The sequence below is a fragment of the Bradyrhizobium sp. Pha-3 genome (genome assembly GCF_042258615.1).
Taxonomy (GTDB): Bacteria; Pseudomonadota; Alphaproteobacteria; order Rhizobiales; family Xanthobacteraceae; genus Bradyrhizobium.
The window spans coordinates 3981869-4093145 of record NZ_CP170152.1; the positions used below are offsets into that span (position 1 = coordinate 3981869).

Annotated in this window: 108 protein-coding genes, 1 tRNA gene, 2 pseudogenes and 2 riboswitches (2 of these 113 cut by a window edge); of the genes and pseudogenes, 61 read left to right on the top strand and 50 right to left on the bottom strand. The window is 64.3% G+C overall.

Going from position 1 to position 111277, the window contains the following annotated elements; all coding sequences use genetic code 11:
- The 6 genes from ACE10Z_RS18705 to ACE10Z_RS18730 all read right to left on the bottom strand — a co-directional run.
- Window positions 1-604 carry the 5' portion of an ABC transporter ATP-binding protein gene (locus ACE10Z_RS18705; protein WP_375789225.1) on the bottom strand. It extends 1046 nt beyond the left edge of the window, so only the first 604 of its 1650 coding nucleotides appear in the window; it begins with the start codon at window positions 602-604; its stop codon lies off the left edge, out of view.
- Window positions 605-775: 171 nt separating this feature from the next.
- On the bottom strand, window positions 776-1663 hold the full coding sequence (locus ACE10Z_RS18710) for an ABC transporter permease (RefSeq protein ID WP_223976365.1): 888 nt from the start codon (window positions 1661-1663) through the stop codon (window positions 776-778).
- 3 nt (window positions 1664-1666) lie between these two features.
- Window positions 1667-2608: an ABC transporter permease gene (locus tag ACE10Z_RS18715; protein WP_375789226.1), complete on the bottom strand. Its 942-nt coding sequence runs from the start codon at window positions 2606-2608 to the stop codon at window positions 1667-1669.
- Window positions 2609-2871: 263 nt separating this feature from the next.
- On the bottom strand, window positions 2872-4182 hold the full coding sequence (locus ACE10Z_RS18720; RefSeq protein ID WP_375789868.1) for an ArgE/DapE family deacylase: 1311 nt from the start codon (window positions 4180-4182) through the stop codon (window positions 2872-2874).
- A gap of 131 nt (window positions 4183-4313) precedes the next feature.
- A complete protein-coding gene (locus ACE10Z_RS18725; protein ID WP_375789227.1) occupies window positions 4314-5621 on the bottom strand; it encodes a D-amino acid dehydrogenase in 1308 nt (435 codons plus the stop codon).
- A 68-nt stretch (window positions 5622-5689) separates the two neighbouring features.
- Window positions 5690-5804: riboswitch (glycine riboswitch) on the bottom strand.
- A gap of 3 nt (window positions 5805-5807) precedes the next feature.
- A riboswitch (glycine riboswitch) is annotated at window positions 5808-5911 on the bottom strand.
- Between the two features lie 91 nt (window positions 5912-6002).
- Entirely contained in the window at window positions 6003-7133 is a 1131-nt protein-coding gene (locus ACE10Z_RS18730) for a M20/M25/M40 family metallo-hydrolase (RefSeq protein ID WP_375789228.1), read from the bottom strand.
- 269 nt (window positions 7134-7402) lie between these two features.
- On the opposite strand from ACE10Z_RS18730, the gene ACE10Z_RS18735 reads away from it, so the two are divergent.
- On the top strand, window positions 7403-9022 hold the full coding sequence (locus tag ACE10Z_RS18735) for an ABC transporter substrate-binding protein (RefSeq protein WP_375789229.1): 1620 nt from the start codon (window positions 7403-7405) through the stop codon (window positions 9020-9022).
- 81 nt (window positions 9023-9103) lie between these two features.
- Here the strand turns inward: ACE10Z_RS18735 and ACE10Z_RS18740 are convergent, their stop codons facing one another.
- Window positions 9104-9418: a hypothetical protein gene (locus ACE10Z_RS18740; protein ID WP_375789230.1), complete on the bottom strand. Its 315-nt coding sequence runs from the start codon at window positions 9416-9418 to the stop codon at window positions 9104-9106.
- A gap of 282 nt (window positions 9419-9700) precedes the next feature.
- On the opposite strand from ACE10Z_RS18740, the gene ACE10Z_RS18745 reads away from it, so the two are divergent.
- Window positions 9701-9985, top strand: a complete 285-nt coding sequence (locus ACE10Z_RS18745) for a PilZ domain-containing protein (RefSeq protein ID WP_375789231.1) — start codon at window positions 9701-9703, stop codon at window positions 9983-9985.
- 189 nt (window positions 9986-10174) lie between these two features.
- The gene (locus ACE10Z_RS18750; protein ID WP_375789232.1) at window positions 10175-12103 is read left to right on the top strand and encodes a phospholipase D-like domain-containing protein; all 1929 of its coding nucleotides are present in this window, start codon (window positions 10175-10177) and stop codon (window positions 12101-12103) included.
- 19 nt (window positions 12104-12122) lie between these two features.
- Here the strand turns inward: ACE10Z_RS18750 and ACE10Z_RS18755 are convergent.
- Both ACE10Z_RS18755 and ACE10Z_RS18760 read right to left on the bottom strand, forming a co-directional pair.
- Window positions 12123-12209: transfer RNA gene (locus tag ACE10Z_RS18755), tRNA-Leu, on the bottom strand.
- Window positions 12210-12391: 182 nt separating this feature from the next.
- On the bottom strand, window positions 12392-12838 hold the full coding sequence (locus ACE10Z_RS18760; protein WP_375789869.1) for a MarR family winged helix-turn-helix transcriptional regulator: 447 nt from the start codon (window positions 12836-12838) through the stop codon (window positions 12392-12394).
- Between the two features lie 147 nt (window positions 12839-12985).
- On the opposite strand from ACE10Z_RS18760, the gene ACE10Z_RS18765 reads away from it, so the two are divergent.
- Window positions 12986-13768 carry an alpha/beta hydrolase gene (locus ACE10Z_RS18765; RefSeq protein WP_375789233.1) on the top strand — a complete coding sequence of 261 codons (783 nt, stop codon included), beginning with the start codon at window positions 12986-12988 and terminating at the stop codon, window positions 13766-13768.
- Between the two features lie 354 nt (window positions 13769-14122).
- On the opposite strand, the gene ACE10Z_RS18770 is transcribed toward ACE10Z_RS18765, so the two are convergent.
- From ACE10Z_RS18770 to ACE10Z_RS18790, 5 genes are read right to left on the bottom strand one after another with little or no spacing between them, the layout of a single operon-like run.
- Window positions 14123-14482 carry a cupin domain-containing protein gene (locus ACE10Z_RS18770; RefSeq protein ID WP_375789234.1) on the bottom strand — a complete coding sequence of 120 codons (360 nt, stop codon included), beginning with the start codon at window positions 14480-14482 and terminating at the stop codon, window positions 14123-14125.
- A 2-nt stretch (window positions 14483-14484) separates the two neighbouring features.
- Window positions 14485-15495: a zinc-binding alcohol dehydrogenase family protein gene (locus ACE10Z_RS18775; RefSeq protein WP_375789870.1), complete on the bottom strand. Its 1011-nt coding sequence runs from the start codon at window positions 15493-15495 to the stop codon at window positions 14485-14487.
- 18 nt (window positions 15496-15513) lie between these two features.
- Complete coding sequence (locus ACE10Z_RS18780) at window positions 15514-16422, bottom strand: 3-keto-5-aminohexanoate cleavage protein (RefSeq protein ID WP_375789235.1); 909 nt, start codon at window positions 16420-16422, stop codon at window positions 15514-15516.
- 12 nt (window positions 16423-16434) lie between these two features.
- Entirely contained in the window at window positions 16435-17190 is a 756-nt protein-coding gene (locus tag ACE10Z_RS18785) for an SDR family NAD(P)-dependent oxidoreductase (protein ID WP_375789236.1), read from the bottom strand.
- Between the two features lie 8 nt (window positions 17191-17198).
- On the bottom strand, window positions 17199-18101 hold the full coding sequence (locus tag ACE10Z_RS18790) for a dioxygenase (RefSeq protein WP_375789237.1): 903 nt from the start codon (window positions 18099-18101) through the stop codon (window positions 17199-17201).
- A 34-nt stretch (window positions 18102-18135) separates the two neighbouring features.
- Between ACE10Z_RS18790 and ACE10Z_RS18795 the strand changes: the two genes are divergently transcribed.
- Together ACE10Z_RS18795 and ACE10Z_RS18800 are read left to right on the top strand one after the other, a co-directional pair.
- A complete protein-coding gene (locus ACE10Z_RS18795; RefSeq protein WP_375789238.1) occupies window positions 18136-19248 on the top strand; it encodes a LacI family DNA-binding transcriptional regulator in 1113 nt (370 codons plus the stop codon).
- 246 nt (window positions 19249-19494) lie between these two features.
- Window positions 19495-19929 (top strand): twin-arginine translocation pathway signal, encoded by a 435-nt coding sequence (locus tag ACE10Z_RS18800; protein WP_375789239.1) that lies wholly within the window; start codon window positions 19495-19497, stop codon window positions 19927-19929.
- Between the two features lie 51 nt (window positions 19930-19980).
- On the opposite strand, the gene ACE10Z_RS18805 is transcribed toward ACE10Z_RS18800, so the two are convergent.
- A complete protein-coding gene (locus tag ACE10Z_RS18805) occupies window positions 19981-21183 on the bottom strand; it encodes an FAD-dependent monooxygenase (RefSeq protein WP_375789240.1) in 1203 nt (400 codons plus the stop codon).
- A gap of 7 nt (window positions 21184-21190) precedes the next feature.
- Window positions 21191-21436 (bottom strand): zinc-finger domain-containing protein, encoded by a 246-nt coding sequence (locus ACE10Z_RS18810; protein ID WP_018272338.1) that lies wholly within the window; start codon window positions 21434-21436, stop codon window positions 21191-21193.
- Between the two features lie 249 nt (window positions 21437-21685).
- Between ACE10Z_RS18810 and ACE10Z_RS18815 the strand changes: the two genes are divergently transcribed.
- Together ACE10Z_RS18815 and ACE10Z_RS18820 are read left to right on the top strand one after the other, a co-directional pair.
- Complete coding sequence (locus tag ACE10Z_RS18815) at window positions 21686-22819, top strand: hypothetical protein (RefSeq protein WP_375789241.1); 1134 nt, start codon at window positions 21686-21688, stop codon at window positions 22817-22819.
- Between the two features lie 71 nt (window positions 22820-22890).
- The gene (locus tag ACE10Z_RS18820) at window positions 22891-23643 is read left to right on the top strand and encodes an alpha/beta fold hydrolase (RefSeq protein WP_375789242.1); all 753 of its coding nucleotides are present in this window, start codon (window positions 22891-22893) and stop codon (window positions 23641-23643) included.
- A gap of 15 nt (window positions 23644-23658) precedes the next feature.
- Here ACE10Z_RS18820 and ACE10Z_RS18825 read toward each other — a convergent pair.
- Window positions 23659-25050: pseudogene (locus ACE10Z_RS18825) on the bottom strand (hypothetical protein); the annotation flags it as partial.
- 182 nt (window positions 25051-25232) lie between these two features.
- On the opposite strand from ACE10Z_RS18825, the gene cysE reads away from it, so the two are divergent.
- A complete protein-coding gene (gene cysE / locus ACE10Z_RS18830) occupies window positions 25233-26060 on the top strand; it encodes a serine O-acetyltransferase (RefSeq protein WP_097674153.1) in 828 nt (275 codons plus the stop codon).
- A 138-nt stretch (window positions 26061-26198) separates the two neighbouring features.
- Window positions 26199-26417, top strand: coding sequence for a DUF3126 family protein (locus ACE10Z_RS18835; protein WP_050406403.1), 219 nt, complete (start codon window positions 26199-26201; stop codon window positions 26415-26417).
- A 64-nt stretch (window positions 26418-26481) separates the two neighbouring features.
- Here ACE10Z_RS18835 and ACE10Z_RS18840 read toward each other — a convergent pair whose 3' ends face one another.
- Window positions 26482-27192 (bottom strand): hypothetical protein, encoded by a 711-nt coding sequence (locus tag ACE10Z_RS18840; RefSeq protein ID WP_375789243.1) that lies wholly within the window; start codon window positions 27190-27192, stop codon window positions 26482-26484.
- Between the two features lie 219 nt (window positions 27193-27411).
- On the opposite strand from ACE10Z_RS18840, the gene ACE10Z_RS18845 reads away from it, so the two are divergent.
- Both ACE10Z_RS18845 and ACE10Z_RS18850 read left to right on the top strand, forming a co-directional pair.
- Window positions 27412-27741, top strand: a complete 330-nt coding sequence (locus ACE10Z_RS18845) for a DUF6949 family protein (RefSeq protein WP_092115175.1) — start codon at window positions 27412-27414, stop codon at window positions 27739-27741.
- 98 nt (window positions 27742-27839) lie between these two features.
- On the top strand, window positions 27840-28370 hold the full coding sequence (locus ACE10Z_RS18850; protein WP_375789244.1) for a gamma carbonic anhydrase family protein: 531 nt from the start codon (window positions 27840-27842) through the stop codon (window positions 28368-28370).
- A gap of 4 nt (window positions 28371-28374) precedes the next feature.
- Here the strand turns inward: ACE10Z_RS18850 and ACE10Z_RS18855 are convergent, their stop codons facing one another.
- Window positions 28375-28629 (bottom strand): hypothetical protein, encoded by a 255-nt coding sequence (locus ACE10Z_RS18855; protein ID WP_375789245.1) that lies wholly within the window; start codon window positions 28627-28629, stop codon window positions 28375-28377.
- A gap of 87 nt (window positions 28630-28716) precedes the next feature.
- On the opposite strand from ACE10Z_RS18855, the gene ACE10Z_RS18860 reads away from it, so the two are divergent.
- From ACE10Z_RS18860 to ACE10Z_RS18870, 3 genes are all read left to right on the top strand, one after another.
- Complete coding sequence (locus ACE10Z_RS18860; protein ID WP_375789246.1) at window positions 28717-28998, top strand: hypothetical protein; 282 nt, start codon at window positions 28717-28719, stop codon at window positions 28996-28998.
- A 155-nt stretch (window positions 28999-29153) separates the two neighbouring features.
- A complete protein-coding gene (locus ACE10Z_RS18865) occupies window positions 29154-29651 on the top strand; it encodes a hypothetical protein (RefSeq protein ID WP_375789247.1) in 498 nt (165 codons plus the stop codon).
- A gap of 202 nt (window positions 29652-29853) precedes the next feature.
- Window positions 29854-30003, top strand: a complete 150-nt coding sequence (locus tag ACE10Z_RS18870; RefSeq protein WP_375789248.1) for a hypothetical protein — start codon at window positions 29854-29856, stop codon at window positions 30001-30003.
- 398 nt (window positions 30004-30401) lie between these two features.
- Here the strand turns inward: ACE10Z_RS18870 and ACE10Z_RS18875 are convergent, their stop codons facing one another.
- The 7 genes from ACE10Z_RS18875 to ACE10Z_RS18905 form a co-directional block, all read right to left on the bottom strand.
- On the bottom strand, window positions 30402-30893 hold the full coding sequence (locus ACE10Z_RS18875; protein ID WP_375789871.1) for a hypothetical protein: 492 nt from the start codon (window positions 30891-30893) through the stop codon (window positions 30402-30404).
- A gap of 160 nt (window positions 30894-31053) precedes the next feature.
- Entirely contained in the window at window positions 31054-31584 is a 531-nt protein-coding gene (gene fabA / locus ACE10Z_RS18880; RefSeq protein ID WP_375789249.1) for a bifunctional 3-hydroxydecanoyl-ACP dehydratase/trans-2-decenoyl-ACP isomerase, read from the bottom strand.
- Window positions 31585-31617: 33 nt separating this feature from the next.
- Window positions 31618-32262: a TetR/AcrR family transcriptional regulator gene (locus ACE10Z_RS18885; RefSeq protein WP_375789250.1), complete on the bottom strand. Its 645-nt coding sequence runs from the start codon at window positions 32260-32262 to the stop codon at window positions 31618-31620.
- A gap of 236 nt (window positions 32263-32498) precedes the next feature.
- Window positions 32499-34490: an acyltransferase family protein gene (locus ACE10Z_RS18890; protein ID WP_375789251.1), complete on the bottom strand. Its 1992-nt coding sequence runs from the start codon at window positions 34488-34490 to the stop codon at window positions 32499-32501.
- Between the two features lie 341 nt (window positions 34491-34831).
- Window positions 34832-35446, bottom strand: coding sequence for a transglutaminase-like cysteine peptidase (locus tag ACE10Z_RS18895; RefSeq protein WP_375789252.1), 615 nt, complete (start codon window positions 35444-35446; stop codon window positions 34832-34834).
- Window positions 35447-35779: 333 nt separating this feature from the next.
- Complete coding sequence (locus ACE10Z_RS18900; RefSeq protein WP_092115166.1) at window positions 35780-36397, bottom strand: PilZ domain-containing protein; 618 nt, start codon at window positions 36395-36397, stop codon at window positions 35780-35782.
- Between the two features lie 149 nt (window positions 36398-36546).
- Window positions 36547-37503 carry an acyl-CoA desaturase gene (locus ACE10Z_RS18905; protein ID WP_375789253.1) on the bottom strand — a complete coding sequence of 319 codons (957 nt, stop codon included), beginning with the start codon at window positions 37501-37503 and terminating at the stop codon, window positions 36547-36549.
- A gap of 152 nt (window positions 37504-37655) precedes the next feature.
- Between ACE10Z_RS18905 and ACE10Z_RS18910 the strand changes: the two genes are divergently transcribed.
- Window positions 37656-37814, top strand: a complete 159-nt coding sequence (locus tag ACE10Z_RS18910) for a hypothetical protein (protein WP_375789254.1) — start codon at window positions 37656-37658, stop codon at window positions 37812-37814.
- Between the two features lie 27 nt (window positions 37815-37841).
- Here the strand turns inward: ACE10Z_RS18910 and ACE10Z_RS18915 are convergent, their stop codons facing one another.
- A complete protein-coding gene (locus ACE10Z_RS18915; protein WP_375789255.1) occupies window positions 37842-38369 on the bottom strand; it encodes a hypothetical protein in 528 nt (175 codons plus the stop codon).
- 233 nt (window positions 38370-38602) lie between these two features.
- Here ACE10Z_RS18915 and ACE10Z_RS18920 point away from each other — a divergent pair, with 233 nt between their 5' ends.
- The 4 genes from ACE10Z_RS18920 (at window position 38603) to ACE10Z_RS18935 (ending at window position 43988) form a co-directional block, all read left to right on the top strand.
- Window positions 38603-39754 (top strand): zinc-binding dehydrogenase, encoded by a 1152-nt coding sequence (locus ACE10Z_RS18920; RefSeq protein ID WP_375789256.1) that lies wholly within the window; start codon window positions 38603-38605, stop codon window positions 39752-39754.
- Between the two features lie 122 nt (window positions 39755-39876).
- The gene (locus ACE10Z_RS18925) at window positions 39877-41823 is read left to right on the top strand and encodes a cyclic nucleotide-binding and patatin-like phospholipase domain-containing protein (RefSeq protein ID WP_375789257.1); all 1947 of its coding nucleotides are present in this window, start codon (window positions 39877-39879) and stop codon (window positions 41821-41823) included.
- A 59-nt stretch (window positions 41824-41882) separates the two neighbouring features.
- Window positions 41883-43022, top strand: a complete 1140-nt coding sequence (locus tag ACE10Z_RS18930; RefSeq protein ID WP_375789258.1) for an amidohydrolase/deacetylase family metallohydrolase — start codon at window positions 41883-41885, stop codon at window positions 43020-43022.
- Between the two features lie 111 nt (window positions 43023-43133).
- Window positions 43134-43988, top strand: a complete 855-nt coding sequence (locus tag ACE10Z_RS18935; protein WP_375789259.1) for an SDR family NAD(P)-dependent oxidoreductase — start codon at window positions 43134-43136, stop codon at window positions 43986-43988.
- A gap of 309 nt (window positions 43989-44297) precedes the next feature.
- Here the strand turns inward: ACE10Z_RS18935 and bfr are convergent, their stop codons facing one another.
- The gene (bfr, locus tag ACE10Z_RS18940) at window positions 44298-44780 is read right to left on the bottom strand and encodes a bacterioferritin (protein WP_375789260.1); all 483 of its coding nucleotides are present in this window, start codon (window positions 44778-44780) and stop codon (window positions 44298-44300) included.
- A gap of 227 nt (window positions 44781-45007) precedes the next feature.
- On the opposite strand from bfr, the gene ACE10Z_RS18945 reads away from it, so the two are divergent.
- The 3 genes and pseudogenes from ACE10Z_RS18945 to ACE10Z_RS18955 form a co-directional block, all read left to right on the top strand.
- Window positions 45008-45376, top strand: a complete 369-nt coding sequence (locus tag ACE10Z_RS18945) for a VOC family protein (RefSeq protein ID WP_375789261.1) — start codon at window positions 45008-45010, stop codon at window positions 45374-45376.
- Between the two features lie 122 nt (window positions 45377-45498).
- Window positions 45499-46419: a complex I NDUFA9 subunit family protein gene (locus tag ACE10Z_RS18950; protein WP_375789262.1), complete on the top strand. Its 921-nt coding sequence runs from the start codon at window positions 45499-45501 to the stop codon at window positions 46417-46419.
- A 120-nt stretch (window positions 46420-46539) separates the two neighbouring features.
- Window positions 46540-46710 (top strand): annotated as a pseudogene (locus ACE10Z_RS18955) (SDR family NAD(P)-dependent oxidoreductase); the annotation flags it as partial.
- A gap of 309 nt (window positions 46711-47019) precedes the next feature.
- Here the strand turns inward: ACE10Z_RS18955 and ACE10Z_RS18960 are convergent.
- Window positions 47020-47769: an ion transporter gene (locus ACE10Z_RS18960; RefSeq protein ID WP_375789872.1), complete on the bottom strand. Its 750-nt coding sequence runs from the start codon at window positions 47767-47769 to the stop codon at window positions 47020-47022.
- A 220-nt stretch (window positions 47770-47989) separates the two neighbouring features.
- Between ACE10Z_RS18960 and ACE10Z_RS18965 the strand changes: the two genes are divergently transcribed.
- The gene (locus ACE10Z_RS18965; protein ID WP_375789263.1) at window positions 47990-48253 is read left to right on the top strand and encodes a GlsB/YeaQ/YmgE family stress response membrane protein; all 264 of its coding nucleotides are present in this window, start codon (window positions 47990-47992) and stop codon (window positions 48251-48253) included.
- A gap of 59 nt (window positions 48254-48312) precedes the next feature.
- On the opposite strand, the gene ACE10Z_RS18970 is transcribed toward ACE10Z_RS18965, so the two are convergent.
- Window positions 48313-49218, bottom strand: coding sequence for a transglutaminase domain-containing protein (locus tag ACE10Z_RS18970; RefSeq protein ID WP_375789264.1), 906 nt, complete (start codon window positions 49216-49218; stop codon window positions 48313-48315).
- A gap of 352 nt (window positions 49219-49570) precedes the next feature.
- On the opposite strand from ACE10Z_RS18970, the gene ACE10Z_RS18975 reads away from it, so the two are divergent.
- Window positions 49571-51580 (top strand): SPFH domain-containing protein, encoded by a 2010-nt coding sequence (locus ACE10Z_RS18975; RefSeq protein WP_375789265.1) that lies wholly within the window; start codon window positions 49571-49573, stop codon window positions 51578-51580.
- A 576-nt stretch (window positions 51581-52156) separates the two neighbouring features.
- On the opposite strand, the gene ACE10Z_RS18980 is transcribed toward ACE10Z_RS18975, so the two are convergent.
- Window positions 52157-53767, bottom strand: coding sequence for an ABC transporter substrate-binding protein (locus ACE10Z_RS18980; RefSeq protein ID WP_375789266.1), 1611 nt, complete (start codon window positions 53765-53767; stop codon window positions 52157-52159).
- Window positions 53768-54124: 357 nt separating this feature from the next.
- On the opposite strand from ACE10Z_RS18980, the gene ACE10Z_RS18985 reads away from it, so the two are divergent.
- The 4 genes from ACE10Z_RS18985 (at window position 54125) to coaA (ending at window position 58841) form a co-directional block, all read left to right on the top strand.
- On the top strand, window positions 54125-54985 hold the full coding sequence (locus tag ACE10Z_RS18985; protein ID WP_375789873.1) for an FAD binding domain-containing protein: 861 nt from the start codon (window positions 54125-54127) through the stop codon (window positions 54983-54985).
- 4 nt (window positions 54986-54989) lie between these two features.
- The gene (locus ACE10Z_RS18990; protein WP_375789267.1) at window positions 54990-55472 is read left to right on the top strand and encodes a (2Fe-2S)-binding protein; all 483 of its coding nucleotides are present in this window, start codon (window positions 54990-54992) and stop codon (window positions 55470-55472) included.
- On the top strand, window positions 55469-57727 hold the full coding sequence (locus ACE10Z_RS18995; protein WP_375789268.1) for a xanthine dehydrogenase family protein molybdopterin-binding subunit: 2259 nt from the start codon (window positions 55469-55471) through the stop codon (window positions 57725-57727). The genes ACE10Z_RS18990 and ACE10Z_RS18995 overlap by 4 nt, the downstream gene beginning before the upstream one ends.
- Window positions 57728-57878: 151 nt before the next feature.
- Complete coding sequence (gene coaA / locus ACE10Z_RS19000; protein WP_375789269.1) at window positions 57879-58841, top strand: type I pantothenate kinase; 963 nt, start codon at window positions 57879-57881, stop codon at window positions 58839-58841.
- Window positions 58842-58931: 90 nt separating this feature from the next.
- Here coaA and ACE10Z_RS19005 read toward each other — a convergent pair whose 3' ends face one another.
- A complete protein-coding gene (locus ACE10Z_RS19005) occupies window positions 58932-59876 on the bottom strand; it encodes an ornithine cyclodeaminase family protein (protein WP_375789270.1) in 945 nt (314 codons plus the stop codon).
- 157 nt (window positions 59877-60033) lie between these two features.
- Here ACE10Z_RS19005 and ACE10Z_RS19010 point away from each other — a divergent pair, with 157 nt between their 5' ends.
- Entirely contained in the window at window positions 60034-60774 is a 741-nt protein-coding gene (locus ACE10Z_RS19010; protein ID WP_375789271.1) for a hypothetical protein, read from the top strand.
- A 167-nt stretch (window positions 60775-60941) separates the two neighbouring features.
- On the top strand, window positions 60942-61328 hold the full coding sequence (locus tag ACE10Z_RS19015; protein ID WP_375789272.1) for a hypothetical protein: 387 nt from the start codon (window positions 60942-60944) through the stop codon (window positions 61326-61328).
- A 112-nt stretch (window positions 61329-61440) separates the two neighbouring features.
- Here the strand turns inward: ACE10Z_RS19015 and ACE10Z_RS19020 are convergent, their stop codons facing one another.
- Window positions 61441-62022 carry an HdeD family acid-resistance protein gene (locus tag ACE10Z_RS19020; protein ID WP_375789273.1) on the bottom strand — a complete coding sequence of 194 codons (582 nt, stop codon included), beginning with the start codon at window positions 62020-62022 and terminating at the stop codon, window positions 61441-61443.
- A 240-nt stretch (window positions 62023-62262) separates the two neighbouring features.
- On the opposite strand from ACE10Z_RS19020, the gene ACE10Z_RS19025 reads away from it, so the two are divergent.
- Window positions 62263-62484, top strand: a complete 222-nt coding sequence (locus ACE10Z_RS19025) for a dodecin (protein ID WP_097674294.1) — start codon at window positions 62263-62265, stop codon at window positions 62482-62484.
- Window positions 62485-62842: 358 nt separating this feature from the next.
- On the opposite strand, the gene ACE10Z_RS19030 is transcribed toward ACE10Z_RS19025, so the two are convergent.
- Both ACE10Z_RS19030 and ACE10Z_RS19035 read right to left on the bottom strand, forming a co-directional pair.
- A complete protein-coding gene (locus ACE10Z_RS19030) occupies window positions 62843-63403 on the bottom strand; it encodes a GNAT family N-acetyltransferase (RefSeq protein WP_375789274.1) in 561 nt (186 codons plus the stop codon).
- Between the two features lie 18 nt (window positions 63404-63421).
- Window positions 63422-65779, bottom strand: coding sequence for an Orn/Lys/Arg decarboxylase N-terminal domain-containing protein (locus ACE10Z_RS19035; protein ID WP_375789275.1), 2358 nt, complete (start codon window positions 65777-65779; stop codon window positions 63422-63424).
- A 54-nt stretch (window positions 65780-65833) separates the two neighbouring features.
- On the opposite strand from ACE10Z_RS19035, the gene ACE10Z_RS19040 reads away from it, so the two are divergent.
- Window positions 65834-65986 (top strand): hypothetical protein, encoded by a 153-nt coding sequence (locus tag ACE10Z_RS19040; RefSeq protein ID WP_375789276.1) that lies wholly within the window; start codon window positions 65834-65836, stop codon window positions 65984-65986.
- Window positions 65987-66026: 40 nt separating this feature from the next.
- Here ACE10Z_RS19040 and ACE10Z_RS19045 read toward each other — a convergent pair whose 3' ends face one another.
- From ACE10Z_RS19045 to ACE10Z_RS19060, 4 genes are all read right to left on the bottom strand, one after another.
- The gene (locus ACE10Z_RS19045; protein WP_375789277.1) at window positions 66027-66449 is read right to left on the bottom strand and encodes a cupin domain-containing protein; all 423 of its coding nucleotides are present in this window, start codon (window positions 66447-66449) and stop codon (window positions 66027-66029) included.
- Window positions 66450-66596: 147 nt separating this feature from the next.
- Window positions 66597-67217: a tetratricopeptide repeat protein gene (locus ACE10Z_RS19050; protein ID WP_375789278.1), complete on the bottom strand. Its 621-nt coding sequence runs from the start codon at window positions 67215-67217 to the stop codon at window positions 66597-66599.
- Between the two features lie 364 nt (window positions 67218-67581).
- The gene (locus tag ACE10Z_RS19055) at window positions 67582-69315 is read right to left on the bottom strand and encodes an adenylate/guanylate cyclase domain-containing protein (RefSeq protein ID WP_375789279.1); all 1734 of its coding nucleotides are present in this window, start codon (window positions 69313-69315) and stop codon (window positions 67582-67584) included.
- Window positions 69316-69444: 129 nt separating this feature from the next.
- On the bottom strand, window positions 69445-69999 hold the full coding sequence (locus tag ACE10Z_RS19060) for a PAS domain-containing protein (protein WP_342728322.1): 555 nt from the start codon (window positions 69997-69999) through the stop codon (window positions 69445-69447).
- Between the two features lie 509 nt (window positions 70000-70508).
- Between ACE10Z_RS19060 and ACE10Z_RS19065 the strand changes: the two genes are divergently transcribed.
- The gene (locus tag ACE10Z_RS19065) at window positions 70509-71306 is read left to right on the top strand and encodes a rhomboid family intramembrane serine protease (protein ID WP_375789280.1); all 798 of its coding nucleotides are present in this window, start codon (window positions 70509-70511) and stop codon (window positions 71304-71306) included.
- Window positions 71307-71495: 189 nt separating this feature from the next.
- The gene (locus ACE10Z_RS19070; protein ID WP_342728324.1) at window positions 71496-71924 is read left to right on the top strand and encodes a CBS domain-containing protein; all 429 of its coding nucleotides are present in this window, start codon (window positions 71496-71498) and stop codon (window positions 71922-71924) included.
- A gap of 3 nt (window positions 71925-71927) precedes the next feature.
- Here ACE10Z_RS19070 and ACE10Z_RS19075 read toward each other — a convergent pair whose 3' ends face one another.
- Complete coding sequence (locus ACE10Z_RS19075) at window positions 71928-72974, bottom strand: patatin-like phospholipase family protein (RefSeq protein WP_375789281.1); 1047 nt, start codon at window positions 72972-72974, stop codon at window positions 71928-71930.
- A gap of 288 nt (window positions 72975-73262) precedes the next feature.
- Here ACE10Z_RS19075 and ACE10Z_RS19080 point away from each other — a divergent pair, with 288 nt between their 5' ends.
- The gene (locus ACE10Z_RS19080) at window positions 73263-74333 is read left to right on the top strand and encodes a hypothetical protein (protein WP_375789282.1); all 1071 of its coding nucleotides are present in this window, start codon (window positions 73263-73265) and stop codon (window positions 74331-74333) included.
- A gap of 281 nt (window positions 74334-74614) precedes the next feature.
- Window positions 74615-77098 (top strand): putative bifunctional diguanylate cyclase/phosphodiesterase, encoded by a 2484-nt coding sequence (locus ACE10Z_RS19085; protein WP_375789283.1) that lies wholly within the window; start codon window positions 74615-74617, stop codon window positions 77096-77098.
- Between the two features lie 108 nt (window positions 77099-77206).
- On the opposite strand, the gene ACE10Z_RS19090 is transcribed toward ACE10Z_RS19085, so the two are convergent.
- Entirely contained in the window at window positions 77207-77770 is a 564-nt protein-coding gene (locus ACE10Z_RS19090; RefSeq protein ID WP_375789284.1) for a nitroreductase, read from the bottom strand.
- Window positions 77771-77854: 84 nt separating this feature from the next.
- The gene (gene thrS / locus ACE10Z_RS19095; protein WP_375789285.1) at window positions 77855-79900 is read right to left on the bottom strand and encodes a threonine--tRNA ligase; all 2046 of its coding nucleotides are present in this window, start codon (window positions 79898-79900) and stop codon (window positions 77855-77857) included.
- Window positions 79901-80130: 230 nt separating this feature from the next.
- On the opposite strand from thrS, the gene ACE10Z_RS19100 reads away from it, so the two are divergent.
- Entirely contained in the window at window positions 80131-81420 is a 1290-nt protein-coding gene (locus ACE10Z_RS19100; protein WP_375789286.1) for an ATP-dependent Clp protease proteolytic subunit, read from the top strand.
- 120 nt (window positions 81421-81540) lie between these two features.
- Window positions 81541-82677 (top strand): MFS transporter, encoded by a 1137-nt coding sequence (locus ACE10Z_RS19105; protein ID WP_375789874.1) that lies wholly within the window; start codon window positions 81541-81543, stop codon window positions 82675-82677.
- A 66-nt stretch (window positions 82678-82743) separates the two neighbouring features.
- On the opposite strand, the gene ACE10Z_RS19110 is transcribed toward ACE10Z_RS19105, so the two are convergent.
- Both ACE10Z_RS19110 and yidD read right to left on the bottom strand, forming a co-directional pair.
- Entirely contained in the window at window positions 82744-82911 is a 168-nt protein-coding gene (locus ACE10Z_RS19110; protein ID WP_194460632.1) for a hypothetical protein, read from the bottom strand.
- Window positions 82912-83025: 114 nt separating this feature from the next.
- Window positions 83026-83319 (bottom strand): membrane protein insertion efficiency factor YidD, encoded by a 294-nt coding sequence (gene yidD / locus ACE10Z_RS19115; protein ID WP_375789287.1) that lies wholly within the window; start codon window positions 83317-83319, stop codon window positions 83026-83028.
- A 303-nt stretch (window positions 83320-83622) separates the two neighbouring features.
- Between yidD and ACE10Z_RS19120 the strand changes: the two genes are divergently transcribed.
- A complete protein-coding gene (locus tag ACE10Z_RS19120; protein ID WP_375789288.1) occupies window positions 83623-84540 on the top strand; it encodes a hypothetical protein in 918 nt (305 codons plus the stop codon).
- A gap of 21 nt (window positions 84541-84561) precedes the next feature.
- Here ACE10Z_RS19120 and ACE10Z_RS19125 read toward each other — a convergent pair whose 3' ends face one another.
- The gene (locus tag ACE10Z_RS19125) at window positions 84562-85008 is read right to left on the bottom strand and encodes an iron-sulfur cluster assembly scaffold protein (protein ID WP_029080129.1); all 447 of its coding nucleotides are present in this window, start codon (window positions 85006-85008) and stop codon (window positions 84562-84564) included.
- A 239-nt stretch (window positions 85009-85247) separates the two neighbouring features.
- Here ACE10Z_RS19125 and folE point away from each other — a divergent pair, with 239 nt between their 5' ends.
- The 10 genes from folE (at window position 85248) to ACE10Z_RS19175 (ending at window position 94162) form a co-directional block, all read left to right on the top strand.
- Window positions 85248-85928 (top strand): GTP cyclohydrolase I FolE, encoded by a 681-nt coding sequence (folE, locus tag ACE10Z_RS19130; protein WP_375789289.1) that lies wholly within the window; start codon window positions 85248-85250, stop codon window positions 85926-85928.
- Window positions 85929-85956: 28 nt separating this feature from the next.
- Window positions 85957-86385, top strand: coding sequence for a phosphoribosyl-AMP cyclohydrolase (gene hisI / locus ACE10Z_RS19135; protein ID WP_375789290.1), 429 nt, complete (start codon window positions 85957-85959; stop codon window positions 86383-86385).
- A 205-nt stretch (window positions 86386-86590) separates the two neighbouring features.
- Window positions 86591-87202 carry a c-type cytochrome gene (locus ACE10Z_RS19140; RefSeq protein WP_375789875.1) on the top strand — a complete coding sequence of 204 codons (612 nt, stop codon included), beginning with the start codon at window positions 86591-86593 and terminating at the stop codon, window positions 87200-87202.
- A gap of 49 nt (window positions 87203-87251) precedes the next feature.
- On the top strand, window positions 87252-88466 hold the full coding sequence (locus ACE10Z_RS19145; protein WP_375789876.1) for a c-type cytochrome: 1215 nt from the start codon (window positions 87252-87254) through the stop codon (window positions 88464-88466).
- A 113-nt stretch (window positions 88467-88579) separates the two neighbouring features.
- The gene (locus ACE10Z_RS19150; RefSeq protein ID WP_375789291.1) at window positions 88580-88759 is read left to right on the top strand and encodes a hypothetical protein; all 180 of its coding nucleotides are present in this window, start codon (window positions 88580-88582) and stop codon (window positions 88757-88759) included.
- Window positions 88759-89322, top strand: coding sequence for a cytochrome C oxidase subunit II (locus ACE10Z_RS19155; protein WP_375789292.1), 564 nt, complete (start codon window positions 88759-88761; stop codon window positions 89320-89322). The genes ACE10Z_RS19150 and ACE10Z_RS19155 overlap by 1 nt, the downstream gene beginning before the upstream one ends.
- A complete protein-coding gene (locus tag ACE10Z_RS19160; RefSeq protein ID WP_375789293.1) occupies window positions 89312-90937 on the top strand; it encodes a b(o/a)3-type cytochrome-c oxidase subunit 1 in 1626 nt (541 codons plus the stop codon). Before ACE10Z_RS19155 ends, ACE10Z_RS19160 begins: the two co-directional genes overlap by 11 nt.
- Window positions 90934-91725 carry a c-type cytochrome gene (locus tag ACE10Z_RS19165; RefSeq protein ID WP_375789294.1) on the top strand — a complete coding sequence of 264 codons (792 nt, stop codon included), beginning with the start codon at window positions 90934-90936 and terminating at the stop codon, window positions 91723-91725. Before ACE10Z_RS19160 ends, ACE10Z_RS19165 begins: the two co-directional genes overlap by 4 nt.
- An 88-nt stretch (window positions 91726-91813) precedes the next feature.
- The gene (locus ACE10Z_RS19170) at window positions 91814-92818 is read left to right on the top strand and encodes a transglycosylase SLT domain-containing protein (RefSeq protein WP_375789295.1); all 1005 of its coding nucleotides are present in this window, start codon (window positions 91814-91816) and stop codon (window positions 92816-92818) included.
- A 162-nt stretch (window positions 92819-92980) separates the two neighbouring features.
- Window positions 92981-94162, top strand: a complete 1182-nt coding sequence (locus ACE10Z_RS19175; protein ID WP_375789296.1) for a DUF2336 domain-containing protein — start codon at window positions 92981-92983, stop codon at window positions 94160-94162.
- 59 nt (window positions 94163-94221) lie between these two features.
- Here the strand turns inward: ACE10Z_RS19175 and ACE10Z_RS19180 are convergent, their stop codons facing one another.
- The 3 genes from ACE10Z_RS19180 to ACE10Z_RS19190 form a co-directional block, all read right to left on the bottom strand.
- Window positions 94222-94800 carry an Hpt domain-containing protein gene (locus ACE10Z_RS19180; protein WP_375789297.1) on the bottom strand — a complete coding sequence of 193 codons (579 nt, stop codon included), beginning with the start codon at window positions 94798-94800 and terminating at the stop codon, window positions 94222-94224.
- Window positions 94801-94809: 9 nt separating this feature from the next.
- Window positions 94810-95355: a response regulator gene (locus tag ACE10Z_RS19185; RefSeq protein WP_024582417.1), complete on the bottom strand. Its 546-nt coding sequence runs from the start codon at window positions 95353-95355 to the stop codon at window positions 94810-94812.
- Between the two features lie 118 nt (window positions 95356-95473).
- Window positions 95474-96253 (bottom strand): NAD kinase, encoded by a 780-nt coding sequence (locus ACE10Z_RS19190; protein WP_375789298.1) that lies wholly within the window; start codon window positions 96251-96253, stop codon window positions 95474-95476.
- Window positions 96254-96414: 161 nt separating this feature from the next.
- Here ACE10Z_RS19190 and ACE10Z_RS19195 point away from each other — a divergent pair, with 161 nt between their 5' ends.
- From ACE10Z_RS19195 to ACE10Z_RS19205, 3 genes are all read left to right on the top strand, one after another.
- Complete coding sequence (locus ACE10Z_RS19195) at window positions 96415-97998, top strand: S10 family peptidase (RefSeq protein ID WP_375789299.1); 1584 nt, start codon at window positions 96415-96417, stop codon at window positions 97996-97998.
- A gap of 358 nt (window positions 97999-98356) precedes the next feature.
- A complete protein-coding gene (locus ACE10Z_RS19200) occupies window positions 98357-99643 on the top strand; it encodes an IS4 family transposase (protein WP_375783368.1) in 1287 nt (428 codons plus the stop codon).
- Between the two features lie 68 nt (window positions 99644-99711).
- Window positions 99712-100475 (top strand): IS5 family transposase gene (locus tag ACE10Z_RS19205; protein WP_375789853.1). Its coding sequence is split into 2 segments (ribosomal slippage): window positions 99712-100047 and window positions 100050-100475, totalling 762 coding nucleotides; the frame shifts between segments, so codons are not numbered across the junction.
- A 337-nt stretch (window positions 100476-100812) separates the two neighbouring features.
- On the opposite strand, the gene ACE10Z_RS19210 is transcribed toward ACE10Z_RS19205, so the two are convergent.
- Entirely contained in the window at window positions 100813-101694 is an 882-nt protein-coding gene (locus tag ACE10Z_RS19210; RefSeq protein WP_375789300.1) for a LysR substrate-binding domain-containing protein, read from the bottom strand.
- A gap of 183 nt (window positions 101695-101877) precedes the next feature.
- Here ACE10Z_RS19210 and ACE10Z_RS19215 point away from each other — a divergent pair, with 183 nt between their 5' ends.
- Together ACE10Z_RS19215 and ACE10Z_RS19220 are read left to right on the top strand one after the other, a co-directional pair.
- Window positions 101878-102339, top strand: coding sequence for a (2Fe-2S)-binding protein (locus ACE10Z_RS19215; protein WP_375789301.1), 462 nt, complete (start codon window positions 101878-101880; stop codon window positions 102337-102339).
- Between the two features lie 3 nt (window positions 102340-102342).
- Complete coding sequence (locus ACE10Z_RS19220) at window positions 102343-104520, top strand: molybdopterin cofactor-binding domain-containing protein (RefSeq protein WP_375789302.1); 2178 nt, start codon at window positions 102343-102345, stop codon at window positions 104518-104520.
- 176 nt (window positions 104521-104696) lie between these two features.
- On the opposite strand, the gene ACE10Z_RS19225 is transcribed toward ACE10Z_RS19220, so the two are convergent.
- Window positions 104697-105593, bottom strand: a complete 897-nt coding sequence (locus ACE10Z_RS19225; protein ID WP_342728350.1) for a DUF2189 domain-containing protein — start codon at window positions 105591-105593, stop codon at window positions 104697-104699.
- Between the two features lie 555 nt (window positions 105594-106148).
- Between ACE10Z_RS19225 and coxB the strand changes: the two genes are divergently transcribed.
- The 6 genes from coxB to ACE10Z_RS19255 form a co-directional block, all read left to right on the top strand.
- Complete coding sequence (gene coxB, locus ACE10Z_RS19230) at window positions 106149-106982, top strand: cytochrome c oxidase subunit II (protein WP_375789303.1); 834 nt, start codon at window positions 106149-106151, stop codon at window positions 106980-106982.
- 71 nt (window positions 106983-107053) lie between these two features.
- Window positions 107054-108829, top strand: coding sequence for a cytochrome c oxidase subunit I (gene ctaD, locus ACE10Z_RS19235; RefSeq protein ID WP_375789304.1), 1776 nt, complete (start codon window positions 107054-107056; stop codon window positions 108827-108829).
- The gene (locus ACE10Z_RS19240; protein ID WP_375789305.1) at window positions 108826-109530 is read left to right on the top strand and encodes a cytochrome c oxidase subunit 3; all 705 of its coding nucleotides are present in this window, start codon (window positions 108826-108828) and stop codon (window positions 109528-109530) included. Before ctaD ends, ACE10Z_RS19240 begins: the two co-directional genes overlap by 4 nt.
- A gap of 15 nt (window positions 109531-109545) precedes the next feature.
- Entirely contained in the window at window positions 109546-110268 is a 723-nt protein-coding gene (locus ACE10Z_RS19245; RefSeq protein WP_375789306.1) for a heme-copper oxidase subunit III family protein, read from the top strand.
- Between the two features lie 9 nt (window positions 110269-110277).
- Entirely contained in the window at window positions 110278-110685 is a 408-nt protein-coding gene (locus ACE10Z_RS19250; RefSeq protein WP_176530484.1) for a cytochrome C oxidase subunit IV family protein, read from the top strand.
- A 95-nt stretch (window positions 110686-110780) separates the two neighbouring features.
- Window positions 110781-111277 carry the 5' portion of a heme o synthase gene (locus ACE10Z_RS19255; RefSeq protein ID WP_375789307.1) on the top strand. The gene runs 412 nt beyond the window's last position, so 497 of the gene's 909 nt are visible here — the first part of the coding sequence; its start codon is at window positions 110781-110783; the stop codon falls past the right edge of the window.

Below are 111277 nucleotides of genomic sequence, written 5' to 3' on the forward strand. Positions count from 1 at the left end.
GGTCGCGGATCAAAGTGAGGATCTGCTTCTGGGTGGTGACGTCGAGCGCTGTTGTCGGCTCGTCCGCGATCAACAGCTTCGGTTCCAGCACCAGCGCCATCGCGATCATGATGCGTTGGCGCTGTCCGCCCGAGAGACGGTGAGGGTAGGAGGAGAAGATGCGCTCCACATCCGGAAGGCGCACATGCTCCATCATCGCCAAAATCTTCTGGCGCCGCGCGCGGGAGTCGAGATCGGTATGGGCGCGCAGCACCTCGTCGATCTGGCGGCCGACCGGCACGACCGGATTGAGCGCGGTCATCGGCTCCTGAAAGATCATCGCCATCCGCGTCGCGCGCAGCTGGCGCAGCCGCCGGTCGGTCGCGGTGAGCAGTTCCTCTCCGACCAGCTTGACGCTGCCGCCGGACGGCACCAGCGTGCCCTTCTGCAGCAGGCCCATCGTCGTCAAAGAGGTCACCGACTTGCCCGAGCCGCTTTCGCCGACGAGGCACAGCGTCTCGCCCTCGCGCACTTGCAGCGAAAGGTCGTCGATGATGCGGTGCGCGTCCGCCTTGCGGCCGAGACCGACGACGAGATTTTTGATGTCGAGGACGATGTTGGTCATGTCAGGGTCTTTCAGCGTCATTGCGAGATGTATCGCGGCAGAGACTATGCACTGTCATTCCGGGATGGTGCGCAAGCACCAGACCCCAATTCGCAATTGCGAATTGTGGAATCTCGAGATCCCGGGTTCGCTGCGCGCCCCGGGATGATGGCTTCGATTGCATCGAAGCCATCACTTGCCCTCACGCTGCTTCATACGGGGATCGAGCGCGTCGCGCGCGGCGTCGCCGATCAGGTTGACGCTGAGAATGGCGATCGAGAGCAGCAGCCCCGGCCAGAAGATCAGCGACGGCTTGACCTGGAAATAGGCCCGGCCCTCGGCCATGATGTTGCCCCAGGTCGGCGTCTCCGGCGAGATGCCGGCACCGAGGAACGACAGGATCGCCTCGGTCAGGATCGCGGATGCGCACACATAAGTACCTTGCACGATCAACGGCGCGATCGTGTTCGGCATCAAATGCCGCCACATGATTTTCGGCAGGCTCGAGCCGAGCGAGATCGCGGCCTCGACATAGGGCTCCTCGCGCGCGGTCAGCACCACCGAGCGCACCAGCCGCGCCACGCGCGGGATCTCGGGGATGGTGATTGCGATCATCACGGTCCAGATGCTGGCGCCCGACAGCGACACCACGGCGATTGCGAGCAGGATGGCGGGGATCGCCATCAAGCCGTCCATCACGCGCATCATCACGGCGTCGACCCAGCGAAAGAAGCCGGCGACGAGGCCGATCAAAAGCCCGATGGCGATCGAGCAGACGGCAGCGCCGAGCCCGATCAACAGCGAGATCCGTGCGCCATAGATGACGCGCGACAGCAGGTCGCGTCCATAGGCGTCGGTGCCGAGCAGGTATTGCGCGCTTGACGGCTTCAGCCGCTGCGACGGCGTCAGCAGCAGCGGATCGTGCGGCGCGAGCAGCGGCGCGAAGATCGCCATCAGGATGATCAGGACGAGGCAGATCGTCGCAACCGCGATGATCGGCGTCGACGCCAGGAAGCCGAACTTGACGCGGAACGGCCGGGTGACGGGGATAGAGGATTCGGGGAGGGTTTCGATCGCCATTGCTCAGTACCGGATACGAGGATCGAGCAGGGTGTAGGCGAGGTCGATCAAGAGATTGACCGCGACATAGATACCCGACGTCAGAAGGATCATGGCCTGGATCACCGGATAGTCGCGCGCCAGCACCGCATCGACGGTGAGGCGGCCGATGCCGGGCAGGTTGAACACGCTCTCGGTGACGACGACGCCCGAGATCAGGAGTGCGAAACCGGAGCCGATCACGGTGATGACCGGAACGGCGGCGTTGCGCAGCGCGTGGCGCAGCAACACGCCGGTCTCGCCGATGCCCTTGGCACGCGCCGTGCGCACGTAATCCTCACCCAGCACATCGAGCATGGAGGCCCGTGTCATGCGCGCGATCAGCGCGACATAGATGAAGGAGAGGGTGCAGGTCGGCAGGATGATGCGTTCGAAGAACGGACCGAAGCCGGCCGAGATGCTCTTGAAGCCCTGCACCGGCACCCAGCGCAGATCGATCGCAAACACCTGGATCAGCACGTAGCCGATCACGAACACCGGTACCGAGAAGCCAAGCACCGAAAGCCCCATCACGCAGCGATCGATCCAGGTGCCGTGCTTCCACGCCGCGATCACGCCGAGCGGCACCGCCACCAGGATCGAGAGGATGATGGTGGCGAGCGCGACCGAGATCGACGGCTCGAGGCGCGGGCCGATCATCTCGAGGATCGGCTTGTTCGAGATCAGGGAGACGCCGAGGTCGCCATGCAGCAGCTTGGCGACCCAGGTATAGAACTGGATATAGATCGGCTCGTTGAGACCAAGCGAGGTGCGGATGCGGTCGAGTTGTTCCGGCGTCGCATTGTCGCCGGCGAGGATTGCGGCCGGGTCGCCCGGCGTCAGCCGCAGCAACAGGAACACGAACAGGGCCACCACGCCCATCACGGGAACGGCGGCGAGGATGCGGCGGAGGAGATAGCCGAGCATCGTTGCTATCTCCTGCCGTCAGATGGTGCGAAGCGAAGGCTGGGCCGCATCATACTCATGGTGTCCCCGTGATGTGTCTCATGCGCTTCTGCGTCTTGTCTCAAGGCTAGCGCGAACGTGATGAATTTGCAGGCAAATACTGTGCCAATGGCGACGTTATATCAAGGCGCGGTTCGGGCCGTTGGCAGCCTCCTTTGGTCTGAAGCTGCTATTTCGAATTGCGCTTGTCGTCATGTGCCACCGACCTGAAACGACAAGTCCATTCACGCTCGCATCACGCCGCACCAATTGGCGACGAACAGTGCGATGCTCTGCGTTGTCCTGCGAAGGCTGTCGAGCTCGACACGTTCGTTGAACGCATGCGGGCCGACACCGTAAGGACCATAGCAAAGGGCAGGGATGCCGTAGTCGACACAATAGTAGCGGGTATCGTTGACCGCGGTAGACAGGCGCTCCTGCATTGGGGCCTGGAAGATGGAGTGATGGGCGGCCGACAGGGCTGCCTCCGCTTCGCTGCCGGGTTCGCACACCGCTGCGTCTGCCTGAAAACCACTCCACACGAGCTCGGCCGGATTGTTGGACAGGAAGTCGTCGGCCTTGTGCGCCTCAGTCAGGCATTCCTCGATGCCACGCATCGCCTGCTGCGGTGTCTCGCCCGGCAAGAGACCAAGCCGGCAATCCAGCTCGCACCAGGCCGCGGTCGAACTGGCCCAATCGCCGCCTTTGATGATCCCGACGTTGAACTTGATCGGATTCTTGACGCTGCGGAACCAGCTGTTGTCGAGCGCCCGGGCATTGAGCGTCTTGGTGTAATCCTCGAATGCGCGCACCAGGTGCATCGCCGACAGGATGGCGCTCGTGCCGGCCTCGGAATAGGCGACATGCACCGGCGTGCCGCGGACGCGGAGGCGGAACCAGACGGCGCCGACCTGGGCGCGCGTCAGCGTGTGTCCGGTCGGCTCGGGAATGAGGCAGGCGTCGGCGCGATAGCCGCGCATCAACGTCGACAGCGCGCCGTTGCCGGTGCTCTCTTCCTCGGTCACGGTCTGCAGATGGATGCGCCCGCCCGGGGCATACCCGGCGTCACGGATCGCATCGAGCGCGAAGATCATTGCCGAGACACCGGCCTTCATGTCTTGCGCGCCACGCCCGAACATCCAGCCGTCGTGCACGGCGCCCGAGAACGGAGATTGCTCCCAAAGATCAGCGGGGCCCTCCGGCACCACGTCGATGTGACCTTGCAGGATCAGGCTGCGCCCATCGCCTTTGCTGTTGAGCGTCGCAACGACTTGCTGCGATCCGGCAAGATCGATGCCGTCCATCGGTGCAGCCTTCGGGTGACTCATCAGGTTGACGTCCGCAAGGCTGAACGTATCGACGTCGTAGCGGCGCCTTGCGAATTGCTCGGCCAGCCAATGTTGCTGCGGCGCTTCCTGTCCGCGCAGGCTGCGGAACTGCACCATGCGCGACAGGAACGCGATCTGATCGTCGAAGTTTCGATCGACGGCCGCGCACAGCTCCGCGGCAATCTGATCCGGCGTGGTCCGCGTCTCGCGCGTGCCCGCTACCCCCATGCGCATTGTCCCTCCCGCGCTGAAGCGCTTTTGCCCATCGTGACGCTAATCCCTGTCATGCGGTGTTTCTCAGCGAATTCCGACTTGGCCACACGCAAATACGCTCATATTCCTCCTCGTCGGCCGGATAATTAGGGGAAAGCTGCGCGGGCGGTCTCGGTCGCATCGACCTGCGACGGCACCATCGAAGGCGTGTCGAGGTCGCGCCAGTCATCAATCGCCACTGCTACCATCTGCGCCGTCGCGGCCGACAGCGTCCAGCCGAGATGACCATGGCCGGTGTTGTAGAACACGCCCGAAATCCGTCCGGCGCGAACCACCGGCATCATGTTCGGCATCATCGGACGCAGGCCGGCCCACGGCACGACCCGCGACGTGTCGACGCCGGGGAAATGCTGCCGCACCCAATCCACCAGCGGCTGGATGCGGTCGGCGCGAATGTCGCGGTTGAAGCCGTTGAACTCGGCCGTGCCGGCGACGCGGAAGCGGTCGGTGCCGAGCCGGCTGGTGACGATCTTCGCGGCCTCATCGAGCAGGCTGACGGTCGGCGCAGCGTCCCGGCTTTGCGGCGCATCGAGCTGCACGGTGATCGAATAGCCCTTCACCGGATAGACGTTGACGCGGTCGTTGAGCAGGCCGGCGAAGTGGCGGCTCGCGACGCCGGCGCAAATCACGATACCGTCCGCCTGCAATTCATGCCGCGTTGCGACGCCGGCATCGTGCCCAGCTGATTCGTTCCAGCCGATGCGGAAACCATCATCGCCGCGCGCGATCGCGTCGACGTCGGCTTCGTGGACGAAGCTCGCGCCGCGGCGGATGCAGGCATCGGCGAGCCCGCGGGTGAACTTGTGGATATCGCCGGTCGCGTCCGACGGCGTGAAGAATCCGCCATAGCAGGTCGTCTGCAGCGCGGGTTCGATGCTGCGGATTTCGTCTGCCGTCACCGGCCGGCGGTCGAGCCCGCCTTGCTGCAGCAGCGTGTTGACGCGCAGGCCCGCCTCGAAGCCGGCCTTGTCGTGATAGACGTGCAGGATGCCGCGGCGCTCGAGATCGAAGGCGATGTTCTCGCGCTGTGCGATCGAGAACAGATGCTTGCGCGCTTCGATTGCGAGCCGCGTGGTCTCGATGGTGTTGGTGCGATAGCGGCCGATGTGGCCGACGAACTCGCCGATCCAGGAATATTTGTGCCAGCTCGGCTTCGGATTCATCAGCAGCGGCGCGTCGCTTCGAAGCATCCAGCGCAGCCCCTTGAGAATGGTCGCGGCGCTGTTCCACACTTCGGCGTTGCTGGCGGAAAGCTGTCCGCCGTTGGCGAACGAGGTTTCCATTGCGGCGTAGCGATGCCTGTCGAGGACAGTCACCCGGTAGCCGCGTTCGAGCAGGGCATAGGCCGTCGTCACGCCGGTGATGCCGGCGCCAATGATTGCGATGTGAGGCATGGTGGTCTTCAGGCTCCCGTGGGTTAGAGTCGCCGAACCACCGGTGAAACCGGCTGCTTCGACGCCCCATCTGTCACGGTACCTGAGAGCTTGATCCGCATCGGGCCTCGGCCCAAAAGCAGACTATCCCCTTCGGTGGACGTCATGGCCGTTTCCATTTGGCCATGCCGTCTCTCTCCAGATCGTCCTGACGATACAGTCCTTTTGCCTGAGAGTTTCCGGGGCGGTTGCTCCGTCGGCGCCGAGCAACAACATGAATGTTGTTGCTCGATCTCTCCCGCATCGTCGCGTTGGACGGCCGGACCGTAGGCGAAGCCAAAAAATTGGACAAGGCTAAATTTCGATCCGGCAGTGCCAACGTGTTGTGCAGTGCAAATCGAGTTAATCGAGCGTCGCCAGCAGTGCCGCCATCAGGCGGCCGCGCTCGGCGAGGCTGTCGACCTCGATATGTTCGTTGAGCGTATGTGCATCGGCGCCGCGAACGCCGAGGCCGTCGAGGGTAGGGATGCCCATTGCGCCGGTGAAGTTGCCGTCGGAGCCGCCGCCGGCGCTGCCATGCGGCAGATCGAGGCCCATCGCCGCCGCAAGGCCCTTGGCCTTTTCATAGAGCGCCATGGTGCCGGCATCCGGCTCCCACACCGGGCGGGTGACGCCGCGCGTCACCTTGAAGGTGACGTCGTTGGCGGTGCCCGACAGCGCCAGCATGCGTTCGACGCCGCGGTCGAGATCGGCCTGGCGCTTGGCCATGCTGAGCGCTTCGCCGGTGCAGGTCGTTGCGACGCAATTCACCCATTGCCCGCCATGCACGATGCCGACCGAGAAGGTGCAGTCATCGGTGGTCATGCCGTCGATGGCAATGATTTGCCGGGCCATTTCGCGGATCGCGGAACGGCCGGAGGACAGCGTCGCGCCGGCATGGCTCGGCTTGCCGACAGCTTCCAGATTGAAGCGTGCGATCGCGTAGCGGCCGGTGACGACGCCGTTGTTCGGCCGGCCGGGCTCCGGCACCAGCACGTATTTGTTGCGTGCGGCTTCCGCCTCGATGATGTCGCGCGTCGAGGGCGTGCCGACCTCTTCATCGGGCGTGAACAGCACCGTGATCGGCAGCGGCGTCGTAAAGGACGCGCGCGCCAACTGCCGGATCGCCTCGATCGACAGATAGTTGCCGCCCTTCATGTCGAAGATGCCGGGCCCGAAGCACTTGTTGCCTTCGCGCCGCCACGCCAGCTTTTCGATGGTGCCGACCGGGTGCACGGTGTCCAGATGGCCGGCGATGAGGATGCCGGGCTGACCCTGTTTCGGATGGGGAAAACGGGCGCGGACGCAGCCGGCAAAGCCCTGGCGTCCCGCGATGCGTTCGATCGTCGCACCCATCACCGCCATCTCGCGCGCGGCGAGGTCGAGCATGCGCTCGACCGCGGCCGCATCCCATGTCGGGCTCTCGCATTCCACCCAGCTGCGCAGCCCCTGCAGCATCGCTTCGGAATCAAAAGGAAGATTGGCGGGGTTCATGTCTTTTCTCTCTTGTTGTTTGTTCGCGCCGATACGCGTTCGCGTGCGGTACGAAAAGCTCGGAAGACGAGTTTGTAAAGTCAAATGCGCTGCATCCGCCGCTCATTCGTTCGTATACGTTCGATCCTGCCGGAAACCGATTGACGCGCATTGCGCTTGATGCAAGTCTCGATTTCACAAGCCATACAGCATGTTAGTTCGCCTAAATAACGAACCGCATGCATAACGAATAAGCCGGCTTTGACCAGTTACACGTCAGGAGAGATTGTATGTTCCCTATCTCGCGTTGGAAGCACCGCACGCTAGCGGCTGCGTTGACGGCGCTCGCATTGTCGTTCGCGCCGCAGGAATTGTCGTTTGCACCGCAGGCCATCGCCGCGGACAAGACCATCACTGCGGTGATGCATTCGGATCTGCGCGTCATCGATCCTATCCTGACCACGGCCTACATCACGCGTGACCATGGCTACATGGTCTACGACACGCTGGTCGCGACCGACTCCAACTTCAAGATCCAGCCGCAGATGGCGGACTGGAAGGTGTCCGACGACAAGCTCACTTACACGTTCACGCTGCGCGACGGCCTGAAATGGCACGACGGCACGCCGGTGACCGCGGAAGACTGCGTCGCTTCGCTGAAGCGCTGGGCCAAGGTCGACGGCATGGGCCAGAAGCTGATGGACTTCACGGCGAGCCTCGAAGCTACCGACGCGAAGACGATCACGCTGAAGCTGAAGGAGCCCTACGGCCTGGTGCTGGATTCGATCGGCAAGCCGTCGTCGCGCGTCGCCTTCATGATGCCGAAGCGGCTGGCCGAAACGCCGCCGGACAAGCCGATCCCGGAGCAGATCGGCTCGGGCCCATTCAAGTTCGTCCAGGCCGAATTCCAGCCCGGCGTGAAGGCGGTCTATGTCAAGAACAAGGACTACGTGCCGCGCAAGGAGCCGGCGAGCTGGACCGCAGGCGGCAAGGTCGTGAAGGTTGACCGCGTCGAGTGGGTGACGATGGCCGACGCGCAGACTGCGATGAACGCGCTGCAATCCGGCGACATCGATTTCCTGGAGAACCCGTCGTTCGACACGTTGTCAATCCTGGAAGGCGACAAGGACCTGAAGGTCGAGACGCTGAACAAGTTCGGCTTCCAGACGCTCGGCCGCATGAACTTCCTCTATCCGCCGTTCGACAACATCAAGGTTCGCCAGGCGGCGCTGATGGCGATCAACCAGAAGCAGGTGCTCGACGCACTGGTCGGCAATCCCAAGTATTACAAGACATGCGTTGCCTTCTTCATCTGCGACACGCCGTTCGCGTCCGAGGTCGGCGGTGAGACGTTGTTGAAGGGCGGCGACATGGCGGCGGCCAAGAAGGCGCTTGCCGAGTCGGGCTATGACGGCACGCCCGTCGTCATCATGGCGCCGGGCGACGTCACGACGCTCAAGGCGCAGCCGGTCGTTGTCGCGCAGCAACTGCGCGACGCCGGCTTCAAGGTCGACCTGCAGGCCACCGACTGGCAGACCGTGGTGACCCGCCGCGCCAGCCAGAAAGCGCCGAAGGATGGCGGCTGGAACATGTTCTTCACCAACTGGGTCAGTGCCGACGTCTCCAACCCGATCGCCAACCTCTCGATTGGCGGCCAGGGCAAGAATGGCGGATGGTTCGGCTGGGCCGACGATCCGAAGATCGAACAGCTGAAGGACGCCTTCGTCCGCGCACCGTCGCTCGACGAGCAGAAGAAGATCGCGGCCGATATCCAGAAGGAAGCCTACGAGCAGGTCATCTACATTCCTCTCGGTCAGTATCAGGGGCCGAGCGCCTGGCGGAAGTCGCTGTCCGGCGTGCTCGATGGTCCGGCAACGCCGATCTTCTGGAATGTCGACAAGTCCGAGTAGGCTTCAGGCTTCACACAACAGAAATGGCCGGGACTTGTCCCGGTCATTTTCGTTTCGCGCTGTCACTCCGACGGCGGTAGTCTAATTCGCGCGGCCCGATTTCGCGTTGCTCGTGCTCGACAGGCTGGTGAGCTCGGTCTGTCCGACGCCGGGGCCGTTCATCCAGACCATCGCTCCTGCGGCGAACGCCAACAATCCGCACAGCACGATCGCGCTGCGAATCCATCGCCGGTAGATCGCGCGCTCGTGAGGTGCCGCATCGAGGAATCTCTGTGCGTTGAGCCCATTGCTGCAGTGAGCCGCGTCGTCGCCGTGCTCGAGGACAGAAGCGCCATCATCAGGCGCGCCGACAATCTGATTGCGACCGGCAATCCGATTGCGATCCGCAATCGTCATCGCCTATCTCCAACTCATTGATCTCGAAATGCGAGCGCCGCGAAATGTGCGGCCGGAATTTTTCCAACGCCTCAAGATTACCACGGTCGACGATCGCGGCGTGTGAACCGCGCCACAACCGGAAGACACGATGAGGTGATGCGCGCATCGTGATACCGTGCGTATCTGCCCAGCCCGCCGGCACTTCCTGGCATACCAATTCGGTTGAAGGCCGTCTTAAGGTTCCCGTCAGGATTGCATCGTAACCTGACCGCCAGCATGTGTACCGACCGCGACGGGCCGATGGCCGACAACCATAGCAGGCCCGGACCGGCCAGCGCGCAACAGCCAATGCCGACCGAGAAGCGTGCCGGCGCACGCCGCCGCGTCCTCAAGTCGGGAGCGATCGAGTTCGGCAATGAAGTGATCGCCTGTACGGTCCGAAATCTCTCGCCTCAGGGCGCCTGCATCGAAGTCAACTCGCCGCTGTGGTTTCCCGACCGCTTCACCCTCGCCGCCGACGGCCGGCGGTGGCCGTGCCGCATCGTATGGAAGAAGCAGAAGCGGCTGGGACTGGCGTTCGATTAGGGCTCGGTGCCCGGCGCGCGCTGCGCCGATTTGCGCGAACAGTTGTCGTCTATTTCATAAACTACCCAAGGTTACCGGAGTATCGTCGTGGGCGGTTTCGGCGCCGCCCCAGGGTGCACGCTCTCGCCGTGCAAGGGTGGCGTCCATTGTTTCGCAGCTGTGGATTCACCCAGCCTCGGGGAAATTGTGATGACCATCAACGTCAAAGCCTACGCGAACGCCGATGATATCCTGATCGCCTGGCAGCCGGACACCTGGTCGAACGACTGGGTCGGTTTCCAGCTCGAGCGGCGCAACAACATCACGCAACAGACGATCGTGCTGTCCAACCGCATTCCGCCGAAGCCCGGCGAGAAACCGGTGGCGGACGCCGGCATCTCTTCGACGCAATCGCCGTTCCGGCGCTGCATCTGGACCGATCACAGCGTGGTCGACACCGACAACGTCTCGTACCGCGTCACCGCGATGAAGAGCGGCGCGAACGGGACGTTCACGCCCGATGCCGCCTCGGTGTCGGCCTGGACGACGCCGACTGTTGCTTCGGGCGATGCGGGCGGCGGCTTGTCGGCTTATTTCAACCGCGGCACCCTGATGTCCCAGATCGTCAGCCGCTTCGTGCAGGGCGATACGTCCGACGACTCGCTGCGCAATTTCGTCAAGGGCCTTTCCGACCCGGCCAACCAGGCGCGGCGCTACCTTTCAGGCGACGCCCTGCACGAGGTCCTGGCCTTCCTGCACGATGCCGATCTCCGCGGCAGCCAGATCCATGCCGCCATCTACGAGATGAATGACGAGGAGCTGGTCGGCGCGCTGAAGCCGTTCGGCAGCCGCGGCAACGTCCTGCTCGGCAATGGCAGCGCGACCAAACCGAACATCGCGGGCGAACTCAGCGGCGCCGGCCTGACGGTGAAGCATCGCGATCTGTCGAATGCGGGCAGGTCGTCGCCCAGCGTCCACAACAAGTTCGTGGTCGAGAGCGACGCGCACGGCAACGCGATCCGCGTGCTGACCGGCAGTACCAACTGGACCACCACCGGGCTCTGCACGCAGCTCAACAACGTGCTGATCATCGAGAATGCGATGATCGCCAAGCGCTATCTCGATCAGTGGGGCAAGCTGGTCGCCGCGGGCAACGCCATGCCGCCCGCGCTCAAGGCGTCGAATTCCAGTCCGACCAGCGACAGCAACATTTCGGTCTACTTTGCCGCGACCAACGGCGAGGCGGAGTTCAAGCCGGTGCTGGACTTGATCAAGAACGCCAAGGACGGCGCGCTCTTCCTGATGTTCATGCCGGGTCAATCGCCGCTGCTGGATGCCCTGTTGGTCCGCGCACAGCAGAACGACATCTATGTCCGCGGCGTGGTGTCGACCATGATGGCCAGCAAGAACGGCGACATCGTTTCGGTCGGCGGGGAGGTCGTCAAATCGGGCGCACCGAAACAATCCTTCCATGACGACGTGCAGCTGCCGCATGGCGTGAGCGCGACCAACGAACCCTCATGGGCAGACGTCGAATTCAGCGTCCAGCAGATCCGCAACGCGGGGATGATCGCGATCGTTCACTCCAAGACCATCGTGATCGATCCGTTCTCGGACAATTGCGCCGTCATCACCGGATCGCACAATTTCTCGGTCGCCGCCTCGGAGAAGAACGACGAGAATCTCGTGATCATCCGCGGCAACAAGCAGCTTGCCCAGGCCTATGCGCTGCACATCAACGGCGTCTACGACCACTATTCCTGGCGCGGCTATCTCGGCAGCGGCGGCAATCCGGATCAGATCTATTCGCTCGACGGCTGGAAGCCGGGCGGCGGCAAGGAGCAGGAGCTGGATTTCTGGATGGAGGAGCCGGTGCCGCCACGCCCGACGCGTAGTGGTGGCGGCGCGGCGCAACAGCCCAGCACGGCTGGCGGGGCGTCGACGAAGACAGCCGTCAAGAAAGCCCCGAAGAAGGCCACGAAGAAATCGGCCAAGAAAGCCGCCAAGACGTCAGCGAAGAAAGCGAAGGCCAGCAAGCCGGCAAAGGCGAAGGCCAGCAAGACAAAGGCCAAAAATGCAAAGGCCAGGACGACGAAGAAGGCCAAGCCGAAAAAGGCCAAGGCCAAGGCCAAGAAATAAGAGCGGTTGCGCAACAGGCTGGTGCGGGCGGTGGGACTCGAACCCACATGACGTTGCCGTCGAGGGATTTTAAGTCCCTTGCGTCTACCAGTTCCGCCACGTCCGCATGATTCTATTGAGTTTTCGCAATTTAGACCGAGAGACTTTCCAAGATCCCCCGGCGGTTTTCCAAATCTGGTTTCGTTCCGTTCCGGACTAAAACCCCGGCGGGCGCATCTTCTAGCTCTTCGACGCCAGCCGGGCAAACGCCGGGATAACGTATCGCGACTGAACGGCGTGGTCTGTCCGTTAGTCCGTTCCTGATTTCGTCAGTGCGTTGCGAAGCGCCTGGACGCGCTTGTTGAGCGAGATGAGTTCGTCGACCGTCAGGCCGGACCGCTCCAGCAAGGTGTCGGTCAGACAGCCGGTGCGCGATTGCATCGCCTTGCCGCTATCGGTCAGATGCACGCCGACCTGCCGTTCATCCTCCGCGCTGCGCCGGCGCACCACAAAGCCGGCGCTTTCGAGCCGCTTGACCAGTGGCGTGATGGTGCTGGGCTCGAGGGCGAGCCGGTCGGCGATCGCGGAAATCATCTGTCCGTCCTTTTCCCAGAGCACGCTGAGAACGAGGTATTGCGGATAGGTGATGCCGAGGCCGTCGAGCAGGGGCTTGTAGGCCCGGTTGATCGCAATGGTCGTCCCGTAAAGAGAGAAGCAAAGCTGGCTATCCAGCGGAATTGGTCCCGGATTCGGCATGGGAGGGGCCCTTTCGTTGTCGTTTACTGAACATACCACAAAAATCATTATCGCGATAAAAAATATCTGGACAAGCAAATCGGAACCGGTTACACGATGATTATCGCGATAAAGATTATCGCGAAATAAACATTCAGGAGAACTTCAATGTCTGTTGTCACCAAATTGCTCGCCGCCGCAGCGTCGCTGGGCCTCGCCACCGCCACGATCCCCGCGGCCCAGGCCCAGGCTGCCCCGGTCAAGTCGATCGTGCTCGTCCACGGCGGTTTCGTCGACGGTTCGGGTTGGGAAGGCGTCTACAAGATCCTGAAGAAGGACGGCTACAAGGTCAGCATCGTCCAGAACCCGACCGCCTCCCTGGCCGACGACGTTGCCGTCACCAAGCGCGCCATCGCCGCCGCCGACGGCAATGTCATTCTGGTCGGTCATTCCTATGGTGGCGTCGTCGTCACCGAAGCCGGCACCGATCCGAAGGTCGCGGGGCTGGTCTACATCACGGCATTCGCGCCCGACCAGGGTGAGTCGGTCGGCAAGCTGATCGCCAATCCTCCTCCCGGCGCGCCGGTGCCGCCGATCCTGCCGCCGAAGGACGGCTTCCTGTCGCTCGATCACGCGAAGTTCGCCGCCGCGTTCGCAGCCGATGTGAAGCCCGATGTCGCGGCATTCATGGCTGACTCGCAGGTGCCCTGGGGTGTCGCCGCCTTGAATGGCGAGGTGTCGGTGCCGGCCTGGAAGAGCAAGCCGAGCTGGTACCTGGTGGCGACCAACGACAAGATGATCCCGGTCGACGCGCAGCGGATGATGGCCAAGCGCGCCGGTGCCAGGACCGTCGATCAGGCCGGCAGCCATGCCGTGTATGTCTCGAAGCCGGAAGCGGTGGCGAAGGTCATCGAGCAAGCCGCCAAGGGCGTCAGCGACAAGCAGAAGTAACGCAGCCCGTCCGTGACCGAACTCCCCGATCGCGCCCGCGGTCGGGGAGCTCGCGCGTTCACGGCCGGGGTGCTGTGCCCCGAAGTATGCTGTATCCTGTTCGTCCAGTCGCTATTGCGCGAACTGATGCATTTCCTCTCAGGACCGTCGCTCTACCCCGAAGGCGAGACGCGCGAAGGCCGGCTGGTCGAAACGCTGATCGACGATCCATCGCTGCGCTTCACAATACCGAGCCCCTGCGTAACAACGGAGCAGTCGATTTCAGTTGAGGCAGTCGAACGGGGACGCTGGCACGCTGGAGCGATCCGGCTGCATGGGACCGGTCCGCGAAGATCCGTGTGCCGGTTTCCACGATCACAGTGATCTCGCCCGTTCATCGGCCGACAGCGGCATGACCAGAAGTACTGTCACCGACGACGCAGCCCGGTTGGCCAGCTGACGATCCTCGCCAGCGGCAATTCGGCAGGAATCCCACCTGCCCAGCGCAACTTCATCCTCGCCGTTCGAGACGTGGAGCGTGCCGTCGAGCACGACATACATTTTCTCCAGGGGTGACGAGGAAAGCGTCGTCCCGCCGCCAGGTGCGATCACCGAAACGCCGATCCAGAGGTCGGACGAGGGGCCAGCCTCGCGCCCTTGCAGGCGCACCATCGCCATGTCGTGGTGCCCGGGCGCCGTGTAGGCGGGCGCCTCGCCGAAGCGAACGACATTCATGATCAGGCTCCCGGTCGCAGTACGACGCGGTTGCGCGATGATCCGATCACGGCGGTGTAGGCCGCCTTCGTCTCAGCGAGCGGGTAGATCGAGGACGGGATGATCGGATAGGGGCGCAGGAAGCCGCCGGAAAACCCCGGTAGCACGCTGCGCAGCAGCTCTGCGCTTTCGATCGTAGAGAACGCAAGGGTGTCGACGCCGAGGTAAGTGTGCCGTCCGCGATAGAATTCCAGGATGTTGAATTTGACCGTCTGGTTGGTCGTGGCAATCAGGATCTGTCGCCCAGCCTTGGCAAGCGAATGATGCGCATCGTCGAAATAGGGATCACCGACCGTGTTGAAGACGATATCGGCGCCGTGGCCGTCGGTCAGTTCGCGCACACGTTTCGCGACGTCGGCGGTCGAGGAATTGATGATCTCGATCGGGGCGTTGGCGTGGCCTTCGTAAGGTTCGTCCTTGCGCACCACGCCGATTACCCTGGCGCCTTGCCAGGTCGCAAGCTGGACCGCAGCCTGCCCGACCTTGCCGTTGACGCCCATGATGAGGACATGTTCACCGGGTCTCGGCGCGCCGGCTCGTCGAAAGCCTTCGATGGCTGTCACGAACGGTACGCCGATCCCTGCAGCCTCATCCATTGAAATTCCGTCCGGCTTTTCGACCAGGGCCGCGGCTTCGACGACGACATGGCTGGCGTGGGTACCGTCGCGGCGGATTCCGAGGTCGCCCGACGAACCGAACACGGCTTTTCCGATCAACGCGTCCGGCCCTTCGACCACCCGTCCGGAAAAATCACGGCCCGGGGTTCTCGGGAACACCGCATAGGGCATCAATCCCGTGGCGGCCTTGACGTCCGACGGATTGACGCCCGCAGCTTCGATCGCAACCACGACTTCGTGCGGTTCTCGTGTGAGCGAGCGTCTCTCGATGGACGGCGCGATCGCCGCCGCATCGGCGGCCTTGGCATTGAGCCGCACGCAGGTCGCCTCGACGACATCCGTCCCCGATCCGGTGATGGCATTCATCGCTCGCTCCTAAGCCTTGATTGTCTTCGTGGGCGAGGGCAGGCCGACGATCCGCCTGCTGTCCTCGATCGTCGCGACCGTGCCGCCGAGATCCTCGACGATGCGGCGCGCCTTTGTGACCATTTCCGCGTTGGAGGTCGCGAGCTGGCCGCGGGTGAGATAGACCGCATCTTCAAGGCCGATCCGCACGTGACCGCCCGCAAGATAGGATTGCGCAACCGTCGTGAATGCCGCCTTGCCGATGCCGACCGCGGCGAACTCCGCGTCCGACGGCAGCAGGCCGCGCGCGTACAATACGGTTTCCGGGGCAGGCTGAAAGCCGTAACGAACGCCCATCACGAAGGAACACAGGACCGGCCCTTGCAGGGAGCCGTCGGCCAGCAGATCGCGCATCAAGGCGATATCGCCGGAATCGAACAGTTCGATCTCCGGTTTGACGCCGGCGTCCGCGATCACTTTCGCCATCCGGCGAACGTTCGCCGGCGTATTGATCACGACCTCGCCGCCGGAGTTCATGGTGTTGAGATCGAGCGTGCAGATGTCCGGTCGCAGCACGGCGATGTGCTCGACCCGCTTCTCCGGCGCCATCAGGGTCGTGCCTTCGGCGGCCATCTTCGGATCGTCCCTGGATGGAACGAAGCGTCCGCCCGGTCCCGTCGTAATGTTGAGGATCAACGCGGGATTGCGCGCGCGAATGCGCTCGACGACGTCGACATAGTGGTCGAGCAGCATCGAGGGACGGCCGGTAAGCGGGTCTCGAACGTGGATGTGGACGATGGCGGCGCCCGCATCGGCGGCGTAGAGACAGGCGTCGGCGATCTGCGTGGGCGTGATGGGCAGATGGGGGGTCTGCTCGGGTGTCGTCAGGTTGCCGGTCACGGCGCAGGTGATGATGACCTTTTCGCGTGGAGATCGCATGGACTTGTTCCTTCAGAGCGAGCGGCCGCCGTCGACCACGAAAGTCGTTCCGGTCGCGAAGCCGAGTTGCGTTGCACAGGCGAGGATGGCCGAGGCGATGTCCTCGGCGGTCGCGATCCGCTTCAGCGGTGTCGTCGTCGCGGTCCTGGCGTTGAAGTCCGCGCCGCGCCCCGGAACGAAGCCGGTGTCGACCACGCCGGGTGCGACCGCGAGCACCCGCACCTCGGGCGCCAGCACGCGGGCGAGCGATTTCGTCATGACGTCGATGCCGGCCTTGACCGCGCAATAGGCAATCGAGGAGCCGATCCCGTTGGTGCCCGCGATCGATGATATCGAAACGACGAGGCCGTCACCGGATGCCTTCAGCAGCGGAGCGAAGGTGCGGATCGCCGCAAATTGTCCGCGCCAGTTGACGGCGAACATCCGGTCAATCAGGTCGTCGTCCAACGCATCGAGATCGGCGTGAGGCACCGGCTTGGTGAAGCCGGCGGCGTTGACGAGGATGTCGAGCCGGCCAAAGCGCCGCTCGATCTCGGCGCGCAGCGCCGTCAGTGTTGCCGTCTGCGCGACGTCGGCGATCAACGCGGCGTGGCCGTCTCCGGGCAGGAACTGCACCACCGCTGCCGCGGCGGCGGCTCCGTCCGGAGTGTCGCGGTGGCTGATTGCGATGCGGGCACCGAGTTCGGCGAAGCGCTTGGCGGACACGGCGCCGATGCTGCCGGCCCCGCCTACGACGAGCACGACCTTGTCCTTCATGGATTGATTCATCGTTTGCCTCACCTGATCGGTGGCTTGGGGAGGATCGCTTCACCGCTTTCCATGGTGAAGCGATAGTTCAGCGTGTACCGGGGGGCGCGGCCCCCGAGCGCCTGCGGATCGCCGTCATCATACCGGCGATAGTCGCCAACCAGCGCGCGCGTCACCCCGAACACCACGTCGCTGTCCAGGTGTTTGTCGTGGTCGACGAAGACTTGCGTGATCAGCGTCTTGTAGCCGGGCTTGAAGCCCAGGAAGTGCATGTGGGCCGGCCGGTAGGGATGCCTGTTCTGGGCGCGCAGCATGTCCCCGACCGGGCCGTCGGTCGGCACGGGATAGCCGGCGGGCTTGACCGACCTGAATGAGAACCGACCCGAGGCGTCGGTGGTGAACTTGCCGCGCAGGTTCATGTCTGCCTGCGTTTCGTCCTGGTTCTCGTAGAGGCCGACCGGTGAGGATTGCCAGACGTCGACCTCGACATTGGCGAGGGGCTTGCCCGCGATGTCGACGACCTCGCACGCGACGAAGAGTTCGGGGCCGGGTGTCGCGGAACGAACGATCGATGCTCCGTTCTCCGTTCGGGGAGAATTGGCCCGCCAGAACGGCCCCAGCAATGCTGCCGCGGTTTCGGTCGCACCGGCGTTGCCGTTGTTCAGCAGGCAGACCCGCGTCGAGAAGCCAGTCGCATCCGCGAAGAGGATGCCCTCGTTGTGGCTGTCGTGGGTGGCCTGTCCGATCCGGTTCAGGAAATCGATGCCGAGATCGTATTCCGCTTCGGTGAGTTTCACCTCGCGGGCGAAGGCGTGGAGGTGCCTGACGAAGGCTTCCATCACCGCTCGGAGCCGCGCGTTGTCGGTCGACGCCATCGCCCGCAACACGGTCGGCGTTACGTCCTCGAGCTTCTCGATAATGCCGTGAGACATTGGTGTGCTCCTGTACAATCGGTCGCGTTCATGAATGCAATCGTTTGCAGTGAATATTGCAATCGATTGCAATAAGTCAAGGGACGCGCTATGCTCATTTCGCGCGAATGAGCTAAGCAGCAGGAATCGCTGGGTGAATCGACCTGTCACGACAATCAAGCAGATCGCGGCCGCCGCCGGCGTTCATCCTTCGACCGTGTCGCGGGCCCTCGATCCCAAGAAACGGCATTTGGTCGCGGACGACGTCGCCAACAGGATCTCCGCCCAGGCGGAGGCGCTGGGCTATCAACCGAACCGGCTGGCCGCCAACCTGCGACTGGGTCGATCCGATCTGGTCGGTGTGCTGCTGCCCGACATCACCAATCCGGTGTTCGCTCCGATCCTTGGCGGCATTACGGAGGTTCTCGCTGCGGAAGGCTACGCACCGATCGTTGCGGACGCCGGCAATGTATCGTCGCAGCAGATCTTCTTTGCCGAGAGACTGCTCAGCCAGCGGGTCGACGGCCTGATCCTGGCGACGGTTTCGCAGGATGACGAACTCGTCGGTTTCTGTATCCGGCGCGGCGTTCCCGTGATCCTCGTCAACCGATCCGAAGCGCGCGATCGCGTCTCTTCAGTCGTCTCGGACGACGAAATGGGAATGCGCCTCGCCGTCGATCATCTCGTCGATATCGGACACCGCCGCATTGCGCATATCGCAGGGCCGCTGTCGACATCAACCGGCGCGCTGCGGCGTGATGGCTTTGAGCGCGCGATGGCACGGCACGGATTGACCGGTGTCGTTCGTGAAGCGGCGGGATACACGCGCGAAGGGGGCGCGCTGGCGGCGACGCATCTCGTCGGCGGGCCCCATCAGGTGACAGCGATCGTTGCCGCGAACGACCTGCTGGCGATCGGTGCCCTCGACGCCCTGAAGGAGCGGCAGCTGCGGTGCCCGGAGGATCTCTCGCTCGTCGGTCACAATGACATGCCACTCATGGATGTCGTCTCGCCGCCGCTCACCACCGTGCGCATCGAGCACCGCGAGATGGGACGGATCGCCGCCAGAATGCTGATCGAAATGCTCCAGAGCAGATCGACCGAGATCCGGCACGTCGTACTTCCTCCTGAGTTGGTCGTCAGGAAATCCACGCAACCGGCAGCCTAGAGATCTGCCGGCTGCTTTCGTCCGGGCGGGTCATCAAGCTTGCGCCGGCGCGGCCTTCCTCTGTCAGGGAGCACGACGGCGATCTCGCCTTCGTCGCTGGTCGGAGCAGGGCACCTGTGGCTTGCAATTCCGTTTGCTTCGGCGGCCGAGCATTGGGATAAGCAGCGCGCCGCCGCGATTGAGCCTCAATCCGGACACCGGCGGCTGCTTTAGGCAATCTCAACCCTGTCGGACTAAGAAAGCTGAATGTCTGTTCGTCTCCCACGCCGCCCAAACCTGTTGCGCGCGGCAGCTATCGTTGCGCTGATCGCTTCGGCTGCGGGCGTTTCCGGCTGCGCGCAGATCGGCGACAGCGTGCCGTCGGCATTCGCCGATCCCGCCAAATACGATTTGTATGATTGCAAGCAGCTCGAGACCGAGCGCAAGAATCTCGCGTCTCGCGCGACGGATCAGGAAAAGTTGATGGCCAAGGCGGAGACCGGCGTCGGCGGTACCGTGGTCTCCGAGATGGTCTATCGCAACGAGCTGATCTCGATCCACGCCCAGCAGAGGCTGGCGGATCAGGCCTGGCGCGCCAACAAATGCCACGAGAGCCCGCCGGACACGCCAGCGGCGGCTGCACCCGCGGCGCCTGCGCCGGGGGCAAAGGGCCCGCGCGCGCCGCGAGGCCTCGTTCACTAAGGCAACGTTTCCGGAAGAACCGGCTGCTGTGCGCGCGCAGGCCCGCTCGGCTCAGGCGCGCCAGTCGTAGATCCAGTCCTGCCGCGCCAGCATGCGCTGCGGGCCGATGGCGCGGATCGCGAGATCGCGCGCGATCGCCAAGGGTCCGCTCAAATGATAGATGCGGCCCTGCTGACGCGCCATGCGCTGCACCTTCAGCACGCGGCCGCGCCGCATCTCGGCGTAGCGCTTCAATGCGGCGGGAATGCCTGCGGTGTTTTCGCCGGTGCAGTCGGCCAGGGCCTTGGCGAGCACGGCCGCATCCTCGATCGCCATGCCGGCGCCTTGCGCGGCAAACGGCAGCATCGCATGCGCGGCGTCGCCGAGCAGCGTCACCGCGCCTTCGCTCCAGCGGCCGATGTCGGGCAGCGTGAACAGCGCCCATTTGCGCCAGCCGTCGACCGCGCCGATCAGCATCCGCGCCGTGGCGGGCCAGCGCGCGCTGGCGAACGCGCCCTTGATCTCGTTGATGTCGCCGGGGGCGCTCCAGCCCGGCCGGTTCCAGGTGCCTGACACGATCGCGACCACGTTGACCTGGCGTCCGGCCGAGATCGGATAGGCCACGAGGTGCGCGTCCGGCCCCATCCACAGCTGCACGCGCGGCGCGGTGTATTCACGCGGCAGGGCGGTGGCGTCCAGCGTGCCGCGCCAGGCGATCAGGCCGGAGAATTGCGGTTGTACATCCGGAAACAAATGTCCGCGGACCGACGACCAGATGCCGTCCGCTCCGATCAGCGCAACCGCCAATTCCTCCTGCCGTGCATTGCCGTGGCGCTGCACCACCGTCAGGCCCTTGGCGTGCTTGGTCACGTCCTCGAACTGGCAGCCGAGCCGCAGGTCGATATCAGGATGGTCGTTGACGGCGGCCTGCAACGCGGCCTGCAGATCGGCACGGTGGATCACCCAATAGGGAGCACCGGCGCGGAACTCGGCGGCCTGGCCGAGCGGCATCCGCGCAATCTCGCCACCGGCCCGCACGCTCAGGATGTTGACGGATTCCGGCGTGACCGCGCGCCGCGCAAGCGGTTCCTTAAGCCCGAGCTCGACCAGGATGCGGCTGGCGTTGGGAGAGAGCTGGATGCCGGCGCCGGCTTCCTCGAGCCGCTCGGCCTTCTCCAGCACGACGACGCGAAAGCCCTGTGCCGCGAGGGTCAGCGACGCCGTCAGCCCTCCGATCCCGGCGCCGGCAACGATGACGGTTCGCGTCAGCGCCACGGAGCGGTCAGGCGACCTTGTCTTTCAGCACGCATTCCGGCGGCCGGGCTTCGCCGGCAGCGAGGTCGGACGCGAAGCGATAGAGCGTCGAGCAGTACGGACAGATGATCTCGTTGTCGTTGCCGAGGTCGAGGAACACGTGCGGATGGTCGAACGGAGGGTTGGCGCCCACGCACATGAACTCCTGCGACCCGATCTCGATCACCGAGACGCCGGCATCGTTATGGAAGTGCGGGACGACGTGGTCGGACATATTCTCACCTTGGTGGCAACGATGGGCAGACGCAATCAACAACATGCGGCATCGCGAAATGCCGCGCACCATACTGGCGGGAACAGTTGATTCCTAGAGCCCCGATGGCTCATTTGCTCATGCAAATTCGACACAATCTTGTCGTCCCAGAGAAGCCCTTCTTTGGTCGGAGCCGTTGTGTCGCAAAAACGGCACACTATTTCCAAGGCGAACTGAACAAGGCGAATTAAACTTGAGGTTTCAAGCGGAATGAACGGGGTGCGCCTCAGTTTGGCGGTCGCCGGCCTGGCAGCGAGCGCTGCTGTGGGCGCGGCCATTTGGCCGCACGCCCGCGACGCCGGAACGGTGCTGTCAGCGCGGAACGATCCGGCTGCGCTCGCCGACCTCAGGCTCAATTCCGTCCTGCGCAACAACCCGGCGTTGATATCGGACAATATCGAGGCGGCACTCGCCTCCGGAGATGCCGATCTTGCGGCGAGCTTTGTCGCGCTCGCAAGCGAGAAGAACATCGCGCTCAGTGATGAACTCACAAGGCGCGTCGACGACGCGCGCGCCGAGCAGTCATCCGCCACGCATTTCGCAAAGGGATTTGCCACCGGCCTCGTGACCGGCAATGCCGACGACGTCGCAACCCTGTCCGGCACGGTCGCGGGCGACCTGTTCGTGTTCGGTGACGTCAGGGACGTCGTGCGCGAGGGCAAGCATCTCGTGATGGGCGAGGACACCGATCACCTCGTGCTTGGCCTTGCGGCCGCCGGGCTTGCCGTGACTGCAGCCACCTATGTGTCGGTCGGCGGCGCCGCGCCGCTGCGCGCCGGACTGACGCTGGTCAAGGATACGCGCAAGGCCGGACGGCTGAGTGAGGGGATGATCGAATGGGCCGGACGCTCGACCCGCGAGGTGGTCGATCAGCCGGCGCTCCGTGAGGCGGTCGCGTCCGGCTCGGTGCTGCGGCCGGCGGAAACTGCAACCGCGATCCGCGCGGCATTCCGCGCCGAGAAGGCCGGTGCGCTGGTGCGCGTCGCCAAGGACGTCGGACGCATCGGCGAGGCGGCCGGGGTTCGCGCCGCACGGGACACGCTGAAGGTCGCGGAGAACCCGCAGGAGATCGCGCGCGCAGCCCGCATCGCCGAGGTGAAGAACGGCCAGACCCGCGCGATCATCAAGCTGCTCGGCCGCGGCGCGCTGCTGCTCGTGGCCGGCACATTCAATCTCACCATGTGGCTGTTCGGCGCGCTGCTTGCGCTGTTCGGCTTCCTGTCGTCGATCAAGGCTACCACCGAGCGAGTCACGGCGTGGTGGCTCCGGCGCAGCAAGGCGCTGCGCCTGAAGCGGCAGATGACCGCGCAGGCCGCGCTGGCGAGTATGCCCGCTCAGGGCTAAGCTTGCGGTCGCCGGTCGATCGCAAATCCAAAATCCCAAATCCTAAGTCCCGAGAAAAAACGGAATCGAAGATGCCGAGTTTCCACCACGGCGATGTTGAGATTGCCTATATCGACGAAGGCGCGGGAGAACCTATCGTGCTCGTGCACGGCTTTGCGTCGAGCAAGAACGTCAACTGGATCTACCCGACCTGGGTGTCGGAGCTCGTCAAGGCCGGCCGTCGCGTGATCGCGCTCGACAATCGCGGCCACGGCGAATCCGCCAAGCTCTACGACGCCGCGCAGTACGAGATCGCGACCATGGCAAGCGACGTGATCGCGCTGATGGATCATCTCGGAATCGCGCGCGCCGACATCATGGGCTATTCGCTGGGCTCGCGGATGACGGCGATCCTGGCACGTGAGAATTCCGATCGGGTGCGTTCGGCGATCCTCGGTGGCATCGGCATCGGACTGATCGAGGGCGGCGGTCCCGGCGAGGCCGTTGCGCTGGCGCTGGAGGCGCCCTCGCTCGACGATGTCACCGATCCGGTCGGCCGCACCTTCCGCGCCTTCGCCGATCAGACCCGCTCCGACCGCCGCGCGCTCGCCGCCTGCCTGCGCGGCTCGCGCCGCCTGATGACGCGCGAGGAGGCGGCCGGGATCCGCGTGCCGGTGCTGATCGCGGTCGGCAGCAAGGACGAGATCGCGGGCTCGGCGTCAGCGCTCGGCCGGATCATTCCGGGTTCGCAGGTGCTCGACATTCCGAACCGCGACCACATGCGGGCGGTCGGTGACAAGGTCTACAAGACCGGCGTCATCGACTTCCTGTCGCGGCGAAAATAGCTCGTCGGCATCGTTCTCGGCATCGTCCTTGGCGAAGGCGCGCGCCGCCGCGATCAGCGCCACGAAGGTCGCAACCCACACCATGCGCGCGCCGTAGCGGTCGTGCGGCCCCGAGATCACGCCACAGACGGCGGCATTGCCGAGCAGAGCGAGCGTCACCGTGCCCGCCAGCAGCGTCAAATCGTCGAGGCGACGCTGCCACAGTCCGCGGCCGAACAGGATCACGACCATGAGCATCGAGGCCAACGCGACCGGCACGTGGATGCGATTGATCGCGGTGAAGTCGAGGGCCCATTGTTGTTGCCGCGCGGCGCGCATCGGCGCGACCTGCTCGGGAATATAGCGCTCGATGATGCCGTAGGTATGCGGGATCCAGCCCGAGGAACCTTCGCCGGTCGCGACATCCAACAGCTGGTCGGCGGTTGCTTTCAGCGCCGCCTTGGCCTGCCATGTCGGATATTCGGCGAGCGAACGCACCACGATGTGGCCCATCTCGTCATTCAGTCCCTGAAAGCGGCCGAGCGTGTTGAACATGCTGTGACCCCACAGGAAGTCGTCGGCGGTCGGCGGCAACTCGTCGCGATAGGGGCAGAGCTTCAGGTTCTCCGTCGCGCAATGATCGCGCAGATATTGCGCGACGATGCCATCCTGCAGCATGCGGCCGAAGGCGACGCCATAGCCGCCGGGTGTCCAGGCAAGCTGTCCCGACAGCGCGAAGTTCGCCGCCAGCAGCATCACGGCGCCGGTGACGATGGTCAGGCTGCCCTGCACGAGCCCCGCGACCGGGACGCGGCGGCCGAGCCATGGACGCAGCATCCAGCCGACGCAGCACAAGCCAAGTAGCACCGCGAGCGTCGCGCTGTGCGTGGCGGCGGAAAACGCGATGAATCCGAACAGCACGGCCTTCTCCAGCGTCGAGATCCTGTCGCCGTGCAGGATGAGGACGAAGAGCGCGAGCACCGAAAGGCCGGCAAAGATGTCGGTCAGCAGCATGCTGGCGAGCCAGGGCAGGGCGGTGGTCGCAATCAGCGCAAGGCTGATCGCGATCAGCCGAACCGGCCGGGCGAGCTCGAGCATGCGCAGGGTCAGCTGCAGGATCCAAAGCGTCGCCAGGGTCTGGATGCCGAGGTTGAGCCAGAAGCCCGACGTCTCACCGACATGCAGGTAGATGCCGAACACCGTGGACCGGCTCGGCACCAGATAGCCCTCGTACCAGCGCGCCAGATAGCCGCCGGTATCCCATTGGAGCAGCGGATAGCCGTTCCAGAAGGCAGGCGCGAGCAGGAGGAGGGGAATCGCAATGGTGGCGATCCAGACCGACCGTGCATCGGTCAGGCGCCCACGTAACGTCTGGGTATTGATGATGTTTCCCCCTTTTATTGGGGTCGACCATGCCCAAAACCACACTCGGGACGAAATCCGCCAATAGTTGCAGAAGCACGGCTTGATTTCGGCAAAATCCCGACCAACTCCCCTAGACGTCGGCCCGGGGGCGTTCGGCTGGGGGTTTCCGTACCGAGCCTTCCCGGGACGCGCTGGGTTCACCGTGCTATAACGCACATCAGAACAACCGAATTGCGAGAGCAGCTATGGCAGTTCATCAGGTCAATCCGCAGGGGAGCAAGCTCGCGGCGCTCGATCCGATCTGGGATCGAATCCGCGGCGAGGCGGAAGACATCCTGCGGCGCGAGCCGGAGCTCGCATCCTTCATCTATGCGACCGTGCTGCATCATGAGCGCCTGGAAGATTCCGTGGTCCATCGCATTGCCGAGCGGCTCGATCACGCCGCGCTGTCGGGCGACTTGATCCGCCAGACCTTTGGCGAGGCATTGCGCGATGAGCCCGATATCGGCAACGCCTTCCGCGCCGATCTCGTCGCCGTCTATGACCGCGATCCCGCGACCTCGCGCTTCATCGATCCCTTGCTCTACTTCAAGGGCTTCCACGCGCTGCAGACCCATCGTCTCGCGCACTGGCTTTATCAGAAGGGCCGCAAGGATTTTGCCTTCTACCTGCAGAGCCGCTCGTCGGCGGTGTTCCAGACCGACATCAATCCGGCGGCCAGGATCGGCCGCGGCATCTTCCTCGATCACGCCACCGGATTCGTCTGCGGCGAGACCGCCGTCATCGACGACGATGTCTCGATCCTGCATGGCGTCACGCTCGGCGGCACCGGCAAGGAGAACGAGGATCGCCACCCGAAGATCCGCCACGGTGTGCTGATCGGCGCCGGCGCGAAGATCCTCGGCAATATCGAGATCGGTCATTGCGCGCGCATCGCGGCAGGCTCCGTCGTGGTCAAGCCGGTGCCGCACAACGTCACGGTTGCGGGCGTGCCGGCGAAAATCGTCGGCGAAGCCGGCTGTGCCGAGCCGTCGCGCACCATGGACCAGATGCTCAACGCGATCGGGCTTTGATTTCATTCGCTTTCTGATCGCCGCGCGCTTTTTGCGTGTGCGCAACATCACGTCGCCAAAGCCTGAAAAGGCTCTGGCGATCTTTGCCGTCTCGTCCTAAAACTCCCCCGAAAATCATCGACCCGATTGGAGACGGCTGTGGACGTTCAGGAAGTCAGGAAGCTCGACGCGTATCTCAAACGCGTGTTCAGCAATCCCAAGATCCGCGTGGTGCCGCGGCCCAAGAAGGATGACTCGGCCGAGGTCTATATCGGCGAGGAGTTCATCGGCGTGCTGTTCGTCGACGACGAGGACGATGATCGCTCGTTCCAGTTCCAGATGGCGATTCTGGAAGAAGATCTGGGCGAGCAGGGCTGAACGGCCTAAGGCCGTCATTGCGCGGAACCCGCGGAGCGGGCGTCGCTCCGGTGCAATGACGGCATTATCCCTTCGCGCTGTGCATCTGCGCGGAGAGGCGATTCATCGCGGTGGCGATATCGCGCCATTGTGCAAGCCAGCTGCGTGGAAAGCGGAAGGTCAGATCGGCGCCCTCGATGCGCTGCTCACTCAGGCACATGCCGGGTGTCGACGTATCGCGCGTGCAGCGCGCGATCAATTGCGGCTCGGTCGCGGTGAACAGGTCCTCGCCGCCATAGGGCGTGCCGTCGCGGAACGCGCGCGTCGTCAAGCCGTCATCGGTATTCGCGCGCTCGTCGAGATAGCGCGGATAGATCGTGCGCAGCCGCATGTCCGGCGCGAGTGAATCGTGGTGCGCCGCGATCGACACGAAGATCCTGTCGATCGGCTGCACCTTGTCCTCGACCGTATCGGCGCTGTAGTGCTTCGGCGCGGCAGGCGCCTCCAGCGACGGATAGAGGAAGCTCAGATCGACGCGCTCCTGCGGCCCGGAGTGACGCTGGATCTTCATGCGCACGGCCATGGTCGGCACGTTGAACAGCGTGCCGCCGACGCTCACCGGAAGCCGCGACGGATCGCTCGGCGGGACGGTCGTATAGGTCGGCCACAACAGATAGGCGACGAGGGCAATCGCACCGGCCGCGATGACCGCCGAGGCGATGAGCGGAACGAGATGCGCGCGCGGATTGCGGCGGGTGTCGCGGGCGAGATGCTGGGCAGTCGAAAGAAGCGTCATGAGCGAGGTTGAGAGCAGGCCGGGAGTGACCGAATCACCTGCCGAATATGCCACGAGGCGAAGAATTTCCGTACGATTCCAATGGAATCCCTGATCGAATGGCCATGCGCAAACGCCGCGGCGGGCGCTGCCGGTTAACCTTTCCTTAAGGATGATGTGGCGGCCCGCCGCCAATTCTGCGAAGCAGGGTGAGTGGCCTGTTGCGTAGCGGAAGTTCTGATGTCGCCCGATACCTTGAATTCGCTGTTCTCGCTCTTCATCGGCTTCGCGCTCGCCGGCGCATTGGCCAGCGGTTATCAGGCGATGGCGGAGCGTCCGGCCGGCTTCGGCCTGCTGCAGGAGGGCGTGGCGCCGAGGACCTTCGCCGCGGTCCCGTTTCTCGTCTTCGCCGCGCCGTTCATCATCATGCGCAACACGCTGCGCGGCGCGCGGATCGAGCGCCGCCGTTTCGAGTTCGTGATGATGGCAACCGTCATCTCCGGCTTCTGGAGCCTGATGTCGGGCACCTTCTTCGTGATGACGCTGCGCGCTGCCGGCGTGATCGGGTGATCCGCGCCGGATCCTGATCCGTGTCCGGATCATGACTGCACTTGCTTGAAACCAAGTCGTCCGCTGTGCCAAGGTCACCTTCATCCAAGGAGACCTCTATGGCGATCTACGAACTCGACGGGCAGGGGCCCGATCTTCCCGCCGACGGCAGCTACTTCATCGCCGACAATGCCGTTGTGATCGGCAAGGTGCGCCTCAAATCCGCGGCGAGCGTCTGGTTCGGCGCCGTGCTGCGCGGCGACAATGAGTGGATCGAGATCGGCGAAGGCTCCAACGTTCAGGACAATTCGACGCTGCATGTCGATCCCGGCTTCCCCCTGATCATCGGCAACAACGTCACGATCGGCCACAATGCGATCGTGCACGGCTGCACGCTGGAAGACGGCGTGCTGATCGGGATGGGATCGATCGTGATGAACGGTGCGCGCATCAGGCGCGGCAGTGTCGTCGGCGCCGGCTCCGTCATCACCGAGGGCAAGGAGTTTCCGGAAAATTCCCTGATCATCGGTGCGCCCGCGCGCGTGGTGCGCACGCTCGACGCCGCGCAGGCGGAGGCGTTGTCGCGGCCGGCGAAGTCCTACGCGATCAGGGGCCCGCAGTACAAAGCCGGACTGAAGAAGATCGGCTGAAGCCTCAGCGCTTCCGGCCCTGGCTGCGTACGCGCTTCGCTGTCGCGGGGCCTTGCTTCGCCGCCTCCCGCGGTCTCGCTGCTTCCTGAAGTCTTGCGCTCTTGCGCAGCGCATCCTTCAGGTCGATCGGAATACCGTGCTTCTTGAGGAGGTCGGCGAAGGCCTCGTCCGCGAGCTCCTGCAGCGTCGCCATCCGGTCGCGCCCAAGCTGCTTCAGCTTGCCGGCAGTATCGTCGTCAAACTCGATCAGCTTGCGCAAATTGCATTGCTCCCAAACCGTATTGCCCCAACGCCTGTGGGAACCGGCGTTTTGCGGACCCGTTGTTGTCCGCAAGGGAGAATTGCCATGCGCAAATTATCCGTCACCGTCGCGTCAGCGACAATCGCCATTCTGCTGTCGCCCACGGTTACCGTCGCCCAAGGTATTGGGAGCGGCAGCCCCTCGTCAGCCAGCCCGACATCGCCGCAAGTCGCGTCCCCGCCGCCCGGCACCAACAGCGCCGGCCGGCTGAACACCGGTGAGGGCGTCACGACCGGCTCGGCGTCGAGCAAAAGCTTCGACAAGGCGATCGCCGACGAGAACAGGACGGTCGACCGCCGGGTCAATGGCATCTGCCGCGGCTGTTAGCGTTTGACGGATGCGCCTTGATGAACGCGGGTCGCGCAGATGTGAGCGTGACTTAGGCGCGCGGTCGAAGCCGTGGTCCTAGATTGAGTTAGCATGCGCGGGACGCGGCGCAGGAGGCTTGCAAAGACAAGCCTTGGACAGAGGAGTGACGGGTGATGTTGCGTAAAACGATGATTGCCTTGCTGGCGACGGCCACGGTCGGCCTGTTCACGGTCGATGCCGCGTCGGCTCGAGGTGGTTTTGGTGGTGGCGGTTTCCACGGCGGTGGTGGCTTCCACGGTGGTGGGGGCTTTGGTGGCTTCCACGGTGGCGGCGGCGCTTTCCGCGCCATGGGCGCGGGCGGTGGCTTCCGGTCGGCTGCGATCGGCGGTGGTTGGCACGGCGGCGGCTGGCGCGGTGGAGGCTGGCACGGCGGCTACTATCGGCGTGGCTGGGGCTATCCGTTCGCAGCGGCCGCGATCGGCTTCGGCCTGGGCTACGGTGCCTACGATTACTATGACAGCTACTACAACAACCCGTACTACGCCGGTTACGGCTACGACGACGGGTATGGCTACGGCTATGGTTATGGTGACGGCGGCTGTTACGTCGTACGCCGTCGCATGCTGACGCCGTATGGCTGGCAGGTGCGACCGGTGCAGGTTTGCAATTGAGACATCTGCTGACGCATGGCCGGTCCATCGGATCGCCATGCTGATGATGTTGGAGTGATCGGCGCGGCCTCGGTGTCTTGATGCCGGGGCCGTCGCGCATTGGTACGCTGCTTGCAGCGCATTGCAGCAGTCCGCACGTGAAGGCGACGCGAAAACAAATGGTCCGGCTGCGATTGGAGCCGGGCCTCAGAGGATATCAGAGATGCTGACCATTCCTGATCTGACGTTGCTGTTCATGGTTGTTGTTTCGGGCCTCGCCATCGCATTCGTCTACATGTTCCACGAGCTCGAGCCGAAGCTCGCACGGCTGCGGCTGCGCGGCGATCGCGTCAAACGCGACCGCGCCAAGTAGGCGGTAACGCAAGATCGCTGCGGCCTCAGCCGCAGCAATGTTGCGCGTGCAGAGCTGTCAGTTCGGCACGCCGCGTTTTCGGGGTGGGCAATCCAGAGACGGGATTCACGGCCCCAAAAGAACAAGGCCGTCGACGTAGTATACCGTCAACGACCTTGCCAGCCCCGGATATTGAAATCGGCTCACGCCATCCGGTGATTGAGGATGACTCGGATTCGAAGTCGGATATGTGAACCAGTTCACAAAGTCAGGATTAATTCACGGTAACGGGCACTCATGCGAGGCTGCCATCGGCAAGCCTGGAGCCCCAAAGTTTCGCGTTAGACCCTGATCTTGTTCGGGATTTGGCGCATTTTGATGGCCGGGCCCCTGACCGGGCGCTCGGCCGTCTTCAGTCGTCAACCGCGCGATCCGCGGCGCTTCCGGTTGGCGCTCCGGGCGGCCTTCGACCGCTTGCGCGGCTCGGGCTCGGCGGCCGGCTCGTTGGCCTGCGCGCTCGCGAGCGATTGGCGCAAGCCCTCGACCTGTTCGGTCAGTGCTGCGACCTGGTCCGAGAGCTTCTTGGCGTCGGCCTGCTGCGCGGCGAACTGCTTGCGCATGCTCAGCAGCTGGTCCTGCACTTCCTGCAACTGGTCGATGGATTCCTGCTGGGTCACCTCCATGCCCTTGGTCTTTTCCACCAGGGCCTCGGAGACCTGCGCGGTTCGCGCCTGCAATTGACGGGTCGCGACCATCCGGTCGGTCTCCGGCACGTTGCCGCTGAAGGCGCGCCACAGCGCGATCGAGCCGATCCCGAACAGCACGAGCACCAGCGCCACGGCGCCGATCGCGATCGGCTGCACGCCGATCAGGCTGCTGGCTTGCGAATTCCGGGGAGCAAGTTCGACCATGCGACCAGAACCGGACATCAATTGAAAGGTTCCGCATAGCACAACCGCGATGCGGGCAAAACCCCCGGGGATTCAAGCAGGTGGCGCGGGGAGTGCAAAACTCGCCGCAAATTCCGGGGCTTCTGCCTCAAAACGGGACTGTCGGGCGCGCGTCCGTGGCTCAGCCCGTCGGCGCGATCAGGCCGACCCTCATGTCCTTCGCCAGATAGACGCACGCGCCGTCGGCGAGCACGCGGCCGTCGGCGATGCCCAGCACCAGCCGGCCGCGCCTGACCTGGCGCATGTCGACCTCGTAGCGCACGAGCCTGACCTCCGGCGTAATGTGGCCCCTGAACTTGACCTCGCCGACCCCGAGCGCGCGGCCCTTGCCCGGCGAGCCCGACCAGCCGAGCCAAAAGCCGATGATCTGCCACATCGCGTCGAGACCGAGGCAGCCGGGCATCACGGGGTCGCCGGCAAAGTGACAGGCGAAGAACCAATGGTCCGGTGCAACGTCCAGCTCGGCGGCGACACGGCCCTTGCCGAAGGCGCCCCCATCCACGGTGATCTCGGTGATGCGATCCATCATCAGCATCGGTGGCGCCGGCAGCTGCGCATTGCCGGGGCCGAAATATCCGCCCGCGCCCGAGCGCAGCAGGTCCGGCTTGCTGTAGGACGATTGCGGCGTGTGAAAATCATGCGGGTTGAACAAGATGGCCACCGACCTTGGGGTTATAGTTGAACGTTAGAAGCGGCCGCGCCGCGTGGCTTTTGGTATCACCGGCGGTGACTTGGCGGTCGGGGACTTGGCGGTCAGGCGCAGCGCCGCGGCCATGAAGGCCCAGATGTCGCCGGTCAGCCTTGCCGGATCCGGCCGCCGGTCGGCGGTGAGCGCGCCGATCAGCGCCTGGCGGATGCCGCCGATCATCAGCGCGATGGTGAGGTGAGGGTCGAGGTTACCGGGAACGATCCCGTCGCGCTGCGCGGCCTCCAGCATGCGCGCACCGGCTGCAAGCTGGCGGCTGGTGAAGGCGGTCTCGACATCGAGCACTTCGGGCGCCCGGCTCAGCGGTCCGATCACCAGGGGCGCGAACGGGTGCTCATAGTGAAAGGCGACATAGGCGCCGATCCGCTCCTTCTCCCGGTCCGCCCAGTTCCTGGCGGCCAACTTGGCGCCGCCGAATGCTGCCTCATCCAGATGTGCATAGAAGTCCTCGACAACGGCGGCGATCAGGCCGGCCTTTGATCCGAAGTGATGATAGGCGAGCCCGACCGAGACCTGCGCCCGTCGCGCGACGGCCTGCATCTCGAGATGCCCAAGGCCCTCGATCAGTTCCTCTTGGGCCGCCGAGAGCAGTCGCTCCCGAGTACCCAGTTTCGTGGCGCCCATCGCTTGTCCATAGCTGAATTGAATTCAATTCAACCGGGCGGATGCTAGGATGTCAAGCTTGGGCCGGATGGCCGAGCAGACGCTCGCCGCTCAATCGCTGCAATGACAGCCGCTGGAACAGGCAGCAATAAAGTTCGCACCCTGGCGCGTGATGCCGCCGGCTGTCGCGATGTCTCGTCGGCCGGCCGGAGACGGGCCCGCGCGGTGCCGATCCAGCGCCGCGCGGGCTTTTCCGCTCAGCGCTCAGCGTGCACGCCAGCGTGTAGGGCCGCGCCGAGTGCAGTCTCGAAGAGGTGTTCATATTGCTGCGCGTTGACGTTCGAGATGTGAGCGGTGTCCCGGAAGTTTGCTTGACCTGATCGAACCAGGTAACACGAACTGTCGTCGCAGACTGCCGTTTGCGGGTCGATCGAGATCAGCCTCGGATTGCCCTTACGGGGGGACAGTACAGTCCGGTCGATGTTCTGGCGCAGATCGCGCATCGTCAAGATCGGATCGGCCGCGACCTTCCATTCGGTGATGGCCTTTCCTGCCCTGATCTGGCTTTCGATCCACTTCTGCGCCACGTCGAAGCCGATATTGAGCAGCGGCATCACCATAATGACGGTCTTGCCGTTTGAGAGCAGCGTGTCGACAAGCGGCGCGATCTCGGTGGCGTTGCTCCAGTTGCCGGCGAGAACGATGATGGTCGGCTCGGCGCGGTCGCCCAAATATTGCAGCGTCTCGGTGTTGAACTGGCGGCACGGCTGGCTGTCGGCGGCATTGCGATCGGGATCGTCGGCAAAGGGTCGGCAGGCGCTCTGTGTCGCAATAAGACCGGTGAGGCCGAGCCTGGTTGCGGCCGTCGTCATCGGCTCAAGATACTGGTTTGCGAAGGAATCGCCCCACAGCATAACGGTAGCTTGATCGGCGTTGCCGGCGCCGAAGGTGCAATATCTCTCGCTTGCGGCCTTCATCGAGTTGGCATTGCGGAAACATTCATCGCGTGGCGTGTCGGTCTTGCGGGCCATCTCGGCGGGCAGGAGATAAGCCGGCAGCCGCCCCGGGTAGCCGGTCGTCACCAGTGAGCCGATCGTAAAGGCAACGAAGCACGCTGCCGCGGCGCCTGTACAGGCCAACAGCCGCTGCGACGTCCAGACGTCGCGCCGCAGGCGGAGCGGCTGCTCAACGAAGTAGTAGGAGACGGCGCCGACCGCGATCGAAGCCGCGGCCATCGCAGCTTTCGAGATGGCGCCGACCTCATAGCCGCGCGCCGTGAGCCATCCGCCGGCCAAGACCCAAATCGGCCAGTGCCAGAGGTAGATCGAGTAAGACCAGTCACCGATGCGCTGCACGACTGGCGAGCGAATGAGTCTCGAGGTCGTGAATCCGCCCGCGACGACAAGGGCCGCGCCGATGATGGGGAGGATGGTCCAAGCGCCCGGCCAACGGGCTTCGGGCAGCGGATAAGCGACGCAGAACGCCGACAGGATCCAGCCGATTGCGGCGGCTGTGGTGCTGAAGGCCGTGGAACGGGGCGGGCGAGCGTTCGCCCGGCGCCAGACTTCGGCGACCGCGATCATACCGCCGGCCAACGGCTCCCATGCCCGCGCGCGGAGCGAGAAGAACGCCGAACCCATCGCATCGTGCTGGTTTTGCCAAAGGCACCAGGTCAAGGACGCAACGGCGACGGCAAATAGCGCGGCCATTGTCGCCGCTGGAGCCTTCGATCTCGCCGATCGTGACCACACGAAGCGCACCAAAAGCGGCATCCAGATATAGAACTGCCACTCCACCGCGAGCGACCAGGTGTGCAGAAGCGGCTTGGTCTGCGCGGCCATCGCGAAATAGCCGTTGTCGTTGTCGAAAGCGAAGTTCGACAGGAAGAAGAGCGCGTAGCAGGCTTGGCGGATGTGGCGGAAGTATTCGCCCGGCAGGGTGATGAACCATCCGACCGCCGCGGTAGTTGCGACAACCACGAGAAGTGCCGGGTAGATGCGCCGGAGCCGCATCAGGGCGAAGTCGCCATAGGAGAAGCGGCCCTTGGCGAGATCGGCGATCACCTTGCCGGTCATCAGGTAGCCGGTGATGACGAAGAACGCATCGACGCCCACAAAGCCGCCGGCAAAACCTGGAATCCTCAAATGATAGCCAAGGACGGCCAGCACCGCGAGCGCGCGCAAGGCATTGATGTCCCCGCGAAATCCGGCGCGCTCGGCTGGCGCCCCGCCCTGCATTGCAAAGTTCAAATCGCCAACCCCTAAAAAGCCAGCGGAAGCTGGCTCAACCCGGGGCTGGAATCAACCGGAAGACGTCCCATCGCTTGGTTGCGCACAGCCGAAAGCATCCGAGTTCCGGACGCTTATGGGCCCCAATTCAACGAAAGGACGACCCGTGTCGCGCTTTGCGATCGGCATCGCGGCGCTCATCGCTGACGGCCGTTACGCCAACTCCCCCTCCTGGTTTTCAGGGAATTCCCTTGGAAAGGTTGCGGCCAGCCTTTGGGGGAAGGCTGGCCGCGCGCGAACCGGTCTGGGACGGGGAGGGGTGGGGATGTGACCGGGTCGCGAACTCGATTCCTTGTTGCCGCTCAGCGCGAGCTTGCGGTTGAAACTGCCGGGCGGTTGTCGCCGAGCGAGACCCACACATTGGGATCGCTCTGCGATTGCCGCTTGACGAAGCGGTAGCCGGTCTCCGTCCAGGCGACGATGCTCTCGTTCTGGTTGTCGAGCACGAATTCGCCCTTGTCGGTCTTCACCGTCAGCACCGCGTGGCCTTCGCCCTTCTTGTCGCGAACCACCGTGATCAACAGCGCCTCGCGCGGCCAGCCGGCATCCATCAGCATCTTGCGCTTCAGGAGCACGTAGTCCTCGCAGTCGCCGTAGCCGTCGGTCGGCAACGACCATTTCTCGATCACGCCCCAATGATCCATGTCGGTCATCGGCTTGATGGATTCGTTGACCCACTTGTTGACCCGCACGAGGTCGCGCCAAGCGGTCTGCGACAACACGATGTCGCGTGGTTGCGTCTTGCCGCCGCGGCACTCGGCGGGATTGTCGGCGCAGAATTCGACCCAGCCGATCGGCGAACGCGCAACGTCACCCAGGCTGGCGTAGACCACTTCGCCGGCCTTGGCCGACACGCACGTCGCAAACAGAATGGCGGCAACCGCCAAACCTTTCCCCTGTCCCCTGAACCCAAACATCGTGGCCCCCGTTCTTCTTGTTGGGACCACGTTTCGCACAAAGCTTTTGCGCCGCCGCTAAGTGCGCGAAGTAGATTTGACGCGAATACTGGTAAAAGCTGCGGCGAATTCGATCTTTACTTGAATCGAATTCGCGTAAAATTTGAAACAACTGCAATTGATTCAAATTTTAGCTATTAACGCGGCAAACGCTGCGCCTGCGCGGTTTGTTGCCTCGAACGCTGCGGCCGTTAACCGCCGATTTCGCCGGGCCAAATGCGTCGAAGGCGGCCACCGGTGCACCGGAGGCCGCCTTCGCGGGCTGAAAACGGGGGTCTTGAGCGGTTTTTCGCTTTACCTCGCGGTAACGCTCTCTTCGAGCGTTTCCGCCGACTGCTCGTGGACGAACTCGAGCGCGAAGCCTTCCTCGAGATTTCGCACCACGCGGGCCTGCACCCTGCCGAGCATCACGAGCGACTTCAGCGGCGGGCGGTTCTCCGCGGCAATCGCAGCACCGGACAGCGAAAGGTCGATGATGCGGCAGGTCATCCGCGAGCCGTCTTCCTGGGTGAGCAGGGCGATCGGGTTGCGCGGCACGATACGGTCGTGGCGGCGATCCTCGGGGAGATTGAGGATGTCGCGGTTGGCGAGCCAGGTGAGCTGGGCGGCGAGCTTGTCGCGCTTGCGCGCGGTGGCGCCGATCGTCATCGCAAAGCCGTTGTCGATGATGCGGGTGATGCGGCCCTCGACCCGGCCGATATGGTCGAGATAGGCGATTACGCGGTCGCCGACATTGCCGATGCCGGGTGCGAGCAGCGCGAGGCCACCCGGGGACATGTTGATAATCTGGCAGGGAAACTCGCGCCGGTCGGGCAGCATGTAGCGGCCGAGCAGGTGCACCTTGACGCGCTGGAAGCGCCGCCGCTCTTCGGCAACGGGGACGACGGTAGTTTTCTTTTGTGCAAACGACATCACAACAAACCCGGCCACCGTCCATTCGGAGCCCCGACGACCGTAAGGCTGATAGGGTTAACAGGGCGTTACGGTTGTGAAGGGGAACCCGGACACGGAACGAGAGAAACAGGTGGAACTCGCGTGCGCCGTACCCAGGGGCGTTAGGCTCATTCAGATGCCGCGTCAGGTTCTCCGAACCATCGCGCTGCGGCTTGAGCAGTCTCCTCCAGGCGGCGCGAGCCGGGGCGGGGCGCAAGCCTGTCCGGCGTCTTGATGTTGCTCGCGAGGCCTGCCGCCTCGAACGCCTTGATCAGCCACCAGCCGAGATCGATCTGACCCGGCAGCAGCCCGAGCTTGGCGGAGCCGGGATAGGCGTGATGATTGTTGTGCCAGCTTTCGCCCATGCTGATCAGCCCGGCGATGCCGACATTGTAGCCCTGGGCTGCAACGCCTTCGATGACCCAGGTCTGTCCGCCCTTGCGATGCGAGTAGTGACCGATCAGCCAGTGACCGGTGACGCAGACAGCGACCCGGACGCAGATGCCCCAGACCAGCCCAGTCCACGAGCCGATCGCAAAGAACAGCAGGGCCCAGGGCAATTGCTGCCACATCCAGCTGCGCTCGATGAAGGCATAGAAGCGATCGTCGGCAAGCCGCGGTTCGAGCCGGAATACCGGCGGGTGCGTCAGCACCAGGGTGCAGTGCATTTGCCACCAGGCATCGCGCCAGAAGCCGGCGCGGTGGCAGGAGTAGGCGTGGCAGGCCGCCTGGCGTTGCGCCCAGTCGCGGAAATCGTGAAGCCGTACCATGCCGTAGGGGCCGGCCATTCCGACCAGCGTGCCGAGATAGACGCAGAAGCGTTCGAGCCACAGCGGGCAGTCGAAACTCGCATGGATCAGGCGGCGATGCATGCCGACCGAATGGCCGAAGCACAGCGTGATCGCGCTGGTCACGATGAACAGCGCGAATGCGCTCCACGAGAACAGCAGCGGCCCGAACACGATCGCGACCGCGGTCATGCCGCCGAGCCACAGCGACTTTGCCGGTGCCCATCGCACGCGCCCATCCAGCGGGTCGGTGCTGTCGTCCGCGAAGATGCGCTCGGACCCGGGTTGCAGCTTCATTCCGTAACCTGAAATTGTACCGCGGGTTTGGATGGAGCGGCCGTTGCTGTCAATCCGCCGCGCGCGTCCGTCATGTCGCGGTCCGCATGGGCATCTCCGGCCGCTTCGCCTCGCCTGTCGTGGCTTGGTAAGCTGATCGCCTTGGTAAGCGCTTGGGCGGAGATGTTCTGCGACTGAAACTCTGGCTTGCGCTGCTGAAGCGGACGCGCACCACCTATCAGGGACCGCTGGTGATCGGGCACGACCTGATGTCGTTCGTGATCTCGGACAAGGTCGGGGCCTTCGCACCCGACGGCACTGCGATGAAGTGACGATCGCCGTGCGAAGGCGGCGCGGCGTTACTTGGCTTCGGCGTCCATGGCCGGCTCGGCCGTCACCGCCGGTGGTTCAACAGTCACGGCCTTGAGCACTTTGCGCTTCGCCGCGCGGATCTCGAGCTGCAAAGGCGGCTGATAGGACCCGGCTGGCGGCTCGAACATGAAGCCATGGTGCCCATCGCCCTTGTTGAGCTTGAGCAGATCCTTGCGGAACTGATCGGCGACGAGTTCGGCAACATGATCGCCGTTGAAATAGATATCGATCGTGACCCGTTTGTCGGGGTGCTGGTCGTACAGGGCCCAGCCGGCGATCCTGTTCTCGTTGAAGACGTCGACATGACCGGTGACCTCGCCCGAGAGGCTCTCGATGCCGGCTTCGATCACCTCGAGGTCGCTCTTGTAGATCGATCGCGTCACGTCGAAGCTGAAATGCGCGGTGTCGACACATTGGTCGAGCAGGTTCTGCCGATGTTCCTTCATGCGTTGCAGCGTGTCCAGCTCGCCCAGCTTGACGTACATGCCAACGATACCTTCGATACCAGGATTCATGGTGTCGCTCCCCGCAATGCTCCAAGCCTGTTGGCCCCCAGTTCGTTCACAATCAACGGTTCTCGGCGATGCGTCCTTGCGGAAAATACTCCCGTCAGGACTTGAAGCGCGTCGTCCCGCCAGGGTCTGTCATGGAGGCCTTCATGACAGGCCTTCATGACATCCCGATCGTCCTGACCTAAACTCGGTGCGGCCGAACCCGGCCCAATGACAAGGACAGGGAGAACGAACCGATGGAGCAGATCCGCGTCTGCACGCATGACGGACCTGGAGCCAAGCCCGTAATCCGGTCCGTGCCATGGCCGGATGTCGGCAAAAAGGCGGCCTTGATCAAGGTCGGCGCCTGCGGCGTTTGCGGAACCGACCTGCACATCCTGAAGGGACACTGGCCGAAGCCGCTGCCATGGCCGTTCACGCTCGGCCACGAGCTCGGCGGCGTGATCGTCGAATGCGGCGAGGCGTTCACCGAAGACTTCATGAGCAAGCCGCTGCAGGTGGGATCGAAGGTGATGATCCCGCCCTTGATGCCGTGCGGCCGCTGCTATTACTGCATCCACTATCCCGCGAGCGCCAACAAGTGCCTGACGCCGGTGTATTACGGCCGCTATCTCGGCTTCGACAAGGCGCCGCACATGTGGGGCGGCTGGGCCGAATATGTCTATGTCGATCTCGACCTGCTGCCCGGCACCAAGATCTACAAACTGCCCGACGACATGTCGCTGCGGCTGGGTGCGCTGTCGGAGCCGTTGACCTCCTGCATTCGCGCCTTCAACCGCGCCACCCGTGCCGGCGGCTTCACCTGGGGCGACACGGTGGTGATCCAGGGCTCCGGGCCGATCGGCATCCTCGCGGTCGCGGCCGCGCAGGAGATGGGAGCAGGACGTGTGATCTGCGTCGGCGCGCCCGAGATGCCGCGGCTGGCGCTGGCGCGCAAGTTCGGCGCCGAGGCGACCGTCGATATCGAGCAGCTCAAGACGCCGGAGGCGCGCATCAAGGCGGTGCGCGATATCGTCGGCGGTTTTGGCGCCGACCTCGTGATGGATTGCTCCGGCCATCCGACCGCCGGCCCCGAGGGCATCGAGATGCTGCGCGACGGCGGCACCTATGTCGAGATGGGCCAGTTCACCGATGCCGGCTCGATCGATACGTCGTGGCACCGCATCTGCACCAAGGACCTCAACGTGCTCGGCTCCTGGGGCTTTACCGGCAACGACCTGCCGCTCGGCGTCGACATGCTCTACCGCACGCGCAACAAATACCCCTGGCTCGACATGCAGACGATCTATCCGTTCACCGAGGACGGCGTTGCGCGCGCGGTGGCGGACGCGATGGCGATGAAGACGGTGAAGTCGACCATCGTGCCGTGGCCGGAGCTGGTCGGATGATGCAGGCCAATGGAAGCGTCGCTATTCCTGTTGCAGTGCCCCCAAGGAATGCTGGGCGGGGCGCCGTCCGGGGCGGCCTGATATCGCTCGCCGGGACGGCGGCCCGGCGCTAACATCCGCGCATGCAATCGAACCGTGTGCCGCCGAGCGCAACGTTTGCGTGGGGAAACCTGTCCGAGGACTTCCCGCTGTTCCGTACGCTCAGCGCGGAGCAGCGGCTGATCGCCTTTGGGGCAATGACCCGGCGCGATCTGGTGCGCGGTGAGCTGCTGGTCGAGCAGGGCGGCGCCTCGGATTCATTGTTCCTGGTGCTGCACGGCGCGCTCGCCGTGCACCGGACCGATCATCCCGAGCCGATTGCGGAGCTTCGCGCCGGCGAGCTGGTCGGCGAGATCGGCTTCTTCGCCAACATCCCGCGCACGGCCAACGTGATCGCGATCCGCGATAGCAGTGTGCTGGTGTTGACGCGCGCAGCCTATGCGAGGCTTGTCCAGGAAGCGCCTGGCATCGTCGAGGCGCTGCTTGCCGCCCTCGCACAGCGCTTTGCCATCCAGACCGCGCGGCTGTTGCCGTCCCGGGCGTCACCGAAGGCACGCACCGTCGCGCTGATTTCGGGCGGACGGGAGCCGGTGCCGCCTGCCTTCGAACAGCGGTTGCGCGAAGGCCTTGCCGCAGCAGGTGCCGAGATCGTCGATCTCGCGCGCCTGCAAGCAATGTTTCCCGGCCGCGCGCTGGACTCATCCGAGGTCGCCGACTGGCTCAACCGGATCGAGTACGACGCACCGCTGGTGGCCTATTTCGGTGGCGCTGAAGCATCGGAATGGACGCGAAAGACCATTCGCCAGGCCGACCTCGTGGTGTTCGCCTGCCGCGGCGATGCTCCGCCGCCTGATCTCACCGAGATCGAAAGCTTCGCCTGCGGAGTGCATCCGGCGTCGACGCGGCGCCTGGTTCGTGTTCACGACATCAGGCAACACGAGGTCAGCGGCACCGCGGCCTGGCTGGCGCGGCTGCCTTGCTTCATGCATCACCATGTCGCGCTCGAGGACCAGATCGATATCGAGAGCCTGGTTCGCTTCCTGTGCGGCCGCGCCGTCGGGTTTGTCGCCGGCGGCGGCGGCAGCCTCGGCACCGCGCATGTCGGCATCTACAAGGCGTTCCGCGAGCGCGGCGCCATGTTCGACATCTTTGTCGGCACCAGCGTCGGTTCGGCGATGGCGGCGGGCTTTGCCAAGAACTACGACGCCGAGCATCTCGAGCGCGGCACGCATGAGATCTTCGTCTCCAGCCGCAGCTTCCGCCGCCCGACCTGGCCGCGCTACGCGCTGCTCGACCACAAGGCCTTCGACCGGGCGCTTGCCGACCAGTACGGCCACAACTGCCGGATCGAGGATTGCTGGCGGCCGTTCGCGGCGGTCGCGACCAATCTGTCGACGCACAGTCTCGAATTGATCAGGACCGGCCTGCTCTGGCAGGCGGTGCGGGCATCGAGCGCGATCCCCGGCCTGCTGCCGCCGTTCTATACCAAAGACGGCTCGATGCTGGTCGACGGATGCCTCGTCGACAACGTTCCGCTGGCGCAAATGCATCAGATGAAGAGCGGGCCGAATCTGGTGGTCCATTTCGGCGAGCCGGCAACCGAGATGTTCGACGTCGACTATGCCGCGCTGCCGGGAAGGTTTGAGCTGCTCGCGTCGCTGCTGACGCCGTTCCGGCGGAAGGCGCTTCCGGCCGCGCCGAGCGCCGTCAACGTGTTGTGGCGAAGCCTCGTCGCGCATCAGCGCTACGATACGCTGCCGACCACGCCGCTCGACCTGGTGATGCGCCCGCCGACGCCTGATGGCGTCGACGTCACCGATTTCGACCGCCATCAGGAAATTTTCGAATCTTCCTATCGCTGGGCTCAAGAGACCATTGCCGCCTCGGAGGCGGCGCATCATCCGGCCATTGCAGCCATCGTCGCGTCGGCCAAGGGCGCTGACAAGGCTGTGGACATGGCCGCAGACAACAGCGCGGATCAGACGACGACGGTGACCGCACCCGTTTCCCATCAAGCCCGTGTCGGCTGAACGCCTTGCAGGCGGTGCCGAAGTCGACCATCGTGCCGGACTGAAATCCGGAGATGACGATGCCTTTCGATTTGATTCTGCGCGGCGGACGGGTGGTCGACCCGTCGCAAAAGCTCGATGCGGTGACGGATGTCGCCTTTGCCGGCGGCAAGGTCGCGGCGGTCGGCCGAGAGCTGAAAGCCGATCCCGCGACCGAGGTCCGCGATGTCTCGGGGCTGATCGTCTCGCCGGGGATCATCGACCTGCACACCCATGTTTATTGGGGCGGCACCTCGCTCGGCATCGACGCGGAGGAATTCTGCCGCACCTCCGGGGTCACCACCTCGGTGGATACCGGCAGCGCCGGCCCCGGCAACTTTGCCGGCTTTCGCAAGCATGTGATCGAGCCGAGCCAGGTTCGCATTCTCGCCTACCTGCACGTCTCGCATGCCGGCATCTTCGGCTTCTCGAACCGCGTGATGGTCGGCGAGAGCGAGGAACTGCGGCTGATGAATCCGGTCGACGCGGCGCGTGTGGCGGACGAGAACCGCGACCTCATCGTCGGCATCAAGGTGCGGGTCGGCCTGCACGCCTCGGGCACCTCGGGGCTGGTGCCGCTCGAGATCGCGCTCGAGGTTGCCGAGCAGGTCGGCATGCCCCTGATGGCGCATATCGACCATCCGCCGCCGAGCTATGAGGAGGTGCTCGCGCGCCTGCGCCCGGGTGACGTGCTGACGCATGCGTTCCGGCCGTTTCCCAACACGCCCGCGACCGCGCAGGGCACGGTGAAGAAAGTGGTGCTGGAGGCGCGCGAGCGCGGCGTGCTGTTCGACATCGGCCATGGCAAGGGCTCGTTCGCCTTCAAGACCGCGCGCGCGATGCTCGCCAACGGCTTCTATCCCGACACCATCTCCTCCGACATCCATCAGCTCTGCATCGACGGTCCCGCGTTCGACCAGGTGACGACGATGTCGAAATTCCTCTGCATGGGGATGTCGTTGCCGGACGTGATCGCGGCGTCCACCGTCAACGCCGCGATGGCGCTGCGGCGGCCGGAGCTCGGCAGCCTCAAGCCGGGCAGCGTTGGCGATGCCACGCTGATCTCGATCCGGGAAGGCCAGTTCGACTATGTCGACGTGGTCGGCGAACACCTGACCGGCGATCGCAAGATCGCGTCCGAAGGCGTTGTGATCGGCGGCCGCTGGTGGCATCCGAGATAGACATCCCGCACACTTCCCAATCGCTTGAAAGTGCGGTCATATGGCGCCCGGTGACACCTTGGACGTCTGACGCTTGGCGTCTTGGGGCCGGTGTCCGCTGACACGGGGAGAATGTGCGTGAAGGAACTCGCTGGAAAGACCGCGTTCGTGACCGGTGCAGCGTCGGGCATTGGATTGGGGATCGCGACCGCTCTCGCCCAGGCGGGGGTGAAAGTCATGCTCTGCGATATCGAAGAAGCGGCTCTGTCCGCGGCGCTCGAGCAACTGCGGCTCACCAACGTCGATGTCGACGGCGTGAAAGCGGACGTCTCGCTCAAGGCCGAACTCGCCGCCGCCGCCGAAGCCACGACGGCCCGCTACGGCAAGGTGCATATCCTCGTCAACAACGCGGGCGTCGGCGGCGGTGGGCCGTATGGCACCTGGACCGAGGCGTCGTGGAATTGGACCCTGGGCGTCAACCTGATGGCGACCATTTGGGGGATCGAGATTTTCGGGCCGTTGATCGAGCAGCATGGCGAGGGTGGGCATATCGTCTCGACAGCCTCGCTCGCTGGCCTTATTTCAGGGGGGAGCACTGCATACAACGTCTCGAAATATGGCGTGGTCGCGCTGTCCGAAGGCCTGCGGCTTGAACTCGCACCGCGCGGGATTGGGGTATCGGTGCTGTGTCCCGGGTTCATCCGCACTCAAATCGTGAACTCGGGGCGCAACCTGCCCAAGCGCTTCGAGGGGGCGGTCCGTGCCATGCCGACTTCGGGCCCGCTTGCCGAGCGGATCAATCTGATCCGCGAACGCGTCTCTCAGGGCATCGATCCCATGTATGTCGGTGAACTCGTCCGCGAAGGCGTCGAAAACGACTGGCCCTATATCTTCACCGACCTCGAATTCGAGCCGATGGTCGACGCGCGCTTCGCCGCAATCAAGCAAGGCTTCGACCACATTCGCGGGCGCAACCCGAAACGTTGAGCGCGCAGGGTACGGTGAAGAAGGTGGTGCTGGAGGTGCCATCTACTTCCGATCTACCCCCAGTTTCAGACATACCGCTGCACTGCGCCAACTGAAGCGATGGGCCAGTTTCAGACTATGCATCGCAGCAGATGGAGCCCTTATTCGGTCCCTCGTCGGCGAGGGTAGCCTTGCCGGCTCTTCAACCCAGAGCGCTTTTGCGGTCTTGAGATTGATCACAACTCCAACGAGGCGGAGAGCCTTGCCGGAGCGGACCTTCGTCAGCCAGCGCGGCATGACCGACAAAGGCCAAAAGCAGTCGTTGGCACTTTAGTCCTTGTCGAGCTCTCCGATATGACGCTGGGCATATAGCTCGAGACCGATCCTCGCGACGAGTTCGATCTGGGTTTCCAGAAAATCGATATGCTCTTCCTCATCGTGCATGAGTTGCTCAAACAGATCCCGTGTCACGTAGTCTTCGACCTGATGGCAATGGCTCGCGGCTTCAGCGTAGAGGGAGCGCGCCGACAATTCGGCTTGCAAGTCGCTATCGAGCACGGCCTTCACGGTCTTCCCGATATGAAGGGATTCCAGCGTCTGCATATTGGGAGATCCATCGAGGAAGATAATGCGTTCGATGAGCTTGTCTGCATGTTGCATCTCTTCAATCGATTCCTTGCGCCACGTCTTGGCCAGCACCTTGTAGCCCCAATTGTCGAGCAGGCGGTAGTGCAGCCAGTACTGGTTCACCGCGGTGAGCTCGTGGCGCAGCGCTTTGTTGAGGTATTCGATAACGTCTTTATCGCCCTTCATGCTCTGCTCCTTTTCGCGTGTGCTGTTCGGATCGACTGGTTAGAGTTTAGAGCCTCTCCATGTTCGGTTCGAACTGTTTGGGACGTCTACCGTTCGCCGTGAGCGGCGACGCATGGAAAGGGCTGCTCGACGTTGACTTGCTCGCCGTTCGTCACACATGAGGTGGAGGTTAATCCCGCTGCCGCGACAACAAAAGGCGCAGCGAAATCGAACAGGAGAGTTTGGCCATGATCGAGAGAGTCAGCGCGGTCACACTCGGCACGCATGAAATGCCACGGGCTGTCCAATTCTACCGAGCGCTGGGATTTGAGGTGCTGCATGGCGGCGAATGGTCGTCGTTCACTAGCTTTCGAGCAGGTACGAGCTACCTCAACCTCACCGACCAACCTGCCGAACGACGCTGGTCCTGGTGGGGGCGGGTCATCTTCTACGTCACCGATGTTGACGCACTTTACGAGCGCGCGCTCGCGGCGGGGTACCAGCCGGCGACTGTGCCCCGCGATGCCGAATGGGGTGAGCGCTTCTTCCACCTAGCTGACCCCGACGGCCACGAACTCAGTTTCGCTCGACCTTTACTTCCGGCTTCCGTCCAATAGCGGATCGAAGCGGCCTGCATTCGAACCGTCGCTGCGAGAGGGTATTGTTCTGACAGACGACCATAGCCCTGACGTCAGCTTCGGCTCGGTCTATGGCGCGGTCTCTCGAGCAAGATCAAAGGATGACAACGAACGGTCGCACCGTCACCGTATTCGGCGGAACCGGCTTTCTCGGCCGCCGCATCGTTCAGCATCTGCGCGATCACGAGTTTCCCGTCCGGATCGCGTCAAGGCATCCAGATCGCGGGCGTAGTCAGTTTGGCCCGCATGATCCGCAACTCCAATTGGTCCAGGTCGATATTCACGACGTACGGTATGTCGCGGATGCACTTGCCGGCGCTTACGCCGCCGTAAATGCGGTCAGCCTTTACGTCGAGCACGGTCGGGAGACGTTTCATTCCGTTCATGTCGAAGCCGCCCAACGGGTAGCAGCCCAAGCGCGCCGGACTGGAGTCAAAAGGCTCGTTCACATTTCGGGCATCGGCGCCGATGCCGCGTCTCAATCGCGGTACATCCGAGCGCGCGGCGAAGGCGAATTGGTGGTCGGGGCTGCCTTCGCCGACGCACATATCATCCGACCCGCCGTCATGTTCGGACCGGACGATGCGTTCGTCACGACCATCCTCAAGCTTCTCCGCCGGCTCCCAATCTACCCGATGTTCGGCCGCGGCTTGATGAGTCTGCAGCCTGCCTACGTGGAAGATGTGGCGGAAGCGACGGTTCGGATCATCCAGCGAGCCGAGACGCGACCAGCGATCTTCGAGTGCGGCGGCCCTCGCGTTTATTCCTACAAAGAATTGGTCGAAATCGTCGCGCGCCAAGCTGACCTCGCGCCCATCCTGGTCCCCATCCCGTTCGCCGTTTGGCGCGCGTTGGCATGGGCTTCCGAAATACTCCCGGAGCCACTTCTCACGCGCAATCAGGTGGAGCTCATGCAGATCGACACCGTGTCATCGCCGGAGATGCCTGGCTTTGTCGAACTTGGGATTTCGCCGTACTCGGTTGAGGCGATACTCCAGGAGATGCTGTCGAAGCGCGGATGAAGAGGGCTCATCGGTTAAATCCGCTTCAGACGGCGGGTTCGCGCGCTACTGTTACCGGACGCTATGGTGTATTCGACGTTCGACGGCGGCAATATGACTGTGCGCCGTCCGCAGCAGCCGATGACGCGATGGGTCAAAAGCAGTCGACGACGATCGACCCCAGAATGCGCGTGTAAGGAACTCGCTGGAAAGACCGCGTTCGTGACCGGTGCAGCGTCGGGCATTGGATTGGGGATCGCGACCGCTCTCGCCCAGGCGGGGGTGAAAGTCATGCTCTGCGATATCGACGACTGGCCCTATATCTTCACCGACCTCGAATTCGAGCCGATGGTCGACGCACGCTTCGCCGCAATCAAGCAAGGCTTTGACCATATCCGCGGGCGCAACCCGAAACGTTGAGCGCGCAGGGTACGGTGAAGAAGGTGGTGTCACTACCCGACGTGATCGCCGCGTCCACCGTCAATGCCGCGATGGCGCTCCGGTGATCGCAAGATCGCCCCTAAAGCGCGATGAGATCAGGTTGAATCGTCATCGCGCTTTAGCTTCTTGTTTGAGCATGATCTTTTCGGAAAACCGCTTCACACTGTTCCGGATCATGCTTTAGACGGCGCCCTCGTCAGGAATATTCAACACGATGCCGCAGCTTTTGCAGTGGACAGCATCGATATCGTGACGAAGAAGGCCACAGGATGGGCATCTGAACCGCACCTTGCTTGGGCTGAACAACACCTTTGCCAGGTTCAGGAAGAGCGTGACGCCGAATATCATGATCACAACTGTAATCATGCGACCCGGCGTTCCGGGTAAGGTGATATCGCCAAAGCCCGTGGTCGTGAGCGCGGTAATCGTGAAGTAAAGTGCGTCTGCGTAATTCTTGATGCCGGGGTTCACGCCTCGCTGCGTTTCGTAAACCACGCCCGTCATGATGAAAACAAAGACGGACAGATTGGTGATTGCGATCAGCAGTTCTTCGTTGCGACGAAAGAAGACGCTGTCCTCACGGAGGAATTGTACCACCCGGTACGTTCGCAGCAGCCGAAACGTGCGGAGTACGCGCAAGAAGCCGGCGGCTTCGCTCGCTGTTGCCGCCAGCAAGGATACAATCGCAGCGACGTCGGTCCAGGTCGTGATGCTGAGCAGTTCGCGGCTCACCCGACGACTTCCTGCCATGCGCAAAATCAACTCGACCAGAAAGGCGACACCAAAAGTAACATCGAGGCCCCGTACCAGAGCACTGCGCGGCAGGAACGACGTGCCGATGATGAACAGAAGTGAGGCCAAATCAAAGACCAGAAGCGCATAGAGAAAGAGACGCGAATTGGCGCTGCGTCCACAGTACAGGTGGCGCATTGAAGTCCGAAATCGAGAAAGCGGCGTTCGGGGAGAGCCCTCAGCCTGCACTCCCAGTGCTGACACGCTTGTCGCCTCCACAGGCCATGGGCCTGCCAGCCCCCGGCACCTGACCTTTCCTGCAACCGCGCCAAATGACGAAGCTTGATGTAGATCAAGGCGGGAGAAACTGGCCCCGGTCAATTCCGACAGTCTGTTGCCAAAGCTGCGGGGTAAATCCATGGACGTTATTTGGACGATTATTGTTGGCTTTGTTGTCGGAGTGATCGCCAAGTTCATCATGCCTGGCGACAAGTCGGAGCCGAAGGGCTTCATCCTCACGGCCGTCCTGGGAATTGTCGGCGCGTTCGTAGCGACCTACCTTGGCCAGGCCGTTGGATGGTACAAACCCGGGGAGAGCACGGGCTTCATCGGTGCCGTTGTCGGCTCGATCATTCTGCTGTTTCTTTACGGCCTCGTGATGGGCCGCCAAGGGCGCTCTTGATTGATTGACCATCGGTGGTCGCCGATACAGGCCGGCGATCATCGCCTTGCGGCTGGCCACTACCCTTCGGAAGGATCGCGAAACTCGCCGATCTTGCGTACTGCGACGTCAACCGACATCCCCAAATAGTCTTTCGCATCGCCAAACCATGAACCAGCCAGCGGGATTGCCTGGCCTGGATGGCGCGCAATCGCCACCGGGATCAGATCAAATCCGGCACTGATGCTGTTGGTCGGGTCGTAATCCAGCCAGCCGGCACCGGGAAGAAACACCTGCAGCCACGCATGCGTTGCGCCGGAGCCGGTCATGCCAACGGCACCACCATCCAGGGCTGCATCATAGAGGTAGCCGCTGACGAAGCGCGCCGCAAACCCGAGCCGGCGCAAGGTCTCGATCATCAGCCAGGCAAAGTCCCGGCAGGTGCCAGACCTTGTGCGCAGAGTATCGTCAGGCGATTGCGTCCCCTCGGTATCCCTCGCGCAATAGCGGAAGGAGTCGCGAAACGAGCCGAGCAGGCGCTGCAAAACATCGGTTGTTCGATCCTGGTCACCGGCGACGAAGCTCTTCGTCCATGCTGACAAGCTGCCGTCGGGATCCTCGGCGTGAGGCCGCAGATAACCGGCGAGATCGGTCCACTCATCCGGGGTGTACTGTACCGGCACCTCGTCGGCCCGAGACTCGAGCGGAAACGCCTCAATCCCCTTTACTCCGAAATAGACTCCGCGAACCTTGAACGCGATCTTGAGTTCAGTGGACGGCTCGCTGAAATCCATCACCGTTATGGCGTTGGTCCGGGGGTCGGTAACCCAACGGATCGTTGAGGGTACGCTGGTCTTTACCGACCAGCTCAGCAACCGCGCGGAGGCGCCGCGCCGCGGCAGGAACATGGCTCGATGGGTACCGAAGGTAACAGGCGCAGCGTATCGGTAGGTGGTGGTATGGCTTATTTCCCCGAGCATCGCCATACGAGCCGTCTCCTGGTTGGACAGCCGCGTCGAGAAAGAACAAGGATCGGGCTATCGCGTGGCCGAAGCGGCGGAATGCGCCGCCGACCGAACTTGATGCAGACGAACGGAAGTCGATCTTGATCTAGGTCAACATCCCCGTGCTGCGAATGATGCGCAGTCGCAGCAAACCAATCGCGCCGATCGATGTCGCGCGACCGGTTCGCCGGTTCATGCCGTCATCAAAAAAAGATCGGCTGTGCGAATAATGTTCACGCCTTGCGCCACCAAGGCCGCACCACATGTCCGCACCGCAATTCTCGGGTGAGGTTTGGCTCCCAAACCGCCCAGTTGCGAATTGTGGAGATGGGCTATGGACTTCCTCGGTTTTCTTAATGGTTCAGGTTTAACCCAGCCTGCCATTTGGATCGCTGCAGCGGTCGCATGTGTGATCCTGCTGCGCATATCGAACGTATTTCGCTACATTCCCAACAACCAGGTCGGCATCGTCGAGAAGCTGTGGGCGATCAAGGGCTCGATCGATGACGGCTTCATCGCGCTGAACGGTGAAGCCGGCTACGAGCCGGAGGTGCTGCGCGGCGGCCTGCATGTGATGTTTCCCTTCATGTACCGGATCCATCGCTCGGACCTCGTGACCGTCGGCCAGGGCAAGATCGCCTATGTGTTCGCGCGCGACGGTGCGGCGCTGGAGCCGTCGCAGGTGCTCGGCGCCAACGACACCGAAGACAAGTCGGACTTCCAGGACGCACGCCGCTTCCTGCTCGGCGGCGGCCAGAAGGGGCCGCAGCGCAAGATCCTGCGCGAAGGCACCTATGCGATCAACACCACGCAGTTCGCCGTCATCACCGACGAGCGCGTCTACGGTCATGCGCTGAGCGAGCGGGAACGCGGCGTGCTCGAGAGCATGCAGCTCACGATCACCGAGCGCTGGGGCTTTGCGCCGGTGGTGCTGGCGGCTGACCACGATTTGGTCGGCATCGTCACCGTGCATGACGGCCCATCGCTGCCTCCGGGCGAGATTATCGCGCCCGAAGTCGGCATCGAGCTGCGCGACGCGGCGACCTTCCACAACAACTTCCAGGAGCCCGAGAAATTCCTGCGCGCCGGCGGCCATCGCGGCCGCCAGCTCCAGGTCATCGTCGAGGGCACCTGGTACATCAATCGCCTGTTCGCGACCGTCGAGGCGGTGCCGAAGACGGTGATCCCGGTCGGTAATGTCGGCGTCGTCATCTTCTACACCGGCCCGCGCACCGACGACGTCTCGGGCGAGCAGTATCGCCACGGCGAGCTGGTGCTCAACGGCAGCCGCGGCGTCTGGAAGGACCCGCTGTTGCCGGGCAAGTACGCCTTCAACACCTATGCCGGCAAGATCGAGGTGATCCCGACCGTCAACTTCATCCTGAAATGGATGCGCGGCGAGGTCGGTGCGATGAAGCTCGACGAGAACCTGTCGGAGATATCGCTGATCACCAAGGACGCGTTCGAGCCGACGCTGCCGCTCTCGGTGGTGATGCATATCGACTACAAGAAGGCGCCGATGATCATCCAGCGCTTCGGCGACGTGAAGAAGCTGGTCGAGCAGACGCTCGACCCGATGGTCAGCGCGTTCTTCAAGAACATCGCGCAGAAGATGACGCTGATCGAGCTGCTGCAGAACCGCGCCGCGATCCAGGCGGAAGCGGCGCACGACATGAAGGCGAGGTTCGAGAGCTATTCGCTCGACCTTCAGGAGGTGTTGATCGGCACGCCGCGCGCGGCCCCTGGTGACCACACCATCGAGAACATCCTGATCCAGCTCCGCTCGCGCCAGATCGCACGCGAGCAGATCGAGACCTATCAGGAGCAGGAGAAGGCCGCCGTGCAGGAACGCGCGCTGAACGAAGCCAAGGCGACGGCGGCGGCGCAGTCGGCGCTGACGCAGTCGCTGATCCAGGTCAAGGTCAACGAGAACGAGGGCGCGGCTGCGCTTGCCCGCGCGCAGAAGGACGCCGAGACGAGGAAGGTGACCGCAGCCGCGGTCGGCGAGCAGTCGCGGCTTGAAGGCCAGGGCGAGGCCGATCGGGTGCTCGCGGTCGGTACCGCCAACGCGCAGGCGACCAAGCTATCGGTCGATGCCTATGGCGGGCCGGAATACCGGCTTGCCGAGCAGAACTTCGCGAAGTTCGCCGATGCGCTGACGCGGATCAACCAGCCGCTGGTGCCGCAATTCCTGATGTCGGGCGGGCAGGGGCAGGAGGGCAGCAGCGCGGGCCTGATCCCGACCGCGATGCTGAGCTCGATGTTCGGGCAGATGATGCCCGGCGCATTGGAGAAGCTGAAGGACGAGGCACCGAAGGCCGCGCGCCGCACCAACGGCCAGTGAGGCGGCGATAGTGCGGTGAGATCAAGTCGGGTGACTACCGCGAAGGAAGTGCGCTCCCTCTCCCGCTTGCGGGGGAGGGCCGGGGTGGAGGTCCCATCGCGAGTCACATCGAGGAGATAGTCCCCACCCGCCGCTCTACGCGCGTCGGCCTCCTCCGCAAGCATAGGGCAGTCGCATCTGCGTCTTCCACCGCTGTCATCGCCCGGCCTGTGCGCAATTGCGCACATGGACCGGGCGATCCAGTACGCCGCGGCCTCTCGGCTCTAGCACAGACGTCTCTGGAATACTGGATCACCCGCTTTCGCGGGTGATGACACCGCGTGGTGTGGCAACTTGAATCGAGAACTATCCTCATCGTCGTCCCGGCGAAGGCCGGGACCCATAACCACCGAAGGTGATTGTTGTGCGCCACTGGCTCCACAGCGGGGCGAGGGGGCGCCTCGATTTCGGAATAATGGAATTATGCCGCTGATTTGCCCGACGTGTCAAGTTGCGTGTCGAACGCCGGCAGCCGGCGGCTACTTTGCATGGGGTTGTTTTCGATATTTTGGCAGTGCGCCCCTGTGGCGGCGATTGCTATTCCGTCTTGTCGACGTTCCAGAACACCGGCGGCGCCGGGCCCTCCAGCACGCCGGTGAGCGATTTGCGCCAGGCGCTCGGCAGGCGGAACTGGCCGAGCGGGACATAGATCACCTGCTCGTAGGCTTGCTTCTGGATCTCCACCGCGAGCTTCTTCTGGTCCTCAGGTGAGGTGGCGCGGGCGTAGGCGTCGCGCATCTGCTCGAGCTTGGCGTCCTCGGGCCAGCCGAACCAGGCCCGCTTGCCGTTTGCGGCGATCTGGTTGTTGACGATCGGGTTCATCACCTCGGTCGCGCCGGTGAAGGTGAAGAACAGGTTCCAGCCGCCTTCCTTGGGCGGCTTCTGGCTGGCGCGGCGGCTCACCACGGTCTGCCAGTCCGTCACCTGCGCGTCGACATTGAAGCCGGCCGCGCGCAGCAGTTGCGCCGCGACGGTCGGCGGCCCCTTCAGCGTCTGCACGTCGCCGGGGATCATGATCACGACGGGCGTGCCGTCATAGCCCGAGGCGGCCAATGCCTTCTTGGCCTCGGCCATGCCGCTGCCCTTGATCAACGTCTCCGCGCCGGCGTCGCTGGCGAGCGGCGTGTCGCAGGCGAAATAGGAGCCGCAGATCTCGTAGTATTTTGCATTACCGACGGTGGCGTCGAGCACGTCCTTCTGGTTCATCGCCAGGAATGCGGCGCGGCGGATCTTGGGATTGTCGAACGGCGGGTGCAGGAAGTTCATCCGGCCCTCGATCTGGAAGCCGAACTTGTTCAGCACGGCCACGGTGAGATCGGAATTGGCTTCGAGCACCGGCACCAGGTCGATCGAGGGCTGTTCCAGGAAATCAATGTCGCCGGATTGCAGCGCGTTGATCGCGGTCTGCGCGTCGGGCATCGTGATCCATTCGACGCGATCGACCTTCGCCACCTTGCCGCCCGACAGCCAATCCGGCTTTTCCTTGCGCGGCACGTAGTCGGCGTTGCGTTCATAGACCGCCTTCACGCCCGGCTGGAATTCGGCCTGGACGAACTTGAACGGCCCGCAGCCGATCTGCTCGCCGATCTGCTTGCCCGGCGGCGTCTCCGCGAGCCGCTTCGGCATCATGAAGGCGACATAGGAGGAGGGCTTGGCCAGCGACTCCAGCACCAGGCCGTATGGCTCCTTGAGCTTGAGCACGATCGTCTTCGGTCCGTTGGCCTCCAGTGAGGCCGTGAACTCGGCCAGCTTCTGCGCCATGCCGTCAACGACGGTCCAGCGCTTCAGCGAGGCGATGCAGTCCTCCGCCGTGACCGGCGCGCCGTCATGCCATTTCAGGCCGTCGCGCAGCGTGAAGGTGTAGGTCAGCTTGTCGTCGGAGATCGTCCAGTCCGCCATCTGCGGCCGGACCTTGAAGCTTGAATCGATGCCGAGCAGCGTGTCGTAGACCATGTAGCCATGGTCGCGGGTGATGTAGGCGGTGGTGAAACCGGGATCGATGATGCGCAGATCCGAATGCATCACCGCCGATATGGTCTTGCCCTTGCCGGCGGCGACGGCTCTCGATGAGAGGATAGCCGGGGCCGCCATCGCCGGCGGCACGCTGGCCGCGAGCTTGAGGAGCGTTCTGCGCGAAACATCGACCATTCGCCGTCCCCCGATTTGTCGTTGCGCCGGCACGCAGGCCGCAGCGACCCGCATGCTTCACCAATCCGTGACGCAAAGCAAGCAAGGGCCATGCCGCCAATCTCAGGATTTCGGCGGCGGGCTCGCGTGGACCGTGACGTGAACGTTCGATGACCGCGGCCGCACCGCGCGCTGCGTCGGCACCGCGCAAGCGCGCATCCTGCATAGGAGCCTGCGCTTCCTGCCGCACCTCGCAGGCTGTTCGGACGGCGATCCGCCGTGTAGGCTTGCGGTCTGCCGGCCAGCGATAAGGCCATATCCCGCACATCCTGAGGGAACAAGCAGCCGAGGGAGACCAGAAGAACCGTCATGACCGATATCCGATACGTAGCACCGCGCACGCTTGATGAAGCGATCGGCGCATTTGCTGCCGCCGGAAGTGCCGCCCGCATTATGGCAGGGGGTACCGACTTATTGGTGCAAATGCGCTCCGGCCTGGTGCGGCCGGGATTGATCGTCGACATCAAGAAGATCGGCGAGATGACCGAGATCACCGAGGCCGCCGATGGCGGTTTCCGCGTCGGCGCTGCCGTCTCCGGCATGGAGCTCGCCGACCACGCGCGCTTCGGCAAGGTATGGCCGGGCGTGCTCGAGGCCGTGAACCTGATCGGCTCCAAGCAGGTGCAGGGCCGCGCCTCCGCCGGCGGCAATCTGTGCAACGGCTCGCCGGCCGGCGACAGCGTGCCGGCGATGATCGCGGCGGGCGCCGTCGTCACCGTGCAGGGGCCGAATGGCCGCCGTGAGCTCAAGGTCGAGGATGTGCCGGCCGGACCGGGCCGTACCAATCTCAAGCCGGGCGAGATCCTCGTCAGCTTCGCTTTGCCGCCGCGGCCCAAAGGCTCGGGCGATGCGTACCTGCGGATGATCCCGCGCACCGAGATGGACATCGCTGTGGTCGGCATCGGCGTTAGCCTGACCTTGAAGGACGGCGTCTGCACCGCGGCCCGCGTCGGCCTCGGCGCGGTGGCGCCGACCGCGCTTTTGGTCGCGCCGGCCGCGCAGGCGCTTGTTGGCTCGAAGCTCGACGATGCGGCGCTCGAGGCCGCCGCTGCCGCATGTCGCGCCGCCTGCCGTCCGATCGACGACAAGCGCGGCACCATTGCCTACAGGATAAGAACCGCCGGCGTGCTGCTCAAGCGCACCGCCGCGATCGCCGCCCAGCGCGCCGGAGGACACTAGCACCATGCCGAAACTACACGTGACCACCTCCGTCAACGGCGAGCCGGTCGAATTCCTGTGCGAGCCCTATGAGACCATGCTCGACGCGTTGCGCGGGCAATTGGGCCTGACCGGCTCCAAGGAGGGCTGCTCGTCCGGCGATTGCGGCGCCTGCTCGATCACGCTCGATGGCCGGCTGGTCTGCTCCTGCCTGATGCTCGCGGCCGAGGCCGAGGGCCACGAGATCGGGACAATCGAGGGCATGGCCAAGGGCGACAGGCTGCATCCGTTGCAGCAGAAATTCCTCGAGCACGCCGCGCTCCAGTGCGGCATCTGCACCTCGGGCATGCTGGTGGCCTCCGAGGCGCTGCTGGCTCGAAACTCGAATCCGACCGAAGAGGAGGTCCGCTTCTGGCTCGCCGGCAATCTCTGCCGGTGCACCGGTTACGACAAGATCGTCCGCGCGGTGATGGAGACCGCCGCCGAAATGCGGGAGATGCGGCCATGAACGTCGTCAACAACAAATGGATCGGCCAGCGCACCATCAGGCCTGACGGCGTCGACAAGGTGACCGGTCGCGCGGCATTTGCCGCCGACACCACCATGCCCGGCATGATCTGGGGCAAGGTGCTGCGCAGCCCGCATCCGCATGCCCGCATCAAGTCGATCAGCACCGCGAAGGCCGAGGCGCTGCCCGGCGTGAAAGCGGTGGTCACTTCGCGTGACATCGTCGACTTCAGAATCGACAAGGGCGCGGTGATGCTCGGCATCCAGGACATGCGCTGGATGTGCCGCAACGTGATGGCGCGCGACAAGGCGTTGTTCCCCGGCCATCCCGTCGCTGCCGTCGCCGCGACCACGGAGGCGATCGCGGCGGAAGCCTGCAAGTTGATCGAGGTCGACTACGAGGTGCTGCCCTGGGCGATCGAGATCGACGACGCATTGAGGCCTGATGCGCCGATCCTGCACGAGTTCAACAAATTCGACGGCAAGCCCTCCAACATCATGGGCCGCATCGAATCCAAGAAGGGCGATATCGCGCAAGGCTTCAAGGATGCCGACATCGTCATCGAGCGCTCCTTCACCACGCGCCCGGTGCACCAGGGCTATATCGAGCCGCATGCCTGCCTGATCTCGGTCGCGGCCGACGGCAAGACCACGATCTGGTCGTCGAGCCAGGGCCAGTTCATGGTGCGCGCGATGACCTCGATGCTCACAGGCATCCCGCAGAGCGACATCCGCGCGATTCCCGCCGAGATCGGCGGCGGGTTCGGCGGCAAGACCATCGTCTATCTCGAACCGCTTGCGACACTGCTCGCCAAGAAATCCGGCCGGCCGGTCAAGATGGTGATGACCCGCGAGGAGGTGATGCGCGCCACCGGGCCGACCTCGGGCTCGAAGATCACGGTGAAGATCGGTGCCAAGAAAGACGGCACCATCGTCGCCGCCCACGGCAGCTTCTATCTGCAGGCGGGCGCCTTCCCGGGCTCGCCGATCCGCGGCGCGGTCGGATGCAGCTTTGCGCCCTACGACATTCAGCATGTGCTGTCGGAAGGCTTTGACGTCTGCTCCAACCGTTCCAAGGTCGCGGCCTATCGCGCGCCCGGCGCGCCGATCGGCGCCTATGCTGTGGAATGCGTGCTCGACGAGCTCGCAGAAAGCCTCAAGATCGATCCGCTGGCGCTGCGGCTGAAGAACGCGGCCAAGGAAGGCACCAAGGCGGCGCACGGCCCGGTGTTTCCGCGCATCGGCTATATCGAGACGCTGGAGGCCGCGAAGAACCATCCGCATTATGCCGCGCCGCTCGGCAAATATCAGGGCAGGGGTGTCGCCTCCGGCTTCTGGTTCAATGCCGGCGGCGAATCCTCCGCGCAGGTCAACATCACCGAGGACGGCAATGTCGTCGTCACCACCGGGCACCCCGACATCGGCGGCTCGCGCGCCGGCATCGCCAACATCTGCGCCGAGCTGCTCGGCATCGACTACAGGCGCATCTCCGTCATCATCGGCGATACCCAGACGATCGGCTTCTCCAACCTCACCGGCGGCAGCCGCGTGCTGTTCGCCTCCTCGATGGTGGTGACGCAGGCGGCCGACAAGGTCATCGCGACCTTGCGCGAGCGCGCCGCGAAGATCTGGGAGATCGACCCTGAAGCGGTCAAATGGGAGAACGGCGCTGCGCATCCGGTGAGCCCGAATGCCGGCCAGTTCGAGCCGTTGACGCTCGCGGACCTTGCCGAAAAGGCGCCCTCGCAGGGCGGCCCGATCGGCGCGAGCGTGCAGCTCAACACCCAAGGCGCGGAGGGCGGTTTCGGCACGCACATTTGCGACGTCGAGGTCGATGTCGATCTCGGGATCGTGCGTGTGATCCGCTACACCGCCGTGCAGGATGTCGGCCGTGCCGTGCATCCGAGCTATGTCGAAGGCCAGCTGCAAGGCGGCGTCGCGCAGGGCATCGGCTGGGCGCTGAACGAGGAGTATATCTACAACAGGGACGGCAAGGTCGATAATCCGGGCTTCCTCGATTACCGGATGCCCGTCTGCTCCGACCTGCCGATGCTCGACTGCGCGCTGGTCGAGGTGCCGAACCCGAAGCATCCGCAGGGCGTCAAGGGCGTCGGCGAAGTGCCGCTGGTCCCCGTCATGGCCGCGGTCGCCAACGCCGTCCACAACGCCCTCGGCAAGCGGTTCTACAGCCTGCCGATGTCGCCGCCGAAGGTCTCGGCCGCTCTGGATGCGCCGGCACAGCAGGCCGCGGAGTAGGGAGCGGTGGGCGGGTTAGGCGAAAGCCGTGACCCGCCGTCTTTCGCTACATCGAGTTGCGGCGGGTTACGCTAACGCTAACCCGCCCTACGGTTTTGCGCCGAGACCCGCCCATTGACGTCGCTAGCTTGACCTCGGCAAGATCGATCGGATGCATCAGGCTCACCGTGAACGGATGAGAATGACCCACCCCGACGAGCTCTCCGCCTACATGATGTTCGGCCGCAATGATTGGGCCGCACGGCGCGCGAGCACGTCGCTGACGCTGTCGGATGCCGATCTCGCGGCGCTTCGCGGCTTGAACGGGCCGATTACATCAGCCGAAGTCAGCGACGTGTATCTGCCGCTGACGCGCCTGTTGAACCTGCACTTCTCGGCAGCGCGCAGTCTGATGCAGGTCAAGGCTGAGTTTTTCGGCCGGCCGGCCCGCCATTCGCCCTACATCGTCGCGCTGGCCGGGAGTGTCGGCGTCGGCAAAAGCACCTTTGCCCGTGTGCTGTGTGCGCTGCTGGCCGGCTGGGCGGATCACCCGCGCGTCGAGCTGGTAACGACCGACGGCTTCCTCCATGCCAACGGCGTTCTGGAGGAGCGCGGCCTGATGCGGCGCAAGGGCTTTCCCGAGAGCTACGATCTGCCGCGGATGCTGCGGTTTCTCGCCGCCGCAAAGGCAGGTGAAGGGGAGCTCGAGCTGCCCGTCTACTCGCATCTGATCGGGGATATCGTGCCGTCGGAACGGCAGGTCATCCAGCAGCCGGACATCCTGGTGTTCGAGGGCCTCAATGTGCTGCTGGCGCGCGGCACGGCGCCGGTGGTGGTCTCGGATTTCTTCGACTTCTCGATCTATCTCGATGCCGACGAGGCCGACATCCAGTCCTGGTATGTCGAGCGCTTCCTCAGGCTGCAGCCGACCGCGTTCCGAAACCCCGCCTCCTATTTCCACCACTACAGGGACCTGCCGCCCAGCGATGCGCGCGAGGTTGCGGAGAGGCTGTGGCGTGAGCATCATCGCGCCAATCTCAGGGAGAACATCCTGCCGACGCGGACGCGGGCCGACGTCGTGCTGCGCAAGCGCTCCGACCATTCGATCGGCGAGGTCTGGTTGCGGGAGACGTAGAAAAATGTAGGGCGGATGAGCCGAAGGCGTAATCCGCCGTCCCTCCATGGATCGCGGCGGGTTACGCTTCGCTAACCCGCCCTACGATCCTCACCGCAGCTCCTTCCCCAATTGTGCAAGCACTGTCTCACAGGTCATCAGATCCAGATGCCCGCCGCCCGCGTTCTTGAAGAAGGTGATGTCGTCGGCGGACAGGCGGCCGGCGACCTTGCCGGTCGCGAGGTCGTAGTGATCGCCGAGCACGTCGCTCTCCTTGATCGCGCCGCTCGCGATCGGCTGCAAGATGTCGCCGACGCCGTCGAAGGCGGATTCGCGGCGGTCGACGAAGATGCGCGCGCGCCGCGCCGCCTCGTCGTCGGACTCTCGGGTGTCGGGGGTGAAGCCGCCGACCAGATCGATATGGGTGCCGGGCTTCAGGTTCGCGCCCTTCACCAGCGGCTCGCGCGAGCGGGTGCAGGTGGTGATGATGTCGGCCTCGCGCGTCGCGGCGTCGAGATCGGTGACGACATCGGCGGGGATGCCGTCGCTCTCCAGCAGCGTGGCGAGCTCCTGCGCGCGCTCGGCCGTCCGGTTCCAGATCTGCACCCGCTTCAGCTGCGGCCGCACCGTGCGGTGGCCGCGCACCAGCCAGCGCGCCATCTCGCCGGCGCCGACCACCAGCAGCGTCTCGGCGTCGGGCCGTGCCAGGTGCTTGGCGCCGAGCGCGGAGTCCGCGGCGGTCTTCCAATGGGTGATCTCGGCGGCGTCCATCACCGCCAGCGGCCGCCCGTCATTGCCGTCGAACAGCACGCAGACCGCCTGCACGGCCGGCAGCTTGCCGTGCGCGAGATTGCCGGGGAAGCTGGTGTAAAGCTTGGTCATCATGAAGCGGCCGGCATCGACTGCGCTCCGCGTCACCAGCTGCTGGCCCCTGTCGTCGCCGAGATAGCCGTCGTGAACCGCGATCTTCGGCCGCCGGTGCGCGGCCTCGATCGCCTCGATCAGGATCGGAAAGGTCAGGACGCGGTTGACCTCGTGGTCGTCGACAATATGCACGTGTTTCTCTCCCAGGGCGCCCTTGCGCTCCTCCCGGAGCGCGGCAAGACCGGTCCGGACTGGATAGCGCGTGGGGAGGGCCAGTCAACCGGACATGCACCGCCGCGCGGGGCTTGCTATCCTGCGCACCTGATTCTCTCGCAGGTCTTTGCAAGCCGTGGTTGCAGTCGTCGTCGCCATCCTGATCTTCATGCTGCTCTGCGGCGCCGCGCTCGGGACCATGGCGATCCATGTCCGGCTCAAGGACCATCACCGCAGCGACGAGACCAATACCTCGATACGCCTGGTCGCAACCCTGTTCGTCACCATGCCGTCGCTGCTGCTCGGCCTGATGATGAACAATTCGGCAAACACCTATGTGGCGGTTGACCGCAACCTGCATGTCTTTGCCACCGACCTCATCCTGCTGGACCGCAGCCTGAGGCCGCTCGGCCCCAGCGCCGACGAGCCGCGCAAGCGGCTGCTCGCCTATGTCGAGCAGGCGCTCAAGGATGCCCCGATCTCGCGTGCGAACGAGGTGTCCGAACATCTGCTCGACGAGGTCGGCAACAGCCTCCGCGAGCTGAAGTTCAGCGACGAGCAGAAGATCGCGTTGTGGAACGAGGCCCGGTCGGTCTATCGCCAGGCGGTGCAGCAGCGCTGGACCTTTGTCGAGCAGTCCGACGGTTCGTTCCCGTCACCGCTGATCTGCATCCTGGTCGGGTGGCTGACGCTGATGTTCGCGACGCTGGGCTTCCGCGCGCCGAACAACGCGGTCGTGATCTCCATCACCATCGCCGCAGCGGCGCTGATCTCGGCCGCGATCTACCTGATCCTCGAAATGAGCACGCCCTTCACCGGCCCGATCCAGCTCTCCGACCGCCCGCTGGTGCGGGCGGCCGAGGAGATCAGGCGGTAGGTATCCAGTGCTGTAACCCGGATGAGCCGGTATCGGCACGCGCTCTCGGCTTTATTCCCCTCAGCCCGTCGCTCGGCCGAAAATTCTTCCCGCGCCGCCAACGGAATACGGTGCGACCTCCGGCGTCCTTACGCTTGCAAGCCATTTGCATTCGAGAAGGAGACACCATGAAGACAACGCACGCACTCGCGCTCGCTACCGCCGCTTCGTTCGCGCTCGCATCCGCCGCGCTTGCCGCGCCGCCGACAAAGACCGGCACCACGGCGAAGGGCTCGGTCCTGACCGACACCAAGGGCATGACGCTCTACACCTTCGACAAGGACACCGAAGGCAAGTCGGCCTGCAACGGTCCCTGTGCGACGAACTGGCCGGTACTGAAGGCGGAAGCCAGCGACAAGGCCGAAGGCGGCTACACCATCATCTCGCGTGACGACGGCTCGAAGCAGTGGGCCTACAAAGGCAAGCCGCTCTACACCTTCGCCAAGGACCAGAAGGCCGGCGACATCACCGGCGACGGCTTTCTCAACGGCGCCTGGCGCCTCGCGCAGCCCTGAGGCGTCGCGGGGAGAACGGCAGGGCGGGCTAGCGCAAGCGTAACCCGCCATCTCTCCGGGCAGGAAATGTGTGGCGGGTTACGCTGATGCTAACCCGCCCTACAGTCGCGCCTCACGCTCTCTGCTTCAGCGCCATGCCCATGCTGATCCAGCCGACGCCGGCGCAAATCAGGTCGACGCTGAGGAAGATGCCGAGCACGTAGAGGCTCGAGACCGGCCAGTGCGCCAGGATCATGGCCCCGAGCACCAGCGTGATCAGCCCGGAGATCGCGACCATTCCCCACGGCGCGGCCGAGTTCATGCCGAACGCCAGGAAGATGCGGACGATGCCGGAGACCACCAACGCGACGCCGAGGAACAGCGTCAGCGTTGCCGCTGCGAGCAACGGGTTCTCGAAGGTGATGAAGCCCGCGACGACATAGAGCGCGCCGAGCAGCAGCCAGAACAGGAACTTGCCCCACGTCTTGAACTGGAAGGCGTTGATGATCTCGGCAACGCCGGCGACGATCATCATCGCGCCGACGAACAGCACGCTGACGACGGTCGCAAAGAACACGCTGCCGAAGGCGAGGACGCCCGCGATCAGGTAGATCACGCCGAGGGCGACGATCCAGCCCCATTTCGCGCGAAGGTTGGCAAGCCCGGATCCGAGGCTATGAGGAGGTGTGGCGGGTGAGCTGGACGCTGTCGACATCGTATCGCTCCCGAATACTTGGATAAACCATGCTACCATAGGTGAAGGCGCGGACAAGGGCAGGCGCCCGGCTGGCACGAAATGCACGCTGGCACCAAAGGCGGCGCAACACGTTGATTCAAATCAACCGCTGTGTTGCCGCGCAGCATTCGTCGTTTGACGGCAGCCCGCATCGGACGACGGACTGTCCGGATCGGAGTGCAAATTGTCCGGATCGCGCATCCACCCAAGGAGGTCGACATGCCCACCACGCACGACAAGGACCACGTCTACAAGATCCTCGAACTGGTCGGATCATCGGACAAGAGCATCGAGGCGGCGATCGAGAACGCCGTCAGCCGCGCGTCGAAGACGATCCGGGAAATGAAGTGGTTCGAGGTAGTGCAGACCCGGGGCCATATCGAAGACGGCAAGGTCCGCCACTACCAGGTGGCGCTGCGGGTCGGGTTCACACTGGAATAGGGCGCTCAGGGCAGCTTATCGCGAGAGCGCGAGGCTGAATCGCATCCTCATCTGTCATCGCCCGGCTCGACCGGGCGATCCAGTACGCCGCGGCTTCTCGGCTCGAGCACAGCCGTCTCTGGAATACTGGATCACCCGCGAAGGCGAGGGCGATGACACCGAGCGCTTGGCTGTTTGACGGTTAGATCAATTCAGAATCCCGTCATCCTGAGGTGCGAGCGGAGCGAGCCTCGAAGGATGCACGGCCCCGCTTGTGGCCGTCGATCCTTCGAGACGCGCTTCGCGCTCCTCAGGATGACGGCTCTAACACCTCCGCCAGGACGACGAATGGAGGGAGCCGCGTAGCCCCCAATCCCCATCACCGCCGCGACAGCGGCGCGGGCGGGGGCGGGGCGGTGGCGCCGGCGGCGAGCGAGCGCTGCACCATCACGGTGTCGGACCAGCGTCCATAGCGATAGGCGACACCCGGCAGATGGCCGACGCGGGCGAAGCCGAAGCGGTCGTGCAGCGCCAGCGACGCGGCGTTGTCGCTGTCGATGTAGCCGATCATCTGGCGGAAGCCGGCCGCGGCGCAGGTGTCGACCAATTCCTGCAACAGCCGGCCGCCGACGCCCTTGCCGGTGAAGCGGTGGTGAATATAGATCGAATGCTTCACCGTGTAGCGATAGGCCGGGCGCTTGCGGAACTGGACCACGTAGGCGTAGCCGACCACCTCGCCGTCGCACAGCGCGACCAGATGCGGCAGGCGGGTGTTGCGCAGATTCTTGCGGCGGTCGCGCAGGTCGTCGGGCTCCGGCGTGCCGCTGTCGTCGACGCTCTCCTCGATGCCGTGGCGGATGTGATAGCGGTAGATCGACAGCATCGCATCGACGTCGCTGTCGCGCGAGGGGCGGACGGTGATCTTGTGATCATTCTCCATTGTGCTGCGTCCGCTGGCCTATTCGGACACGACATAGGTGTAGAAGCGGACGCGGCCCGCGTCGTCGATCTCCTTGTAGATGCCCTGGACCTCGACCTCGAAGCCCGGGAACGCGTTGAAACTCGCCTCGAACATCCGCAAGTAATCGATCATCGGCTTGCTGCGTTCCGACAGCCGCTCGCCGGGCACGATGGTGGCGATGCCCGGCGGATAGACCACGAACGGCGTCGCGGCGATGCGGCCGAAGATCTGGTCGATCGGCAGATAGTCGACGTCGTTGCGGATCAGATATTGCGCCGCCTGGCGCGGCGACATCGCGATCTCGGGCAGATGTTCGGGCAGGAATTGCTTGGCCTGCAGCGTGCTGACGCCGCCGTCGCGGAAGAAGCGGTGCATGTCGCCGCAGAGATCGCGCAGCCGCACTCCGGTGTAGCGTTGCGGGCGGCGGCGGAAGAATTCAGGGATGACGTCCTCGACCAGCGCGTTGTCGTCGTGCAGCTTCTTGAAGGCGACGAGCCCGGACACCAGCGTGCCGGCCTTGCTGGCCTCGACGCCTGGTGTCAGCAGGAAGAGCAGGGAGTTGAGGTCGTTCTTCTCGGCGACGATCTGGTTCTCGCGCAGATATTGCGCGACGACGGGCGCGGGAATGCCGTGGTCCGCATAGGCGCCGGTGGCGTGGTCGAAGCCCGGCGTCAGCAAGGTGAGCTTGTTCGGGTCGGTCATGGCAAATCCCGCGGTCAACTCGGGGAAGCCGTGCCAGGTTTCGCCCGGGCTGAGCTGCCAATAGGACGGATTGGTCGCGAGCTGATCGGTCGAGATCGTCTCCCAGGCGACATTGTGCACGCCGTTCTCGCGCGCGACGTCCGGAATCATCACGCGGTCCGGCACGAACGGCTCGAAGAACCAGCGCCGCTCCGCGCGCGTCTCCTTCTCCTCGAACTCGCGCTTCACCGCGCGGATTTTCTTGCGCAGCTCGATGCCGAGCCGGATCGTGTCGTCCCACAGCACTTCGCCGGAGCGGCCCTTCATCATCTGCGCGCCGACGTCGAGCGAGGCGAAGATCGGATAGAACGGCGAGGTCGAGGCGTGCTGCATGAAGCTTTCGTTGAAGCGGCGGTGTTCGACCCGGCGCTTCTGGCCCTTGATGTGGCGGTCGCGGATGTGGATCTGCGAGGCCTGCGAGAAGCTCGCGAGCTGCTTGTGGGTCGATTGGGTGGCGATGATGCCGGGCGCCTCGGGACCGAGATTGGCGAGCCCCATCGCGAAGCGGCCGGCATAGATCGGGTGGAACTTCATGAAGCCGGCCCAGGCCTCGTCGAACAGGATGTAGTCGCAGAGATGGCCGATCTGCTTGAGGATCATCTCGGCCGAGTGGATGGTGCCGTCATAGGTGCACTGTTCGACCACGGCGACGCGGAACGGCCGCTCCTTCTTCCAGGCGTTCTCGTCCTTGACCAGCGGGTGCTTGCGGATCTGGTCGCGCAAGCTCCCCTCGTCGAGCAGGTCCCAGCGCATCGGGCCGATCAAGCCCCAGGCATTGCGCACCGTCGGCACATAGACCGGGATGCCGCCGCCGATCAGGAGCGCGCCGTGATGGGCGGCCTTGTGGTTGTTGCGGTCGAACAGCACGAGGTCGCCGTCGGTGACCAGCGAGCCAAGCGCCACCTTGTTGGAGGTCGAGGTGCCGTTGAGCACGAAATAGGTCTTCTCGGCGCCGAAGATCCGCGCCGCTTCCTTCTGCGCCTTCAGCGCCGGTCCCTCATGGGTGAGGAGGTCGCCGAGGTCGAGCACGGAATTGTCGAGGTCGTCGCGGAACACCGCCTCGCCGAGATGCTCGACGAACACCCGGCCGATCGGGCTGCGGCTGTAAAACACGCCGCCATTATGCCCCGGGCAGGTCCAGAGCTGGTTGCCTTCCTCGGCATAGTCGACCAGTGCGCCGAAGAACGGCGTCTTCAGGTTCTCGGCATACTGCTTCAGCCTGGAGATCAGGTTCTTGGCGATGAAGGACGGGGTTTCCTCGGACAGGAACACATAGCCGTCGATGAAATCGAGTACCTCGACCGGCAGGTCCTCGAACCGCTTTCGGCGGATCAGCAGGAGGATCGGGAAGTCGAGGCCGCGGCGGCGCATCAGGTTGATCAGCGCCGCGGTCTTGCCCTCGAGACCCTTCTTGCCCCAGTCGACCACCATGCAGCCGATCGCGGCATCGGTCTGCACCGCGATTTCGGCATCTTCCAGCTTGCGGGCGCGGACCACTTCGAAGCCGGAGCGTTCGATCTCGGTGATGATCTGGTTGAAGCGGATGCCTTCGAGGTCGTCGGCCTCGAAAACCGGCGCCGCGAACAGGAAGTTGAAGCGTTTGAAATAGTCCACGCGTGTCCCCGAAACTGGTCCGCTGAACCTGTCTGCACAATTCATGACAAAGAGATGACAATCCCGCTGCGACGCCAGGTGCCATGGCCAAAACGTTCGATCCGCGACGTCCAGGCCGCGATCAAGCATGTCGCTATGACCCCGATCAGCTACGGGCTAGTTGGCCGCGTAAAACTCGGCCTGCCGCTCGGCACGACGCGGTTCTGAGCAGGGCCGCCGGCGGTGTAAGCCTATTTTCGCGGCGCGGTCAGGAGGCGACCGGCACCAGGCCGTAGCGCAGCATCGTCTCTTTCATCCTGGCTGGATCGGGGGTGCCGCCTGCCATCAGTGCCGCCATGTCCTTGAAATATTGCGGTCCGAGCGCGCCGGGGCTCAGGAGGCAGAGGCAGGTCGCCGGACCGTTCGAGCGGTTGGTGAAGCCATGCACGACGCCACGCTTGATGAACACCGATTCGCCGGGCCCGATGTCGATCTCCTTGCCGTCGACCCGCCAGGTTGAGACGCCCGACAGCCCGTAGATCGTCTCGTCCCAGCTCTCGTGATAGTGGGGAATCGGCATCCGGGCATTCGGTTGCAACGTCATCTCGAACAGATCGACGCTGCCGCCGGTGGTCTCCTTGCTCTGCAGGAATTTGAGCTGCAACGTACCGAAATCGATCTGGTCGGGCATGACGGACTCGCAAATGGTTTGCGAGCCCACGATAGCGGACGGCGCGGCAGGAAGCCAACGGCGCGTACGGCCCGGACGCGCGAAGCGATATCCGGGCCGGGTCCAGTGATCCCGCACTCAGCTCATGCCGGCTCCGCGCCGGCGCGTTCAATAGACGAGGTTCGTACCCGGCGGCTTCTCCAGTGCCGCTGCCAGCGTGCGATACTCCTCGCAGTCGGTGCCACAGATATCGGCGATCCGCTGCAGATGATACTGCGCCTGGTCGCGGTTGCCCTGTTCGATCTGCCACAGGCCGTAGTAGTTCCACGTCAGCACGTGGTTCGGATCGGCCTTCAGCGCGCGCTCGTACCAGACCTGCGACTGCTTGTAGTCGCCGAGCTTGCGATAGGAGTAGCCGACCAGGTTGGCGACATCAGGATGATCGTCACGGCCGAGCGCGTGCAGCTGATCGATCGCGGCGGCGTAGTCGTTGCGTTCGTAGATCGTCGCATAGGCCGCGCGATAGCCGTCGCGGAATGCCGGGTCGTCGAAGCCGGATTGCTTGATCGGTTTCTTGACCCTGTGCGTGGTCTTTCTGTCCTTCGCTTGAGGATACGCCGGCGCAGGCGTGCCGTAGCTCGATCCGTAGAAGTCTCCGCCGCCTGCTCCTCCTCCACCGCCACCACCACCACCTCCGCCGGCGGCGATGGCGGTGTGCGGTGGGAACAGGACGATCGGCGCTGTCAGAAATGCCGCAAGCATTGCGAGCTTCATCGGTGACATGATCATGCGTACCTCCCGAATAGACGTGGACAGTCATTGCTCTGAAGCACTAACTCCCGATCGAGGAGAGCATTCCGCGCGCTTTGAAAAATTGTTTGCCGATGCGGCAATCGCACTGTCGCTTCCGGACGTCGCGCTTGCATGTGCGCCGAATGTTTTGTTTGCGCCATCGAACGGCGGAGTGGAAACTAACATCGGTGTTAGAATCGGGCCGGTCGCACAAGGGCAGTGTGAAGGGCAGGTCAGCGTCAATGCGTGTCGCCCGGATGAGCGAAGCGATATCCGGGATCGTTCTTTCCGCATGTCGCGGAGCCGGTCATCGGGCGCGCGCTTCGCGCGAGCCGTTGGCTCATGCGGGCTGCAAGTGTCGCTATTTCTGCTCCAGATGCCAGGCGCCGTCCCAGTCCGCTGCCGGCGGATCCTGCCTGAACGCTGCGACGCGCGCCTTCATCGTGATCGACGGGCCGTCGCCCGGCGCAGCAGCGAGCGCGGCCGCGAAAGCTTGCTCGGCGTCGTCCCAGCGGCGATCGCGATAGGCGGCGAGACCATCCGCGTAGCGCTGCCGCAACTCGGTCTGCGCCGGCGTCAGCTCGTCCTTCTTGCCGATGATCTCGAACACGGCGACCGGCTGGGTCTGGCCGACGGCGACAAGGCGGTCGATCTCGCGCAGCTCGATGGTCGCGGCGCAGGCGCTCGCGGTGGCTTCCGAGATCAGGCTGCGGCTGCCGTAGAACTTGTTGGCGCCTTCCAGCCGCGAGGCGAGGTTCACGGTGTCGCCGAGCACGGTGTAGCTCATCATGAATTCGGAGCCGATGCTGCCGACCAGCGCTTCACCGGTGGCGATGCCGATGCGAATGTCGCAATCGGCCGGGATTGCGCGCACGCCGAGCAGCTCGGGCAGATCCTTGCGCAGCTGGTTGACCTGGCCGATCATGTCGATGGCGGCAAGCGCGGCCAGATGGGTCTGCTCGGCTTCCTCGACGAAGGGGGCGCCCCAATAGGCCATGATGGCGTCGCCGATATATTTGTCGATGATGCCGCGATGCGCATGGACCGGCGCCGACATCGTCGACAGATAGAGGTTCATGATCTTGACGAGGCCGCGCGGCGTCACGCCTTCGCTCAGGCTGGTGAAGCCCTTCATGTCGCAGAACATCACCGTCATGATGCGGCGCTGTCCTTCGGTGGCGGCGATCGCCGGCTGCTCGAGCAGGCCCTCGGCGATCCGCGGGTTGATGTAGCGGCCGAACGTCTCGCGGATGCGCTGGTTGTGACGCAGCGTCTCGATCATGCGGTTGAAGGCGGCCGAGAGCTGGCCGATCTCGTCCTGGGTCGTGATCGCGATGGTGCCGTCGAGGCGGCCCGCCTCGACCTCGCGGGTGCCCTCCAGCAGTCGCATCACCGGGCGCGTGATGCCGCTGCCGACCAGCATCGCGAACACGAAACCGAGGATCGCGGCAATCGCGGTCACGACACCGGAGATGATGATCGCCCGCTGCTGGGCACTCATCACCTTCGCCGCGGCCGAGGCGACCTGAGCCAGCATGTCGGCGCGGATGCCCTCGATCTTGTTGCTGAAGTCGTCGCGCAGGATGTCGGCACGGAGCGTGGTCGCTTTCGCGGCCGCGAATTCCTGGGCATCGAGCTGGTCGAGCAGCGTCTTGTTCTCGGCGTTCAGCCGCATCAGGAGATCGTTGACGGCATTGTCGATGCGGTCATCGAGGCGTCCGAGAGCGGCATTGTCCGATGGCGTCGATGGATCGGCGATGATCGCATCGATCAGCACGCGCGCGGCATCGGCCTCGCGCTTGATCGCCGGCTCGATCTCGTCGAAGGTCTTGCGCGCCGCCGCGTAGCCGGCGTCTTCGCCAGGCGCCTGCATCCTCGCCATCATCATCCGGCGCATCGCCAGGGACCGCTCCAGCGAGCGGATGTTGACGCGGGCGAGATGGCCGTAAGCGGGGATGTAGCGGTTGGTCAGCTCATCCAGGAGATGGCCGACCTGGCCCGCCATCACCATGGACAGGAGCGAGGTGATCACCGCGAGGACGATCAGTCCTGCGGCAATGCCGACGATCTTCTGCCTGATCGAATTCCGAAACATGCCGAGCCCCGCCGCAGCTGCAACGAGCGGGTCACGCCCGCCACGGCGGCGAAACAGCTAATAGAGTTCCACGGCCCAGGGTGCAAGCGACCGGCGCCTGCGATCCCGCCGCAAGGGGAATGGAGGCGGCTAACGCAGCCCTTCGTAGACCATCAGGCCGCGCGCGATGGCGAGCTTGCGCAGGGTCCGCGGCACCAACCGCTCCTGGGGATGCAGGTAGCGCCACGAGGTCAGGACGAGGTCGTGCAGCCGGGTGACGTCGTCCTCGAACGGGGCGAGCAGGCCGGTCAGGCTCGCCGGCATATGGACACGGGCGGTGAAGGGCAGCAGCAGCAATTCAAGGTGCGCCTTGGAGCCGGTCTCGGTCGTGGCGGTGATGCCGGCGATGGCCGGCAGGGTCTCTTCGACGACACAGGTGATGATGTCTTCGATCTCACCGCGGCTCTCGCCGGTGAAAAGGGCGGAAAAGCTGCGGTTCTTGAGGTCGCAGCCGAGCAGGGCGGAGGTGCGGGTGCCGGCGACGCGGAACGGAAAGCGGGTCTCGCCGTCATAGGACAGCACGAAGATGTCGGACAGCAGTTCGCGCACCGCGGACGGTTCGAATTCACTCCGGTCGGGGGCACGCGCAGTGCCGCGCTTCGCATTCCAATAGGCGAAGAATTCGCGGCTGGAGCTGTGTTTCATCTGAAGAACCTTGCCCGGCACCTGGCTCGGCGGGACACATCTGTCCCGGTTTTGCTCAGGCGCCTTCCCTTCTCTGTTGTGCAGGGAAGGCTGTGCAGCGTCCATGCCGTGGCCGCGGTTTGGACGGCTTATCGGCAGCTTTGTGTTGTTAACGTAAATTTAACTATGTCCTTGGCGTCGGTGGAACCTGCGGGTAGGGTCCGCGCGTTCCCGTTCGCCGGCTGCCCCAAGCGCCGGCGTGGTTGGTACACAGGTGGCCTCAAACAGTTTGGTCAGCGTGCGGGGAGGGGTGGGGATGTTCTCCCGATCCCTCTCTCTGGGGCACGAGAAGACCAATCGATCAGGGAGGGCGTTCTCAGCGCCCTCCCTTTATCTTTTGTCCCGACCGCTTCCGTCTCGATTGCTGCGCCGCGCGACACCCGGTGTCCGATTTCGGGATTGTGCACTTGCACAGCGGTATGAAAGCCGCCTATCTGGGATTCACAGCCGCGTGCGAGGTCTCTGACCCCTTGGACTCCCATCCCGAATCCCCGCTCGAGCCGCCGCCGGAGGCGCCGCGCGAGCCGATCCTGACCTTGCCGCCGGCGCTCACCGCCTACGTCCTCCTGATCGCGGTGATCCATCTACGGGTGCTGCTGCCGCCGGAGATGGAAAACTGGACCATCGATGTCTTCGGCTTCATCCCGAAGCGCTACGACTCGACGCTGCTCGACATCACCTTCCCGGGCGGGGACGGCGCCAAGGTCTGGACCTTCGTCACCTATTCGCTGCTGCATGCCAACCTCACGCATATCGGCTTCAACGTGCTGTGGCTGCTGCCGTTCGGCAGCGCGCTGGCGCGGCGCTTCGGCGCGGTGCGCTTCTTTGTCTTCATGGCGGTGACGGCGGCCGCCGGCGCGCTCGCGCATCTGTTGACCCATGAGCACGCCATTGCACCGATGATCGGCGCGTCGGCCTCGGTGTCGGGGACGATGGCTGCGGCGATGCGCTTCGCCTTTGTGAAGGGCAGCTTCCTGTCGTTCAGCCGCGGCGATGCCGATGCGGCCGCCAAGGTGCCTGCGCTGTCGCTGTGGCGGGCGCTGCGCAACGGGCGGGTGCTCGCGTTCCTGGCAATCTGGTTCGGCGTCAATATCCTGTTCGGCGCCACCTCGCTGTCGCTCGGTGCCGAGGACGCGAGCGTCGCCTGGCAGGCGCATATCGGCGGCTTCCTCGCCGGGCTGTTGCTGTTCTCGCTGTTCGATCCGATTCCGCGCGCGCGAGACGATGCTGCGGATGCGTCGTCGGTGGACCAGTCCGGCCGCGTCTGATCGCCGCTTGCGGCTCGGTTCGAATTCCATCATCATCTTTGCGACACAGAACAAAGCGGGCCGACACGTCGAGCCCAGCTACCGACCGCGCCCCCGGAACCGAAATCGGCGCGGAACTGTTGATTGAAGACTCTGGCGAACAGGCTCGGCCCCGCTGAAGCGGGCGCGAGCGGATTCAGGGAGGCGGCAATGACGGTACGTTCCATTCTCGATGCAAAGGGCCATCAGGTCATGAGCGTCGCGCCCGGCGCGAAGCTCTCGGCCGCGGTCAAACTGCTCGGCGAGCGCAAGATCGGCGCCGTGCTGGTGATCGAGCAGGGCCGGATGGAAGGCATCCTGTCGGAGCGCGACATCGTGCGCGTGCTCTCAGAGCGCGGCGCGGGCGTGCTGGACGAACCGGTGAGCGCGGTGATGACCAAGAAGGTCGTGAGTTGCCGCGAGTCCGATACGGTCAGCGGCCTGATGGAGATGATGACCACCGGCAAGTTCCGCCACCTCCCTGTCGTCGAGGACGGCAAGGTGGTCGGGCTGATCTCGATCGGCGACGTCGTCAAGCGCCGCGTGCAGGAATATGAGCACGAGCAGGAAGCGCTGCGCGACTATATCAAGACCGCCTGAGCGCTATTTCCCGGTGGTGCCCGCGCCGTTGGACGGCGGCACCAGGATATCGATCGCTTCCTCGATCGCGCCGATGGCGCGTTCGGCCGCGCGGATGCCGTGTGCGATCAGGTCGTCGGCGCGGTGGAAGTCGAACCAGCCGATCTGACCGACGCGGGGCGAGATCAGCATGTCGGGCGGATCGCCGGCGAGGCGCGCACGGGTGATGCGGTCCTGCATGATGTTGAAGGCGTCGACCATGACGCTCGAGATCCCGGGCCGGCTGGCGCTGCCGAAAAACTCCCGCTTCACGGTCCGTTCGGCAGAGAAGAAGCGGCCGAACCGCCGCTTCGGAGGTTCCGGCTCGATCTCTGCCTCGGCAGTCACCGCGACCGTCACCTCGGGCGCGGCGGACGGCCCGTGATTGTAGATCGTGGTCGAGTGCGCGAACACGTCGCTGGAGAGGTTCGCCGCAATGACGATCTCGGCGCCGAGGGCGCGGGCGGCCGAAACCGGCACCGGATTGACCAGCGCACCGTCGACCAGCCAGCGGTCGCCGATCAGCACCGGCGCGAAGATGCCCGGCAGGGCGTAGGAGGCGCGCATCGCGTCGACCACGCGGCCCTGGGTCAGCCAGATCTCGTGCCCGGTGCGGACTTCGGTCGCGACGCTGGCGAACTTGACCGCGAGGTCCTCGATCATGACCTGGCCCAGCGCCGCCTCGATCTCGGCGGCGAGCTTGGTGCCGCCGATCAGGCCGGAGCCGTTGAGGCGGATGTCGAGGTAGCCGAGCACGCTGCGCGGCTGCAGGCTGCGGGCCCACTGCTCCAGCTTGTCGATATGGCCGGCCGCATAGGCGCCGCCGACCACGGAGCCGATCGAGGTGCCGACCACGACGTTGGGGACGATGCCATGGGCGAGCAGGGTCTTGATGATGCCGATATGGGCAAAGCCGCGCGCGGCACCCCCGCCGAGCGCAAGCCCGATCACCGGGCGGCGAACCGTTCCCAGTCCTACCTTGTCGGGGCCGTCGGAGCTCTTCTGGCCTCGGCCCATCCAGCTATCCAACACGACAAATCTCCTGCCAGCACGAGACTAGGCCGCGCGGCACGGCTACGCCAGCGTCGTCCGGTTTCATGGTTATTCCCCACAGGCATGATTCATGCCCCGGGTGGACCGCGGTAGGCAGGGAATGTGACTGGACCGCGACGATAGGGCTAACATCGGCTTGATCGAGCGGTTCCAAAGGGGGACGGCGCCCCCCGCGACTGTGACAAAGCCTTGGACGCCCCTCGGATCCCCTTGGATCCCCTTGGACGAAGGCTTGAATTTGCCGCGTTTTCGTTGAAAAGCATGGTGATGACTTCGAGGGGCAACGGCATCGGCGGATGCGGGCGGGGCACGCGGCTCCTTCCGCTATTGACGCTTGCGGCATTTTTGCTCGCCCTGATCCCGACTTCCGTGTCGGCGCAGTTCTTCAGCGACCGGCCGCCGCCGATCCCACCGGCCTCGGTTCCGGACGTACCGTCCGGCCCGGCGCTCAATTTGGCGCCGCCGTCCGGGCCCGGCTCGGGGCCCGTTCTGCCCGGTCCGCTGAACCAGCCGACCATCGTCCAGCCGTCCATTGCGACCGTGCCTCCCGTAACACCGCCGGCCGGCTCGCCGACCGCCGGGCAGGCGGTGCTGTCGCTGACGGCGCGGTACGGGAAGGACCTTCCGGTGATCAATGCCGGGCTGGTATGGCGGGTGTTCGCCGACAAGCCGGATGACAACGGCACTTACAAGCTGATCCGCGAGGAGCGCGGGGCGACGCCCAACGTCGTGCTGCCGCCCGGCAACTATGTCGTCCATGTCGCGCTCGGCCTCGTCAGCGCGGTACGCGCCGTCAGCCTGAAGTCGGAGACCGACCGCGAGTCCTTCGTGCTGCCGGCCGGGGGCCTGCGGATCGAAGGCCGGGTCGGCTCCAGCAAGATCCCGGCCAACCAGATTTCATTCGCGATCTACAAGGGCAGCCAGTTCGACGGCTCCGATCGTGGCCCTCTGGTGCCCAACGTGTCCGCCGGCGACGTCGCGCTGCTGCCGGAGGGCACCTACTACATCGTCTCCAACTATGGTGACGCCAACTCGGTGGTGCGCTCCGATATTCGCGTCGCGGCGGGCAAGCTGACCGACGTCACCGTCACGCATCGCGCGGCCGTCATCACCCTCAAGCTGGTTAGCGAGAAGGGCGGGGAAGCACTCGCCAACACCGCATGGTCGGTGATCACGCCGGGCGGCGACGTGATCAAGGAATCGATCGGCGCGTTCCCGCGCGTCGTGCTCTCCGAAGGCGAGTATCGTGCGATCGCCAAGAACGAGGGCAAGGTGTTCGAGCGTCCCTTCAACGTCGTCAACGGCGTCGATGGCGAAGTCGAGGTCGTGGCGCGCTGACGCCCGACCGAATTGCATTTCATGCAACCGTCATAGTCTCTAACGTGAACTAACCATCGCGCGAACTTAAGCCGTCATAATCGCTGGCGGCGGCGCACGGCATCGCTATTTTTACATGGCGTTAAGCCGCGGCATGACTTGGATGCCACGGGGACTAAAGCGCGCTGAGTTCACGTTGTGTCGTCATCGCGCCTTGGCTTTTTGCTTGAGCAGGATCTTCTCGGAAAGCCGCTTCACACTTTCCAGATCATGCGCAGGCGTTTGCGTGAACGGGGCGTGCCATGATCATGGCCAACAAGAAATCAGCAAAGACATCGGCCAAGTTCAGTTCCGAGATGTTCGCCGACGTTCCGGTTCTGCAACGCAAGTGGCAGGCGGCGGTCCGTCCCGGTGAGAAGCTGCCGCATTATGAAGACGTGATGCTCGGCAGCCTCGGCCGGCTCGCGGATCACATCGTGCTGCTGCGGAACGTCGACGGCGTGCTCAGCGTCTCGCACACCGGCCGCTACGTCCAGACCTGGCTGAACGACGAGCGCTGGGACATTCCGCTCAGCGCGCTGCCGCCGGACTGCGCGACGGCATTGACCGAAGCCGCTGCGAATGCGCGCGAGAACTGCCGGCCCTATCTCGCGTCGGCGCATTGCGTGCGCGACGGTCTGGTACGGACCTTCGACGTGCTGGCGCTGCCGACGCGGTCGCGCTGGGGCGGCATCCTGGTCGGCGTCTATGTCAACGAGCGCAATGCGCAGTACAATCTTCTCGATACGATCTTCTCGGCCACCGACGAGGGCGTGCTGTCGCTCGCCGCGATCCGCGACGCGCGGGGCGAGGCGGCCGACTTCCAGATCGTGCATCTCAACCAGGGTGCCGCAAGGCTCCTGATGCAGCCCGCGACCGAATTGCTGTGGCGCCGGCTCAGCGCCGGCGGCAATCCGCTTGCGGCGCCGGCGGTGATGAACTGCCTGCGCGGATTCGTCGGCAATGGTCCTGGCGGCCAGTTCGAGATCGACAGCGGCGATCGCTGCCTGCGGCTCGGCGTCACGGCGTTCGGCGACATGCTGTCGCTGACCTTCTCCGACGTCACCGCGCTGAAGCAGCGCGAACTGTCGTTCCGCCTGCTGTTCGAGAACAACCCGATGCCGATGTGGGTGTTCGACGCCGGCACGATGGAGTTCCTCAGCGTCAACGACGCGGCCGTTCAGCACTACGGATACAGCCGCGACAGATTTCTCGACATGACGCTGCGCCAGATCTGGCCGGAGGATGAGTGGGGTGCGCACAGCGCCGCCTTGCGCGAGGTCGGCGACGTCTACCAATCGAGCCGCGACTGGCGGCACATCAGGGCCGACGGCACCGAGATCCACGTGCTGACCTTCGGACGCAGGGTGGCGTTCGAGGGCCGCGATGGCTATCTGGTCGCGGTGGTCGACATCACCGAACGCCGTGCCGCCGAAGCGCGGATCGCGCACATGGCGCATCACGACGGTCTCACAAACCTGCCGAACCGCGACTTCTACCAGGAGCGCCTGCGCGAGGCGCTTGAGCGCAGCCGGTCCGGCAACAGGCGGGTCGCTGTGATGTGCATCGATCTCGATCTGTTCAAGAACGTCAACGACTCCTTCGGACACCCGATGGGCGACCGGCTGCTCAAGCTGGTGGCGGAGCGGCTGCGCGAGGTGGTCCGCGACGACAATGTGGCGGCCCGCCTAGGGGGCGACGAGTTCGCGATCGTGCTCGCCGCCGACGTCTCGCCGAACGAAGCGAGCGGCTTTGCCGAGCGGCTGATCGATGTGCTGAGTGCGCCCTACAAGATCGACGGGCTCGAAGTCGTGGTCGGCGCCAGCATCGGGATCGCGCTGTCGCCGGGCGACGGCACGACGTCGGAAGAACTGCTGCGCAACGCGGACATGGCGCTGTACCGCGCCAAGTCCGATGGCGGCGGCGTCCATCATTTCTTCGAAGCCGCGATGAACGAGCAGGCACAGAAGCGCCGCGACATGGAGCGCGATCTGCGCGCGGCCTTCAGCAACGGCGAATTCGAGCTGCACTACCAGCCGCTGGTCGATATCGCCGCCGACCGCATCAGTGGCTTCGAGTCGCTGCTGCGGTGGCAGCACCCGCAGAAGGGCATGGTCTCGCCCGCGGAGTTCATTCCGGTTGCGGAAGACATCGGTCTGATCGTCGCGCTCGGCGAATGGGTCCTGCGCGAAGCCTGCGCCGAGGCGATGAAGTGGCCCGCCGACGTCAAGGTTGCGGTCAATCTGTCGCCGGTGCAGTTCCGCAGCCGCAATCTGGTCCAGGCCGTGATCTCGGCACTGGCGCATTCCGGCCTGTCGGCGCGCCGGCTCGAGCTCGAGATCACCGAATCGGTGTTTTTGGCGGAGACCGAGGCCAACCTCGCGATCCTGCACCAGCTCCGCGAGCTCGGCGTCAGCATCTCGATGGACGATTTCGGCACCGGCTATTCCAGCCTGAGCTATCTGCGCAGCTTCCCGTTCGACAAGATTAAGATCGACCGCTCCTTCGTGAAGGATCTGGCGCGGCGCTCCGACTGCCTCGCGATCGTGCGCGCGATCTCGGGCCTCGGCCGCAGCCTCAAGATCACCACGACTGCGGAAGGGGTCGAGACGACGGACCAGCTCGACTGGCTGCGCGCCGAAGGCTGCAACGAGGTGCAGGGGTTCCTGTTCAGCGCGGCGAGGCCCGGGCACGAGATCGCGGCCTTGCTGAGCGGCTTTGCGGAGCGGGCGTCGAAGGCGGCGTGAAACTCCACCCGTCATGGCCGGGCTCGACCCGGCCATCCATCACTCTTCAGAAGAGTCTTTCGGTGGATGGATTGCCGGGTCAAGCCCGGCGATGACAGGTCTACGGTTTCAAAACCGCGTCACGATATCCGACAGTGCCGGGCGCGGGCGGTCCTCGCTCGGCTTGGTCGGCGTTCCGATATGAATCAGGCCGACGAGCTTCTCGTCCGGCTTCAGGCCGAGACCGTCGAGCACGTCGCGGTCGAAGACAAACCAGCCGGTCAGCCAGCAGGCGCCGTAGCCGAGTGCGGTCGCCGCGGTGACAATGTTCATCGCGCTCGCGCCGGCCGACAATTCCTGCTCCCACGGCGGCACCTTTGGGTGCGGCTTGGTGAAGGAGACCACGCCGATCACCAGCGGCGCATCGCTCAGGCGCTTCCTCTCGACCTCGATGTCAGTGGCGGGAGCGCCGGGATTCTTGCGGGCAAACACCTTCGCGATCACGTCGCCGGCGCGGGCGCGGGCGTCCCCCTCGAACACGATGAAGCGCCAAGGCGTGAGCTTGCCGTGGTCGGGCACGCGCGAACCGATCGTCAGGATGGTCTCGAGCTCGGCCGCGGACGGGCCGGGGCCGGTCATCTCGCGCGGTTTCATCGAGCGGCGCGTCTTCAGGAGTTCAATGGCATCGGGCACGGAAATGTCCTTCAAGTGGAGTCGTGCCCCCAAGATGGGGGCACGACCAAGCCAGCGAAAGCCAGTTTAGACCGATTGTGAAGATCAGGCGACGGATCGCGCCCGTTTCACGTCCGGCGGTGTCGCTTCATCCACCAGTGCGGCGATCGCTTCATCGGTCGGCATCACGGTCTGGCGCTCGCTGCCGAGCCGGCGGACCGAGACCGAATGCGTCTCGGCTTCCTTCTTGCCGACGACCAGCAGGGCCGGGATCTTGGCCAGCGAGTGCTCGCGGACCTTGTAGTTGATCTTCTCGTTGCGCAGGTCGATCTCGACGCGCAGGCCAGCGCGGCGCGCCGCGGCCGCCACCACCTTGGCGTACTCGTCGCCCTCGGAGGTGATGGTCGTGACCACGAGCTGGGTCGGCGCCAGCCAGAGCGGGAAGTTGCCGGCGTAGTGCTCGATCAGGATGCCGATGAAGCGCTCCATCGAGCCGCAGATCGCGCGGTGCACCATGACCGGCGCCTTCTTCGAGCCGTCGTGATCGATGTAGAACGCGCCGAAGCGTTCCGGCAGGTTGAAGTCGACCTGCGTCGTGCCGCACTGCCAGTCGCGGCCGATGGCATCGCGCAGAACATATTCGAACTTCGGCCCGTAGAACGCGCCTTCGCCCGGGTTGATCTCGGTGCGGATCCGGTTGCTGCCCTTGGCCTTGATCTCCGACAGCACGGTCGCCATCACGCGCTCGGCGTGATCCCACATCTCGTCGGTGCCGACCCGCTTCTCGGGCCGCGTCGAGAGCTTGACCGTGAGCTCGCCGTCGAAGCCGAAATCGGCATAGGTCGACAGGATCAGCTCGTTGATCTTGAGACACTCATCGGCGAGCTGCTGTTCGGTGCAGAACACGTGGGCGTCGTCCTGGGTGAAACCGCGCACCCGCATCAGGCCGTGCATCGCGCCCGACGGCTCGTAGCGATGCACCACGCCGAACTCGGCGAGCCGCAAGGGCAGGTCGCGGTAGCTCTTCAGCCCATGCTTGAATATCTGCACGTGGCCCGGGCAGTTCATCGGCTTCAGCGCGAACCAGCGCTTGTCCTCGGCCTCGTCGCCGGCGGATTGCGCCGCGAACATGTTCTCGCGGTACCAGTCCCAGTGGCCCGAGGTCTCCCACAGCACCTTGTCGAGGATCTGCGGCGCATTGACCTCACTGTAGTCGCCGAGCAGCCGGCGCCGCATATAGGCGATCAGCTGCTGGAAGATGGTCCAGCCCTTCGGGTGCCAGAACACCACGCCGGGGCCTTCTTCCTGGAAGTGGAACAGGTCGAGCTCGCGGCCGAGCTTGCGGTGGTCGCGCTTCTCGGCTTCCTCGATCTGCTTGAGGTAGGCGTCGAGATCTTCCTGCCTGGCGAATGCCGTGCCGTAGATGCGGGTCAGCATCGGATTGTTGGAATCGCCGCGCCAATAGGCGCCGGCCACCTTCATCAGCTTGAAGGCGTTGCCGATCTTGCCGGTCGAGGTCATGTGCGGGCCGCGGCAGAGATCGAACCAGTCGCCCTGGAAATAGATCTTGATCGGCTCGTTGCCGGGAATCGCGTCGACCAGCTCGACCTTGAAGGCCTCGCCCTTGTCGCGGAACACCTGCTTGGTCTTCTCGCGGTCCCAGACCTCCTTGGTGAACGGCTTGTCGCGCGCGACGATCTCGCGCATCCGCTTCTCGATGGCGGCAAAATCTTCCGGGGTGAACGGCTCATTGCGGAAGAAGTCGTAGTAGAAGCCGTTCTCGATCACCGGACCGATCGTGACCTGTGTGCCCGGCCACAGCGACTGCACGGCTTCGGCGAGCACGTGCGCGGCATCGTGCCGGATCAGTTCCAGCGCGCGGGGGTCTTCACGGTTGATCAACTCGATCTTGGCGTCGGCTTCGATCGAATCGTTGAGGTCGGCGAGCGTGCCGTCGAGCGCCATCGCGACGGTGCGCTTGGCGAGCGAGGGCGAAATGCCTTTGGCGATGTCGAGGCCGGTCGTCCCTCTCGGGAAATCGCGCCTCGCTCCATCAGGGAAGGTGAGGGCGATTTTGTTCACGGGTTCTGCAGGTTTGAGGTTAGAGAGGCTGTATTGGAATCCGGACTCGGATTTGGGCGTGTCTGCCATCGATGTCTCCTGTAGCTCACTCCTGCGAACGAGCGCAGGTAAGCGGAAAGCAGCGGTATAGCAGGGGATTTGACGCCTGCAATCCGGCAATATCAAGAAAATGGGGCCCCCGGCCGCACCCATTCGAGAGAAGCTCGCCTGCATCTGGCGGCACCAAGCGTTGCGACGCTGCCGATCATCGTTTAACGTCGAATGTCCACTTTCCCGCCATCGCGCGATCCGCAAGGTTCATGTTTTCCCGTCTCCTGTTTTTCGTAGCGTTGCTTCTGGTCCCGGGCATCTTGCGGGCGGAAGAAGCACCGGTGGAGAAGGCCGGGTTTGCGAAGCGGCTGACCATCTACCTCGCCAAGGGACCGGCGAATGCCTGCGGCGCCGGTTGTGATCGCTGGATCGCGATCGAAGGCGAGATCGATCGGAATGCCGCGGCGCGGATTCGCAGCTTCCTGCTTGCCGTCAAGGACCCGCTGCTTCCGATCTACGTTCACTCGCCGGGCGGAAACGTCGAGCAGTCCTATGCGATCGCGCGGTTTCTGCGTGCACGCAAGGCGATTGCCCGGGTCGGCCGCACCAGCGTGGGCGCCTGTTCCGCGGGCACGCAGATCGACGCCGCCTGCCAGAAGATCAAGGCTGTGAAAGGGGAGGTCGAGGCCGAACTCACCACGCGCAACGCGATGTGCGTTTCGGCCTGCGCCTATCTGTTCCTGGGCGCGACCGACCGTGAAGTGGCGCCCGACTCGGTGCTCGCGGTGCATAACTCCAAGCTGATGTTCGTCGTCCACGGGCACCCGCCGCCGCAGGTCGTCGCCGACTTCAGGCGGCGTGAGATGGTGAGTGCCGATCGCGATCGCAACCTGTTCCTCGCGGCGATGGGGATCAATCATGAACTCAGCAACCTGATCCGGACCGTGAAGTTCGAGGACCTGCACGTGTTGACGCGGCCGGAACTCTATCGATTCGGAATCGATGCGCGGCCGTTGCCGGAAACGCTGTGGGCGGTCGAGAAGGAAACCCGGCCCTATATCCGCAAGATCGCGCAGCAGAAGAAGGGCGACGGCAGCTCGTTCCGCATGATGGAGTGGCGCCTGTTCTGCGAGAACAAGGATCGCGGGCGGCTGATGTTCGTGCGCGAGTTCGACGAGGGCGCCGCCGGCAAGAGCACGGTGGTGATGATGGCCGGCACCACCAGGGCGATCGCGTTCGGCAGATTGCCGGCGCGGTTCGGCAAATACGAGGTCTGGAGCGATCCGGTGACCTCGGACATCGTCAAGGCGATGTTGGCGGTCCCGCATCTGCAGATCGGCGAAAGCACGCCGTCATCGGACGGCAAGTCCGATACCAAGTCAGATCTCAAGCCTGACTTCGCGACATTCGATATCGACACGACCGGACTGGAGCAGGGCTGGACGCAGCTATTGGCATCGTGCCCGGCAACGAGCGCCGGCCCGAAGCCTGCGAGCCCGTTGCCGACAGCTGTTTCGCCGAGCGTCAACGCGGTGCCGGCCGCATCGCCGGCGCCGTGAGCGCAAGAGGCGTCATCCGATCACGTGCCATCGATCACGTGCTATGCATTTAGATGCAGTTGCATTGATTTCGGGGTCTGCTATCAACGCGGCGTGAAACGCTTCGCTCCCACCGCATTGATGCTCGGCAATATCGTCACCGGCTGCTCGGTGCTGGCGCCGGCCGGCATGCTGGCGGAGCTTTCGAGCGGGCTCGGCGTCACGATCCACACCGCGGGTCTCCTGATCACCTTCGGCGCGATCGTGCTATGCGTCGGCTCGCCGGCGACGGCGTGGCTGACCAGCCGGTTCGAACGGCGCGCGCTGCTGACGGCGACGCTGCTGGTGCTGACGCTGACCAATGCGGCATCGGCCTTCGCACCGGACTACGACAGTCTCTTGATCATCCGCCTGGTGATGCTCGCGATCGGTGTCCTCTACACGCCACAGGCGGCCGGCACCGCGGCGCTGATCGTGCCGGTGGAGAAGCGCGGCAGCACGATCGCCTATATCTTCCTCGGCTGGTCGCTCGCCGCTGCGATCGGGCTGCCGTTGATCACCTTCATCGCAAGCCGTTACGGTTTTCGCGCGACCTATGGCGCGATTGCGCTGACCGGGCTCGTGAGCTGCCTGCTGCTGTGGTGGCAGCTGCCCGGCGGATTGCATGGCGCGCCGGTCGACTTGAGGACCTGGGCCGATCTCGGCCGCAATCCGACCGTCATCCTGCTGCTGTCGGTCACGACGTTGCAGATGTCCGGCCAGTTCGTGGTGTTCACCTTCATGGGGCCGCTGCTCGGCAAATTGACCGGCGCCAATGCGGACGCCGTCGGGATCGTGTTCGCGCTCTACGGCATCTTCGGGTTCGTCGGCATTGCGATCGCGACCCGCATCGTGGATTCCTGGGGCGCCTGGAAGACGTCGGTGCTGTTCACCGTGCTGCTGCTCGCCGGCGTGGGCGGCTGGGCACTGAGCGCCGGTGCCTACGCATTGATGGCCGCCTCGGTTGCGGTGTGGGGCCTCGGCTTTGCGTCGACCAATTCGATGCAGCAGGTGCGCCTGGTCGGTGCGGCGCCGACGCTCGCGTCGGCGTCGGTCTCGCTCAACACCTCGGTGCTCTACATCGGCCAGGCCATCGGCTCCGCGATCGGCGGATTGCTGTTTGCGCGCGAATGGCTCTACAGCGCGGGCTACGTGGCCACGGCCTTCGTCGCCGCGGCCCTTGCGGTCGTGCTCATCACGCGGCCGCGTCCGACCGGGCGCACGGCCGCGGCCGAGTGAGCCTCGCGGCTGACGCGCTCGGGAACTCGAGCAAGGTAGGTGCCGGTTCGCGTGAGACGTGGCGCGTCACCACTTCACGCTCTGGCTGGGCACGATGAATGCCGTCGTGCTCGGCTTGTTCGAATTGTGGGTGAAGTAGCCGTAGGCGGCAACGATCACGACGAGCAGGGCAAGCACGGCCAGCAAATCGATCTGCCGGGGATCGTGCCCGTTGTGGCTGAGTTTCCAGCGCATTTTTGTTTCCTCCCCGAGGGGATCCCATGCGGGCAATGAAACAATGCGCCAAGTATCGCCACAGTTCCGCCGGGCAGCAATGTGCGCCGCGTTTGGGAGCGCCGCAGCAATCGATCAACTGTCGTTGACGCCGCGCCAGCGGCCGTAGCGCCAGGGCAGGTACCAGTGCGCCCCAGGCGGCCTCGTCTGCGGAATATTATCGATGCCGGAGGTTCCCCATGGCTGGCAGCGCAGCAATCTTGCCAGCGTCATCCATCCACCGGCCCATAGTCCGAAGCGTTCGATCGCCTCATCGCCATAGACCGAGCAGGTCGGCAGATGCCGGCAGTTGTAGCCGACCAGCGGCGACAGCGTGTGCCGGTAGATCCAGATCAAGGCACGGCCGAAATTGCGCGGCATGCGGCGCATGGCGCTGGCACATTCCGTGCATCGCGGATCGTGTGTCGTTGAATGATCGGTCGGTGACATACCCAAGTATGTACGTAATCTTGCGGGGGTTCCAAGCTAAGGAACTGTTCAATTGCAGATATTTACGCCACAGTTGGCCAGTATTGCACAGCACCGGTGGCGCTGCAGCAAGGGCTCTATGGACGGTCCGGATCAGCAACGCTACCGTTCCCATTACGCGCCGATGACAGATTCGTGGCGCGTTGCCATGGGGCCATTGCCACCGCTCGCATCACCACCGAGGGCTTGGGGGAAGGAACCAAATTGAGGCTCGCGAACTCGCTTTCGTTGCGCAGTTGGGTGCTCACGGGCGCCGTTGCCCTTTGCTTCGCGGTTTCCGGCACCGCCACATGGGCGGGGAACTCCACGCAGACCAGCTCGACCCTCGAAGAACGCAAGCTGCCGATGAAGTTCAGCTGGATCGCCTGCCAGCCGAATTGCCGCGGCTGGGTGTCGGCGGTCGGCATCATCACGGCCGACAGCCCCAAGGAATTCGACGAGTTCGCGCGCAGCCGCCAGCTCAACGGCGCGACCATCGTGCTCGACTCCAGCGGCGGCTCGGTCAACGACGCGATCGCGCTCGGCCGCCGCTTCCGCGGTCTCGGCGCGCTGACCACGGTCGGCACCAGCGTTGTCAATCAGGTCGCGCAAGGCGACCGCGCCAGCGTGCTGCCGGATGCCTATTGCGAGTCGATGTGCGTGTTCCTGCTGTTGTCTGGCAAGACGCGCTATGTTCCACCGGCCGCGCACATCCGGGTGCATCAAATCTGGATGGGCGACCGCGCCGATGACGCGAAGGCCGCCAGCTACACCGCGCAGGACCTGATGATCGTCGAGCGCGATATCGGCCGTCTCGCCAAATACACCTTCGATATGGGTGGCGCAGGTGAGCTGTTGTCGCTCGCACTCAGCGTGCCGCCGTGGGAAGACCTGCACGAATTGTCGGCGGCTGAATTGCGGCTGACCAATCTCGTCACCACGGATGCGGTCGCCGACGTGCTGCCGCGGCAGGACAACGCGATCCCGGTCGCCGAGGCAAAGCCGAAGAACGGCGATCGTTTCGTCAGCAGCGCGATGGAGGGTGAGGCACTGCCGCAGGCCGCGAAGGCGACCAAGACCGCCGAGGCCGTGGTGCCGACCGGCGGCACCGCCGCGCCGGCGCCGGTCCAGCCGTCGCAGTAGGGTTCAGGCTGGTAGCCGGGCTTACGCCGGCTGCTTAGCCTTGGCCTCGATCTGACCGATCGCATCGACCACGGCGTCGAAGGTCAGTAGCGTGGAGGCGTGGCGGGCCTTGTAGTCGCGAACCGGCTCGAGCAGCGCGATGTCGGCCCATTTGCCGCCCTGCGGAGGCTGGCCATTTTCCTTGAGCATCTTGCGGACGGTCTCGCGCAATTCGCGCAGTTCGTCCGCGGTCGACCCCACCACATGGCTCGCCATGATCGAGGAGGAGGCCTGGCCGAGCGCGCAGGCCTTCACGTCGTGGGCGAAGTCCGTCACGACAGGGCCGTCCATCTTGAGGTCGACCTTGACGGTCGAGCCGCACAATTTCGAGTGGGCGGTGGCACTGGCGTCCGGCTCGGCCAGTCGTCCGAGGCGCGGAATATTGCCGGCCAACTCAATGATCCGCTTGTTATAAATGTCGTTCAGCATGGGGACAGATGCCTGGTTCCGGCCGTGCCGGGCGCTCTTGGCGGCTGGGTTTCACCGTCCTATATATGAACGGCATCGTCCGAAACATAGCCCGGCTATGCTTCCACCGCGGGCCACTTGCGCCGCGGCGGTGCTACAAAGATGGGACTCAGGCGCCCGGCGGTTCGAAGATCCGCCCCGTCTGCCCGGTGACACATCCGGCCCAAAGGCAAATGCCTGGCCGGTCGAACGGAGAAGACATGGACGCCTTGATCAAACCGATTCGCGCCAACAAGCCGGCCGATGCGAAGGCCACCGAGCTCGACCCTGCAGAATTCCTGTCGGCGGCCGTCCGTGCCGATCAGCCGCGCCCGTCGCGGGCGGAGGCCGAGGACGCCGTGAAGACGCTGCTCGCCTATATCGGCGAAAACACCGGCCGCGAGGGCCTGCTCGACACGCCGCGCCGCGTCGTCGAGGCCTATGACGAGCTCTATCAGGGCTATCATCAGTGCCCGGCCGAAGTGCTGAACCGCACCTTCGGCGAGACCGCCGGCTACGACGATTTCGTCCTGGTCCGCGACATCGAATTCACCTCGCAGTGCGAGCATCACATGATGCCGTTCTACGGCAAGGCGCATATCGCCTACACGCCGGTGGAGCGCGTCGTGGGCCTCTCCAAGCTGGCGCGGCTGACCGACATCTTCGCCCGCCGCCTGCAGACCCAGGAGCATCTCACGGCGCAGGTTGCGGCCGCGATCGACGAGGTGCTGAAGCCTCGCGGCGTTGCCGTGCTGATCGAGGCGGAGCATACCTGCATGTCGGTGCGCGGCGTCGCCAAGCATGGCGCATCGACCTTCACCAGCCGCTTCACCGGCATGTTCCGCGACAATCCGGCGGAGCAGCAGCGTTTCCTGTCCCTGGTGCGAGGACCGAACCGGTAACCTCGCATTTTCTCAAGCGAGGTTTTCCGTGTCCGCATCGAACCACGATCACGACCGCGAAGAAGGGCTGGCCTTCCAGCCCAAATTCGACGCGACAGGTCTTGTGACCTGCGTCGCGACCGATGCCGCGACCGGCGACGTGCTGATGGTCGCGCACATGAACGACGAAGCCCTGCGCAAGACGATCGCGACCGGCGAAGGATGGTACTTCAGCCGCTCGCGCAATGCGCTGTGGCGCAAGGGCGAGAGCTCGGGCCAGACCCAGCGCGTGATCGAGATCCGGATGGATTGCGATCAGGACGCGGTGTGGATCAAGGTCGAGCAGATCGGCGCTGCCTGCCACACCGGGCGGCGCTCCTGCTTCTATCGCGCGGTGAAGACCGAGGGCGGTGACATTAGCCTGTCGTTCGTCGATGCCGACCGGATGTTCGATCCGGCGCAGGTCTATCGCAAATAGAGCGTTGATCTAAATCAAACGCGATGCGTCGAAGTGGTGCACTTCGTTGCCTCCTGTTCGGCTGTGTGCAAGTAATTGCACATCGTCGTCGCGCTGGGGGTGAGTCGTGGCGCATCGTCTGATACCGCTTGTTGGGTTTCTTGCCTGGGTTGTATTGCCGGTCGGCGCGGCGCAATCGCAAACGGCGGAGCGTGCGCCCGATACGATGGCCGCGCGCGTCCTTGCCTGTGCGCCCTGTCACGGCGCCGAAGGCGAGGGCACCAGCGACGCCTATTTTCCGCGTCTCGCCGGCAAGCCGGCCGGCTACCTCTACAACCAGCTGATCGCGTTCAGGGATGGACGGCGGAAATATCCGCCGATGAACTACCTGCTGGAGTTTCAGACCGACGATTATCTGAAGAAGATCGCCGAGTATTTCGCGTCGCTCCGGCCGGCATTTCCGCCGCCGGTCCCGCCGGTCGACAGCAAGGAGATCCTGGCGCGGGGCGAAGCGATCGTGAAGAACGGCGATCCGCAGCACGGTATTCCGCCCTGTTCGGCCTGTCATGGTCCGGCACTGGGCGGCATGGAGCCCGGCATTCCGGGCCTGCTGGGCCTGCGCGCGGCCTATATCAGCGGCCAGCTCGGCGGCTGGCGCTACGGCACGCGGACCGCGCTCGCCCCCGATTGCATGCAGATCGTCGCGAGCCTGCTGACGGAGGACGACGTGAAGGCAGTGGCTGCCTATTTGTCGTCGCGCCCGGCGCCGGCGGATCCGTCCTTCTCGCCGCGAGGCAGCCTGCCGATGCCGCTCGAATGCGGCAGCGAACCGCACTGAAGGGATCGTGCAGATGTCGCGAACCTCTACAGGACTGCTGGTCGGATTGATGCTCGCATTCGCGCCCATCGCCGCACTCGCACAGCAGAAGGCGGCCGATCCGGCCGTGATCGCCAAGGGCGAGTATCTCGCGCGCGCCGGCGATTGCATCGCCTGCCACACGGCGCGCGAAGGCAAGACCTTCGCCGGAGGCCTTCCGATGAAGACGCCGTTCGGCACGCTCTATACGTCGAACATCACGCCCGACCCGCAGACCGGGATCGGCACGTGGACGTCGGATCAGTTCTACCAGATGATGCACAATGGCCGCTTCCCCGACGGCGGCCTGGTCTATCCGGCGATGCCGTTCGCCTCCTATACCCAGGTGACGCGCGAAGACAGCGACGCGATCTACGCCTACCTGCGCACCGTGCCGCCGGTCAGGCAGCTCAACAAGCCGCACGACCTGACATTCCCGTTCAACAACCGCTCGCTGATTCTCGGCTGGCGCACGCTGTTCTTCAGGGAAGGCGAGTTCAAGCCGGATCCGGGCAAGTCCGCCGAGTGGAACCGGGGCGCTTATCTCGTCGAAGGGCTCGGCCATTGCGGCATGTGTCATACCCCGATCAACGCGCTCGGCGGCAGCTCGCAATCGCAGGCCTTCGAGGGGGGCCTGATCCCGATGCAGAACTGGTATGCGCCCTCCTTGACGTCGAACAAGGAGACGGGCCTCGGCGATTGGACGATCGAGGAGATCGTCGACTATCTGCGCAAGGGCGTCTCCGCCAAGGGCGCCGTGTACGGGCCGATGGCCGAGGTCGTCTACAACAGCCTGCAATATCTCAATGACGACGACGTGCGCGCGATGGCGATCTATCTGAAGGGCCTTGCGCAGCGCGGCTCGCCTGAGAAGCCCTCGACGCCGCTGCCGTCAGCCGAGAGCAGCCTGCTGCTCTCCTTCGGCAAGCCGATCTATGACCGCGAATGCGCCAGCTGCCATGGCGCGACCGGGCAGGGCATGCCGCCGGACTATCCGCCACTCGCCGGCAACCAGTCGATCCAGATGGTTTCCGCCGTCAATCCCATCCGCATGGTGCTCAATGGCGGTTATCCGCCGGGCACGTCGGGAAATCCGATGCCGCACGGCATGCCGCCATTCGCTCAGAAGCTGTCGGACGACGAGGTCGCGGCTGTCGTGACCTACATTCGGACGGCCTGGGGCAATCGCGGCGAGCCGGTGTCGGCGCGGCAGGCCAACGAACTGCGTGCGGCAACGCTGAACTAAAGCATGATCCGGAAAAGTGCGAAGCGGTTTTCCGAAAAGATCATGCTCAAACAAGGAGCCAGGGCGTGATGACGATTCAACCTGATCCCATCGCGCTCTAGGGGAACGCGGTCATGATCAACTCATCTTCGCCGCAACCGCCTGCATCCGTCCCGGAGGACGAGGCCATCGAGACCATCGTTCGCGCGGGCCCGGGCGGCGCGGTCGCGGTCGCGGGCGTTGCGACGGCCATCGTGGTCGGCTTGTGGTTTGCGTTCTATCTGTTTGTCTTCCTGCCGCGGAGCGTTCCCTGATGGCGACCGAGACGGACCACAGCCTCGGCGAGGCGGTTGCCGCACGGATCGAGCGGCGCTGGGCGACGCTGTCGATCGTCATTGTCGGCCTGCTGGTCGGCATGGCGGCCTATATCGGCATTCATCAGGCGACGATGCCGCAGGGCCGGGTCGAAACGGCCGATCCCAAGACGTTGCATCTGTCCGGCGAATTCACCGAGAGCAATCTCGGCAGCGAAATGGAGGCCGACGGTTCGGTCACCGTGCGCGCCATCGGCCAGCAATATTCCTTCACGCCGCAATGCGTCGTGGTACCGGCGGAGACCCCGGTCACCTTCCGCGCCACCAGCGCGGATGTCGTCCACGGATTCCTGATCGAGGGCACCAACATCAACACGATGCTGGTGCCGGGCTACGTCACGGCACTGCCGGTGCGCTTCAAGGCGCCGGGCGATCACGTGATGCCATGCCAGGAATTCTGCGGCATTGGCCACCAGGGCATGTGGGGCAAGGTCAAGGTGGTCGACAAGGCCGCGTTCCGTGACATGGCCGCAGCGAAGCGGAGGCTGACCTGTGTTGACTAACAAGCGGCTGATAGCAGCGCATTTCTGGCTCGCCTTCATCGTGTTCGGCGTCGCCCTGGTGCTCGGTGCCTGGCAGATGTTCGTGCGCAGCCCGTTGAACGCCTGGCACTTCAATCCGGAATTCTACTATCGCTCGGTCACCGCGCACGGCTCGGCGATGGGTTACGTATTCCCGACGCTGATCGCGATGGGCTTCGGCTATGCGATCACCGAAGCGTCGCTGGAGAAGGCGCTGATTGGACGGCGCTGGGCCTGGGCCGGCTTCTTCCTGGTCGCCGTCGGCGCCGTTGTCGCGATGATTCCGGTGTCGCTCGGGCTCGCCTCGGTGCTCTACACCTTCTATCCGCCGATGGTCGGCAATCCCTTCTATTACATCGGCGTCGTCATGGTCGTGGTCGGCTCATGGATCTGGGTCGCGCTGATGGTGACCAATTTCGCGATCTGGAAGCGCGAGAACCCGGGCAAGCCGGTGCCGCTTGCGATGTACGCCAATGTCGCGGGCTCATTGCTCTGGGGCTGGACCGCGGTCGGTGCAGCGCTCGAAATCCTGTTCCAGATCCTGCCTGTGGCGCTTGGACTCAAGTCGACGATCGATGCGGGGCTGGCGCGCGTCTTCTTCTCGTGGACTCTGCACGCCATTGTCTATTTCTGGCTGGTCCCGACCTACATCGCCTATTACACGATCTTCCCGCGCGCGATCGGCGGCCGGCTCTATAGCGACGCCATGGCACGGATTGCATTCATCCTGTTCGTCGTGGTGGCGATGCCGATCGGCGTGCATCATCTGTTCGCCGACCCGCAGGTCGGCGCCGGATTCAAGTTCATGCATTCGGTGTTTACCGGCCTGGTGACGTTGCCGACACTCCTCACGGTGTTCACGATCTGCGCGTCGGCGGAGATCGCAAGTCGCCTCCGTGGCGGCCGCGGCGCATTCGGCTGGATCAGGGCGCTGCCATGGTCCAACCCGATCATGCTGGCGACCGCGCTGTCGCTGGTCATGCTCGGTTTCGGCGGCGCCGGCGGTATCATCAACATGAGCTACCAGCTCGACGCCTCGGTGCACAACACGCAGTGGATCACCGGCCATTTCCACCTGATCTTCGGCGGCGCCATCGTGATCATGTATTTTGCCATCGCCTACGATCTGTGGCCGCATCTAACCGGCCGCGCGCTGGACAGTTTCGGCCTGATGCGCACGCAGCTCTGGCTGTGGTTCATCGGCATGATCGTGACCACCTTCCCGTGGCACTATGTCGGCATCCTCGGCATGCCGCGCCGTATGGCGTACTACGACTATGCCAACCCGGCGATCTCGCCGCAGGCCTTCTCGGTTGCGATGTCGGCGATCGGTGGATTCATCCTGCTGCTGTCAGGCCTTGTGTTCCTGCTGGTGCTGATCCGCGGCCAATTCGGCGCGCGCGGCGAGGCGGGTGCATATCGCTTCGCGGTGCCGTTGCACATGCCGGCGCGGATTCCGGTGGCGCTCAACTCATTCGGCCTGTGGCTTGCCTTGATGGTCGGCCTCACCGTGGTGAACTATGGTTTCCCGATCGCGCAACTGATGACGCTGAACGAGACCAGCGTGCCTGCGGTCTATGTCGGAGCCAGCCGATGAGTGATCAACAGCTGTTCTCCCCGCGAAATCCGTGGTTCGGCATCAGCGTCGGCGTCACGGCCGCTATTGCCGTGCTGTCGGCCGTTGCGGGCCTGATCTGGCTGCCGCTGGCTCAACCCAACCTCAAGCTTGCCGGTGTCTGGGACGCGATCTGCAGCGCGGCCGGCGTGCCGCGTGCCGCGGTGCAGGAGGCCGGCGTCAAGCCGGATTTCAAGACCTCCAATGTGGTCATGACGTCGGAGATGCTGACGAAGGTCAATCAGGTCTCGATCGGGCGGGGCGCGACGCTGGCGCAGCGTTGCGCGATCTGCCACGGACCGCAGGGTGTCAGCGACGCCCATTCACCGAACCTCGCCGGGCAGTTTGCCGCGGTGACGTACAAGGAGCTCAATGACTTCAAGTCCGGCGCGCGGGTCAGCGTCGTGATGAGCCCGTTCGCGGCGGCGATGAGCGACCAGGACATGAAGGACGTTGCGGCCTACTACGCCTATCTGCCGCGGGTGCCTTCGGACAATTTGGATGCCGGACGTGCCGCGCCGGCGGTGGTGGTGACGGGTGCCCCGATGCGCAACATCCCGCCCTGCGGCTCCTGCCACGGCGATATCGACAACAAGGCGGGAAGCCCCTGGCTCGGCGGCCAGTCGGCAATCTACATCAAGGCACAGCTCGAGGCCTTTGCCTCCGGGGCCCGCCGCAATGACATCAGCCAACAGATGCGCAACATCGCCCGCCAGATGACCGCCGAGGAGATCGACCAGGTTGCGCACTACTACGAGGCCCAGCCGTGAGCGACATTAACCTGCCGTTAACCATAATTACGGCAGGTTAACAGGACATGGGTGCCGATTGCCGGCGCCCAGCAAGGCACCCGGACAGATGGCGGTCGACCTCTTCAATGCGACGGCTTCGGCAGGTGTCGATGCTTCGCGCCTGAAGGTCGCCGGTTCGATCAAGCAGGCGGCCGCGACCACCGGCACGAGCTTCGAATATCTGCTGACCACCGCGAAGATGGAATCCAATTTCAATCCGCGGGCCGGCGCCACGACCTCGTCGGCGCATGGACTTTATCAATTCATCGACCAGACCTGGCTCGGCACGGTCAAGGAGGCCGGAAGCCAGCTCGGCTACGGCCAGTATGCCGACGCCATCACCAAGAACTCCGACGGCAGCTATTCGGTCAGCGATCCCTCCGCGCGCAACGCAGTCATGAAGTTGCGCGACGATCCCGATGCGGCGTCGTCGATGGCGGCGGTGCTGACGCAATCCAACAGCTTCAAGCTCACCGGCACGCTCGGCCGTCGTCCGACCGATGCCGAGCTCTATATGGCGCATTTCATGGGGGTCGGCGGCGCCGGCAAGCTGATCTCGAGCGCCGAGGACAGTCCGAGCGCCAATGCGGCTGCGATGTTTCCGAAGGCGGCGGCCGCCAACCAGTCGATCTTCTACGACAAGTCGGGCAGTGCGCGCAGCGTCAGCCAGGTCTATTCGGTCCTGACCACACGCTACGCTGCGGCTGCGAATTCAAGCGACACGCGCACGGCCTTTGCCGCGGCGGGCGGCGGCACCATGAGCCCCAATGCGATCGCAAGCGCTACGCCGACACAGGCGCTGACCATGGACACCGCGTCCTATCTTTCGACCTTCCCGAATGCCCGTGCGGCCTCATCGACCGGTGCGACCTCGGCCGTCGCATCGGCGCAGCCGGCGCCGGCCTTCCGCTCGCTCTACCAGGGCGGCGACCGTGCGGAGCCGATCTCGCCGGCGGTGCAGGAACTGTGGGGCAACTCCGGCTCGCTGACCGCGTCGGCGACGCCAAAGGTCCGCGCGCCCGGGCGGCTTGACCTGTTCAGCGACCCGAACGGCACCTTCAGCAACGGCTAGCGTTGCCGGTTTTGCAGGCGCGTCGGTGCGCCCTGGCCATCTTAACGAAACGTCAATAATCCCAAATGTTTATGGTGAACCCTTTGTTAAGCGTCATGGTTTATTTTTCCTTGTAGTGGCGTCGTATGTCGATGCCGTCTCGTTGCGTAAGCCGGCAGGACCATGATCGTTCGGCAGTTCATTAGTTGGATTAGGACCGCTCCAGCAGGCGAGCGGGCAGAGGCGACGCGGGCGTTGGCCCGGGCCTGGCTCATTTCGGATCTCACCGAGGACGACCGCATCGCAGCCGAGGGCGCGCTGCTGATGCTGCTCGACGACCCGTCGCCGCTGGTGCGCCAGGCGATGGCCGAGGTGTTCGCATACAGCGCGGAGGCGCCGGCTACGATCGTGCAGGCGCTGTCGGCCGATCAGCCGGCGATCGCGCTGCCGGTGCTGGAGCATTCACCGTTGCTGATCGATGCCGACCTTGTCGACATCGTCGCGACCGGCTCCGACGAGATGCAGTGCGCGATCGCGCGCCGCGCCAATCTGCCGGCCTCGGTCGCCGCGGCGATCGCCGAGGTCGGCTCGGCGGCGGCCGCGCTCGAGCTGATCGAGAATCCCTACGCCGGGCTCGCGCCGTTCTCCTGGGACCGCATCGTCGAGCGCCACGGCCATCTCGCAGCCATCAGGGAATCGATGCTGCAGCTGGAAGACCTGCCGTCCGCGACGCGGCTCGCGCTGGTCGCGAAGCTCTCCGACACGCTGGCGCAATTCGTCGTCGCGCGAAACTGGCTCGGCGCCGACCGCGCCGACCGCATCGCCGGCGAGGCGAAGGAGCGCTCCACGGTGAATATCGCCGCGCGCGCCTTCGGCGACGACATGCAGAACCTGATCACGCATCTGCGCACCACCGGCCAGCTCACCGCCGGGCTGATCCTGCGCGCGCTGCTGTCGGGCAATCTCGACCTGTTCGGAGCCGCGCTCGCCGAACTGTCCGGACTGCCCTATGGCCGCGTTTCCGCGCTCCTGAACGACCGCGGCGGCAACGGCCTGCAGGCGCTGCTGCGGCGCGCCGGCCTGCCGGAATCCACCTACGCGGCGTTCCGCGTCGCGCTCGAGGCCAGCCACGAGGTCGGCTATGTCGACAGCGGCGACGGTGCGGCGCGGCTGCATCGCCGCATGGTCGAGCGCGTGCTGACCCATTGCGAGACCGACCATTCGGCCGCCGAGCCGCTGCTGATCCTGCTGCGCCGCTTTGCGACCGAATCGGCGCGCGAGGATGCGCGCATGTTCTGCGCGGAGCTCGCCGCGGAAGACGCGGTCGCGGTGCTGCCCTACGACGACGATCTGATCGCGGCCTGACAGCCGCGTTTCCCTTGATTGACGATGATTGAAGCCGTGGCCACCGCCGCGGCGCGCTGCTATTCGCCAGGTGCGATGCTCGGCGCGAGGATGGCCTCGAGATGCTCGGGGCGGTCGCGATTGGCGTGGGTCAGGAACTCGTCGGTGATGCCGCGGAGCTGCTTGCTCAGCACGCCGGCAACGACGGCGGTATCGAGCTTGGTGCGGTTCCGTACGATCGCCTGCACGGCGTTGATGTGGTGGGCAATCAGCTGCGCCGGCACCGCGGCGAGGTCGGGTGCGTGCTCGATGATGCGGCACAGGCTTTCGGCCGCCGCGGCCGCCGAGGGATAACCGAATGTCGCGGCATCGCCCTTGATGTCGTGCGCGGCGCGGAACAGCTCATCGCGGGTCTTGTCGTTGAAGCCCTCGCGCAGCACGGTGGCGTGGGCGGCGGAGAGGCGGTCGGCCTCGATCGTCATCCATTCCTTGAACTCGCTCGACAGCCCGGCGAGCGCCTTCTCGGCGCGGCCGACCGGGTCGTCGAGATCGCTCTCGGGGACGCGCAGCAGCATCTTGCGCAGCGGATTCGGCTGCGTGATGACATGGTGGGTGCCGAAACTCTTGACCTCGATCGTCCCGGATTTGTCTTTTGCCATGACGGTGTCCTAGATGGTCGAGCGGGCCTTTTCGAGCAGCGACGGCTGTTGCAGCACCTCGACCTCGCCACTGCCACGGCGTTCGGGGCCGATATAGGTGTTGGTGGTGTTGCGGCGGCGGTCGGGGCCGAAATAGGTTTTGGTCTTGATGAACGGGCGCGGATTGGCGACCACGTTCATGATGCGCTGATAAAGGCCCTTGGCCGAGATCGGCTTGGCCAGGAATTCGGTGACGCCGGCATCGCGCGCCACGGTGACGCGGCGCTTCTCGGAATGGCCGGTCAGCATGATGATCGGCGCGTAGGGATTGCCCTTGGATTCCGGCTGCCGGATCATCTGCGCGAGTTCGAGCCCGTCGAAGATCGGCATCGACCAGTCGGTGATGACGATGTCGGGCACGTAGTGAGTGTACATCTCGAGCGCGGTGGCGCCGTCCTCGGCTTCATAGACCTCGCGCGCGCCGAACGAATGCAAAAGCGTCCGCAGGATGCGGCGCATGTGCGGATTGTCGTCGCAAATCAAAAATCGCAGCTTGTTGAAATCGATGCGATACATGGTCCGGTCCCGAAGGGGCATACCGGGCCAATGCGGTATTACCCAGCGTTAACCATATCCCGCCCGCGGTTAATGATTGGTTGCCGGGCAAGGGGGCAAGGGGCGGGCCGGCGCGCCATCAGTAGCCGAACTGCTCGCGCAGGATGCGCTCTTCGAGCGAGTGGCCAGGGTCGAACAGCATCCGCATCGCGATCGTCTTGTCGGACAAGACTTCGACCCGGCGGACGTCGCGGACCTCGTCATGGTCGGCGACCGCGGCGACCGGGCGCTTCTCCTCCTCGATCACCTCGATCACCACGAAGGCGGAATTCGGCAGCAGTGCGCCGCGCCAGCGCCGCGGCCGGAATGCGCTGATCGGGGTCAGCGCCAGCAGCGCCGCGTTGATCGGCAGGATCGGCCCTTGGGCGGAGAGATTGTAGGCGGTCGATCCGGCGGGCGTCGCCACCAGGATGCCGTCGGCCATCAGCTCGGGCATCCGCTCGTGCTCATCGATCAGGATGCGCAGCTTGGCGACCTGGTAGGTCTGCCGGAACAGCGCGACCTCGTTGATGGCGTGATGCAGATGCACCGCGCCGTGGATGTCGGTCGCGCGCATCAGGAGCGGATTGATCAGCGACTCCCGCGAAGCCGCCAGCCGCGCGCGCAGATCGTGTGTCGAATATTCGTTCATCAGGAAGCCGACGGTGCCGCGGTGCATGCCGTAGATCGGCTTGCCGCTGCGCATGTTGGCGTGCAGCGTCTGCAGCATCAATCCGTCGCCGCCGAGCGCAACCACGACGTCGGCATCGGCCGCCCGATGGTTGCCGTACATCGCAGTCAGCTGCTCGAGCGCCGTCTGCGCTTCCGCGCTCGCGCTGGCGACGAAGGCGATCTTGTCATACCGCTTGGAGCTAGCCATCGCTCACGAACTCGTTTGGCACGGAACACGCCGCGCTCGTCTATACATCCCGGGCGGCCTTGTCGAGATGGTCCCGTGAGAGACCCGATGCCCAACGGGTGCCGCAAGACTAGCGCAGTTCGCTGGTGATATGCGTAAATGTCGGCCCAGGGAGTAACGGCATGGCTAACAGTTTTGCGACACGGCTCACCGCGGCGTTGCTGGTGGCCTGCCTCGCAACCGCGGCGCGGGCCGACGACGAGACCCCGCAGCCATCGCCGTCGCCGAGCGCGCAGGCCCCAGGCGGTCAGAACCCGAGCGGTCAGAAGGGACGGCCAGGGCGTGGCGAGACGGGCTCCGGCGCCAACGCCGCGGCCAACACGCCCGCCGCCGAGCAGCACCGCCTGCCGCCGGATTCCACGACCAAGCAATCGGTCGCGCTGCCCGGTCGTACGCTCGCCTTCAGCGCGACCGCGGGCTCGATCCGCGTGTTCGACGACAAGGGCGAGCCGCTCGCCGACATCGCCTACACGTCCTACCAGCTCGACGGCGCCGAGAAGACAAGCCGGCCGGTGACGTTCCTGTTCAACGGCGGGCCGGGCTCCGCGTCCGCCTGGCTGCAATTCGGCAATGTCGGGCCGTGGCGACTGCCGTTCGACGGAGCGGTGTCGTCGGCCTCGCCCGAGCTGCAGCCGAATGCCGACACCTGGCTCGATTTCACTGATCTTGTCTTCATCGATCCCGTCGGCACCGGCTACAGCCGTTTCGTCACCACGTCGGAGGATGCGCGCAAGCGCTTCTTCACCGTCGATGGCGATGCCAATTCGGTCGCGCTGGTGATCCGCCGCTGGCTGGAGAAATACGACCGGCTGACCTCGCCGAAATACGTCGCCGGCGAAAGCTATGGCGGCATTCGCGGACCCAAGGTGGTGCGCAATCTGCAAATGCAGCAGGGTGTCGGCGTGCGCGGCCTGATCCTGATCTCGCCGGTGCTGGATTTCCGCGACTATACCGGCTCCAGCCTCCTGCAATATGTCGCGAGCCTGCCGACCATGACGGCGGTCGCGCGGCAGGCGAAGGGGCCGGTGACGCGGGACGATCTCGCCGACGTCGAGAACTATGCGCGCGGCGATTTCCTGCTCGACCTCGTCAAGGGGCAGGCCGATGCCGAGGCCACCGCGCGGCTCGCCGACAAGGTCGCAAGCCTGACCGGCATCGATCAGGCGGTGAGCCGCAGGCTCGCCGGCCGCTTCGACATCGGCGAATTCCGCCGCGAGTTCGATCGCAAGAACGGCAAGGTGACCGGCCGCTACGATGCCTCGATCGAAGGCTTCGATCCCTATCCGGACTCCAGCTCCTTCCGCTTCAACGATCCGTCCGGCGATCCGCTGATGGCGCCGCTGACCAGCGCCGCCGTCGATCTCACCACGCGCAGACTGAACTGGCGGCCGGACGGCTCCTATCATCTGCTCAGCGAAAGCGTGAACAAGGGCTGGGAGTTCGGCCACGGCATCAGCCCGCCGGAGTCGGTGACGCAGCTGCGCCAGATGCTGGCGCTCGACCCCAAGCTGAAGCTCCTGATCGGTCACGGCCTGTTCGATCTCGCGACGCCGTATTTCGCCTCAAAGATCATCCTCGACCAGCTGCCGGCCTTCGCGGGTCCGAGCCGCACCAGGCTCGCGGTCTATCCCGGCGGCCACATGTTCTACTCCCGCGACGGGTCGCGCGAGGCGTTCCGCAAGGAGGTCGAGGCGCTGATCAAGTGAGGGTGGCGTGGCGGCATGGATTACGCCGCCGGCGCGACGCCCACAGCCGTCGTCCCTGCGAAAGCAGGGACCCATACGCCGCGGCGTACCTTGTTGAAGGGGCTCGTCGTTCCAGCATCGCCCCAAAATTGGCATTTGTGGTTATGGGTCCCTGCTTTCGCACTATGGCATGCACAGATCTGGTGTGGCGGATTGACTCGGGGCGGGCTGGGGGGATTCCAGAATCGCCCATTGATGTGATTCCTATTACGGCACTTCGGTTTGGACGGAGTGTCAGCATGTTGTTGCGGATCGACTGGACGTTGGGCAGATTCGGGGATCGTCGTCTCGACAAAGGGGGGCGGCGTTCGTCGGACGCATGGTCGCGGGCAAGGACGTCTGCCTGCGGCGACTTTGCAAGGGTGACCGCGCGCTGGAGGTGCGGTTCAACCGCTTCCTCGGCAACACCAAGGTAACAGCGGAGCGGATCATCGAAAGCTGGAGCGAAAGCACGGTTGCAGCGGTCGTGGGCCGCCATGTGTTGGCGATCCAGGACACCAGCGAGATCCACTTCAACACCACGCCGCAACGCCGGCGCGGGCTCGGAGAGATCGCCAAGGGCAACAGCTACGGCGTGCTGCTGCATCCGATGCTGGCGGTGGATGCGGACGCCGGCACCTGCCTCGGCCTTTTGAGCGGCGAGGTGTGGACGCGCGAGGGCCGCCGCACCGTCTCGCACGACCTGCGCGAGCTGTCGGACAAGGAATCGCAGCGCTGGATGTCTACTGTGATCGCCGCCAAGCCACTGCTCGCCGGCGCTGCGATGGTGACCGTGATCGGTGACCGCGAGAGCGACATCTTTGCCCTGTATGCCAGCGCGGCCGAGCAGCAATGCCACGTGATCGCCCGCAGCATGCATGATCGCAAACTGGCCGACGCGAGCGGCCTGTATGCGGTCAGCGATGCCATGGCTGCGGTGGATCAGCGCGCCATCCAGTTGCCTGCCCGCGCGTCGCGACCTGCGCGTCAGGTTCAGCTCGAGCTGCGCTTTGGCGCCATCGAGCTTGCCCGACCCCAGACCAAGTTCCTGCGCCATTTGCCCCAAAACCTGCCGCTGGCCGTCGTCGACGTGCGCGAGGTCGGCGCCTCCAGCGTCGAGCCGCTGCATTGGCGGCTCCTCACCTCTCACCCGATTGCCAAGGCTGAAGACGCCTGGCGGATCGTTGAGTGGTACAAGCAGCGCTGGCTCATCGAGCAGTTCTTCCGCGTCCTCAAAACCCAAGGTTTCAGGCTCGAAGACAGCCAGATCGCCTCCGCCGACCGGCTCCTCAAGCTGGTCGCCATCGCCGCCAAGGCCGCCGTCATCACCATCCAGCTCCTGCAAGCGCGCAACGGCAGTCGGCAGCCGCTCCACATCGTCTTCAATCCTGGCGAGGTCGCTGCCCTCGTCGCCCTCAATCAGCAGCTCGAAACCAGCAGCAAACGGCTCAAGAATCCGCATCCGCCAGACTGCCTCGCATGGGCCGCATGGATCATCGGCCGCCTCGGCGGATGGGATGGCTATCCTTCGTCCAAGCCGCCAGGCCCGATCACGTTCAAGAACGGCCTCGAATACTTCCACGCTGTCGCCACCGGATGGAGCCTCAGAGATCTGTGCATGCCCTAGGTGGTGTGGACTCTAAGGATTCCCTTTTAGGAGCAAATCAGATTCAAGGCTGCTTTTGGGAGGCCGCCTTGGGAGTGATGGACCGTTTGGTATTGAGCGACGCGGCGTGGGAGCGGATGGCGCCGCTGATCATAGGGCGCCCCGATCAGAAGGGCTCCACCGGGCGCGACAACCGGATGTTCGTGGAAGGTGTGCTGTGGATCGTGCGTACGGGGTCTCCCTGGCGCGATCTCCCGGAGGTCTTTGGCGATTGGAACAGCGTGTTCCGGCGCTTCAGCCGATGGAGCATCAAGGGTGTTTGGTGGCGGATCTTCGAGGCGATGTCCGATGATCCGGACTTCGAATATCTGATCGTCGATTCCACCATTGTTCGGGCGCATCAGCACGCCGCCGGCGCCAAAAAGGGGGGTCTGAAGATCAAGCGATCGGTCGCTCGCGCGGGGGCCTGAGCACCAAGATACATATGGCCGTTCGAGGCTTGGGATGTCCGGTGCGGTTCACGCTTACCGCAGGTCAGAAGGGCGATGCACCGCAAGCCGCCGCATTGATCGAAGGCTTATCCGCCGAGGTCGTCATGGCCGACACCGCCTATGACGCCGATCATCTGCGCCAAGCCATTGTTGCCAAAGGCGCGATCGCCGTCATTCCCAACAACCCGTCACGCGCGCTCAAATATCCGCTCGACAAGCACCTCTACGCCCAGCGTCATCTCGTCGAATGCTGCTTCTCAAAGCTCAAGCAGTTCCGACGCGTCGCAACCCGCTTCGAAAAGACCGCCCGAAATTATCGCGCCGTCATCACCCTCGCAGCCATTGTTCTATGGATGCGCTAGTGTCCACACCACCTAGTGCTTTCGCAGGGACGACAGTGAGTTTGTTGCGCCGCCCGCTGCAACCATTCTCGTCGTCCTGGCGAAAGCCAGGACCCATAGCCGCCGAATTCGATTGTGAACGAGATCGTGGCCCCAGCTTCGTGCAACAACGAGCAGTTGGGGTAATGGGTCCTGGCTTTCGCCAGGACGACATCGAATGCGTGGCGCGTTCCTGCATCCCGATCGTTCTCCCTGCGAAAGCAAGGACCCATAACCACAGGGCCGTGTTGTTGAAGAGGGCTGTGGCCCCAGCGTCGCGCAACAATCACCTTCAAGTTGCCCGTCGGATCAATTTGTCTCAGCCATAGGTCTCCACGATGAAGTCGATCAGGGCGCGCAGCTTCGGGGTCATCTTGCGGTGCTTCGGCCACAGGATTTGGCGCGCGCGGCTTTGCGTCGTGTAATTGGGCAGCAGTACCTGCAACCGTCCCGCGGCGATGTCGTCGGCCAGCAGCTCGTCGCGCATCAGTACGATGCCCGCGCCGGCGAGCGCCGCATAGCGGATGCCGAACGCGTTGTTGATGGTCAGGCGGCTCCCGACATCGACATGGACCTCACCCTCCGGTCCGAAGAAGGTCCACCTTCGCGCATCCGACCAGCCGGGATAGCGCAGGCATTCATGACCGCCGAGATCCGCCGGATGGGTCGGCGTGCCGTGTTCGGCGAGATAGCCTGGCGCGGCACAGACCACGCCGGTGTAGGGCGACAGCGAGCGCGACATCATGGTGGAGTCGGTCAGCGTGCCGACGCGGATCGCGGCGTCGAGGCCTTCCTCGAGCAGATCAACCATCTTGTCGCTGAGCACGAGGTCGACCGAAACCTCCGGGTATTTCCTCATGAAGCGGACCAGCGCGGGCGCCAGGCTGTACGACCCGAAGGCGACCGAGGTCGCGACGCGGAGCTTGCCGCGCGGCGCGCTCAAGGCCTCCTCGACCAGCGCATCGCCGGCCTCGGCCTGTTCCAGCAAATGCCTGCAGTGATCGAGATAGCTGCGGCCGAGCTCGGTGAGGCCCTGCCGCCGCGTCGACCGGTTGATTAGTTGCGAGCCGAGCCGGTCCTCGAGAAACCGGATATGCTTGCCGATCATGGTCGGCGAGATCCGCAGCTCTTTGGCCGCCGCGGTGAAGGAGCCGAGATCGGCGACGCGGGCGAACACGGACATGCTGGTCAGTCGGTCCATAATTATAAACCAATGGTTATTTCATAGCGCATCATCGTGCCGCTTATGCAGCACTGGAATTGGATTTATTACCATAAGTGAGTAATCAGCGCGAATGCGCGCGGGATCGCTTTGGAATGTGGCCGGTTGCGCCCGGAGGGGCGCAGTCCGGGCCGGGTCTCGAACCAAGACAGGAGTGTCAGGATGCCTTTCCAGATCATGATCAATGGGACCAGTCACTCGGTCGATGCCGACGGCGATACGCCGCTGCTCTGGGTGCTGCGCGACGTGCTCGGCATGACCGGCACCAAGTTCGGCTGCGGCATGGCGCTGTGCGGCGCCTGCACGGTGCATCTCGATGACAGCGCGGTGCGCTCATGCATCACGACGATCGACAGCATCGGCGACTCCAAGATCACGACCATCGAGGCGGTCGGCAAGACGCCGGCGGGCAAGAAGATCCAGGACGCCTGGCTCGCGCATGAGGTGCCGCAATGCGGCTACTGCCAGTCCGGACAGATCATGTCCGCCTCCGCCCTGCTCGCAAGCAAGCCGAAGCCGACCGATGCTGATATCGACGACGCGATGTCGGGCAACATCTGCCGCTGCGGCACCTATGTGCGCATTCGCGAAGCCATCAAGCAAGCCGCGCAGTCGGGAGGTTGAGCCATGACGCTGATCGACAATCTGTCTGAGCGCGCCGCCGATCTGTCGCGCCGCAACTTCCTTCGTGCCAGCGCGATCGCAGGCGGCGGCCTGCTGCTCAGCGTGTGCCTGCCGTTCGCCAGCCGCGAGAGCGAGGCTGCGACGTCCGATGGCTTCGCGCCGAATGCTTTCATCCGGATCGGCGGCGACGGCAAGGTCGTGCTGACCATGCCCTATGTCGAGATGGGGCAGGGCACCTACACCTCGATCCCGATGCTGATCGCCGAGGAGCTCGAGATCGGCCTCAATCAGGTCCAGCTCGAGCACGCGCCGCCGAGCGACAAGCTCTATGCCAATCCGCTGCTCGGCGTGCAGGCCACCGGCAATTCGAATGCGATGCGCGGCGCCTGGCAGCCGATGCGGAAAGCCGGCGCCACCGCGAAGGCGATGCTGGTCGCGGCCGCGGCGAAGCGCTGGAACGTCGAGCCCGGCTCGTGCCGCGCCGAGAACGGCGAGGTGCATCACGCAGCCTCGGGACGTAAGCTCGGTTACGGCGAACTGGCAGCCGATGCGGCGCAGATGCCGGTGCCAGACAATGTGGCGCTGAAGAACCCGGCCGAGTTCAAGCTGATAGGGACGCCGGCCAAGCGGCTCGATACGCCGTCCAAGATCAACGGCTCGGCGGTCTACGGCATCGACGCACGGCCACCGGGCGTGAAGATTGCGACGCTGGCGCAGTCGCCGGTGTTCGGCGGGCGGGTCAAGCGCGTGGATGATGCAGCGGCGAAGGCCGTCAACGGCGTGCGCCAGATCGTGAAGCTCGACGACGCCGTCGCCGTCGTGGCCGATCACATGGGGGCGGCGAAGAAGGGTCTCGCGGCGCTCACGATCGAGTGGGACGAGGGGGCTCACGCCAAGCTCGCCACGTCAGATATCGCGCGCGAGCTCGAGGCCGCCACGACGAAGCCGGGCGCGGTCGCGCAGAATGTCGGCGACGCCGACAAGGCAATGGCAGGCGCGGCGACGAAACTCGAGGCGACCTATCAGCTGCCGTTCCTCGCCCATGCGACGATGGAGCCGATGAACTGCACCGTGCATGTCCGCGCCGACGGCTGCGAAATCTGGGTCGGTAACCAGGCCCTCTCTCGCGTGCAGGCGGTGGCCGCCAAGATGCTGGACCTGCCGCCGGAGAAGGTGGTGGTGCACAATCACCTGCTCGGCGGCGGCTTTGGCCGCAGGCTCGAGGTCGATGGGGTGATCCGCGCCGTGCAGATCGCGAAGCAGGTCGATGCGCCGGTCAAGGTGGTGTGGACCCGCGAGGAGGACATCCAGCACGACATGTACCGGCCGTACTGGTGCGACCGGATTGCGGTCGGCCTCGATGCATCCGGCAAGCCGGTCGCCTGGAACAACCGTTTCGCCGGCTCGTCGGTGATTGCGCGATGGGCACCGCCGGCGTTCCGCAACGGTCTCGACCCCGACACGACAGAGGGCGCGATCGATCTCGTCTATGACATTCCGAACTTCCACGTCGAATATGTCCGGGTCGAGCCGCCCGGCATTCCGACCGCGTTCTGGCGCAGCGTCGGGCCCTCGCACAACGTGTTCGTCACCGAAAGCGTGATCGACGAGATGGCGGCGGCCGCCAAGCAGGATCCCGTCGATTATCGCCGGGCGCTGCTCGGCAAGTCGCCGCGCGCCAAGGCGGCGCTCGAGCTTGCCGCGGCCAAGGCCGGCTGGGGCGGCAAGCTGCCCGCCGGGCGCGGCCGCGGCGTTTCGCTGCAGTTCGTGTTCGGCAGCTACCTCGCGCAAATTGCCGAGGTGGAGGTTGCCAAGGACGGTTCGGTCCGCGTCCACCGCGTCGTCTGCGCGATGGATTGCGGCACCGTGGTCAATCCCGACACGGTGCAGGCGCAGCTGCAGAGCGGCATCAATTTCGGGGTCACCGCCGCGCTCTATGGCGAAATCACGCTGAAGGACGGCCGCATCGAGCAGAGCAACTTCGATAGCTACCAGATGCTGCGCATCGATCAGGCGCCGGCCATCGAGGTCCACATCGTGCCGAGCACCGAGCCGCCCGGCGGCATGGGCGAGACCGGGACATCGGGCATCGTGCCTGCGATCAGCAACGCGATCTTCGCGGCAACCGGCAAGCGGCTGCGAAAGATGCCGGTCGACCCGGCGGCGTTGAAGCAGACGTGACCGATTGAGGGATGGCACAGCTGTGCTTCGCGGGTCGAGGGTGACTTCGGCTCGCGCGCGGCACCGCGTTCTCGCGACCGCGGCACGTCGAGTTCGTTGCCAGCCAAGCCTCGGCGCGGCGCGACAACAACTACGCCCGCCTTGCCTCGTGAGCGATCAAGCTCGCGCCGGTATCACTAACGCTCACGGCTCCACGGGAAGAGCGAGGCCGGGAAATCGGCCGCGTAGCGGTGACCGATCGGCGGGCGCGGCTCCTCTTGCGGAGGATTGGGGTCAGGCTCGATCACCTTCCTGTAAAGATGCCAGGTCGCATGACCAAGCACCGGCAGAACGACGCAGAGACCGACGAAGAATGGCAGTGAGCCCACGGCGAGCAATACCGCAACGATCAATCCCCACGCCGCCATCTCAATTGGATTCATCATCACGGCCCGGATCGAGGTGCGGATCGCATCGATTGCTGTCGCATGGCGGTCGAGCATCAGTGGAAACGAGACGACGCTGACGCACAGGGCAACCAAGGCGAAAAGGAAGCCGACGCCGCATCCGACGATGATGAGCGACCAGCCTTCGGGCGTCGTTAACACGCGCTCTGCGAAATCAGGGATGCTCGCAGCCGGAGCATAGCCGAAAGTCGCAATGTAGATCGCGTCCGCGGCGGCGATCCAGACCCCGAACAGAACGAACAGGAGAATGCCGAGTTCGAGCATGGCGCCGAACGACGGCGCGCGCAGCACCTGCATTGCATCCCAGGCTCCCGGCTCCTCCCCCCGCTCGCGGCGGCGGCTCAGTTCGTAGAGGCCTAGTCCGGCGAAAGGACCGATCAGGGCGAAGCCGGCGGCGAGCGGAAACAGCAGCGGCAGCACCGAATAGCCGATCACAAGTCTGAACAGGACAAGTCCGAGGACGGGATACATCACGCACAGGACGATTGCGTGGGTCGGGATGGCTTTGAAGTCTTCCCAGCCGAGGCGCAGCGCGTCGCCCAAGTCGGAAAGGCTGATCTTGCGAACGACAAAGGCGGTAGAGACGCCAAACAACTGCAGCTTGGGGCGTGCGAATACGGTGGTCATGGTTCCGGTCTCCTTGCTTGTGGCCGCAGGGGAACGGAGCGCCATCAACACACGCACATCCGCCTCATGCGCGAAAATCGCGACTGAGTCCGGCAAATCAGGTTCAACCAGAAGGAGCTTGCCGGACGACATTTGTCGCAACCGGTCCAGTAAGACTAGTCCGATGCGCGGCAGAAACAAGGAGGCGAACGCGGCGCGGAGAATTGTGCATTGGCGCAAACCGGGTTTTGCGATGCACCATGTGATGGGGGAGGGCGATCGGTTCTTGCGGCATGCAATGCATTGCGGCCAACACGCGCCGGACCGAGCCGGGCATACTCCTCATTGACGCCTATTGACGCCGGGCTCGACGGGTACCATGTTGAAGGACTGAACGCCCCCAGCTCCGATGAGGTTGCGGCCGTGACGTTGAGCTTTTGTCATGTCCCAGCGTCGCGACCGGCAGAATGGGCGAGGCAAGAGGCACGGTGATTGTGAACGTGACACCGTCCCTTTGACGTGAGCTCCGCCCTTTCGTTCGTCTCCGTAGCCTTCAATGGCAAGGAGGAATGAGGGATGGCTGTAGCGATCATGCTGCTCCTGGTTGCGGTCGCCTCGGTGCTGTTTCATCTCTACAGCCCGTGGTGGTGGACGCCGATCGCCTCAAACTGGCGTTACATCGACGATACGATCAATCTGACGTTCTGGATCACCGGGGCGGTTTTCTGCGCGGTCATCGCGTTCATGGCCTATTGCGTCTTCCGTTTCCACCACAAGGAGGGACGGCGGGCCGCCTACAATCCCGAAAACAAGAAGCTCGAATGGTGGCTCAGCATCGTGACGGCAGTCGGCGTCGCAGCCATGTTGGCGCCCGGCCTGGTCGTCTGGCACCAGTTCGTCACCGTTCCCGACGACGCGACCGACGTCGAGGTCGTTGGACAACAGTGGATGTGGAGCTATCGGCTTCCCGGAAAGGACGGCCGGCTCGGCACGTCAGATGCGCGCCTGATCAGTTCCGACAATCCACTCGGGTTGAACCCCAACGATCCGAACGGACAGGACGACATCGTCGTTCAAAGCGACGATCTGCATCTGCCGGTTGGGAAGCCGGTGAAGGTGTTGCTCCGCTCAATCGACGTTCTGCATGATTTCTACGTGCCCGAGTTCCGGGCCAAGATGGACATGATACCTGGCTCGGTGACCTATTACTGGTTCACGCCCACCCGCACCGGAACATTCGACGTCCTCTGTGCGGAGCTGTGCGGTGTCGCGCACGCGCAGATGCGGAGCAGGGTCGTCGTGCAGGAAGCGAAAGAATATCACGCGTGGCTCGAGAAGCAGCGGACGTTTGCGGAGTTGTCAAGCCAGCACGACGTCGCGAAGGCCGCGTACAAGACTGGTAGCGAATGAACATGCCGACGAGGATCAGCCGGATATGAGGTGAACTCGTCGCTGAGCGGAAGACCAAGGAGGCTATTCCGATGGTCGATATCCCGTTTGATGAGGTCGCAGGCATCCCGCCCGCCGAAGTAGGTGAGGTCGAGCTCTATCACCCGCACAGCTGGTGGACGAGGTACGTCTTTTCGCAAGACGCCAAGGTTATCGCCGTCCAGTATTCGATCACGGCGATGTCGATCGGGATGGTTGCGCTGGTGCTGTCGTGGATGATGCGGCTGCAACTGGGATTTCCCGGCACATTCTCCTTCATCGATGCCAATCAGTACCTCCAGTTCATCACGATGCACGGCATGATCATGGTGATCTACCTGCTCACGGCGTTGTTCCTCGGCGGCTTCGGCAACTACCTCATCCCGCTGATGGTCGGCGCGCGGGACATGGTCTTCCCCTACGTGAACATGCTGAGCTACTGGGTCTACCTGCTCGCGGTGCTGGTGCTGGTCGCGACGTTCTTCGTGCCCGGCGGGCCGACCGGCGCAGGCTGGACGCTTTATCCACCCCAGGCGATTCTCTCCGGTACCCCCGGGCAGGATTGGGGCATCGTTCTCATGCTGGCCTCGCTGATCCTGTTCATCATCGGTTTCACGATGGGCGGGCTCAATTATGTGGTGACGGTGCTGCAGGCCCGCACGCGCGGCATGACATTGATGCGGATGCCGCTGACGGTGTGGGGCATCTTCACGGCCACCGTGATGGCGCTGTTGGCCTTCCCGGCGCTGTTCGTCGCCTCGGTGATGCTGTTGCTGGACCGCCTCCTGGGAACCAGCTTCTTCATGCCGACGCTGGTCGAGATGGGCCAGCTGACGAAGTATGGCGGCGGCAGCCCGATCCTGTTCCAGCATTTGTTCTGGTTCTTTGGCCACCCCGAGGTCTACATCGTCGCCTTGCCGGCCTTCGGCATCATTTCCGATCTGATCAGCACCCACGCCCGAAAGAACATCTTCGGCTATCGCATGATGGTTTGGGCGATCGTGGCAATCGGTGCTCTCAGCTTCGTCGTATGGGCGCACCATATGTATGTGAGCGGCATGAACCCGTATTTCGGGTTCTTCTTCGCCACCACGACACTCATCATCGCCATCCCGACTGCGATCAAGGTCTACAACTGGGTGCTGACGCTGTGGCGCGGTGACATCCATCTCACGGTGCCGATGCTGTTCGCCCTCGCGTTCATCATCACTTTCGTCAATGGCGGCCTGACCGGGCTGTTCCTCGGCAACGTGGTCGTGGACGTTCCGCTGTCCGACACCATGTTCGTTGTCGCGCACTTCCACATGGTGATGGGGATCGCGCCGATCATGGCCGTGTTTGGCGGAATCTATCACTGGTATCCGAAAGTCACCGGACGCATGCTCAACGAGGCGCTTGGACGTTTCCACTTCTGGGTGACGTTCATTGGGGCCTATGCGGTCTTCTTCCCCATGCACTATCTGGGCCTGCTCGGGATGCCCCGCCGCTATCACGACATCGGCGAGACAGCCTTCGTCCCGGCATCCGCCCATGACCTCAATGCGTTCATGAGCGTGGCGGCGCTGATTGTCGGCTTCGCCCAGCTTGTCTTCCTGTTCAATCTCATCTGGAGCTTGTTGAAGGGGAAAGAGGCCGGCAGCAACCCCTGGGGAGCCGCCTCGCTGGAGTGGCAGACACCGGAAACCCCGCCCGGACATGGCAACTGGGGCAAGGACCTCCCGATCGTCTATCGCTGGGCCTACGATTACAGCGTGCCGGGCGTCGCCAGGGATTTTGTGCCGCAGAATGAACCGCCGGCCGGATTGGCGACGCAGGGAGCCCATCCGTGAGTGCCATCATCCTGTTCACTGTTACAATCGCAGCGATCGCGGGATGGTGGCTCTCGCAGCAAGGGCTGACCGCCAAACCCTGGCTCGAGCAAGGGGTGGACGTCGATGTTCGCGGTGAGCGCGGTTCGTCCGTGCCGACGGCGAAGCTCGGACTGGGCGTATTTCTCGCGGTCGTCGGCTCCTTGTTCGCGCTCCTGATCAGTGCCTACTCCATGCGCAACAGCATGGTGGACTGGCGGGAGCTGCCGCTGCCCAGGCTGTTGTGGTTCAATACGGGCGTCCTGGTCATCAGCAGCGTGGCGCTGCAATGGGCGCTGATGGCCGCGCGACGCGACGACATTGACGGCTTGATCGTCGGCCTGCTGATCGGCGGGGCATGCGCCATGACCTTCCTGGCCGGGCAGCTATTGGTCTGGCAGCAGCTGAATGCCGCCGGCTATTTCGTCGCGTCCAATCCAGCCAATTCCTTCTTCTACCTGATCACTGCGGTGCACGGACTGCATCTGATGGGCGGTCTGGTGGCGCTCGGCAGGACGACCGCGAAGGTGTGGCGTGGCGCGCCGATGATGCAGATGCGCCTGAGCGTGGAGCTCTGCGCCATCTATTGGCATTTCCTGTTGTTGGTCTGGCTGATCTTGCTCGGTCTGCTGACGGGCTGGACCGACAATTTCATCGACATCTGTCGCCAGTTGCTCACCTAGCGAGGGCAGGAAGCGATGACGGAAACCACACTGGCAACCCCCAAGACGTCGCCCGGCACGATACCCGGATTGCGCGGCATCGCCGCCGACTGGGCCTCGGACCAGCGTGCCTTCAAGCACGTGTCCTGGGGGAAGGCCATGATGTGGATATTCCTTCTGAGCGACACCTTCATCTTCAGTTGCTTCCTGCTGTCGTACATGACGGCGCGAATGTCGACGACCGTGCCGTGGCCCAATCCCAGCGAAGTCTTCGCGCTCAATCTCGGCGGCAAGCACATCCCGCTCATCCTGATCGCGATCATGACTTTCATCCTGATCAGCAGCAGCGGCACGATGGCGATGGCCGTCAACTTCGGTTACCGCCGGGATCGCGCCAAAACGGCGGCCTTGATGCTGGCCACCGCGGCATTTGGCGCGACGTTCGTCGGAATGCAGGCCTTCGAATGGACCAAGCTGATCATGGAGGGCGTGCGGCCGTGGGGCAACCCGTGGGGCGCGCCGCAATTTGGCGCCTGCTTCTTCATGATCACCGGTTTCCACGGCACCCATGTGACCATCGGCGTGATCTTCCTGATCGCCATCGCGCGAAAGGTTTTGCGGGGAGACTTCGACGTCGAACGGCGCGGCTTCTTCACGAGCCGCAGGGGGTATTACGAGATCGTCGAGATCATGGGCCTGTACTGGCACTTCGTCGATCTGGTGTGGGTGTTCATCTTTGCCTTTTTCTATCTCTGGTGAGGTTGGCGCATGACAAACGCAGCGGTACATGTGGAAGGGCAGGCAACGCAACATGGGCTGCACGCGTATGTGCACGACGCAGTCGCATCGGGAGCCACGCACGCAAAGGGCCAGCAGCATCCGATCAAGCTCTATCTCGTGGTCTGGGGATGGCTGTTCGTGCTCAGCACCTGCTCATACCTCGTCGACTTCTTTGGCATCCATGGCCATCTCCGATGGTCACTGATCCTGCTGTTCATGGTGCTGAAGGCCGGCCTGATCGTTGCCGTGTTCATGCACATGGCCTGGGAGCGGTTGGCTTTGGCCTACGCCATCCTGTTGCCGCCAGTGCTCGTGCTGGTCTTTGTAGGGATCATGGTGTTCGAATCCGATTATACGCATCTGCTTCGGGTCATGTTTTTCGCATCAGCGAGCTAGAGGCAGGACGGCCGATAACTCGCCATCTGGGACTCTGCGAAGAAGGCCTTCGACCGATGGCCTCTTGAGTATCGAACTGACGAGGAATCAATCTCGTGCAAATCAATCGTTCAATTCTTCGCCGGAGCTATACGAACATCGGAGACTATGTCGCACTGACGAAACCGCGCGTCATGTCGCTGGTCGTCTTTACCGCACTGGTCGGTCTCATGGTCGCCCCAGGCGGCATCGATCCCGTGACCGGCGTCGTTGCTCTTGCTTGCATAGCTGCGGGAGCTGGCGCTGCAGGTGCTCTCAACATGTGGTACGATGCCGACATCGATGCGGTGATGGCGCGTACCGCCATCCGTCCAATTCCTGGCGGCCGTGTATCGCGCTCGGAAGCACTGGTTTTCGGATTGATGCTCGGGACGTGCGCCGTCCTGGCCCTCGGCACTCTCCTGAACATGGCCGCTGCTGCACTCCTTGCTTTCACGATTTTCTTCTACGTCGTCGTCTACACGATGTGGCTCAAACGCCGAACACCGCAAAATATCGTCATTGGCGGCGCCGCTGGCGCACTCCCTCCGGTGATCGGCTGGGTCGCGGTCAC

Excerpts from the sequence above, each read along its gene's own strand:
- ACE10Z_RS18930 (WP_375789258.1), top strand. The coding sequence starts at position 41,883 with ATGCCTTTCGATTTGATTCTGCGCGGCGGACGGGTGGTCGACCCGTCG.
- ACE10Z_RS18795 (WP_375789238.1), top strand. The coding sequence starts at position 18,136 with ATGCAATCGTTTGCAGTGAATATTGCAATCGATTGCAATAAGTCAAGG.
- ACE10Z_RS19175 (WP_375789296.1), top strand. The coding sequence starts at position 92,981 with ATGATCGTTCGGCAGTTCATTAGTTGGATTAGGACCGCTCCAGCAGGC.
- folE (WP_375789289.1), top strand. The coding sequence starts at position 85,248 with ATGGACGCCTTGATCAAACCGATTCGCGCCAACAAGCCGGCCGATGCG.
- ACE10Z_RS18920 (WP_375789256.1), top strand. The coding sequence starts at position 38,603 with ATGGAGCAGATCCGCGTCTGCACGCATGACGGACCTGGAGCCAAGCCC.
- ACE10Z_RS19195 (WP_375789299.1), top strand. The coding sequence starts at position 96,415 with ATGGCTAACAGTTTTGCGACACGGCTCACCGCGGCGTTGCTGGTGGCC.
- ACE10Z_RS18970 (WP_375789264.1), bottom strand. The coding sequence starts at position 49,218 with ATGGCGATGCTCGGGGAAATAAGCCATACCACCACCTACCGATACGCT.
- ACE10Z_RS18980 (WP_375789266.1), bottom strand. The coding sequence starts at position 53,767 with ATGGTCGATGTTTCGCGCAGAACGCTCCTCAAGCTCGCGGCCAGCGTG.
- ACE10Z_RS19190 (WP_375789298.1), bottom strand. The coding sequence starts at position 96,253 with ATGGCTAGCTCCAAGCGGTATGACAAGATCGCCTTCGTCGCCAGCGCG.
- ACE10Z_RS18730 (WP_375789228.1), bottom strand. The coding sequence starts at position 7,133 with ATGAACCCCGCCAATCTTCCTTTTGATTCCGAAGCGATGCTGCAGGGG.
- ACE10Z_RS18760 (WP_375789869.1), bottom strand. The coding sequence starts at position 12,838 with ATGCCGAATCCGGGACCAATTCCGCTGGATAGCCAGCTTTGCTTCTCT.
- ACE10Z_RS19225 (WP_342728350.1), bottom strand. The coding sequence starts at position 105,593 with ATGACCACCGTATTCGCACGCCCCAAGCTGCAGTTGTTTGGCGTCTCT.
- ACE10Z_RS19145 (WP_375789876.1), top strand. The coding sequence starts at position 87,252 with ATGCTCGCATTCGCGCCCATCGCCGCACTCGCACAGCAGAAGGCGGCC.
- ACE10Z_RS19140 (WP_375789875.1), top strand. The coding sequence starts at position 86,591 with ATGGCCGCGCGCGTCCTTGCCTGTGCGCCCTGTCACGGCGCCGAAGGC.
- coxB (WP_375789303.1), top strand. The coding sequence starts at position 106,149 with ATGGCTGTAGCGATCATGCTGCTCCTGGTTGCGGTCGCCTCGGTGCTG.
- ACE10Z_RS18960 (WP_375789872.1), bottom strand. The coding sequence starts at position 47,769 with ATGCGCCACCTGTACTGTGGACGCAGCGCCAATTCGCGTCTCTTTCTC.
- ACE10Z_RS18915 (WP_375789255.1), bottom strand. The coding sequence starts at position 38,369 with ATGAATCCTGGTATCGAAGGTATCGTTGGCATGTACGTCAAGCTGGGC.
- thrS (WP_375789285.1), bottom strand. The coding sequence starts at position 79,900 with ATGGCAGACACGCCCAAATCCGAGTCCGGATTCCAATACAGCCTCTCT.
- ACE10Z_RS18790 (WP_375789237.1), bottom strand. The coding sequence starts at position 18,101 with ATGTCTCACGGCATTATCGAGAAGCTCGAGGACGTAACGCCGACCGTG.
- ACE10Z_RS19200 (WP_375783368.1), top strand. The coding sequence starts at position 98,357 with ATGGTCGCGGGCAAGGACGTCTGCCTGCGGCGACTTTGCAAGGGTGAC.
- ACE10Z_RS18845 (WP_092115175.1), top strand. The coding sequence starts at position 27,412 with ATGTCGCCCGATACCTTGAATTCGCTGTTCTCGCTCTTCATCGGCTTC.
- ACE10Z_RS19025 (WP_097674294.1), top strand. The coding sequence starts at position 62,263 with ATGCCCACCACGCACGACAAGGACCACGTCTACAAGATCCTCGAACTG.
- ACE10Z_RS19080 (WP_375789282.1), top strand. The coding sequence starts at position 73,263 with ATGACTTCGAGGGGCAACGGCATCGGCGGATGCGGGCGGGGCACGCGG.
- ACE10Z_RS19150 (WP_375789291.1), top strand. The coding sequence starts at position 88,580 with ATGATCAACTCATCTTCGCCGCAACCGCCTGCATCCGTCCCGGAGGAC.
- ACE10Z_RS19050 (WP_375789278.1), bottom strand. The coding sequence starts at position 67,217 with ATGATCATGTCACCGATGAAGCTCGCAATGCTTGCGGCATTTCTGACA.
- ACE10Z_RS18815 (WP_375789241.1), top strand. The coding sequence starts at position 21,686 with ATGAACGGGGTGCGCCTCAGTTTGGCGGTCGCCGGCCTGGCAGCGAGC.
- ACE10Z_RS18770 (WP_375789234.1), bottom strand. The coding sequence starts at position 14,482 with ATGAATGTCGTTCGCTTCGGCGAGGCGCCCGCCTACACGGCGCCCGGG.
- ACE10Z_RS19055 (WP_375789279.1), bottom strand. The coding sequence starts at position 69,315 with ATGTTTCGGAATTCGATCAGGCAGAAGATCGTCGGCATTGCCGCAGGA.
- ACE10Z_RS18780 (WP_375789235.1), bottom strand. The coding sequence starts at position 16,422 with ATGCGATCTCCACGCGAAAAGGTCATCATCACCTGCGCCGTGACCGGC.
- ACE10Z_RS19100 (WP_375789286.1), top strand. The coding sequence starts at position 80,131 with ATGTTTTCCCGTCTCCTGTTTTTCGTAGCGTTGCTTCTGGTCCCGGGC.
- ACE10Z_RS18945 (WP_375789261.1), top strand. The coding sequence starts at position 45,008 with ATGATCGAGAGAGTCAGCGCGGTCACACTCGGCACGCATGAAATGCCA.
- ACE10Z_RS19110 (WP_194460632.1), bottom strand. The coding sequence starts at position 82,911 with ATGCGCTGGAAACTCAGCCACAACGGGCACGATCCCCGGCAGATCGAT.
- ACE10Z_RS18820 (WP_375789242.1), top strand. The coding sequence starts at position 22,891 with ATGCCGAGTTTCCACCACGGCGATGTTGAGATTGCCTATATCGACGAA.
- ctaD (WP_375789304.1), top strand. The coding sequence starts at position 107,054 with ATGGTCGATATCCCGTTTGATGAGGTCGCAGGCATCCCGCCCGCCGAA.
- ACE10Z_RS18710 (WP_223976365.1), bottom strand. The coding sequence starts at position 1,663 with ATGGCGATCGAAACCCTCCCCGAATCCTCTATCCCCGTCACCCGGCCG.
- ACE10Z_RS19085 (WP_375789283.1), top strand. The coding sequence starts at position 74,615 with ATGATCATGGCCAACAAGAAATCAGCAAAGACATCGGCCAAGTTCAGT.
- ACE10Z_RS18990 (WP_375789267.1), top strand. The coding sequence starts at position 54,990 with ATGCCGAAACTACACGTGACCACCTCCGTCAACGGCGAGCCGGTCGAA.
- ACE10Z_RS19220 (WP_375789302.1), top strand. The coding sequence starts at position 102,343 with ATGACGCTGATCGACAATCTGTCTGAGCGCGCCGCCGATCTGTCGCGC.
- ACE10Z_RS19155 (WP_375789292.1), top strand. The coding sequence starts at position 88,759 with ATGGCGACCGAGACGGACCACAGCCTCGGCGAGGCGGTTGCCGCACGG.
- ACE10Z_RS18740 (WP_375789230.1), bottom strand. The coding sequence starts at position 9,418 with ATGACGATTGCGGATCGCAATCGGATTGCCGGTCGCAATCAGATTGTC.
- ACE10Z_RS18785 (WP_375789236.1), bottom strand. The coding sequence starts at position 17,190 with ATGAATCAATCCATGAAGGACAAGGTCGTGCTCGTCGTAGGCGGGGCC.
- ACE10Z_RS19250 (WP_176530484.1), top strand. The coding sequence starts at position 110,278 with ATGACAAACGCAGCGGTACATGTGGAAGGGCAGGCAACGCAACATGGG.
- ACE10Z_RS19215 (WP_375789301.1), top strand. The coding sequence starts at position 101,878 with ATGCCTTTCCAGATCATGATCAATGGGACCAGTCACTCGGTCGATGCC.
- ACE10Z_RS18995 (WP_375789268.1), top strand. The coding sequence starts at position 55,469 with ATGAACGTCGTCAACAACAAATGGATCGGCCAGCGCACCATCAGGCCT.
- ACE10Z_RS18800 (WP_375789239.1), top strand. The coding sequence starts at position 19,495 with ATGTCTGTTCGTCTCCCACGCCGCCCAAACCTGTTGCGCGCGGCAGCT.
- ACE10Z_RS18750 (WP_375789232.1), top strand. The coding sequence starts at position 10,175 with ATGACCATCAACGTCAAAGCCTACGCGAACGCCGATGATATCCTGATC.
- ACE10Z_RS18935 (WP_375789259.1), top strand. The coding sequence starts at position 43,134 with ATGTGCGTGAAGGAACTCGCTGGAAAGACCGCGTTCGTGACCGGTGCA.
- ACE10Z_RS18810 (WP_018272338.1), bottom strand. The coding sequence starts at position 21,436 with ATGTCCGACCACGTCGTCCCGCACTTCCATAACGATGCCGGCGTCTCG.
- ACE10Z_RS18975 (WP_375789265.1), top strand. The coding sequence starts at position 49,571 with ATGGACTTCCTCGGTTTTCTTAATGGTTCAGGTTTAACCCAGCCTGCC.
- ACE10Z_RS18950 (WP_375789262.1), top strand. The coding sequence starts at position 45,499 with ATGACAACGAACGGTCGCACCGTCACCGTATTCGGCGGAACCGGCTTT.
- ACE10Z_RS19180 (WP_375789297.1), bottom strand. The coding sequence starts at position 94,800 with ATGGCAAAAGACAAATCCGGGACGATCGAGGTCAAGAGTTTCGGCACC.
- ACE10Z_RS18850 (WP_375789244.1), top strand. The coding sequence starts at position 27,840 with ATGGCGATCTACGAACTCGACGGGCAGGGGCCCGATCTTCCCGCCGAC.
- ACE10Z_RS18860 (WP_375789246.1), top strand. The coding sequence starts at position 28,717 with ATGCGCAAATTATCCGTCACCGTCGCGTCAGCGACAATCGCCATTCTG.
- ACE10Z_RS19040 (WP_375789276.1), top strand. The coding sequence starts at position 65,834 with ATGACAATCCCGCTGCGACGCCAGGTGCCATGGCCAAAACGTTCGATC.
- ACE10Z_RS18720 (WP_375789868.1), bottom strand. The coding sequence starts at position 4,182 with ATGGGGGTAGCGGGCACGCGCGAGACGCGGACCACGCCGGATCAGATT.
- ACE10Z_RS18895 (WP_375789252.1), bottom strand. The coding sequence starts at position 35,446 with ATGTTTGGGTTCAGGGGACAGGGGAAAGGTTTGGCGGTTGCCGCCATT.
- ACE10Z_RS19015 (WP_375789272.1), top strand. The coding sequence starts at position 60,942 with ATGAAGACAACGCACGCACTCGCGCTCGCTACCGCCGCTTCGTTCGCG.
- ACE10Z_RS19165 (WP_375789294.1), top strand. The coding sequence starts at position 90,934 with ATGAGTGATCAACAGCTGTTCTCCCCGCGAAATCCGTGGTTCGGCATC.
- ACE10Z_RS18875 (WP_375789871.1), bottom strand. The coding sequence starts at position 30,893 with ATGGTCGAACTTGCTCCCCGGAATTCGCAAGCCAGCAGCCTGATCGGC.
- ACE10Z_RS19020 (WP_375789273.1), bottom strand. The coding sequence starts at position 62,022 with ATGTCGACAGCGTCCAGCTCACCCGCCACACCTCCTCATAGCCTCGGA.
- ACE10Z_RS18965 (WP_375789263.1), top strand. The coding sequence starts at position 47,990 with ATGGACGTTATTTGGACGATTATTGTTGGCTTTGTTGTCGGAGTGATC.
- ACE10Z_RS18925 (WP_375789257.1), top strand. The coding sequence starts at position 39,877 with ATGCAATCGAACCGTGTGCCGCCGAGCGCAACGTTTGCGTGGGGAAAC.
- ACE10Z_RS18735 (WP_375789229.1), top strand. The coding sequence starts at position 7,403 with ATGTTCCCTATCTCGCGTTGGAAGCACCGCACGCTAGCGGCTGCGTTG.
- ACE10Z_RS18765 (WP_375789233.1), top strand. The coding sequence starts at position 12,986 with ATGTCTGTTGTCACCAAATTGCTCGCCGCCGCAGCGTCGCTGGGCCTC.
- ACE10Z_RS19070 (WP_342728324.1), top strand. The coding sequence starts at position 71,496 with ATGACGGTACGTTCCATTCTCGATGCAAAGGGCCATCAGGTCATGAGC.
- ACE10Z_RS18905 (WP_375789253.1), bottom strand. The coding sequence starts at position 37,503 with ATGAAGCTGCAACCCGGGTCCGAGCGCATCTTCGCGGACGACAGCACC.
- ACE10Z_RS19185 (WP_024582417.1), bottom strand. The coding sequence starts at position 95,355 with ATGTATCGCATCGATTTCAACAAGCTGCGATTTTTGATTTGCGACGAC.
- ACE10Z_RS18745 (WP_375789231.1), top strand. The coding sequence starts at position 9,701 with ATGGCCGACAACCATAGCAGGCCCGGACCGGCCAGCGCGCAACAGCCA.
- ACE10Z_RS19045 (WP_375789277.1), bottom strand. The coding sequence starts at position 66,449 with ATGCCCGACCAGATCGATTTCGGTACGTTGCAGCTCAAATTCCTGCAG.
- ACE10Z_RS19170 (WP_375789295.1), top strand. The coding sequence starts at position 91,814 with ATGGCGGTCGACCTCTTCAATGCGACGGCTTCGGCAGGTGTCGATGCT.
- ACE10Z_RS19210 (WP_375789300.1), bottom strand. The coding sequence starts at position 101,694 with ATGGACCGACTGACCAGCATGTCCGTGTTCGCCCGCGTCGCCGATCTC.
- ACE10Z_RS18865 (WP_375789247.1), top strand. The coding sequence starts at position 29,154 with ATGTTGCGTAAAACGATGATTGCCTTGCTGGCGACGGCCACGGTCGGC.
- ACE10Z_RS18840 (WP_375789243.1), bottom strand. The coding sequence starts at position 27,192 with ATGACGCTTCTTTCGACTGCCCAGCATCTCGCCCGCGACACCCGCCGC.
- ACE10Z_RS18725 (WP_375789227.1), bottom strand. The coding sequence starts at position 5,621 with ATGCCTCACATCGCAATCATTGGCGCCGGCATCACCGGCGTGACGACG.
- coaA (WP_375789269.1), top strand. The coding sequence starts at position 57,879 with ATGCATCAGGCTCACCGTGAACGGATGAGAATGACCCACCCCGACGAG.
- ACE10Z_RS19125 (WP_029080129.1), bottom strand. The coding sequence starts at position 85,008 with ATGCTGAACGACATTTATAACAAGCGGATCATTGAGTTGGCCGGCAAT.
- ACE10Z_RS19030 (WP_375789274.1), bottom strand. The coding sequence starts at position 63,403 with ATGGAGAATGATCACAAGATCACCGTCCGCCCCTCGCGCGACAGCGAC.
- ACE10Z_RS18885 (WP_375789250.1), bottom strand. The coding sequence starts at position 32,262 with ATGGGCGCCACGAAACTGGGTACTCGGGAGCGACTGCTCTCGGCGGCC.
- yidD (WP_375789287.1), bottom strand. The coding sequence starts at position 83,319 with ATGCGCCGCATGCCGCGCAATTTCGGCCGTGCCTTGATCTGGATCTAC.
- cysE (WP_097674153.1), top strand. The coding sequence starts at position 25,233 with ATGGCAGTTCATCAGGTCAATCCGCAGGGGAGCAAGCTCGCGGCGCTC.
- ACE10Z_RS19105 (WP_375789874.1), top strand. The coding sequence starts at position 81,541 with ATGCTCGGCAATATCGTCACCGGCTGCTCGGTGCTGGCGCCGGCCGGC.
- ACE10Z_RS18715 (WP_375789226.1), bottom strand. The coding sequence starts at position 2,608 with ATGCTCGGCTATCTCCTCCGCCGCATCCTCGCCGCCGTTCCCGTGATG.
- ACE10Z_RS19060 (WP_342728322.1), bottom strand. The coding sequence starts at position 69,999 with ATGAAACACAGCTCCAGCCGCGAATTCTTCGCCTATTGGAATGCGAAG.
- bfr (WP_375789260.1), bottom strand. The coding sequence starts at position 44,780 with ATGAAGGGCGATAAAGACGTTATCGAATACCTCAACAAAGCGCTGCGC.
- ACE10Z_RS18900 (WP_092115166.1), bottom strand. The coding sequence starts at position 36,397 with ATGTCGTTTGCACAAAAGAAAACTACCGTCGTCCCCGTTGCCGAAGAG.
- ACE10Z_RS19245 (WP_375789306.1), top strand. The coding sequence starts at position 109,546 with ATGACGGAAACCACACTGGCAACCCCCAAGACGTCGCCCGGCACGATA.
- ACE10Z_RS18870 (WP_375789248.1), top strand. The coding sequence starts at position 29,854 with ATGCTGACCATTCCTGATCTGACGTTGCTGTTCATGGTTGTTGTTTCG.